Source organism: Pseudomonas sp. Marseille-Q5117, assembly GCF_946901175.1.
Classification (GTDB): domain Bacteria; phylum Pseudomonadota; class Gammaproteobacteria; order Pseudomonadales; family Pseudomonadaceae; genus Aquipseudomonas; species Aquipseudomonas iranensis.
This window is the reverse complement of record NZ_CAMPPP010000007.1, coordinates 114,733-230,075: the sequence shown is the minus strand read 5'-3', so window position 1 is coordinate 230,075 and position 115,343 is coordinate 114,733. Positions and strand designations below refer to the sequence as shown.

Sequence of the window (115,343 nt, the reverse complement as noted above, 5' to 3'; positions counted from 1 at the left end):
AAGGCTCCTGCCGCTGTAAGGCAGGCGTTCGTCATTGAATGGCCTGGATCGGATCTTGTACTGGCTCATCCCAACCCACGTGACCTTTGGTAGGGGTCACCACTAGGAGAGGAGGCGCCATGCCAACTATTACTCTTCCCGACGGCAGTCAACGTTCATTCGATCACCCGGTTTCCGTAGCCGAGGTCGCCGCATCCATTGGTGCAGGTCTGGCCAAGGCCACGCTCGCCGGCAAGGTCAATGGCCAACTGGTCGACGCCAGCGACATCATCAGCAGCGACGCGACCCTGCAAATCATTACGCCAAAGGATGAAGAGGGGCTGGAGATCATTCGCCACTCTTGCGCGCACCTGGTTGGCCACGCGGTCAAACAGCTGTACCCGACCGCGAAGATGGTCATCGGCCCGGTCATCGACGAAGGCTTCTATTACGACATCGCCTACGAACGTCCTTTCACGCCGGAAGACATGGCGGCCATCGAACAGCGCATGCAGCAGCTGATCGAGAAGGATTACGACGTCATCAAGAAAGTCACTCCGCGCGCCGAAGTGATCGAAGTGTTCAAGGCCCGTGGCGAAGACTACAAGCTGCGCCTGGTCGAAGACATGCCGAACGAGCAGGCCATGGGTCTGTACTATCACGAAGAATACGTCGACATGTGCCGCGGTCCGCACGTGCCGAACACGCGCTTCCTGAAATCCTTCAAGCTGACCAAGCTGTCGGGCGCCTACTGGCGTGGCGACGCCAAGAACGAGCAATTGCAGCGCGTTTACGGCACTGCCTGGGCGGACAAGAAACAGCTGGCGGCGTACATCCAGCGCATCGAAGAAGCCGAGAAGCGCGATCACCGCAAGATCGGCAAGCGCCTGGGCCTGTTCCACACTCAGGAAGAGTCGCCGGGCATGGTGTTCTGGCACCCGAATGGCTGGACTCTGTACCAGGTGCTCGAGCAGTACATGCGCAAGATCCAGCGCGACAACGGCTACCTTGAGATCAAGACTCCTCAAGTCGTCGACCGCAGCCTGTGGGAAAAATCCGGGCACTGGGCCAACTACGCCGACAACATGTTCACCACTCAGTCGGAGAACCGCGACTACGCCATCAAGCCGATGAACTGTCCGTGCCACGTGCAGGTGTTCAACCAGGGCCTGAAAAGCTACCGCGAGTTGCCGATGCGTCTGGCCGAGTTCGGTGCCTGCCACCGTAACGAGCCGTCGGGTGCGTTGCACGGCATCATGCGCGTGCGAGCGTTCACTCAGGACGACGCGCATATTTTCTGCACCGAAGAGCAGATGCAGGCCGAGTCCGCTGCGTTCATCAAGCTGACCATGGACGTCTATCGCGATTTCGGCTTTACCGAAGTCGAGATGAAACTGTCCACTCGTCCGGAAAAACGCGTCGGCTCCGATGAGCTGTGGGATCGCGCTGAAGCAGCATTGGCTGCAGCCCTTGATTCTGCTGGCCTGCCGTATGATCTGCAGCCGGGCGAGGGTGCCTTCTACGGGCCGAAGATCGAGTTCTCGCTGAAAGATTGTCTCGGTCGCGTCTGGCAGTGTGGTACCTTGCAGCTCGATTTTAACCTGCCTGTCCGTTTGGGCGCTGAATACGTCTCCGAAGACAACAGCCGCAAACACCCAGTGATGTTGCACCGCGCGATCCTCGGTTCGTTCGAGCGTTTCGTCGGGATCCTGATCGAGCACTACGAAGGTGCCTTCCCTGCGTGGCTCGCGCCAACCCAGGCGGTGATCATGAATATCACTGATAAACAGGCAGATTTTGTTGCAGAGGTTGAAAAAACTCTCAACGAAAGCGGATTTCGTGCCAAGTCCGACTTGAGAAATGAAAAGATCGGCTTTAAAATCCGCGAGCATACTTTGCTCAAGGTTCCCTATCTTTTGGTTATCGGAGATAAGGAAGTCGAGATGCAGACTGTCGCTGTGCGTACTCGTGAAGGTGCTGACCTGGGCTCGATGCCCGTCGCCCAGTTCGCTGAGTTTCTCGCGCAAGCGGTTTCCCGGCGTGGTCGCCCAGATTCGGAGTAATTATTATTAAGCGTGAAATGAGACAAGATAAACGAGCTGCACCGAAAGCCCCGATCAACGAGAATATCTCGGCACGCGAGGTTCGGTTAATTGGCGCTGATGGCGAGCAGATTGGCATCGTCTCGATTGATGAAGCGCTTCGTATCGCTGAAGAAGCAAAGCTTGATCTGGTGGAAATCTCCGCAGATGCAGTCCCGCCTGTTTGCCGGGTGATGGACTACGGCAAATCGATCTTCGAGAAGAAGAAGCAGATTGCCGCGGCGAAGAAAAACCAGAAGCAGATTCAGGTTAAAGAAATCAAGTTTCGTCCAGGGACGGAGGAAGGGGATTACCAGGTAAAACTGCGCAACCTGGTACGTTTCCTGAGTGACGGGGACAGGGCCAAGGTATCCTTGCGATTCCGCGGCCGTGAGATGGCCCACCAGGAGCTGGGGATGGAACTCCTCAAGCGGGTTGAACAAGACCTGCTCGAGTACGGTTCGGTCGAACAGCATCCTAAGATGGAAGGACGCCAGCTGATCATGGTCATCGCCCCGAAAAAGAAGAAGTAATCAACAGGGCACGGCAGGCCTTCTGATTATGTTTATCAACTGAATGCGGAGTATCCGAACATGCCAAAAATGAAAACCAAAAGTGGTGCTGCCAAGCGGTTTCTGAAAACTGCTAACGGCATCAAGCACAAGCACGCTTTCAAGAGCCACATCCTGACTAAAATGTCGACCAAGCGTAAGCGTCAACTGCGCGGTAGCAGCTTGCTGCATCCGTCTGACGTGGCAAAAGTCGAGCGCATGCTGCGCCTTCGTTAATTTAGTCAAGAATAGAGGAAGTAACTCATGGCTCGTGTAAAGCGTGGCGTCATTGCCCGTAAGCGTCACAAAAAAATTCTGAAACTTGCTAAAGGCTACTACGGCGCACGCTCCCGCGTATTCCGTGTTGCCAAGCAAGCGGTAATCAAGGCAGGCCAGTACGCCTACCGTGACCGTCGTCAGAAAAAACGTCAGTTCCGCGCTCTGTGGATCGCTCGTATCAACGCTGGTGCTCGTGTTAACGGTCTGTCCTACAGCCGTTTCATCGCTGGCCTGAAAAAAGCGTCCATCGAGATCGACCGCAAGGTTCTGGCTGATCTGGCAGTGAACGAAAAAGCGGCGTTTGCTGCGATTGTCGAGAAAGCTAAAGCCACCTTGGCTTAAGTACCCCCGACAGTCACCCGGCCTCACCTCTGTGGGGCCAGGTGTTAAACGTCATAAATAGGGGAAGAGCCTTCAAGCTCTTCCCCTATTTTGTATCTGGAGTCTGTACATGGAAAACCTGGATGCGCTGGTCTCTCAAGCACTAGAGGCTGTGCAAAGCGCTGAAGATATCAATGCCCTGGAGCAAATCCGGGTTCAATACCTTGGCAAAAAGGGCGAATTGACTCAGGTGATGAAGACCCTGGGGAATCTGCCGGCAGAAGAGCGTCCGCAAGTCGGCGCGCTGATCAACGTTGCCAAGGAACGTGTTACAGGCGTTCTCAATGCGCGCATGGCATTGTTTGAAGAAGCCGAACTGGCTGCCAAACTGTCTGCCGAATCCATCGACGTGACGTTGCCGGGCCGTGGCCAGACCTCTGGCGGTCTGCATCCGGTCACCCGGACTCTGGAGCGCGTCGAGCAGTTCTTCACCCGCATTGGCTACGGCATCGCCGAAGGCCCTGAGGTCGAAGACGACTACCACAACTTTGAAGCGCTCAACATCCCAGGCCATCACCCGGCCCGGTCGATGCATGACACCTTCTATTTCAATGCCAACATGTTGCTGCGCACCCATACCTCGCCGGTACAGGTCCGCACCATGGAATCCAAGCAGCCGCCGATCCGCATCGTCTGCCCGGGCCGCGTCTATCGCAGCGACTCCGATATCACCCATTCGCCGATGTTCCACCAGGTCGAAGGCCTGCTGGTCGATCGCGATATCAATTTTGCCGATCTCAAAGGCACCATCGAAGAATTCCTGCGGGTGTTCTTCGAGAAAGAACTGGCCGTGCGTTTCCGTCCTTCGTACTTCCCGTTCACCGAGCCATCCGCTGAAGTCGATATGGAATGCGTGATGTGCAGTGGCAAAGGCTGCCGCGTCTGCAAGCAGACTGGCTGGCTGGAAGTGATGGGCTGCGGCATGGTTCACCCGAACGTGCTGCGCATGTCCGGCATCGACCCGGAAGAGTTCTCCGGCTTTGCCTTCGGCATGGGCGTCGAGCGTCTGGCCATGCTCCGTTACGGCGTGAACGACTTGCGTCTGTTCTTCGACAACGACTTGCGGTTCCTCGCGCAATTTCGCTAGTCGTAACGAATTCTTAGGAGAGCAGGATGAAATTCAGTGAACAATGGCTGCGTGGCTGGGTTAGCCCGCAGGTAGATCGCGATGAGCTGGTTGCTCGTCTGTCGATGGCCGGTCTTGAGGTCGATAGCGTTACTCCGGCCGCCGGCGTATTCAGTGGTGTGGTGGTGGGCGAGGTGCTGAGCACCGAGCAGCATCCGGACGCCGACAAATTGCGCGTATGCCAGGTCAGCAATGGCGCGGAAACCTTCCAGGTCGTGTGCGGTGCGCCAAACGTGCGCCCGGGCCTGAAGATTCCGTTCGCCATGATCGGTGCCGAACTGCCGGGCGACTTCAAGATCAAGAAGGCCAAGCTGCGTGGCGTCGAGTCGAACGGCATGCTGTGCTCGCAGGCAGAGCTGCAGGTCGGTGAGGGCAACGACGGTCTGATGGAGCTGCCGGCTGATGCGCCGGTGGGCGAAGATTTCCGTGTGTATCTGGATCTGGAAGACGCCAGCATCGAGGTCGACCTGACCCCGAACCGTGGTGACTGCCTGTCCCTGGCCGGTCTGGCCCGTGAAGTCGGCGCGCTGTACGCCGTGCCGGTAACTCGTCCTGTGGTGGCTGCGGTTGCAGCGGTACACGACGAAGTGCGTTCGGTCGAAGTGCTGGCGCCAGCCGCCTGCCCACGTTATCTGGGCCGGGTCATCCGTAACGTCGACCTGTCAAAGCCAACCCCGCTGTGGATGGTTGAACGTCTGCGTCGCGCTGACGTGCGCAGCATCGACGCTGCGGTCGACATTACCAACTATGTGATGCTCGAGCTCGGCCAACCGCTGCACGCTTTCGATCTCGCCGAAATCAATGGCGGTATTCGCGTGCGTATGGCTGAAGAGGGCGAGAAGCTGGTTCTGCTCGACGGTCAGGAAGTCAGCCTGCGTAGCGATACGCTGGTCATCGCTGACCACACTCGTGCACTGGCGATCGCCGGCGTCATGGGTGGCGAGCACAGCGGTGTTTCCGCGACCACGCGCGATGTGTTCCTGGAATCTGCGTTCTTTGATCAGATTGCTGTTGCCGGCAAGGCACGTTCCTACGGCTTGCACACCGACGCTTCGCATCGCTACGAGCGTGGCGTTGACTGGCAGCTGGCCCGTGAAGCCATGGAGCGCGCCACTGGCCTGCTGCTGGAAATCACTGGCGGCGAAGCTGGTCCGATCATCGAGACCGTCAGCGAGCAACACCTGCCATCGATTGCACCGATCACTTTGCGTGCTCAGCGCATCGCGCAGATGCTCGGCATGGAGATGGATTCGGCACAGGTCGAGCGTCTCCTCAGTGCCTTGGGCCTGAGCATTACCGCTGACGGCGAAGGTCAATGGCGCGTTGAAGTGCCAAGCCACCGCTTCGATATCAGCCTGGAAGTCGACCTGATCGAAGAGCTGGCGCGTCTGTACGGTTACAACCGTCTGCCGGTTCGCTACCCGCAAGCGCGTCTGGCGCCACAAGCCAAGGCCGAAGCGCGTAGTGATCTGCCTGAGCTGCGTCGTCTGCTGGTTGCTCGTGGTTATCAGGAAGCGATCACTTACAGCTTCATCGATCCGCGTCAGTTCGAACTGTTCAATCCAGGTGTCGAGCCGCTGTTGCTGGCCAACCCGATTTCCAATGACATGGCGGCCATGCGTTCGTCGCTGTGGCCAGGTCTGGTCAAAGCGCTGCAGCACAACCTCAATCGTCAGCAGGATCGCGTGCGTCTGTTCGAGAGCGGCCTTCGCTTCGTTGGTCAGCTTGAAGGCCTGAAGCAAGAGCCGATGTTGTCCGGCGTTGTTTGCGGCAGCCGCTTGCCGGAAGGCTGGGCTCAGGGCCGCGACACCGTCGACTTCTTCGACGTCAAGGCTGACGTGGAAGCGGTATTGGGTTTTGCCGGTGCCTTGGATTCGTTCACGTTTGCTCCGGGCAAACACCCAGCGCTACATCCGGGCCAGACCGCGCGCATCGAGCGTGATGGTCGCGAAGTGGGCTTCATCGGTGCAATTCACCCTGAGCTGTCGAAGGCGCTGGGGCTGGATCGTCCGGTGTTCGTCTTCGAGCTGGTTCTGGCGGAAGTGGCGCTCGGTAAAATGCCGAAATTCCACGAGTTGTCGCGCTTTCCTGAAGTGCGTCGTGACCTTGCACTGATCGCGCACAAAGACGTCGCGGCCTCGGCTGTGCTGGACGTAATCCGTGAAAATGCAGGCGAATGGCTCACAGAGCTCAGGCTGTTTGACGTGTATCAGGGTAAAGGTATTGATCCTGATAGAAAAAGCCTTGCAGTCGGCTTGACCTGGCAGCATCCATCGCGCACTCTTAATGACGATGAGGTGAATTCGACGACGCAAAATATCCTCACCTCGCTCGAACAAAGGTTGAACGCCACGTTAAGGAAGTGACGTATGGGGGCTTTGACGAAAGCTGAGATGGCGGAACGTCTGTATGAAGAGCTGGGCCTGAACAAGCGGGAAGCCAAGGAATTGGTAGAACTGTTTTTCGAGGAAATCAGGCACGCTCTTGAAGACAACGAGCAGGTCAAATTGTCCGGTTTCGGCAATTTCGACCTTCGGGACAAACGCCAGCGGCCTGGCCGCAACCCGAAAACGGGGGAAGAAATCCCGATCACGGCTCGCCGTGTGGTCACCTTTCGTCCAGGGCAGAAGTTGAAGGCCCGAGTTGAGGCTTATGCTGGAACCAAGTCATAACGACGAGCTACCCGTCATCCCAGGCAAACGCTACTTCACCATTGGTGAAGTCAGCGAGCTGTGTGCCGTAAAGCCACACGTGCTGCGCTATTGGGAGCAGGAGTTTCCTCAGCTCAACCCCGTCAAACGCCGCGGGAACCGCCGGTATTATCAGCGCCAGGACGTGCTGATGATCCGGCAGATCCGCGCGCTCCTTTACGATCAGGGTTTCACCATCGGTGGCGCACGTCTGCGTCTGTCCGGCGACGAAGCCAAAGACGATACCACCCAGTACAAGCAGATGATTCGGCAGATGATTGCCGAATTGGAAGATGTTCTAGTGGTACTCAAGAAATAAAAAGCGGCGTTTGAATACTTCCAGTTTTCAAACGCTTGCGATATATTCTTGAGCGCTCTTCGAGGTGAAGAGCGAGATGCAACATCAGTCGGGGCGTAGCGCAGTCCGGTAGCGCACTAGCATGGGGTGCTAGGGGTCGAGTGTTCGAATCACTCCGTCCCGACCATATCTTTCAATGACTTAGCCCAATCTTCACCGGTTGGGCTTTTTCATATCTGAAAAAATACTCCCACATTTACTCCCACGGATATCTTAGATCTCGGTAGCTATGCCATCTGAGAGGCGTTCGAGTCTTGTGTCCCCCGGACAGCCCCTACCGGTGCATGAACCTGAAGAAGCGAAGACGTTCGTTAATGAGTTGCCGATCTAGACAGTCCGCGAGGCAAGCTTCGGGCGATGGCTGTAGGTAACGCGGAGCTCTCTGTTGCTGGTGAAGTGATCCGGGCATTCGCTCAGACTTCGGTAGAGTCATCGAATATCACATGATTCCAGCGGCGGAGGTTCGTGTCGATGGGTGCTATGAACTTCCTGGTGATGGAGACATAGGGCTGATCAGCGCAGTAACCTGATTGTTAAAGCTATCGATGCCGTGCTTGGGTGGTTGCGGTTGATGCTGAGTCGCGCCGCAAAGCGTGGTAAGCCGGAAGCCTGTAAATACAGTTAAGGTCGCTCTCTCCAAAGAACGTTTTGACTGGGCTTCAGCAAGGTGGTTTTAGCTCAAAAAACGAGTTATGCCCCATTTTCCTCCCTCATTCGCGCCGAGTGTGCGAGCGATCGCGAATGGCGATTTCTGACGGACTCAAGTATGGCAGTGGCTAGTATTAAGTACGCCTCCTTATACGGGCGAGCAACCCGTCTATGGCAAATCTTTGGTCGTTCGGAAGACGATATGGAGATGAGTGGATATCCTAAGTGCGGTCGGTGTGAGTCTGGAGCGTGTCGAGCTTACTCAGCGATGCCTGTGAATTTATCTCACCGCAACCTAATCTAGGTTCGATAAACCACTACACGCCAGCGAAGAGTTGTGAACTCCAAGACTGCGATCCACCTAACGCGAGGTGCTACGTTTGAAGGATTTATTGGCAGTCGATGAGTCAGAGGCGTCGGAAATTACGACTGATGCCAAGACGGCTAACCGACCTGCACGTAACCAAGGAAAGGCACTCATCCTTCAATCCTCAGCAGAAGCCGAATACGTACCACCTGATTTCAGCGGGAGCCGGCGAACCAGGATTGGCTCGAGTTTCATTGAGCAGTTTGTTGCAGGACATGATGCAAGTGACGTCCTGCGCGAGCTTGTCCAAAACGAATATGACGGCGGCGGAGCTTCACTGACGCTCAACTTCGGAGGCCATTCGCTTGAGGTGGTCGGTACCGGACGAAATATAGAGCGCAATGGGTGGGAGCGGCTCTCTGTGATTGTCGGTACGGGCAATGTGCTGGGCAGCCGGCAAGAAGAGGTCGTGGCGCCGAAAGCAAATGGTATCGGCTCCAAGAATTTCGGATTACGCTCGTTGTTTCGTTTTGGCGATCAAATACACGTACGATCAGGCGGGCAGGTCGCATTACTTGATCTTCAAACACAGGAAACAGGTCGCGAACGAGACCCGGCGTCGTCCCGGCAGAAGGGTGTTCGCGTTCACGTGCCTTATAGGCTTAAGTCGACAGAGCTGCTTGAGGCGTTTAGCGTCGAAAGAGAGGCGCATGCCCTTGATATGATGGCTGCAGGCATGCCGGACACGCTAGTCAAACTAGCACTTACTGGAAAAAAAAGCGGACTGCGTGAGGTCATTATTCGATCGGTCCGCACAGGCCGTGTGCTTTATTGGAAACAGGACGCCAAACGCGAGCTCTCCTTTGCTGCGCGCGTCACTATGACGAAGAGGACAGGAGCGCTCGTCGATCAGGATGGCAAGCGAATACAGTTCCAGGAGGAGGAGTTTTTGCGGACGGTCGAAATTCCTGAAAGGTTTTCAGGGCGACCTTTTCCGGTATATTACAGACAGCCTGGCGGAAAGTTGTGTATCACGGTGTCGGTCCCGATCATTCGCCGGCGAATCGATCTCCGGCAGTTCGGTCACTTCTATTATCCATTGAAAGCACCCTCGTCCGTCACTGGCTGTGCCGTCAGTATTAGTGCTCCATTCGAACTCAACACGGATCGAAGCGGGATAAACGACCACGTCTGGAATGACTGGCTTATCGATCAAGCCGTCGAGCTGACGATTGATCTTCTCAAAACTGATTGGTTCGACAGATATGGCGCGGACGCATTCAAGGCACTCGTTAGCAGCGGCAACCCCAGTTCGACGCGTTTTTCAAATGAAATAGCTCAGCGGCTTGCAACGGACGCTTGCTGGCCTACAGGGGATGCATCCAATCCTCACTTCGCCCGTGCGGCAGAGATCGTGCTTCCTACGGATCCCGAGCTGCACGGTTTTCTCAGTGCTAATCGCTATCTGGTCCCTAAGCTTTCGGGCGACGAGGCGTTGTCCAGTTTGGCGGTAGAATGCGGTGCCAAGCGATTCACAATTTCTTCGTTAGTAAGGCTGCGATGTGCAGGTGATGATTTAAAGGGACTTGAGACCAAAATTGGCAACGACGCGAATTACCCCTTCGCGAATTACCTTGGTGCCATGACCGCCATAGACATGCAGAAACGCCAAGCTTTGGCGTTGTCGGCTTACCCGCGACGATTGAATAAACTGAATAAAGCTGACTTGGGTAATACCGCTTCGACTTTGAATGCTGTTGGTGAGCTCTTACCCGCTGTTCGACTGATGATCGTAAGCCCAGATCTTTGGATTGATTGCCCGGAACCTGAAGCCAACCGGCTCCATCCAGAACTCATTCAATACAAATCAATTTCAAGTCACTGCCGTACATTCGACGAAGAGCAATGGCTGATTGATGCCGCTGGCCGCGCCGCCTCCGCAGTGGGCGATGACCGGGAGCGAGAAACGCTCTACCGGAAGTTACTCACCAGCGAGAAACCGATCAGCCGTCTCGCTCTATCAGCATTACGCAACAATCCTGTTGTCAAGAATCAGCGTGGCCAGTGGGTAGCGCCGTCTACCATGGTACATCTCAAAAAGCCCCTGGCAACGCAGCTCGATGCGGCGATAGATGCCCCGTCGAAGGAGATGCTAAAGGCGTCAGGATTGATCGCGCGCTTGCGGATTCGTAATTCGCTAAATGGCTCAGATCTCGTGCGTTACGCTCGATTGGTTGTCGAGCGTCCTGAGATAGCTGAACGATTTGAAAAGCTGCTTACCGAAAATTTCAATTTGCTCGTTCCTGCGGTCGTAGATGAACTGCAGGAGATCCCCTGTCTGATGTCGCGATCGGGGCAGCCTACGGCTCCTTGCATGCTTCACCTCGACACGAGGGCCAATCGGTTATGCATCGATGACGACCACCGAATTGTCGGGGGGAGTCATGATCTGCTGTATCGTAAGCTGAAACTCTCAGTCGCACCTGGTTCGGAGATTTTGGTCGATATTCTCAATCGCCATATGCAAGAGGGACGGGCTCCTAATCGGCCTGATTTGATATATCCGGCACTTGTGGAGGCCATTAAGCGCGAGCGGCGCAACAAATCTGAATTTCTTAATATGCGGATTTGTTGGGTTCACAACGGCTTCTACCCGCCCTCTGAAATCCTAGTTGGCTCCAGGACGGCAACCCCGCTAGGCGAGGTGTTCCCTCTCTACAAACATTCCGACGCAGTCGGAGATGCATATTTTGCGCTTGGCGCTGCGAGTCAGCCTAATGATACGCACTGGTCGCGCTTCTTCCTAAATGTGGGAGCGGCATGGGCAACTGAGACACACTTAACATCGGATAGACGGGCCATCCTAATAGATGCCTACCGCCTACGTAGGAGCTTTGGCTTACCCTCGGGGCTTGAGGATGTTCGCTGCTTGATCGACGATCGAGCGCGACTCTTCACTCTTGGTGAGTTGCGTTCTGGAAAACTCCTCGAACCAGATTTTCCAGCACTCGAACAAGCACTTCGAAATGCCGACAGTGCCACCGGAGTCGTTGACAGAACCGAACACGCTCGCTCATTTTTTGCAGGTCTCGGCATTCGTCCACTGTCAGCAATCGCTGGTACAAGTGAGGCTGTACTCGGTTCGTCGTGTCGACCACCACTTTGGTTTAAGCCTAAACAGGCCGAGCGCGTCATCGCCATTCTGCATAGACCGCTTTTTGCGCGCGCACTGTTTGAAGTTGCCTATCGAAATCGGCATGGTCATTCAGGTTTCCAGCCAGCGTCACTTTCCATGATCAAAAGGGACCTCCTCAGTATTCGTGACATTGCTTTTTTTTCGAGTATGGAGCGTCGCTACAGCGTGGCTGGGACGAGCGTTGTCGTTCCGGCTCAGGTGGCGGTCAGTGCTGGGCAGGTCTGTGTCATTCCGCCAAAGACCAAAAGCAGATTTCAACTATTGCTTGCTGAAGCGCTTGCAGAAATCGCTGGCGCTACCAGCGTGGCAACGATGCGCAGCATCGCCAACGCATTTCTTCCGCTTCTTCTTTGTGGAACGCTTGAGGAGTTAAGAGAGTATCTAGAGCAGATGGGGCTTTCCAATAGCTTCCGATCGATCGCGGATGATGAGGAGGCCAACCAGCTCGAAGACGATGACGATGACGAAAGTGATGAGGATTTTGAGGAGCTTGCATTGCGTCAGGTTTTCGACAATCTCAACACCTCTGGCTCCACTAGCAGCGACGCGGTCCAGCCCGTTGATACAGCTACGCCGCGCATAATTAACGCTCCGCCTGCGCTTCCACCTGCGGCACCTACTTTCGCTTTGCCGAATCTCGAAGATGTCTTACTAACGGTCGCGCCGACCCAAGGAGTAGAAATCGAACTACGCGGAGGAGGGGGAGGTGGTGGCGTTGGAACCACGAATGTCTGGCTACCACCCACGGCTGCGGAGAATGAACGGGCTAGTCGCGTGGGGCAACGTGGTGAGGAACTGGTCTATCGCATGGAGCTTCAGAAAGTACGAGATATGGGCTATGCGAAACCTGAGCTGTACGTCGTATGGACATCGCAAGACGATCCGGGTGCCGACCATGACATCCGCTCCATTGACATCAACGGGGAGCCGCGGTGGATTGAAGTGAAATCGACTACAGGTGTGGATGGCAGATTTGACTGGCCCCGCAGAGAGTTTGAAAAGGCACTGCGTGAGCGGGAGCGTTATGAGTTGTGGCGCGTTTATCGCGTCGCCGCTAAGGAACCCGTGGCAAAGTGCTTCACCAACCCATCGCGCATGCTTGGGGCGCGACAGATTACGCTTGAGCTCGGCATGTTGCGCGCCAATATCGAGAAGTTGGTTGAGTCGTTCTAGGGCAATCGCATCATGACTCGCTGAATTCTTGCCCTTACGCCGCTACTGAACTCCGGTTGTGGTCTCTGATAAGAGTGACTGGCGAGATTTCGGAAAAATTACAAAAATACGAAGGCTACGCTCCAGATATCCCACCTTTACGATCTCTTAGGTAGGTAATTCTGATGTGTAGTGCTGAGGCTGAGATTCATTGCAGCTAAAGCTGACATTTCATCCTGGCTGATCTAAATTCTAGCCGTCCATCTGATTCAGGCGATCTTCATGCTGACTGGCTCCAATCACCTGTATGCAGCTTGCTATGCAGCATTGCCTATTATGAGGATGCGCAGGGCTTCAACTTGTCTGCGCGCGGGAAGACTGGGGCGTATCTCAGCCTGGGGAGCCTCTGGCTCTGACTATCTAGTGATAGCGTGCGCGCCGAAGACATGCAGCGTAATTTCAGGGGGTGACACGATTTGGATCTTTACTAAGCGTAATGTAATATCGTTGATGGAAACTGTTTCGGATGAGTTCTGGAAACGTTAACTTGTAATAGCGAAGTCCTAGCTGCCGCAAATTATTAGAAGGTATGGATACATGCAGGATAAGGCTCAAGATGGCACCGGTTTTTTTGACTCGGCGGTGATAAAAGTATCGGCGGTCATATTAGCTGTGGCAGTAATTTGTGCCGGAAGTGTCATTGTGATTTATAAAAAGCATTTTGCTGGCGACTATTTAGTCGATCATGCTGCATGGGGGCAGTTTGGTGATTTCTTTGGAGGGACCTTAAATCCGATACTCGCGATGCTGTCTTTGTTTGCGATATTAGGCGCTTTAATTATCCAGTCCCGAGAGCTTTCTCATTCTACCTCTGCTCTGAAGGAACAAAGTGCTCATTTAAATGTTCAGGCGTTTGAAAATACCTTCTTTTCCATGGTTCTTCTTTATAATGAAAATGTCAAGACTTTAGATCTGGAAGATACTGAGAAAAAAGAGGATTATAATCAGGGGCGGGGAGCATTTCGTATATTGCTGCGAAGACTCAAGATCAATTATGAGAACGTAAAGAAATATCATTCCACTGGTAGGGATGAGCGCGAAATAATTGCGCAGGCCTATAAGGTTTTTAGTGCTGATAACGATAGGTTTATTGGCCACTACGTGGGATCTCTAAAAAGCATTATTGATTTCATAGAGGTGCGAAGCCCTAGCAATCCGTTGCAATACTACTCGATTGTTAACGCGCAGTTATCCGCAAATGAACGGCTTCTTATTTTTTACCATTCGCTGAATTGTGGTGGATCGTTAGCATTAGATAATTTAAATAAATATAACTTTTTTGGAGATATTTCAAAGCAGTTGTATTTTGATGCAGATCTTCATTCTTCTTTGGTAGTTAATCCCATTTAGTTGAGTTTTTAATTATGAATCCAAGTCAGCAATTGGCCACAAAGTCTACAAGCGTTAGTGAACTTATAAAGTCTACCTATTTTGTGGTACCTCCTAATCAGCGCGAATACAGATGGGGTTTTGAACAGCTCGAGAAGCTGTGGGATGACTTGATTACTGCTGTCAAGGAGCAAGGGCCTGGTGGTAATGCAATTGGTCACTTTTTAGGTGCGATTGTGGTGATTGGTCAAGAGCAGTCTCACGATAGCGCGAGATGGGAGATAATTGATGGGCAACAGCGGTTGACTACCATCACAATTCTTTCGGAGTGTTTGCGATCTTATACTTCCGAGATAATGGATCAAAAGATTCGCTTGAAGCTTGAGCATGTTTTGCTTGATTGTGTTGTGGCGCCAAATGCCGGTTTTGTTCCCCGCCTAAAGTTGAATAGGGAAGATGATTTTTACTGCAATAGTTTATTCGAAAACCCTTCGGTCGAATCTAAGCGAGAGTATTGGGATAGAGCGGGTGATAAAAAATCCGAGGTTCAGGCCAATATTATTAGGGCGTTCGATTTTTTCTACAGCTCTATAGAAGAAGAGTTGAAAGGCAAAGATTCAGAGGAGAGGCAATCTCGGATAAGAGATCTGGTAGAGACTTTGACCGAGTTTTTTTATGTTTTGGTAGTTCGTACTGCTAATTTATCATTGGCATATCGCTTGTTTGAGACATTAAACGAGCGGGGGCTAGATTTGTCTCAAGCTGATCTTATTAAAAATGTCTTGTTGGAGCATGCAGTGTCCTCCGGCGGAAATGTAGTGGAAAGCGTTACAAGATTGTGGGATGTCTTTATAGATAATTCGGAAAGTCAGCCTGATAATAAGAAGCTAGATTTGCCTCAGTTAATTCAATTTTCTTTTACGTATCGTCATGAGCGGGTTAAAAAGGAGATGATATTTGAAGAGGTTTCTAAGGTGCTTTCGTCAACTACAATACGGGCACTCGATTTTGCACAGGAGTTTAGTAAGGACTCCTTGAATTGGCGGCAGTTCCTACTTGGTGATTTAAAAGGGTGGGATGTCGAGTTAGAAGATTTGAGGTACGCAATTGTAGATCCATTATGGAAGTCGCACTGTGCTTCTTTCATCATGGCAATAATGGATAAGCACGGCGAAAATGTCGTGGCTCTTAAAAAGTATCTAGTTCTTGCTGAGAACTACTTGTTTAGACAGGGGCTTATTGCAAAAGACTCTGTGGGTTCGTTGCAAGAGTTTTTTGGAGAGGCATCCGCGATGGTAAGAGCGGATTTGTCACTCGCAGAAGTGTCGAATTATTTCTCGAGAAAAAGTTCGGATGAGCGGTTCGTGGAGAATTTCTCAAGAGCTGCTGTGAGCAATATTAGGCAAGCATTTTACATAATTTGGAAAATAGAAAATTACATCAAACCAGTTTTGGATACGAGGCCGCGTAACAATAATGCTTCCCAGAGAGTAGAGTTTATAATGCCAAAGAAGCCAGGGGTAGAGTGGCTGGGAGTGCAAGAAAAAGAAGGTTATAGTGGATACTTAAATAGAATTGGCAATCTTCTTATGCTTCCTCATGATGTCAATCAGACAGTGAAGAACAAGGCTCTGTCTGTAAAATTTGAGAATGATGATAATTTGGACTATTTGCGAAGTGGCTTAAGCTTGCCAGTCAGTGTGGCGAAAAATACTCACAGTTGGCTGGAGAAAGGGGAGTGGACTTTTGAAAGTATTGCCAAGCGACAATTGTATCTTGCTGAAACCTATGCAACAAATGTTTGGCCTCTAAAGTTTGAGGAGTGATATTTTCTTTCAATGATTGTGGTGTAGCCCTATGTTCTCCTGTTATGGTAATGGACATAGGGCAATCGATTAGTATTAGTTAAATACAGCGGAGCAGCGCAATCGCCGCTGTTGATAAAAGTTTGGTCCAGTCTACTGACTGGGGTGACAGATGCGCGGACAGCTTGAGTTGAGGCAACCAGGATGCCGTCTTCTTCGGTGTAGACCCTGTAAGTTATCGTAGTGGGGAAATCGCCGCAAACTACATCGCAGTGGTTCTACACTGTGCGCTTACCCACGGTTCTTCAGGCCATTCCTCGATTCTATTTGGCGTTCCAAACTAAGTCGTCACGCGTCTTCCGAAATGGCGTATCGTTTCGTTAGCAACGAGTGCGTTTGTAACAAGCTCGTTTTAGTGCCTTTTTTTTCTTCGCCTGTTACTCTGACGTTGGAACTTTAGATTCGTAAACGAAAGGACGCCAAGGATGAATATTAAGCCCGTTCATGCTGCTGTAGGAGATGTTTTTGGAGATAAGACGGTTTTCTCCGTCCCTAAATATCAGAGAGGCTATGCTTGGGATTCTGATTCCGTTCAAGATTTCATTTCTGATGTGGATGTATGTTATCGCTCGCGTGTAGGTGGAGCGCATCGTGAGCATTTCCTTGGCGGTATTCTTAGCATTAAAAGTGATATTGAGGGGGTTGCTAATGCTGTCCATTATCAGCTAGTTGATGGTCAGCAGCGAATAACGACAATTGTGTTGTTCGGGTATGCTCTGATGGACGTCTTTAGTGAACTCGCGGGTTTTCTTGATGATCTCGAACTCAGGAAAAGGGTTGAGCACTATGTAAAAAATCTCAAGATATCATTTGTTACTCACGAGCAGGTGGTTAATCGAGTTGTCACAAGTGCCAATGTTCTGACTTTGTCTAAGAAAGATGAGGGTTATTTTCGAGGTTTATTGGCAGGAAACGAGCCAGATTGTGAAATTGACTCGCATGAAAAGTTATTATCTGCGATGGGTAAAGTTGTTGCGTATTTGAAAGAAGTACAAAATCAATGTGACGATTTTGCCGCGAAAGTTGACGCTCTCGAGCAGGTACATGATGTATTGCTCAGCGATTTTTCAATGCTTCATATGGTCGCGGAGAACAAACCAGATGCATATAGATTATTCCAGGTAATTAACGATCGGGGCGTTTCGCTGACAGATGGAGATTTGCTAAGGGTTAAGACCTTGGAACTTTTGGAAGATTATGGTGATGAGCAGTTAGCGGCTGAACAAATTTGGGACGATATACTGTCGGACAAACCAAATAAAACGTATGATTTTTTACAATGGATATATGAGTCTCATGCATATAGACGAGCTAGGTCTGGTGCACTCGCTGATGTATATATGGAGGCATTTTTCGAAGGGTTGGCACCAGGCGGAGTAAAAAAGAAAGATGCAAAATATATCATCACGCAGCTAAAAGTTATTCATGCAGATGTGGAGCGCTGCAGAGCTTTTACAAAGGGTGAGTGGATATTTGCAGATCAAAGGCCTGTGACGCCCTGGGATAGAGCCCGGTTGGCAAGCTTGGTCGTTCATTTAGGGCACACTCTCAGTGTTCCTCTATTGCTGGCTGCAAGTGAACTGGGTCATGTTAAGTTCAGAGATATTGTTTTAATGCTTGAGCGAGCATTTTTCAGGTATAAAATTATTTGCAATGAGCATGTAACTCCGCTAAAGGGGCTTTATTATTCAGAATGTGAAGTCATACGTACTCAAGGTACTGCGTATAGCGTAAATTCACTAAGGCAGAAGCTAGGGGGCTTACTTGAGCAGCGTGCACCATTACATAACTTTATCAATGGTTTGATGTCGTTGCATTATCAAAGCAAAACAGGAGGCAATAAAAACATAAAGCATTTTCTGATGATGCTTGATTCCTATTACGCTTGGTACGAGAGTGGGGCGGTAGGCGTGCCCAAATGCCTTGAAGGACATAGATTGTTGGATTTTGGGGAGACATCTATTGAACATGTATATCCAAAAAATGCAAAAGCAGCAGATATCGATATAGAGATGGAACCTAGAAAAAATTCCATTGGCAATCTAACTATTCTTGATCCGGAGATAAACTCAATGGCCGATAACGATAATTTTGCGGCTAAACGAGGTGTCTTCAAATCTTCGTCGATTGCGTTAAATCAAAAAATCGGCAAGAAGCTCAAGTGGAATTTGAAAGCTTCTGTTGAGTATGAAAGGAATGTACTGGAAATGGCGCGCCATATCTTCGTTGTGTAGTGTGAATCGTGCCGGCGGTGCTTGTAAGTTATCAAGTGCGTCCTGTTCCGTCGGCGTAAAATTACTAAGGCTAAAGGGAATATGGATCCTATCGTTAGTTTTAAGATCGACCCTAAAAGCATCGGAATAATGGTGAGGCTTGCCTCACCTGTGAGTATGTGACCATTGCGATGGGTGATAAACCGCATCGCTGGTCAAGATTGTTGATTATTTACTAATCAGTAGCGCTACGTCTTTGAGCGAGCGTATATGCCCCATTTTATGAAGACCTACCTCGATCAGGGACGCTACATGCCTGACGGGATCCCAGTCCAAATCACTTTGATGTGTGAATTGCCTGAGCAGCGCTTCGTAAATATCCAAGTGCTCACCAAATAGGGTGGGAGCATTGAACTCCTGTCCTTCTAAATCCGATACGCTGGCATTGCCTAGGCCATTTTCATCGGCCAGAGCAAGGGCGATTGCGTACCGGCTTAAGATATTAGGCGTTAGACCAGTCTTAGATTTAAGATATTTTAGTTTCGCGGTTGACGAACTTGAAATCTTGAATTTATGCGGAAATGTATTCATGCGTTATTAACCCACCGCCAGAAATATCCTTCCTCGGCTTGAGTAGATCGAGTTTCTGGGTTGTATACCAGGTGATAGGAGTGAGAAATACTTCCCTGAAGTCCCTCATAAAAAGCGTAATCAATTTCTGTATCTGTCGAGAGAATAATTACTTGATGGCTGGTTTTAGGGAAATAATTCTCCACGAGTTTTTTACGATGAACAGAATCGAGACGACCAAGCGGCGTGTCGATTACTACTGGCAGGCTTCGCCCCGACGTTCGTGCTAACGCCTCTAGAACAGAGATTGCGAATATCTGCTTCTCACCTGCTGACAGCTCATCCTTACGTAACGACACACCCTCATCGTCAATAAGAACGACCTCGAAGGAGCTAGGATCAATCTGGATACTGAGGTTTCGATCTTCTTTGCGCGCGAGACCGTTGAATGATATGAAAAACTGCGACTCAAGTTCTTTGAGCTTTTCAATTCGAGCACGTGCAGAGAACTCTCTTAAAACTTCTCTGGCATTTTGTGCAAGGCCGGTTAGACGCTCTGCTTCTTGGGTTTCGGCAATTTCTGTATATAGTTCATCTAATTGGCGTGCTGCAGTGGACAATTGATTGAGAAGTGTCTTCGCTTCCTCAACTATCAAAGATCTTTGTTCTTCTAGAACGGACAAGCGCCCTTGTAGCTGCCCTTGTTCGTTAAACAGTGGCATTAGCACTTTTTCTTCTGGGGCTCGAGCAATATTTTCTTTAGCAGATTCGATTCCGGTATCAGTGTCCTGAAGCTTTGCCACTAGACCAGCGGCTCGTTGTTGGAGCGCTCCCATATCATTCATCAGGCGGTGAGTGATGCTAGATCGCTGGGTGTCCGAGAGCTCATGTACTGGCGATAGGCTTCGATCGCTATTACCGAGTTCTGAACCGAATGTCCTAAGGAAAATATCTTGAAGGGCAGGTCTTTGCTCCTTGCTGATTTTTAGCGTCGATTCGAGTTCTGTCAGAAAATTGATTTTCTGACGCTCCAAATATTCAGAAAGAACCTGCACTTTTTCCGCGCGCTGCTCAGAGTCCAATTGTACGAGGAGTTTTTCGTTCAATTTCCGGGTAATTGCAAACGGCAGTAAGCCACTCAGCATCTCATGCAAAGTATGCTCTATGGCTTTTTTCTCACTCGCCAGTGAGTCAAGACTAGCTATTTCTTCCTCTCTTGTAGCGCTCCAGGCACCGCCGCGCGCATTAATACTTGCCTCAATGTTGGCCAGGTTTTTGTTTGCCTCGACGGTATTGACACGCATATGGACAAGTTTTTCGCGTGTATCAGCGAGCTGCTTCTTTAGATCCTCGTAAGTTCGTTCTGCTTCAGCTATTTTTTGCTTGCGATCTTCAGATGCTTTTTTTACTGAGCGGCCTCTGATGATCACGGATAGGTCAGAATGCAGCCTGTCGATGAGGTCCAAGCCTAAAAGCTTGTTGATCGACTCTCGTAGAGCGTCCCCGGATGTTTCTTCAGCGAGGCTTGCGATTTTTTCGCCGTCAAAGAAGAACAGCTCGGATACGCCAATCGGGATCAGCTCGTTAAGAAAAGCTTGTGCCTGATCATATGAAAGCTCGGTCAGGTGTTTGCCGTCCCTGGAAATTATAAGGCCTTCTTTGATCTTGCCGCCACGATCAATAAACCAATCCCGGGTCAATTGATAGCTCGAGATGAGCCCATATTGCGCATAGCGGAAGGTAAGTTCGACAGCCGCCCGTGTAGGTTTGGCAATGCTGTTGTGTGCTCTATGGATGCAGTCACGAAGATATTGGTGATAGTCGACAACTGTTGCGCCTGAGCCCAGTACGCCTTTGCCATACAAAGCAAGCTTTAGCGCGCTTAGAATGGTTGTCTTACCGCCGCCATTTAAACCGCCGAACAAAACGATAGGCGCGTTTTTGCCTCTTTTGATCTTAGGAACCAGATCAAAGTTGTGGGCTCCGCTAAAAACTCGGAAATCTAGTACTGAAAGGGAATCTATAATCATTGCAGCAAGCCATCTAGTTCGGCTTTCAGAGATTCGAAAGCGGTCTTATACGTGTCGTTAACTGTAGGTACGGCGCGACGTTCCAGCGCTTCATCCAGCCCCCCCCAGTCTTGCTCCAGGATTTTTTGCAGCTCTTCCAGAATTCCTTTCCGACGTGAGAGGCCAGAAAATGATAATTCGGTATCGATCAGCTTCATGATCAGGACCGCCGGCACTCCGTGCTCCTGCTCCAATGCGTTCAGGATGGCCGCATCGGGCTCAGTGAAGGCGCCGGCGTCATTCTTGATCCACTCAACTGTATCTGCGGGGTAGACCTCGGCGTAAATTTTAGGAAGTGAATCAACCCAGTCCGGCTCATTCGGGTCTTTCAGCCATTGCTGGCGGATTACTTGCAGTTCATCACGGCCGATCAGTTCGATATCACGATCCGTCTCACGAATACCTTTCTCAATTTCCAGAAGCAGCTTCAGCCACTCTTTGCGATATTTCATCCAATACGGGCCAGGCACGTGTTTGGTTGCAGCATTTGTGTCGTCGTCTATAGCCCCTCTCGCGAAGGTCACTTTTCCGGTACGACGTTTGTAGTTACGGTATTCAGTTTTGTTTTCGGGGAGTGAGCTGGCATGTAGCTGGTTGCGGAACTGCAGCAGCGGCAGCATCCAATCCTCGCCGCTGTTTACGAGGCCCTCGATTGCTTTGTCATGAGTCACCACGGTGCACGTCCAGCAGCCGAAGCGTGAATTGCCACAGGATGGTGTATTGGTGTCGATTACCAGTGGGCACTCGCCAGCGTTGGAGTCTTTGTACAGCTCAAACAACACTCGATTGGAGCCACCCCAAGGCCTGGCAGCACTCATGAGATATTCCCAGACATCGTCAGCGTGCCATAGCTCAATGGGCATATAGGTATAGGCATTTGGCAGGGTGGTATGCCGGCCCAAAGCAGATCCATCGATTTTGTGGCGCGTGATCACCTGCGCACGCGTGTTGCTTTCTTCGCGTCTCGAGCCGAGTACCACCACGACTTCGCCGAAACGGGCTACCTTGTCTTTGATAAATTCGCTAACTGGATCGATTTTCATCCGCTCTGTGCACCAGCGAAACGCCTTGGTCGGTGCTGGGTAGCCCTTACCTAGGAGGTTGGCCCAGAACGTTTCTCCAACTTTAGGGGTGACAGAATGGGCTGTCATCGGAATCTGATCTTGAACGGCTTGAGCGTTCACCGAATCAAGTACCTGGCGGATCATGTCGACTACTACAGGGGTTTCTACTCGAGTGTCGGAGGAGACGACGTACACGTGCTTGTGGCGTTCTTCAGGCGGCAACATCTTCAGGGCATAGTATGTGAGCGACAGGATGACGGTAGAGTCCTTGCCGCCGCTGAAACCCACTACCCATGGGCGATTATCGGCCTTGTAGATGCTTTGAAGCTCACGGACAGCATCCGCTAGCGGTCTTCCAGAAATGATCGCTTCTTGAACGAAATCATCGTGCGATGGATAGAGGAATTGATCATTACTCATTATTGAGGAAACCTGTTTTCTAACTCGCGTTCAACCGTGGATAGCGGGACGCCAAGTTTTTTCTTGATAAGACTTGCTGTGAGCGCCACGTTCGTTGTGGCTTTAGAGATCCGGCCGTGAACCATGGCGCGACCTTCCCATTCCGGGTTTGCTCGAGACCAATCGATGCTCCGGAGCTGGCTGATGGTATTTTTCCATTCAGACTCCTTACGGATTATCAGTTCAGCTCCGACAAGTCCCATTGCTTGCAGCAGCACGCCGTGGGCGTGAATGTAATTGTCCCGTAATTCGGACGTCGACAGCTCTTTGTTTTTTGCTCTGATCCAATCAGGCATCTGCAAGGACACCTCTTCCCAGAACGATTTTGCGAGCTCCCGCTCATTCTGCGCAATGAGATCGCCTTTTCCTTTTTTCAATAAGACGCGGGAGGCGTTTTTTATAGCGCTTAGGGTGAATAGCTTGGAGCTGCGGGGAGAGAGGCTAGATTTCTCCAGCTCTGTCATCCTGGAGAAAATTTCGACGTTTTTGGCCAGGTACCTGGCCAGATCGGAAATTTGGTCTCGATGATCGTAAAGCGTGCTTATTGAATTACTCGGTCTCACAGCATGCTTGTTGAGATCAGCAAACATTTGTTGACTACGATTCAGCCCCTCATCAATGAAGAAAAGCACGGGGATGTTGTCGTAGCCAAGTTCTGGATTTTCGCGGATAGCTTGCTCAATGGCTGCCCGACGGTGCTGACCGTCGTTGATTAGAATTTGAGCATCCATTGGTATGGTTAGCGTACCGATGCTTTGCTCTAGGCCAGTATCGGAAGCAGGATTGAATTGGACTACCCCATCAACAGAAGCGGTAATTGCAGAGAGGGTGTAGTCGTCGCGATTGTCAAGCAAATATGCGGAAATCTCAGGAACCCTAGCCAAGTTCAACGTTCGCTGTGCGCGCAAATCCGCAGGCACATTTTCCTCGTTGAAAATGAAAATCTTTGGCACAAGGCGCATCGGGCACATCGCTATGTAGCAAGGCCTACCGGCTTGAATGCCTCGGACGCAGGGGAAGGAATGAATATAGGTCGTCATGTGTTCGCATGTCTTTTCTCTGCAGGTACGTTATTTTGCATATTTTTAACATACACGCAAGGCGGGATGTCGCGATGGTACGGTCCAGCAGCTTGCTTGTGAGTTGAGGTCAATAGGGCGACGGGTTAAACAGCGGAGCCTGCGCGTGGTAGGCGTCAGTTTTTGAGTGCGGAACAGAATGACAGTATGGATACCTGTATCTGGGTGGCCGTTAATCTGCATTTCTCACATGCTTGAAGAGATCGCTGATGCGCTGCGTTGGGCACACCGACGCTTCGGGAGGATCGTGTCATGGATAGATCTGCAGCTAGATTGTAAGTGACAAAAATATAGAATCTGGGAGGCAATCCTTGCATGGGCAGTGCCCAAGAAAAGAGTTGGACGGCTGCCTATGTGAGGTCGTTAGCCATCATCAAGCGCAAGAAACGGGTTGTTTGGTGGTATCGATTCTAAAAGTGATGTCGGCTCCGCAATCAGATATCCCTTCAAAGTTGTTTTCTTCCTGGGACCTTGCACTTTGCACGCCCAGATGTTCAAACCATCAGCGCGCTTTCGGTGGACCTTCAGCTTCTCAAATTGCTTCTGCACCCAGCGCCATTCTTCGATCTCTTGACAGGTGCCCTGAGACACACCAGGAAACTCCTGCGCATAGCGTTGAAAGAGGCCAGGGGTCACGAGAAATACAGTGCCGTCCACCGTGTGAACCTTCGCCTTGCTGTCATTGATGACCAGCTTGTGGCTCAAGATGCTTTCTTTGACCCAATTCAGAAATGCCTGACCTGGGCCATCCAGCGAGGTATTTGAGATTTCGAGAGTGCTTGCTGACGATTCGTCGCTGACCTCAGGCTCTTCCAGCTCGAACATATCCAATAGCGTGCCGAGATAGTCAGCGTCTTCCATCGCCATGGGATCTTTCAGCGAAGAGCTTTGACGCGATCCTGTACTAACAGCCTCTGACGCTGCTGGTGATGCCGGAGCGTCAGTCGGATGGTCATCGACTGTCACGCTCACCGTCCCGCTGAAAGCTTCGGGACGTTCTTCGTTCCTCCAGATCAACGCCGGCTGAAGGCGCAGAAAGGTAAAGCTCTGCTCCCAGTCTCCCTGCGTCACCAGCGCGGTCCAGATGGCTTTGCCTTCCGGGGTGGACTCGGCCAGCCCATGCGACTGGAGTTCATCGAACACCGCGATGTTTGATGAGGGAATACCCTCGATCGACTGCGACAGCAGATAGGCTCGCAGTTTGTCCGTGACCGTCTTGCTGACCAGCCACAGCGCGTCTTGGGTCAACCAACCCGCGGCGCCCGGCTGGTTGAGTTTCAGCTCGTGCTGAACCAGATGACGCAGTCCGCTGACCAAATGGTGTTGCAACGAATGAACCGGTGCTTGCAGCGCCTTGCTAGGGTTACCTCCGATATTCTGCGCGGTGGAGACACGGTCGGCCTGAATGACCAACTCACCGAGCACGCCGGCACGTTCGTACTGGCCGGCCAGGACATACAGCAAGCTGCCCCAGAGCGACGGAAAGCCACTGAGCCAATCGAGGATCGGGCGGTCGAGAATCTGGGTGTAGAGCAAACCTGCGGCGGCGCCGTGCAGGTGGTAGTCGCGACCTTTGAGGTAGCGAAAACGGTAGGGCTGATCCAGCGGGCCCTGCCAAGGATGCCAAACACGGCCATCCTGGCGTTCGACCTGCAGGTCCACGGCGATCTTGCCGATGTCATGCAGCAGGGCGCCATAAGCAATACCCGCCGACCAGGCATCGGTCTGGGCGGCTTGGTCTTCGGGCGCGGCGCCGGTGGGAAGCAGATACGACTGACGCAGTTTCAAACTGCAAGCGACCAGCTCCAGTCCATGGTCGAGCATGCCGCCAAGATAAGCATGGTGGTGCGTCTCGCTGGCCGGGAGTTGCTGGACCTGTTCGGCGTAGCGATGGATCGGATTTAAATAGAGCTGGATGAACTGCGCGTGGGAGAGGGCGGTGTACTGCCAGATGCGATCGAGCAACTGGCGGCGGTGTTCCGCGGCTAACAAGCTGTGGGCCGACTCGATAGCTAGGTAACCTTCGGTGACGCTCACGGTCGGTGGCGGAGGGGGCTTCTGCCTTTTGTGGCGAAACAAACCGAGCATCGTGACCTCCGGGAAATAGCTGGGTCAGTGGCCTTTTAGCCTTTTCGGGTAGGGCTCTTACCCTTGGTCCCCATTCCCTTCCAACCCTTACCCATCCTTTTGGCTCGTGTCCCTTTGTGCGGCAATTGGGATATTGATACTGCTAGACATCGTTTTGTTAGGGTGCTGGTACGAGAAAGAAAAGAGTCGGTACACTGCGGTGCATATTTTTTGGGTCTTGCCATGAACCTCACTGACGCTACGCTCGTGCTGCTGCTCGCGGCACGTATCCATGGGACCGACGAAGCCGTCAGGGCCTCGGCGAAGAGCGTGGTCAAGAAGTTGCCGCGCAGTAAGCGCGATCTGATCTACAAGGTGATCGACAGCCGGAGTCCGCTCGAGCTGGTGGATTTTCTGGCGCAGAACCTGGATGCGGAATGACAGGCTGGGGGTGTGTGCCCATCTCTGATTCTTTGCATCAGTGCCCCGCGGCATGGGGATTTTTCTGGGCGCAGAAAAAAGGGCCCGACTCGCGTTGGGCCCTGTGATGCGATTGCAGCGGTGAGGTAACCATCAAACTCCATCGTTCATGTATCGTGAGTCATCCATTGCCATCTGCTTCAGTTGCTGCTCCAGGTTGAGTACATACTCCGAGGCGCTTCGGGCCTGACCACTGGCGCGAAAGATCGCGCGTTTGTCAGCCTTGAGCAGGCCGAGCCAGGAGTCGATGTAGCCCTCGTGCCGCAGCTCCCCCTGTATACCGGCGTAGGCACATAAAAAAGCAGCGCCCATCTCGGCGATCAACTCCTCAAACGCATAGCCTGGCGAGCCGAACGGACAGGCTGACGTCACGCCTTCGCGCTGTAACCGAGAGTGATGCCCGGTCCAGTGCGTCAGCTCATGAAGTGCCGTGGCGTAGTACCCGCCTTCATCGTGAAATTGTTCTTTTGTCGGCAGTTGGATGAGATCCCTGATCGGGTGGTAAAAGGCTTCGTCGGCAGGCCGATGAACGATGCGTGCACCTGAACTTAACAGCAGATTTTCCGCGGCGCTGTTGGGCTGGAAGGGATCACTCTGTTCCGTCTCGAGCAGGGTGTCATTGAGCATTTCGAGCCCCTCCGTTTGCTCGATGTTGAACAGAAAATGCGTCCTGAGAACACCGAAGTGAGCGACCTTGGGCTGACCGTTTTCATCGAGTACGGGTTGGCCTGACTCCGTCTGTTCCTCGCGCTCCATCGGCTTGTAGAGCACAGCCAGAGTGCTGTGCTCGCCCTTACGGATGTGCCCACCGGCCTTTTTAGCTTGGTTGAAGGTCAGCCAACGATCTTGAGTGAATCCCTGCAACCTGGCCTCGGCCCAGAGCAGCGGTAAATTGATGCCCGAATACGGACGTCGCGTGATGGCATTGATGGGGTAGGGTTGATGACCGATGTAAGCTGAGCCACCTGAGGACCAGGGTTTGATCCAGGGAGCAACGCCTTGGTCTAACGCGGTAACAATCTTGCCAGTTACGTCTTGGTAGATATCGCGCATGGCAATTTCCTCGAAAGAAAAACGAAGGAACGCCTTGCCCGCCGGGGGAGGGTTCCCCGGTGGGGTGATGGGCTGGATTGATGCAGGTCTTGCATGCCGTCCGAATGTGGAGGTGGGCGCCGCCAATTGCGCTTAGCGCTGGTGTTCTCCTGCAAGCGCTATCAGTAAGGCGCCAGGTTGACCCGGTTCTTGGAGTAGGTTGAGACTCAATTGCAGCAACGAATCGTGGTCTAAGTAATCGGTTGGTTCAATGTGGACTACCTCGAACAGCACATAGAGCTTTTGTGGATTGGCGAGGTGGGCTTCGAAGGCTGCGCGCAATACGTGGCTCAACCGATCGATCTGCAGCTTCCCAGCGTGATCGGAACACTCGAGCTGTACTGCGCGTTGCCATGCGCCAGGTGTGAACACGATGGGCAACCGAAGGGTGTTCAGTGCTTCCGGTGTAAGTGAGTCGGGCATGGTATGTCTCCGTTGAAAACGCGAAGAAACCTGTCCCGTGCGGGAAAAGATTTCCCCGCAGTGGGTTGAAGAAAATTAAGAGGGTTTTCCTGACGAGCAGAGCTCGAAAGGCGCTCAGGAGAGCAGTAGGCGTTCATCACCGTAGAAACGGTCACCGTGCGAGCTACCGAACGCTAATCGCACTTGGGGAGAGCCATCATCGAAGTGACGTAGCCTTGAAGGTTCTGGCTACCTGGGCGGGGTGCTGTCGATAACAGCGATCCGTACCTTGTATTTAGCCGGACGATTTGTATGGGTCAATGACTGTAGAGACGCTGTTTCACGGGGCTTGTCTTCTGTCTTCCAGCGAAGATTTTTCGGCTGGGCAAACTGATAAACGGTCAGGCACGGACCGTTTTCAGTAGTAGGCTGTTACTCCTGTCTCAACCATGAAAACGCTCAGAAGAGGGCGAGACCATGCCGACTCAGAACCCTGTTCAGAATTCGCGTGCCCACCGCTGGGCATATACCTGTGGCATGTCGATAAAGCGCGGGTATCGCAAGTTGAAAGCGTTTGAGTCCCGCGTGGCTGAGCGTGCGGTGACGGCAGGAATGCCCGCAGGTAAATTACTTGTTCGCGGGAGCTTTCTGATTGCCAAACTGGCAATGATCGGAGGGCTGCTCTTTATCGGTTTCTGGCTGGTCGCTTCTGTTGTGCTAGTGATCGCTGTGATTGCCCTTCTGCAGTCCAAGGCTGTCATCGACACGGATTTTGAAGAGGACAATCCAGGTCCTGACTACCTTGGGGCTAACTCCTATCTTAGCAACTACGATGACAATGGCCATTACATAGGTCATTTCAAATCATCTGATGACGTCAGGTAAGCTTCTTCGTAGCACCCATCAACTGATCCGTTCCTTTGCCCGCTGCACCATGCGCGGCTTTGCTTGCACCACCTAACATCCCCTCAAGGCTGTTGCCGATTGAGTAGCCAGCCCAGCTCATGGCGACCAAAAACAGTCCAGGCAGCACCAAGAACATCGCCCCCATCACATACTCGATCACCTGCGCGGTGACAGTCCCATCCATAAACCCGGATGTGGGCAGCGATAACAGTACTTGATTGGACGCCGAAACCTGGTTGTACAAGGTATCGAGCATGCTGGAGTCGACCCAACGAGCCAGTTCCCACCAGAAGCTCAGCATGTGTAAGGTGAACAGCGCGAACGTCACGGTCATGACGGTCTTCAGCTGATAGGTACTGACCAACAGAATCAGCGGCAAGCTGATGATGACGCCGATGATCAGGAAGGCCTGCACCATGGGCAGGGCAGCTCGTAGCGCATTCATCGCCGGGAAGTTGCTGAAGGAGCCGAGGGCCAACCCGGTGTTGGTGGCGAGGTTATTGAGCCCCTGATTGATCGAGCCGCCGCGGGCGCTGGAGCCATAGTCCTGGTACACCGCTCCGGGCGACATGGACATCGATTGCTGGCGCGGGCTGACCAGCTCGCGCAGGGTGGCATCCTTGATCTCGTTGCTCGAACGACCAGTCAACCAACCTTTCAGCTGAGTCAGCAGCGAGGGATCGACCTGCTGGATCAAGCGCTCGCGCAAGCCAACACCGCTATCACTCCACCACTGCTTGCAGGTGGGGTAGCCCGCGCCATTCTCCAGCCGCGGTAGGGAAACATCGCGGCTTTCGTCATAGGGCCAGCTGACTCGTGGTGTGCGTGACCGATCCGTATCGTAGTAGCCGGGCGTGTCGAGCAAATAGCTTGAGCCGATCCAGGACGCGTCATGACTTTGTGCCTTGTCCAACTGCGGGCGATTGGTGAACAGCCGGGAACGGGAATAGCCATAGCAATCGCGGGTGAAGTCGGCGACTTCCTGCAGCAGGACCTGGCTGTTGATACGCGAGCTGTCGATCTCCATGCGCATCTGCCGAATATCCGGTGCGCAAGGGATGGAGGCGGTGGCCGCCGCGGTTACCCCTTTGCTCAAGGCATGCACGAGAAACCACCAGATCGGCACGTTAGCGGAGCGTTCGCCGATGGTATTGAAGGTCGTCCCCCAGGCGGTTTCCGCCGGCTTGGCCATACTCACGCCGCAGCGCTGGCTCGCCACATCATCGAACGCTATTGACGTGAGGCTCAACGGAAAGACCGGCGCGCAGCCGAACAACACGACGATGTAGGCCAGCCACAGCCGGTTCTCGATTCGCGGTACCGACAATAGTCCCTTGTTGCCTTCATCTGCGCCTTGCTGACGGGCAGACAACCATTCTTGCAGGATGATTGCACCAAAGGGCGCGGCGAACAGTCCGGTGTCGGACAGGACGCTCCAGAGGCCGTTGTTGATGATCCAGGCCAGCAGGGAGAGGTAAAACTCCAGGTAGCTGTTGGTGCTCATGAGCATGGTGGTGACCTCACAGTCGGGTGAGCTCGACGCAGGTAAAGAGCACGAGCCCTAATGTCCCGATGCGTTTCACGCGCAGTCGATCCTGGGGTCGATGTCGGTAGCACCGAAGCAGACCCCACCAGAGCGCAAAGAGGGCGCCGTAGAGCAGGGCACGCCACCATCGCAGATAGGGTCGTACGGATTCGAATGCCTGCTGCCAGGCGTCGAAACTACCCAGCACAGCGCGGCCGATCCAGGCGACCAGTGCGGCGCTCAGGATCATCACCGCGGCAATCCCCAGACTCGAAAGCAAAGTGAACAGCCGTGAACGTTTCATGGCTTACTTTCGTCCGGCGTCAGCATCATTGAGTCGACCGGGCTCGGGGTCGCCTTGCTCGACTGTACGCGAAGCATCGGCACCACCGGCATGCCGATCGAGCACCAGGCTGGCGGTGTTGGTGGCCAGCATCTGCCGGACCTGCAGTTCGGTCTGCAGCAGGCGTATTTCGCGCTCCAGAGCGTCGATGTTTTTCGTCAAGGCGGTTTGGGCCGGCTCGGCGGAGGCGATGTTCGGTTCGTGACTGCCCGCCAGCAGGGTGCGCAGTAGCAGCAACGCTTTGTCGAGCACGCTGGACAAGGCTGTCTCACTGGCCAGGCGGCGTGCCAACAGATCCTGGTCGGGATCGTCGCGCAGGGCTTCAATCACGCCACGGGTCACCGGCAGCATCGGGCTGGAGGCTTTCGCCAGGTTGTCAGGGGTAGGCCGCAGTGAGCCCGACAGCAGCCCTTGCAGGGCCTTGAGGCGTTCGCTGTAGGCCTCCTGAATCAGCGGCGTCAGTCCGCTGCCAGCGGTCGCACGCAGGGTTTCGCAGCTGTCGCAAGTTGCGACTTCGCTCTCGCCCAACACCCGAACGGCCCATTCGGATTCCTCCTGGGGCGAAGCCCAAGTCTGGCAAATAGCCCCGCCCAGACAATCACTGCTGCTGATCGAGGCACTGTCGTCCACCGACCGGTTATGCAGCAGGTTATAGCCCGCGCGCACCACGTCGGCGGTCACCCGAATGGGCGTCTGCCCATTCCCACCAGCCTTCGAGCCGCCGACCCAGGACACGCCATTGTTGCCGTTGCGGGCCTCTGTGTTTTTCACCGCCGCCACCGCATCGCCACCGGTTTGCTCCAGATTGCCCTGCATTTCCTGGTTCTTGGCCAGCGCGCCCCAGCCGGCTTGACCGACCTTGTCCGCCATCTTCTCGGCCATGGCCTGGCAGGTCAGCTTGGAGCGGTCGAAGTCGATGCGACCCTGCATCACCCCGTTACTGAGCAACTCATAGAGACCGGGATTGGCGCGCTGGATGATCAACGCCGGCAGCGACATCACCGCCTGGGTTGCGTTCTGCACGATGTTGCCCATGATCTGCTGGAAACCTTCAGTGGCGCCGTTCAGCTGGTTTTGCAGGGTGTTGGTGAGACTCATGTTTCCGCACATCATGTTCGCTCGCCAAGATCCGCCGACACCGAGACCGCTGGGTCGGTAAAGCGAGCTCGGTGAGCCGACTGCCGAACCGCCTCCAATGGTGTACATCACTCGGTCATCGAGCACTTCGCCTTGAGTGCCCAGGCGGTAATCGCCTTCGGCGGCGTGGGCATGTGTGGCCATGGCGAGCAGTCCGTAGAGCACCAGACTCATAGTGGTCAACCAGGGTTGTGCGAGAAGCCTATTCATGCAGCACCGCCTTCGAAGTCGATGCTGAACAGGAAGGTCTGCCCCTCGCGTTTGCAGCAGCTATAAGGACGCCACAACGACCAGGCATAGCCGCCATCCGCGCTCTGGACCGGACCGCTGGGGAAGATGGCGCACGTAGGCTGCACCTGAGGGTAGAGCAATTGCCATTTGTGGGTCGACGCGTCGTTTTCAACGATCGGGCCTGGCGGCCAGTAGCCGTCGCGTTTGGCGGGCGTGAGGGGTACGTACACATGCGGCTGCCAGTTGCGAGTAATCACATCGCCGGCCCGTTGCGCCATGACGGCGGCCGCCTTGAAGTCGTCGGGCTGTACCAGAAAGCCCTGCCGGGGATAAACGTTGCCCCACATGTTTCCCGAAGCCTGACGACCAATTTCACGGATTCCCGGCATGAGCGACTCGGGGTAAAGACTTTCTGGGATGCCATGGCGCCAGGCCAGTGAGTCCAGGGTACTCAGGTAGTAGGGCATGAACGCAATAGCGCCGCTGGCGCAGGCATAGCCGGATTGCGAAGCCAATTGCGTGGCAGCCCAACCTCCGGGGTGGCCGATGCCATCAACATTCTTGAAGCGGGGCAGGTTGTCGCGCTGGGTGTTCGGCGTGATCAGGTTGCCGCCACCTCCCGCACCACTGATGGGAGAGGAGAGGGTAGCCATCTCGGCCCAAGGGTTATTGCCGGTGGTGGCGTAGCTTGAGACCACCAGTTCAGGAATGAAATGACGAACCTTGGTCGAGGTCTTGACTGTGCAGCCGAAGGGCGTGCAGAGGAGCCAGAAACAAATGCCGACGACCCTGTAGGCGAGGCAATTTGGCGAAAGCACGGAGGACGTGATGCTGGCGGTGTCCAGCGCCACGCTTGGGCCGCACGCCAGCAGGATGCTCAGCGCCAGGGGCCGTAGCTTTGTGGGCGAGATTGACGAGCAGGCAACAGGCATGATCCAGGCTCTCGGTGTATGGCCTGGGCAGGTTCGATTACGGACTGAAGACTGTCAGTGGAAATTATGAAGGCGGATCTATCGGATTTGTGAACCGTGAGACTATTATTTGACGTGAAGGGCGCTGCGCAGAGTATCGGGTTCTGCAAGTAGCTGATCTGTGGTGATTTCGAGAATATTGGCGAGCTTGCACAGGACCAACAGCGACGGATTGCCCGTGCATCGTTCGATTTGACTGACGTACGTGCGATCCACCTCGGCCATGAGCGCGAGCTGCTCTTGGGTGAGGTTTTTCACGCGTCGCATCAAGCGGATGTTTTCCGCCAGCTGCAGACGAAGCTGTTCGTAGTCTTGAGTCATGCGCGCAAGTTGCGCCTTGAGGGACTCTCAATCCACGGGATATAGTCTACATTGGCATTGACCTAGGCCATTTGATGCTCATGCCTGTTATCGAGCGTTCATTTGGCTTCGTTAAGCTTTTCGAAGCTGGGCCCAACGTCTAACAATAAATCAAAAATCTAGGGTGTGTATGGACGAAAACTACATTTCAATTCCTGCGGCGGATGGTTGCCCAAGTCTTCTGACACCTTGGGGCAACGAGTTTGCCTCGATGATCGAGCGTGGCGTGCAATGTGCTCAGGCTTGGCTTGATACGCCCGGCGAGATTCCCCTGTGGTGGGAGCTGGCGCAAACCCGCAAGACCTTTCCTGTCGGTGACTGCCAGGATGCCTTCGAAGCCGGATTCCTGTTGAGGATTCAGCAGCGGCTAAGCAGTGTGTCACCCAGCCCAAATCAAAGCTGAGAAAAACGACGTTTAAGACGCGTTCATACTCATGGCTTGAACGGCTCCCGGAGTTCAGCAAGCGTTTCGGCTGCTGAAGCCCCAATACCAGCGCTCTCGCAGAGTTGGTATTGGGTAATCGCCACCAGCCTCTAGTTAACCGCGTCTTTCAGCGACTTACCGGCTTTGAAACTAGGCGTCTTCGCGGCTGCGATCTTGATGGTGGCCCCAGTTTGAGGGTTACGGCCGTCACGCGCTGCACGCGCTTTCACCGCAAATGTACCAAAACCAACCAAGATGACGTTCTCACCGCTTTGCAACGCAGTGGATATGATGGTTGTGAGGGCTTCCAGCGCGCGTCCGGCAGTGGACTTCGGGAGGTCGGCGGAGCTCGCTATGGCCTCGACGAGATCGTTTTTATTCATGTATGACTCCTTGTGCTGGCTGAATGGTGACGAGTAATCTACTCAGATAGTTCGGGCATATCCAGCACAAAGCCGCTCTCTCCAGCCCTGTGTAGATGTAACGCTATTTGGGCTTCAAATCGATACTTACGTCCCGATTCCACGGGCCTGGTCAATGCGCTCAGCCACCTGAAAAGCCGCTTCCAACTCCGAGCAGCCGTTTTCCTGCATTAGTGTCCAGCGCTCGGCTTTTTCCTCGGGCTCCGTCATGGCCAGGGCGAGATAAAGACTCGGCGGCACGGCCCGAAACAACGTTTCGAGCTTCTTCGATAGCACGACCCCTCAGTGTATTTACTCGGCTCCTTACTGGCGGAGAGCAGCAAGGCTTTCTGTGCCGGCGTGAGCTTCTTGAAGCGAGCAATCTCTTCGATTTCCGCGGGCGGCATGTTCAAGCAAATCCACCATTCGATCATGTTGAGCATGGTCTGCGCGGCAGTGGGAAAGTCGGCAAGGTTTTGCGTCGCCAGCCAGAACCACGCGCCGAGCTTGCGCCACATCTTCGTCCCCTTGACCACGAATGGCGCCAGTAGCGGGTTTTTGGTGATGATATGGCCCTCGTCGGTGACCATGATGATCGGCCGCCCCAAATACTGGTCGCGTTCGGCGAGGTTGTTCACGGTGTTCATCAGGCTGATGTAGCTGATGGACAACTGTGCCTCGTAGCCTTCGCGAGCGTAAGTGGCCAAGTCGACAATGGTCACATCGCTCTCGGGCCAAGGCGTGCCCTCGCGATCAAACAACTCACCCTCGAAACCCTGGCAAAACAGGTCGATGGACTCGCCCATTTCCTGGGCACGCTCGCGACGCTTCTCCGGCAAGTGCGGGTCAGCGGCGACGCGTAATAAAGCGTCGCGCACGTCGCGGGTCAGTACCTGGCGACCCGCCGCGACACACGTCTGCGCCGCATCGAGGATGCACTCGCGGATCAGGCTGCGGTCGGCTCGACTCAGGCGGGCTTCTTCCTTGGCCTCGCCGCCGGTGATCATTAGGCGAGCGGTGATTTCCAATTCGCCGAGAACATCGCGTTGGTCTTCGCGACTGGCTACCGCCTCATCGTCCAGCTCATCGATCGACAGACTCGCCACCTGATCCGGCTGCTCGACCAGGCGCCAGGCATCGGCAAAGGGGGCGAGACTGACCGAGGCACCAGGTTTCAATTGGACCTTATTGACCGACAGACCTTGTGTCGCGAAGTAATCGCCCTGCAAGCCAAATGAATTGCCGGCCTCGACGATAAACAGGCGAGGGCGGTACACGGCCATGACCTGCATCAGTAGGGTAACCAGAGTGGCCGACTTGCCGGCGCCGGTGGGGCCGAACAACAGCAGATGACCATTCATGGCTCGGTCCAGGCGTGATAACGGATCAAAACTCAACGGCGAACCACCACGATTGAACAGGGTGATACCTGGGTGGCCGGTGCCGGTGCTGCGGCCCCACACCGGAACCAGGTTCGCCAGGTGCTGGGCAAACATCAGGCGGGTGTACCAGTTGCGCGCGTCGCAGGCCGGGTTGTACGCCATCGGCAACCAGCGCAGGTAGCTGTTGCAGGCGGCGACCTCGTCGCCTTCACGTACTGGTTGCAGCCCTGCACCCAGCAACGCGCTGGCCAGGCTGACAGAGCGCTGGTGCAACTGCTGTTCATCGTTACCGCGCAGGTAGAACGCCAGGGTTCCGCGGTACAGCTTGTGCTGGCGGCCGATGATCGCGCGAGCCACTTCGACATCTTGGCGGGTCTGGGTCGAGGCCAGGTTTTCACCGATGGCTTTGCGCGCCAAGCGGTTCAACTGCTCTTCGAGCACATCCTGCGGTTTGACCACCAGGGTCAGGCTCATCACCGTACCTTCGGGGAACTGGTCGAACAGCGTATTCACCGCGTCGCCCTTGCGGGGTTCTCCGGTGAGTTGACCAATCAAGGGCGCCCGCCGCAGCTTGTCCACCACCATGACCCGATGGGGTTGACCATCGAAAAACCAGAATCCGTGCTGCACATCCGAACGCGGTTCGTTGAAGAACAGCCGCTCGGCGAAGTCATGATCGAAGGGCAGTTCCAGCGACTCGCCATCGCCTGGCTCCGGATAGGCCACGCGGCGGTAGAACTCCTCAGGTGCTTCATCGGTGAGCCTGGGTGTCGGATTGAACCAGGGCACTAACCAGGCATACAGACCTCGGCCATCGACTCGCGTCGATTGCACCGCGCATGCCTGCAACGAAGCACCGATACGTTCGCAAGCCTGTTGCAGGGATTGCACCGGGCTGAGTCCCGTCTCCTCAGCGCCAGACCCGAGCCAACGATAGACCACCAGGCGCACCCGGCGGTTGTTGCCACGCCAGGGCAGGCGCGTCACCACCTTATCCTCAAACAGCCCACCCGGCTTGGCGATGGCCTGCAGATGACGGCGGCTGAGCTGCAAATACGCCTCGGTGAAGACAGTGCCTCGCGCGCTGTCCTGAATATAGCCAGTGAGCCGATTGAGGTAGGGGGAGAAGTCGTTGTCATCCTGGCAGAAAAACTGCGCCACCCACGGCGCTTGGTCCAGCTCGTCAAAGCTGTCCTGCAGGGCATCCTCTAGGGCATCGCGGGCGGTCATCAACCAATCGGGTTCGCGCCCTTCAGTACCAATGGGCAGCAACTCGAACACGGCACCCACCGAGCGGTTGTCATCCAGCAGAAAACACTGCTCGGTGTCGAGGTATTCGACCCACGGTAGGTGATCGGTGAAGCTGGGGTTATGCGCATAGAGTGCGGCTTCATCGGCCAAGGTGGCGCGAGGGCGCAATGGATGGCGCCAGGCTTTCCATGCAGAAGTGCGGTTGCCCGCATCGCCGGCACGCACTACAAGTCTTCCTGACGTTCACCCGGCAACGCGTACTGCACCCGTTGGTAGAACGGAAAGACGGTCGAGTAACCCGGGACCGGCGCCTGCTCGGTACCACTCAAATGCGGATACACGTACAGCACCAGATCGGGATTGGGCAGGCGAGGGAACAGGTTGCGGATCTCGTTCGCCGCGGTGCGCGTATACGGCTCCTGGAGAGACGCGGAGACATCTGCTGGAGCCAGCGGGCGGCGTAGCTGCTGCCGAACCTCCAGCAGTTGCTGCTGAGTGCCTTGCGAACCGGCGCCGTTCCAGATGTCCAGCATGGTTTGCTCGCCATGAGGCAGAAGCGTGTCCTTGTCGGTAGAACACCCTGCCAGGCCCCAGCAGAACACGCTAATCCAGATCAGGCAGGGAGGCAGGGTCTTTTTCATGGCGAACGCTCCGGCCCTTGGGCTCGTAGTCGATGGTGATCTCCTGGTCGAGGTGAAGGGCGACTTGGGCGGCCGGTGGCACGTACACGGCAGCAAAGGCTTCGCCATAGAGTTTGTTGACCCACTCACGGATGTCGCTGACCCCGCCACTGAGAATTGAATTCAGCGCGCTGTTGCCCGTGCTGCTGGTGACACCGAGCGTACTGCCACCCGAACTGATCACGCTGCTGTTGTTCTGCTCATCCCCGAGCAAAGCGGCAACACCGGCGCCGGCGGCAGTGATCAGGCTCTGGCTGCCGAGGTACTGTTGGGCGTTCGAGCGGCGCTCGCCGGCAATGCAAGGAATGCCATACGGATCGGACAGGTAACCGAGTCCACCACGGATCTTGTCGGTGTTCGAGCTCTGGGTGGTGGAGGCATTGCGGCTGGCTACCGCCTTCGGCTGAGGCACCGTGCGGATGGTGCCATCGGTAAACACAAAGGTGATTGACTCGACCTGTCCGCGTACGCAGGACAGGGTCCAGTCACCGGACGCCGTGCCGCTCATCACGGCCCCCGCGACGTCCGGCAGGTCGATGCCGTTGGCGGTCAGGTTCTCCGGACCGACCAGCACCTTGAAGGGATAGGGGTCATTCACGGTGCCGTCCACCGGGACTCGGCCGATCAGCGCGGTCATGGCGACCGAGCCCATCAGCGTGGCGTTTTCGGGAATGGTGTAGACCGGCTTCGCGTCTTCGGTACGATCAACGGATCGCGTCAGGTCGCGCTCACCCTTGGTAACTGCACGTAGCTGTTTCTGGCTGCGATCAATCGCGTTGTCTTTCAAGCCTTCCAGAGAGTTGAAAGCGGTAGGCAGGCTCAGTGCGGAGGAAGTCGTGGTTTTGCCTCTGGCGTCGGTGGACGGAGCATCCGAGGGTTCAATCCACTGCAGCGCATCATTGGTAGAGTGTCGCCCTTCGAACTGAGCGCCGTCGCCGGGCTCAAGCCCCAATCCGATCGGCATGTCCTTGCCTTTGCCAGCCAGCCCCGACAATTGCTCCTGCAATTGCGTCAGCAGGCCGCGAGCCTGACGACTGTCTTGTTCCGCTTTGAGCCGGGCCTCGTTGGCGTGGCGGCGGCCTTCGTCGACCTGCTGGGTCACACTGCCCAGCGCGGTCTGGATACGCGAATCGACACTGTTTTCCCGCTCGCGCAGGCGGTTGTTTTCCGTCTGCAGCGAATCGTTGTGTTTCTTCAAACCGAGCATGTCGCTGCGCATGGCCTTCACCTGGCCGACCAGGGTGGCGACCGTGTCGCGTGGGGTATCGCCCGCAATGCCGAGCGACTTGGCCTGCTCGGCGGATAATTGAATATTGCCCTGATCAACCGGGTGCTCTGGAGAAGGCGTGCTGCCACCCGGGACCCAGGTTTTCAGGATGATCAGCACCACGCCCAGCAGCGCAGCCGGTACCAGCCATTTGAGCAAGGCGTTAGCTTTCATCGTCAGCACCTCGCGCAACGGGCGGGAGCAGCACCGCTTGTTCGAGGCCGGCACCGCGAGTGACGAGGTAGGCGATCGTAGTGTCTTCGGCACTGCCGACCGGCCCGAGGAAAGCATGCTGGAAGGCCGCGGCGAACAGCTTGGCCTGAAGCCGGCGCGGATCGAGTTGCACCGTCGCTGTACCACGGTTGCGCAACTTCACCGCCGTCACCCAGTAATTACCGAGTCGCCAGGCGGCGACGGGGGTGCTGGACACGTTTTCGCTCGGCAGCAAGGTCGGCAGTTCGCTGCGCAGCTTGAGTGGTGCGCGGCTTACGCCGGGTAGGGATTCTACGGTGCGCAGCGACGCGTACAGGCTCTGTGCGGCATAGCGGGTCAACGCGACCGGGATCGGTGTACGTTGTGGAACAGGGACGGTGCTCGATTCAGCCTCGGCAGCCTGCACCGGAGCATTCTTTAGAATACGCACGGGCTCCAGCGGTTGATCGCCGGGCGTGGCCGCGATATCCAGGAGGATGATCTCGCCCGTCGTGACTGATTGCAATTGCAGGCGGGTCGGGGCAATGGCTTTTGATGCTAGCAGGTACAACGTGCCGCCGGTTGACTGCACGCGCAGCTTGTCCGTCAGGGTTGAGGGCACGCCGACGCGAACATCCTCATCGACAAAGATCACCCGCTCCTGATTGATCACCAGTGGAACCGCCAGGGGGAGGCGTTCCCAGTGCATCAACTCGACGGCCTGCGCTGCAGCTCCCCATAACATCAGTGCGACGGTGAGTCCCAGGGTCGACATCCGCTTCATGGCTCACCTCCAGGCAGGGAGATTTTTTGCGGAGTGCCCTGGTAGCAGTCCAGCGCTAGCCCCCACTTGTTGCGCTCGGGATCCAGGTCAAAACGCACCACGCGCAATGGATAGCGCACCACCACCCGTTTCACCGGTTCAGCGGCGTAATATTCATCGGCGTTGAGGTCGAGCTTGACCAGCCAGCTGTCACGGTCGAGTTGCTTGACCCGGAGTTCAGGATGCTCGCTGTAGCCTCGGCCCAGAATTTCGTAGACGCCACGCACCCGCTGGCGCAACTCGCCGGCGGCCTTGCGGTACTCATAATCACCGTCGAGGAAGGCCTTGCAGGCGGGTGTCAGGTAGGACTGCAAGCCATAGATGGCGCGACGATAATCCTTCTCGCCATCCGAGGGCCAGCGGTTGAGCTGGCCAAAGATGTACAGGGCAAAGGCATAGACATTCTCTGGGGGGACATCCCACCACTTGCGCGTGCTGCCCGAGCGCAGATCCGGGGGGACATGCACCGTCAGATCGGTCGGTGCCGAGCGCCAGCCATACCAAAGTCCGGCACAGACCAGGGCCAGAATCACTACCGCCAGACGCAGGCTGAAGATATGCGCCCGTTGGGCATCGACCTTGTTCCGAAATCGGCTCATGGCTGCCACCGGGACAGGGCTGGGCGCAGTCGACGCGAACGGCGAACCGTCCAGGCACCGGAGTGCAGGATCAAACTTCCGCGACCCAAGCGCCAACGGCTAGCCAGTACCCATTCGAGCTTGCGGTACAGCCAGGTCTCGGGGCGAGCCCGTTTGGCCCGGCGCAGGAGCGTGCCACCGGCCAATAACACCAGCGCCATGCCGGCGATCATGCCGGTCGGCGCTACGGCAATGGAAGCGGTGGCAATCGCTAGAGGAACGCCCAGCAGCAGGCCAATGACGGCGCCGGCGCCGAGTGCTACCCACATCTCATCATTGGTCAACCCGCGCAATACGGCGGGATCACGATTGAGTCGCTCTGGAAGAAAGACCAAGGTGCCGTCGGCCAGGCGTTCGATAGTGTCGTTCATGCCGACCTCACAGAATGGCGGCCGCCTTGGTCAAAAACCAGATGATGATCACCACCAGCAGGGCACCGATGCCGACTACAGCACCCAAGTCCTTCCAGGTCTTGCGCTGGTTCTGCACGTCGGCATAGACGGTCAGCGAATGCCAGGCCACACCGAGAAAGGCGAGCAGGGCGATCAGCAGACCGAGCAGGATGCCGCCGTCGTAGGCATAGTTTTTGATCGTCTCGATCAAACCGGATCCTTCGCCGCGCGAAGGGGCTTCCATGGTGGGGAGCTCGGCAAAAGCCAGGCTTGGGCCGAGCACCAGCAGCAGTCCGATCAAGCGCTGGCTCGCACGATCACGCAGGTTGTTTTTCAGAGGGGTAAAGCACTTGAGCATGGCGGCGATCTCCTGGGTTAGGACAGGGTGAAGAACATCAAAACCAGCAAGGTGAGCAGCACGCGTGCGGCGCTGCCGCCGAAGGCTCCAAAGCGCACGCTGCCGCTCGCCCAACCCCGGTAAGCCGTCCACATCACCCAGGCGCACCACAGCAAGGCCAGGACGAGAACCAGGGACAGCCACAGCGTCGAACTGCTCTGCGGTGCGAAGCCGGCGGCGTTCTGGAACGCAGCGATCTGAACGTCAGTCATGCTCATGGCGAGGGCTCCGCAATCGGAGTGTCGAGGCGGTAATCACCGACCAGTTCACTGGGGTCGCGGGGTTGCGCACGAGAGGGGGACATATAGCCCTGCACCCCCTGGCGAATACGTTGGATGTCCTTAGACAGACGGAGATAGTCGAAGCGATAGCGCTCGACTGGTTCAGCCGTGCTGGCTGCCTCAGCTCGTGTCGCAAGGCGTTCGATGGTGTCGAGTTGCCGCTGGATAAGGCTGAGTTGATCCTGCTCATGAGCCGAGGCGGCATAGCTGCTGCCGTGAACGATAGCCAGCGAGAGTAGTAAGCAGCGAAAGACGGTAGTCGGCATGATGCTGTCCCATATGGAGCTGGGAGCAGAATCAAGTCAAAGGTCGAATTATTCCGTAAGAAACCTGAGGTCTAATGAATCGCTTTTTCTGGGGAGGTACTGGAGATGTTTACTTACAGCTATGTGGTCCTTCGATCTTTGATGGAGGGAGTGGTTGAGGCTCTAGGGAAATTCCACTCTCGATGAGCTTCGTTGATGACGATATCGTCACAACCCATTTTCCGTGAACAGCACGGCACGTGGGCCTGTAAGCTATTCAGGAGGCCCGCTGCCAACTCTCTCAGGATCGTCCGCGATTCGTCACCACTCCTGACAGAGAACCCCATGACTGCACCCATCCGCCGCGCAACATCTCTTCGCCCAGGGCAATTCAAACACCTGATCCGCGTTGCATCCGTTACTGGCCGTCTGCCAGAGCGTGACGTGATGCTTTTGTGGCTCACACACACCACTGGGATTCGCGTCACCGAACTGGCCTTACTGGAGGTCGCAGACGTGCTGTACCCCAGCGGAGCCATCAAGCCCGAGGTGTATCTACGAGCAGACATCACAAAGGGTTGCCGACCGCGCAATGTGTACCTGACACATGCTCGATGCCTTGCGGCCCTGGACGGCTGGACGGCTGGACGGCTGGATCGCGGTTCGCTTGCGACGACGCTGGGGCCTTTCCGGCGCTGACGAATACCGGGGCCTGCGCCCAGGTTCAAAGCTGGTTACCACACACAAGGGCCAAGCCTTTGAGCTGGCATTCAAGCACCGCGAGTTGGACAGTGGGTCGGAGGTGTACCGGGCCTGTGATTCACTCCAGCAGGCGATCAGCCGGCTCTACCGGCAGACCGGTATCAAGCAGGGGGCATCGCACAGCGGCAGACGCTCACTCGCGGCAAAGGTGTTGGCCGCGACAGGCGACGTTGAGACCGTACAAACCATTCTTGGCCATTCCTGCCTCGATCACAGCAAGCCGTATCTGAGCGTTGACCAGCTTGTTATCCGTAGGGCATTTGAGCTTGCGCTGTAGACGACTATCGCTAGCGTTAGAGTCTGGCGCCTGATTGGGGGCATTCACTTTCGCGATATTTTTTAAGCGAATAGTCTTGTGGACCCAATCCTCATCCTATCGCTTTCCAATAAACGAGCCGCCAAATAGATGGCTTTTGGCCGCATGGCTGATTAACATCGGGATGCCTCGCCTGCTTGCTGGTGCAGCCGCCTCACAGCACTGAACCAAGTTTGACAGACGCCAGCCATCTCTCTTCGGAGGTTGTTGTCCGGGTCGCGACCAAGATCGCCGTTAAGGCTTCGCGGTCTCCCGAAGGTAAAGGGCACCGCTCGACTGCTGCGTCAATAACCGTAACTCTGTCTGTACGTTGGGGTCACCAGACGGTTAGCAGCTTTATTTTCAGCGCGGTGTTCGATGTTCAGCCGCATGGCGCGCGCTTGACCGCGAAACCTAAAAAGGTACGATTTGCACCTTGGCGGGGCCTTCGGAGGACAATATGCGGTCGTGCAAAAACGTGCCAACCTGGCGCATGGCGCGAGCTTAACCGCGAGGCCCAAAAAGCTACGATTTATCGTATTTTGACGGAATCTTTGGGGGTAATCATGCGTTTATGCAAAAACGTGCCAGCTTGGCGCTCGCCGCATCACGGAGTTTCGTGACTGCGATCAGCCTCGCCTGCTTGCTGGTGCAGCCGCCTCACAGCACTGAACCAAGTTTGACAGACGCCAGCCATCTCTCTTCGGAGGTTGTTGTCCGGGTCGCGACCAAGATCGCCGTTAAGGCTTCGCGGTCTCCCGAAGGTTGAAGGTCCCCTGTAGCAGTTGGGTGAGAGTTCACTGGTGTCTCCCAACAAACAAGGAGTTTTTGTGGCCTCGTCGCTTTACCGTAGAATCTACAGCGGGGATTCGTTGTATTCGGCCTGGAGGAAGGTCAAAGAAAGCGCCTTTTCTTCATCATCCGAAACTATCCGAAACGAAGCCAAGGATTTCGAGAGCCAACTCCCCAAGTCGCTTTCCGACATCCAGCGCGCGCTATCCAAGAAGACCTTTACCTTCCAAAAGCAGACCGGCGTGGCAAAAACCAAAGCCAACGGAAATTCTCGCCCGATTGTGCTTTCACCTATACCCAACCGGATCGTCCAGCGGGCTCTACTCGACGCCTTATCCCGTATTAAGTTCGTGAAAGAAACGCTGGCTACCCCTACGAGCTATGGGGGCATAAAAAACAAACGGGTCTCGATGGCGATAGCCGACGCCAAAGCAGCCATTGCCAAAGGAGCCGCCTACCATATCAGGTCAGATATCGCCGAGTTCTTCACTAGAATTGACAAGGCCCGTGTGATGAGACTCGTGGCCCCTCACATCAAATGCGCAGACACAGTTGCTTTATTTCAAGCAGCTATCACCACAGAGCTTGCGAACATTGACGTGCTTCGGCGACAGGGTCTCGATGAGATTTTCCCCATTGGGGTGGAGGGTGTAGCCCAGGGATCTCCCCTGTCGCCACTCATAGCCAATTTGTACCTCCACGACTTCGACAAAACCATCAACGATGGTGAGGTCACTTGCCTTCGGTACATCGATGACTTCCTGATCCTCGGGAAGGACATGGGCTGTGTGGACCGTGCTTTTAGCAAAGCACAGACTGAGCTCAAAAAGCTCTCACTTGAAGCATACCGGCCCTTAGCAACAAGCGACAAAGCTTCAAGGGGCCTTACAGCTAAAGGATTCGATTTCTTGGGCTGCTTCGTTTCGGCAGGATTGGTCCAGCCATCTACAGCTACGAGGGAGGGATTCAAGAAACGGATCAAATCCGATTTAGACGCATCGATACGCATGATGAAATTCAGTGTCGAAGCTGGAGATATATCCCCAAAGGGGTCCTACTCTGGCGCGCTACAGAATCTCGACCGAGTAATCCTGGGTTGGGGAAAGGCCTTTTCCTTCTGCAGCAATGGCCAGTGGATAAAGAGCCTGGATGACTACATCACAAGTACATTGGCGCAGTATGAAATAGAGAAAGCGAATCTCTTTCAAAAAACAAATGGCACGGCTCAGCGTAGGATGTTGGGGGTAAGGCTGCTTGCAGCGGTCCACTCGGAGCGCCCTGAGCCAGCGCAGGGCATTTGAAATTGCCTAATGCAGGGCTGTAAATCTCACCGGTGACAACATCCTTGGCATGAGCTTGCGGCTTTGCAGCGTCAGGTCTAGGAAAATCGACCATGCCGACCACCAACGCCCCGTTTGTGCTGTATGTGTACCGCTGCACCGTTTGTGGCAATGCAGGCACGTTGCATCTGCCTGAATCAGCGCCCGAGGTGACAACAGCCTGCTCCGCGTGCGGTGCCGAAGTACGGGTCGAATGGGACGGCGGCGTAGAGCTGACCACCAACGAACCCGAATGACGGAAAATCCCGCGACACTTCATCTTGTGTCGCCGGCAGCTGCGATCGACACCACATCTAGTGGTACAGAGGAAAAACCCCTGATCGACTACTGAGACCCTTGAGGACCTGAACTTATGCTCCAGCCTACGGTAACAGATGAAATCGTCTCGGCCTTAGCGACGAACGACATACCTGGCCGCAGATTCAAGGCGATTTTCGATTACCTCCTTGAGCAAGGCCTCAAGCCGGAAGGTAAGTCGAATTCCGGAACGCTGGTGTTCCAGCATCGCGATACGGATGGCAACTTTATCGACGTGTTCGCTTTCCGCCGCAAGCCCGAGGATGTTCTTTCGTTCCCGCGCTCGTACTGGGGCAGCCGTTCAGATCGACGCGAGGCGCTGTGCAAACCGTTCGATTATTCAGAAAGTCCTTCGGTGGCGACTGGGGTGGTGGGCTATACAAATTACTCAAGCGGGCAGCTTGCGATCAAGTCGATCACCCAGGAGCGCGTCATGGCTGTTTGCGTCGCAGTGTGCAGCGATCTGAAAAGAGGTGATGAAGCATCGGCCACGGCAGTTGCCCGATTGAGTGAGTGATGCTGGATAACCTGATGATTCCGGCTGTTGCAGCAGGTGTCAGCGCCGCCGTGTACTTCACCTTCGGCAAGTGCGCCGGGAAGTAGGAAAAGGACCATGAATATTGAGACTATGGCAGCAGCCGTCGCGAAATGGGCCAGCTCCGAGCCGCTAATTCGAAAGGCGTATCTCTTTGGCAGCCGAGTTCGTGGCGCGCATAAGCCAGACAGCGATCTGGATGTTGCGGTCGAGATTTTCACCTTGCAGGGCGATAGCAGTCCATTTACTACCTGGACCTGTGAAGCGCAGCGCCTCAAGGCCTCGATAGCCGGAGTTGTTCCTGTGATCATCGATCTTGATTGGTATGGGGGTGAGGTAGAGACGCCCCGCATCCATCAGGCTTTAGAGCAGTCAAGTGTCGTGGTCTATAACGTTGAAAATTCCACCTCAACCATCCCGACCAACTGATCAGGGAAAATCTAACCATGGCACAATTTCCACGCCCGATTTACGTCGATACGCGCAGCAACGTCATGATCGGTGGGAAAAGCTCAGAACAGACTGAAGCTGACCTCGCTGCGGGGGTTGCCCGTGTGGGTGGGTTCTTTCGTGAGCCAAGCTACTTTGAATCCTACTTGCACGCCGCACAGGCGCTGATCGACAAGGGAAGGGCTGACGGGAATCTTGATGACTTGGGCATGCCGGCGTTCTACCTACAGCGTCACACTTTGGAACTGCTCTTGAAGTCGGTGCTGAGTTGGCTACATAGCATTGATGATCTAAAGAAACGGATACTCAATGTTAATTTTCAGCCAGACCTCGACGCACGCGATAAGAACGTGAATAAGCACAGTCACCGAAAGCTTCTAGATATGGTGCTAGCTGCGGCCAAGGAGCTTGAGTTGCCGGAGCCGCCTTCAGAGCTGGAGACTCTCGTGGAAAGGTTCACGAGTTTTGAACAGACAGGTACGTGGGCTCGCTACAGCTCATCCCGAATGCGCGGGCATGAGAAAGTCCAGCATCTTGAAAACGAAGTAGTGATCCCACTTGTAGATCTACAGTCATCCCTGGCAGATCTGGCAGCAAGGGTGATTTCTAGAGACCTGGATGCACACAGCTACGAAAACGTTCTCGTCGACGAATGGGACTACCTGAACCAGCAGGTAGAAAACATGCGATCGTGCAACTGATGTAGACCGCCAATTTTCATTTCCGTGATCGAGGGAATGCGCAATGAATATAGGCTTCAGAGCTGTATCGTTAACGGTTATTGCAATGCTTTCACCTTGCGCCATTTCAGCTGCTGAACTGGCTCCTGGCGTACTTGATGCCCAATGGTTGGTGAAAAACTGCGGTTCAATTCCCCAAGGCTCAAGCAAACCTAGTGGTATCGGAGCTGCTGCGGAAGCTGGAGCCTGTATTGGATATCTCGGTGCGCTTGCAGAAACAGCACCGCTTCTGAACCGTGTTGTGCCTGCAAATGCTCAAGTGTGTACGCAAGGTCAGGTCAAACCTGCTGCCCTGGCACAGGTCGTCCTTGACTACATCAAAAGGCGACCCGCCGTAGCAGGTGATCCACGTCTTGTGGTCTCACTGGCTGCTCTTTCTGAAAAATATCCGTGCCGATAGGACAGTTCGCAATGCGTGAGGTAACGGAAAAAAGGACAACAGATATGGAAGATGTTCGGGCAGTCGAGTTGTACGCTGAGTTCCGAAGGAGCTACCAGACAAAACGGGTAACCATCTCTGTTTCGAGCCCTGACTTAGCTGACGATCTGACGATGCCCGCATTCCCGATGATGATGTTCCACCAGGCTGTCTCAGACCCTCTCCGGGAAATGTCGAGAAGCACGAATGACTTCCAGCGTTGGATCAACATGCTCGCGGCCTGGGAGCCGATATACGAAGCCTGCAATCAAGATGAAAAGCTGAGCATTCTAGGCGAACACATTGCGCCCATCTCCGCTCTGGTACTGGGCGCCCCACAAGCTCTACGGGGCCGTATGATATTTGCGGCTGCAACCGGATGTGGTCATGCAAATTATCACCTGTCAGGTACTCGGCCTGATCTGCAATGGAATGGCTCTGGCCATCTGACAATGAGTGTTGCGTCGCGGATTGGCCAGCCATGGGCGAAATGGCGGCAATTGGCCCCAATCCTGGGCGAGTTGGGTAGAGGCTCAATCTCCGAAGACACGGATGACTACCGTAATCAACGGGAACATGGCCATCCCCGCAACATTGGAATGGGACTTACGGCTTCCGTATTCGTGACGGAGGATGCTGGCGGCCGAAGCTGGGGTTTCGGCTCCAAGGAAGCAATACCGCTTGAAACGGTCATTAATGTCGCAGTGGGTCAACATGCAGTTGTCGTCAGGGCCTACGAAGCGCTCTGCGACCTTGCACATGAACAATTCGAGGCCCTGATGGTGTTTGACCGAACCAACACCGCCACGTAGCAGCACAAGAACGACCTTGGCAAACACAACTGAATCCACGGAAAAGCCGCTCCACCGCCAGCCCGCCAATGCGCGGGCTAAGCCCGTAGGAGGGGACCACTTTCGCGTCCACGTTTACAAGGGGATCAGCATTATGAGCACTGCTACCTGCCGCATCTGCGGGCTTCTTTATGTGTCGTCTTTGGTAGAGGATCAAAAAACTCACGCTGCTATTCATAAAAAGCTAGCAAGCGGTTCACAGCCGCAGAAGGTTCGGGACTTTTCCAAAGCCTTTGGCTGGGCGGTAGCTCATAACGATGGCGGTCTTGAGCGAATGAAAGATCAGCATGACCCTGAACTCGGTAAGCTGGTAGTCGCATTTTCTTGGTGGAGTCGCGCTCTTTCGAATGGTGTCCAGGTGAAGGACTTTGACAGTTACATGGAGGCTCACCTTGCATTTGCCGATTCACTCGTCAGTGGTATAGACGTGGATAAAACCAGCGCAGCGATCAAAAAATGGGAAAGGTTCGCAGGCTGATCACCAGCTAGAGGAAACCACGGCTATGACCATGCGCACGTATGAATACTTTGCTTGCCCCAACGGCCACCAGGGCGAAGAGAAAACCACCGAGAACGATCAGCCATATTCGAAGTGCTGGGAGAGTATTTCGATCAAGGGCCTCAGAAACGGGCCAGATGGCTGCTATTTATGCGAAGTGTGCGGGTTGCTGATGTCTCGCGTCCCGAAGCCATCCGCATAGGAAACGACTATGCCATTCCAAAAATCCACCAGCACAGTTCACACGTACCTACTGGTCCGATCATGCCGGACTACCTTCGCGAGCAGTAGGAACAGCTCCATATCGAATGGCTTGCTCATGTTCGACTACCAATGTAAGTCGATAACAGGTCGATACGGCCGAGCCCCAACTCGTAGCTGATTTGCACTCGGGCATCCTGATCTAGGCGTCGGTCGAGTTGGTAGCAACGGCCACCGTTGATGGGCGCGAGATGATGAGTGATCTGCTCATAGCGTTCGCACGCATAGGCGACCCGAAGTTCGTGGAAGCCTTTGAGGTTGTGCGAATGGAGGATCTCTCGTGCGGGGCGGACGATTTGCCGTTGTAAATCGACATAGCTTTCGTTCGGGGCAAGCAGGTTGCGGCTACCGTTGGGCGAAACCTGTTCGGCAAATTTTAGCGCGTCACGAATAGGATCATTTACCGTGATACAACGAAGCGCCGACGCACGTGAGCGGCCACCTTGGATGCCATCTCGGATGTTGATTTTGCTGCAGTGTTCGGCCTCATGTTTTAGGCGCGGTAGATCGGCCAAAATGGCCTCGCGCAAGCGCATGCCGGTGGCTCGCACCAACTGAACGATGGCCGCTGCACGCGGCATTTGGTGTTCGCAGAGTACGTCGACGATCCGCTTTACCTGTTCGTGGTCTTGGCCTTGCGGCACCGAGCGACGAACACTGGTGCGCTGCATTCCCAATGCCATACTCGGACTCGGCACCTTCACAGACTGATCGCCGCGAAGCGCCGCCATAGTCCGGTTCACGCTGGACAACCGGTTTTGCGCGGTAGCGATACCGATAGCGCCTTGTTCGATTTGTTGGCGCAGATGCCCTGCGTAGTCCAGCAAGGTCTGTCGATCAATCTGCCGCGCATCATTAAATCCCGGCCCATCCTCCGAACGACACCAGCGGACGAACGCCTGCCAGCGATCACTGTGCGCCTTGACTGTGGCGTAATGTCCTCCGCCAAAAAAATCGCGCAATGCTTTCGGTCCGGCATAACTCAGTTGTCGGCCATAGCCAAAATTGCGCCCATCTCTTCTACCAACCAATGCCATGATCAAACTCCTCTCGAAGCCAAACACCTGTGGGGGAGCACTAGCGCGGGCCTGGCGGTTCCTTACGACCGGGAGCTTGTGCATCTCATAAGCGGGCCTCCTGAACACTTCTGCAGATAAGCATTCGTGTCGCACTCAGAGATATTTTTTGAATGTCGCCGTCGTGATGGCCATGGCGACCCCGAGCATCACGGCGCAAGGCAGAAGTACCGCCATTGGGTTGAGCGAAAAGGGTAGGGACAGGTAAAGGATCCAGGGCACGATCAGCAGTGGGATGACCGCTCGCTTGGCCCGATGATAGACAAAGCTGCTTTCGCGCCCAGCGCCGAATTTACGCAGGTCGCGGCGCATCAAACCATCGATGAAGCCGGTGAACATGGCCAGCAGAAGCAGGGGGGTCGCCAAGACCAGAATGGTCAGACGCACCACGAAAGTGAAAGTGACATACACCGCCGCCAGTACAAAATCCTCGATGCTCACATACAGCTGATTGAGCCCGCTCCAGAAGCCGTTGTCCTGGCTCGACGCCCGCGCCTGCTGGGCGAAATCCGTAAAACCGGTCTTGACCAGTAACCACTGCTGGAGGAAATCCAGCCACTGGACAATCGTCTGCCCAGGCTGTTGGATAATCAGTGAGGATGTGAAGTGCTCACTGAGCCAGCCCAGTTCGCTGCTCAGCATCGCCTGACTGTGTCGCCAGCCTTGATCACCCCAGAACAGCAGCAGACCGGCCCACTCGATCAGCATCGAGAACAGCAACGAGGCGATCAGCAAACCGATGACGTGCAGGACCAGGTTAATCGCCGAGACGATTAGCCCTGGGCGCTGGATGGGTTGCGGTGGAGGGTTCTGAGCTGAAGTCATCCTTCTTGACTCCGCGAGATGCACTGCAGGGCCGACGGCGTCATGGGGCCTCCTGAGCAGGAACACTTGCATCCACCGCTGAAGAAGTGCGTGGAGGCGTAACCCGATCTGGATCGAAGTCGAGCGTCGGGCCGCCACCGCTTGCGCTCCACCATTGTCCCGCCTGCTCGTTGTAGGTCGCCCGCATCCGCTGAGTGAGTTCCTGCAGGTCCATGGGCATGGCATCGTCGTTGGAGGGTTTTGGCAACGGCATGCGGACTTTCCAGAGCTGGCCACCGGCCTGGAAGGAGAACATCTGTCCCTTGGGTAGACTGACGATATGCGCTGGCTCGATCAGCGGCACACTGGTGCTGCTGACACGGTCCTGCGAGGACGAAGTGAAGTCTGTATTGGCTTCAGGATCGGAGGTGTCAGTGGCCCCCGACACGAGGGTCTTGGTCAGCACGTTAACCTTGGGCAACTGCTGGGTGAGCAGCTCCGCGGTGGCGGTTTCGCGCACCCGCAGCATCTGCAGAGTGTTGAAGTTACCAATAACCTGGCCAGCTTTGGCGCGGTTGCCGATACGTGCTTCGATATCGCTGAGGGTCTGGGTGTAGGCGGTTACCTGGATACCGGCACCGCCGCCCTTATTGATCAGCGGGATGAATTCATCACCCATCAACTCGTTGAACTCATCGGCGTGCAGGTTAATCGGCAACTTGTCACTGCTGCTGCCCGATGCAGGCAGGCCATGGTCGATGCCGTGTTTGTAGATGTGTCCGGCGACCGAGACCAGGTCGGCAAACATGGAGTTGCCCACAGCGGCGGCCACCTCGGCGTCGGTCAGTGCATCCAGGCCGACATAGACGATGCCACGTTTTCGGATGATCTGCATCCAGTCGAAGATTGGCCGCGGGTCATCTAAGTCAGTGTAGTTGGGGGCCAGTAACTGGGCGGTCTTGCCGGTGGTGAGTTTCTCCAGCAGCGGCAGTAGCGAAGCCACGATTTTGTCGAAGTAAGTACGGTCATATCGTACCGCCGAACGCAGTCCGTCCATTACTGGATCAAATACCCGCTTCACCGCCAGGTACTGCTCGATGGCCACCACACGCTTTTCGCGCCCGATCATATGCCGGGGAATGTTTTTCTCGGTGAGCTTGCCTTCAAGCTGGACGATCACTTCCCACGCTTTCGGATCAGTCTTGGCGAAAAACTGCTGGGCGTATTCGATGAACAGTGCGTCGATGTTGACCACATGCCGCTGGATCTGCAGGTAGTCCGGACGTCGTCCTAGCTCGATCAGGGCGCGGGCGATGATGTTGACGAAACGCCAGGCGAACTCGCGGAAGGCCGCGGAGTTACCTTCACCGCTAAGCTGCCCGGCGATGCGTGACGCCACTTCCGAGATACGACCGAAACGTCCCACGGCGTTGTAACGAGCGGAGATCTCCGGCCACCCCAGATGGAAGACATAGAACTCCTTCTCCCGCCCGGCTCGCTTGGCTTCGACGTACATGCGTTTGAACAGGTCGGCATCACCCTTCGGATCGAAGACGATCACCACTTCATGTTCGACGCGGTGAATGTCCTGGGTGATGTACACCTCGGCGAGTCGCGTCTTGCCGACACGGGTCGTGCCCAGCACCAGGGTATGTCCGACCCGTTCGCCCAGTGGCAGACTGACCTCCGCTTCGTTGGGCTCGACCCCATGCAACAGCGGCGAGCCACCTACTGGGGGCAAAGGGCGCAACGGATTGAAGGCACTGTCCCAGGCGGTGACACGGGCCAATGTAGAGAGCGGAAACGGTGCATGTTCCAGGCGGCGTTCGAGTCCGCGTGCCAGACGATAGCGGGTCGGTTGGTCGACATAGTGAGCAACAGCCGGATCCTGGGCCTCGACCAAGCGCTGGGTGTGCAGGCGGGTCCAGCGAAAGCCGCGGCCCATGAACAGACGCTTGCGGCTGACCGGAATCTGTCGGCTGGTCAGCTCGTAGCGGGGCAGCCGACGGATATTGCGCCGATAGCGTAGTACCTCCCAGGCTTGGCGCAGGCGGATCAGGCCGAACAGGGCATAGGCCAGCGCTGCAACCAGACCGATCTCGGGTGACAGGGCCACAGCCCAGGGCGAGTACACGCACAACACCGCGGCAGCGATGCAGATCGCTACGGTGTACAACTCCACCGCTGGCCGGAGCTTAGACTCCATCGCGTGCTCGGCCATGACCTGGACTCACTGTTCCAGTGAGGTGGCAGTGATCAAGACGGGATAGTGCTCAATCTGCAGGCGGGTGGCGATGTCGTTGCCGTTGACCGGCAGGATGGTGATGCCCGGAGCGGCTGCTCGAATCCGGGCCAGGGCTTCATTATCGGCCACTTCGACGGCGAGGCCAGCCGCGCCTATTTCCTGCAGTTCAGCCGCGCGTTGACGCAGCCAAGTCAGCGACTGGGGATCGTCACCGACCAGAAAAAATGGCCGCAAGCCCGGCATGTTCAGGGCGCGAGACGTGACCTGGCCGGGGCTCAAGTGAGAGCTGTGGACGGGCAGTATCCAGGCTTCATCGGCAAACGTGGACAGGTCCGCCTGCATGGCCCGATCAGGCTGGATCTTGTTGTTTATTGGCGGCCTGGCGACCTGAAAATGGGGGCGGGTGAAGTCGCTAGGCTGATCCCCGGCTACGGTCAGTTCCGGCTGGGCGAAAGGAGCCAGGAGCAGGATGAAATAACAGATAGGGGGGATTCGCGTCATGGCGGTGTGCCTTGTTCGAAGGAAACCAGCAGTCGTTCAAGTTGCCGGGAAAAACCTGCGCGGTAACGTGCGGCCAGCGCTCCTCCCGCCGGGCGGTGATAGCGTCCGGCCGCTGACACCCAATCACCGGCGGCGGCGTGATGCTCCTGCAACAGCGTGGCGGTCACGGCGAGGTTTCGGTAGGGGTCGAGGGCTTCGCAGGGGCTGGAAAAACGTTGTCCGTGATAACCCAGGTTGGTTTGGCCGAGTCCAGCATCGACCCGCTTGGCGTCATGTCGGGCGAGTGCCTGAAGCAAGGCGTGACAGGCGGCCTGGCGAGTGGCGAAGCGGTAGGGGGTTCCGGCGATGTTCAGGGTCCACGGCCAGGGCAGCAGTCGACCACGGACGCGGATACCACTCTCCTGCAGGGCAATCGCGAACAGCACCGTAGAAGGGATATCGGCGTCATGCGCCGCCAGTTGGTAGGCAGGAGGCGGAAGTTCGTCAGCCTGGACGGCGAGCATAGTCAGCATGAGCGCAATACCACTCAGTCGAGGCGTTGCCATTGTCCATTCACCTGTCGGAACGTGGCGGGCAACGGCCCCGGGGCACCCAGGCCGAACCAGCGACCACGGTCATGGTTCAAGGTGATCTGCTGGCGTTGGACCTTGACCGGATCGATGTCCGCTTGCCGAGCCCAGCGACGGACGCGTTCATCCTCGCCTTGGCTGCCCACCAGGTAGATATCGAACGCCGTGTCACTGCTTTGCAGACGCTGCGCTTCGGCGGTGCACGCCGGGCAGTGGTCCTCCACAAACAGGGCCTGGCGTGGCATGACCGATGAGCTGGCAGGGGGCGGGGACGCCATGCCCTGGATCGGCAGCAGCCCGGGAAACAGCTTGGTCCAGGCCGCGGTGTAAGCGTTTTGGTAAGCCAACTCGTGCTCGGCACGTTTGGCTTCCAGCGCTACCTGTAATTCGGCATAGCGCTGGCGCTCTTGGTCGGTCTGGGCCTCGACCCCGAGTGCGGTCAATGGATCGAGGTTCGGGCTCCAGAAACCGCGCGGGCCGGCTTGGATCTGTTCGAAGCGCGTCCACTCCTGCTCCGTCAGACCCCAGCTCGCTGCCTGTTCAGAGTCAGAGCGCGCCAGCGGAGCAGACTGCGTGTCCTGGGTCCGTGACTGTGTCGTGACGGGGTTACCCATTGCAACGCCTGTGGTCAGCAGCGAAACGAGACAGACAACGGCGGGCAGTTGCGCTCTGTTCATGATTGCGTCTCAAGGGAGGTGCACGGTCTGATCTGGCTGAGCGGCCACCGCGAAGATGGCTGAGTTCGGCTCCAGTATTTTCAGGCGCCAAGCCCCTTGCTGCTCACCGCTATGTAGCAGCCGGACATCCGTGAGCGAGCGACTGTCATGAGGTGCGACCGCCAGAAAGCGCTCACCCCCGCGGGACTCGACACTCAATACTGAAAACGGTGGCGAGAGTGGGGCGGGGTTGGGGCGAACGGTCTTTTTCGGTTTGGTCGCAGAAGGCGTCGGTGGTGGAGGGAATGGCTTTGTCTGCTGCTCGACCTGTTCAAGGCGTGCGCGCAGCGCGGTCAGGTCTGCCTGGGTGGCGCAGGCTGCGAGACCATCGCGCAGTTCCTGTATCTCTTGCGCCCACTGATCCAACATGGGATCGAGGGTATTGGCCTGTTGCTCACCGGTATCGACCATCTGCTTCAGGTCTTTCAGCGCGTACTGCAACTTCTCCTGGGTGTCCTTGAGGGCGCTTGAATCATGTTGCAGGGTGTCCAGGGTTTGTCGGTATTGCGTGTTCGTGCTCTGCAGTTCGGCCACGCGTTGATACTGGTTATACAAACCACCGCTCAGGCCGGCGACCGCCAGGCACAGCAGCCCAATGATGAGGGTTTGAAACGTCGAGGCTTTCATGGGCGTGACTCCGACTGATGGGGCGCGTCGGGTGTGCCCCGCACGACCCCGGCATCCATTTTCTGCTGTTCGAAGCAGACCGAACGGCCAACTTCATCGGTCTTGAGTTGCCAGGCGGGGCCAGCCAGCACTTGTAGCGCGCTGCGCAAAGAGATCGGGCCGAGCCGGTAATGGGTCGCGGGCAGGGGCCGAGTAAACAGCACCCTTACCGACGCGGTAACGGGGCAGAGCGCATAGCCCGAGCGCTGCAATACGTACTGCAATGCATCCTGCACTGAAGGGTTCAGGCTGGACGGGATGCTCACGTCAATGATTTGGGCAAGAAGATCGCGTTGTTCCGTGGTGGGCTCGGTGCTAACCAGCGTGTAGCGGCCATAACGAATCTCTGCCGGATGGCTTTCTTCGGCTATGCCCTTCGAGTGCTGGGCCCGATTGGAGCCACTGTCGATCGCGGGATGGGTCGGCAAAGGGTTGGGGATTTGCGCGGTGCAGGCGCTCAACAAACCCAGCAGGCAGACCGGCGTGAAAAAACGCTCCATGGAAAAAACCTCATGTCAGATTCAGTGCAGAACCTGACATGAGGTGAAGGAGCGATTCAGTGAGAAAGTTGATTCAAGGTGGGTCGTGTTAACGCTGAACACGTTGCTATTCATCGAAAATGGCGAGCCCATCCAAGACGGCAGCGTCGGGGTCGAAGATCAACAAACGCAGATCCGCCAATGCCGCCAAATACAGTACGTTGACCAAGGCTTCCGGTGTGCCTGCGTCGAGTTGTTCTTGTCTCAAGCTCGAATAACGATTGCCCTCAATGTTCAGCAAGTTCTCGTCCGTCCATGGCGTGCCGATCAGTTTGCAACCGATACCGCAGCAATCTGGCAGCGTAAAAAGCTCGAACAAGAGGCCGGTTTGCCGCAGAGCGAAGTTACTGACCCACTCCTCCAGATAAAGCATCGCTTCTTCGGGAAGGTGCGCGGTACTGATTTCCCAAGCCCGACTGTAGTGTCCCGTTTCGAAGCTCAAGCGATGGACCATGGCTTGGGCCTCTTCCAGGGAGTACAGATCACCGAGGTGATGCCGTTCGTTGAGCACTTCGCCCATCACGGCTTAAATCACTTGGCGCACCAGGCCGGTGGACTGGCAGCGTTCATCCAAATCATTCGGAATGGATTTGCCTTCGCTGATCAAGGCGAAATCGTCATTGAACAGGCAGGGGAACAGTTGCAGTTCATCGTCGGGCAGATGGGCCTGTGAGTCGTGTACGGGTCGAAAGCAGGGAGGGCAGTCGTCTTCGTAGGTGATCAGTAGCAGTCGTTCGATGTGAAGGTTGTCGTAGCCGCGAGCAAATGGGTTGGAGGCTGTCGGCAGGGCTGGATCTTGGGGTGTGGGGTTCATGAAGGTTCTCCAGAATGATAATGGACAAGGCGCCCGAAGACGCCTGTGAGGGTTAAAGCCAGCCATGTTCGGCAAGGGAAAGTGGACGACCTTCACCCACGATGAAGTGATCCAGTACGCGCACTTCGATCAAGGCCAAGGCCTCTTTCAACCGTGCGGTCAAGACGCGATCCGCCTGGCTGGGTTCGGTACACCCTGAGGGGTGGTTGTGAACAAAAATGGCGGCCGCAGCGTTATGCGCGAGGGAGCGCTTGACGACTTGGCGGGGGTAAACGCTGGCGCCATCAATACTGCCGTGAAAGAGGACTTCGAACGCCATCACCCGGTGTTTGGCATCGAGAAATACCACACCGAAGACTTCATGCTCTTGTTGCACAAGATGCAGTTTTAGGTAGGAGGCCACAGCGCCAGGGGACGTCAGGTTAGGGCCGCGGGCGAACAGCCGACGATCCAGAATCTGCAGTGCTTCGTCGATCACCTGGTTTTCTTGGACGATACGATCAGCCTCGAAATCCGCGGTTTCAATCAGGGTGAGTTGGGTGCTCATGGTAGTACCTCCGAAGAGAACAATCAGGGGTACACGCCCGAGGGGAGGGGAGTGGTGTCCCCGAGGTGGATAGAGAGTCGCGGGTGTTAGCCGATGGCGCGCTGTTTACAGCCGAGTGAATCGGTGGCGTTGACCGTGTAGGGGTGAACCACAACCGTCGCAGGGCAATAGGGAAAAGGCTTTTATTCCCCAGCCAGTTTCGGGATCAAAGTCGGCACTGATGGGCATTAACCGAACCAGTCCTCGATGGATGCCGGCGATGCGTTTCTCAATTTCATCCGTCGTGTAATAGAGCGATAACGTGCTGTAGTCCTCGTAAGCAGTAGCAAACAGGCAGTCGTCGCAAAGCCAGAAGGATTCCATGTTGGTTCTCCTGTGCGGATTGAAGAAAAGGCGCTCGACGGAGCGCCTTGATGAGGAACATCGTGGACTGTTCAGGCGGACTGAACGGTACGGGTGGCATCACGGCGGGCCGTGCGGGGAGTGGGTGGAGATTCAGGTTCGACCCGAGCCTCTGTTGGGTTTGCGGTCTCCTCAGCTTCGGTATCAGCCGATGAAGGAGATGGCTTACTGTTTGGCGCTTGCTCAGCAGGTGCTGTTACTTCCTGCCTGGCGGGCGCTTTGTATTCGAACGTGCCGTTGACCTTGATCCAGTCAATGAACAGCAAACGACCTTTCAGGCTGGCGCCCGGTTGACCTTGTTTATCGCCTTTCTCGTAGAGAAACGGATCGATCCACAGGTCGCCGATACGGAACGACAGCAAGACCTTTTTCTCGGCGTTGACGGCGTCCATATAGAGACGAATCAAGCGTTCAGCTTCACCCCCAGCGACTTTGCAGTCGAAACGGGTGTACTCCACCGCATCGCTGGCACCGTGCAGGGCTGCGATATCGCAAGCCATGAATGGCTGGCCGCGGCGGACTTGGACTTCACGAACACGGTTGAGATAACCGATACCGACGGTGTGCAGATTGAAGTAAGTGGTCGCTTCTTGGGAGTGGTTGGCGTGGGCCATGGTGGTTCTCCTGTTTCAAGGGAAAACGGCGACGCACAGCCCCTGACGGGGAAGTGAGCCTCCGTCAGGGTGGGTAAGGTGAAGGCGAGCGATGAACGACTCGCCACCGGCAAGCCGATGACGATCAGAACGATGCGTTTGGGGGAATAGCGGTGCAGCAGAGAAACGTCTGCGGTGGTGATTCGCAGGCATGAGGTAGTGGGCATTCATTACCGCTGAAGCGGTAACCGCGCGAGCTTCCGAACGCTGATCGCACTTGGGTAAACCACCACGAGCGTGGCGTAGCCTTGAAGGTTCTGGCTACCTGGGCTGGGCTGTCAACGACAGCGAACCACGTCCTTTGTATAAGCCTGTCATAGGGGAGCGTCAAGACGCTGCCACCCGATTTTTGATGGCCGGAATATAGTGGTAGTCACTGGACTGAAGAAAGTGAAGAGTGGGCCTGGCGGGGTGCCAGGCGAAGAAGAGAAAAGCCACCTTTGACGGTGGTACGCAGTCGACAAGCTCCTCGCAAAACTTTATTCACTGCGTCACGCTTCGCCAACCGACCCTTGTCGTGGCCCGGGTCGGAACATGCTGGCACGCATCCGCGCACAAAGGGTGCCCAGTGTTTCCCCGGTGGGCTCCGGAACTGAATACGATCGCTGAAGCGGATGACCGCTATTGCCTGGTAGAGGCAACAGTGGTCATCCGCCACCGTGATCAGGTCGAGCACAAATCAGGAATGAAATTTCGCAGAAAGAGAAGGCTCCGAACTCAAGGAGTTCGACCGAGCTGCCCGGAGCGATTCGGTCTTGGGTCGCCGTTGGCGATGATCCTGAAACACTACAGCAGAGAGGGTGGGATCACGTCAAGCCAGTGGGCGATCCCGCATAAGCCACTACATTGAGCACGATGAAAGAAGTTACTTACTGCCGAGATGATCGGCCAATTGTTCGATGGTTGCCAGGATAAAGGCGCGGTCACTTTCTTTGCCTTGGCCCGTGAAATCGGACAACACTTTATCGACTTAGAGAGGGATCAGCCGCCGTTGATGATGCACTGATCACCCCAATACTCATGTCGATCTCCAGTGAAGCGTCATGAGCGACGCGTATCTTTTCTGATCGGCACTGTTCCCTTACAGTCGGGGTAGTGGGAGCATGACCAGAACGGCCCTGATTTCCCCTTTCGCCTGCGCATTGAGGCGTTGCAAATGGGGCAGGTCGGGCCGGCTTCGACCGGTACCGCCAAGGTGAGTGCGCCACAGTGTTTGACCAATTGTGCAATCCAGTTCGCCTGCTTGGCGACGAACGCATCCAGGGTCAGACGTCCCGCTTCGATTTCGTCCAGAGCCTGTTCCCAGATCGCGGTCATACCCGGATCCGCGACTGCAGCGGGTACCGCCTCGATCAGAGTATGGGCCGCTGCGGAGGCCATTAAGGCGCGTTTTTTCTTCAGCAAATAGCCGCGATCAATCAACCCCTTGATGATGCCGGCTCGCGTGGCTTCGGTACCGATTCCGGTGGTGTCCCGAAGTTTCTGTTTCAGGCGTGGGTCGTTGACCAGCTTGGCCACGTTTTTCATCGCCTTGATCAGATCGCCTTCGGTGAGAGGTTTGGGAGCGGCAGTGCGCATGGATTTGAGTTCGACGTCGTTCACTGCGCACTGAGTACCCTGTTGCAGGACGGGTAAGACTTGGGACTTTTGACTGGGCTCATCCTCCTCGGTGTTTTCGTAGAGCAAGCCTTTCCAGCCCTGGATCAGGATCTGTTTGCCAACAGTAGTCAAACGCTCCCCGCCGCACTCCAGTTCGACCTGAGTTCGATCAAACTCATGATGCGGAAGAAATTGCGCGAGGTAGTGGCTACGAATCAGTTCGTAGACTTGACGTTCTTGTTCGGACATCCGCGCCAGGTTCGCCGGCTCGGTGGTGGGGATGATGCCGTGGTGCGCGGTGACCTTGGCATCGTTCCACACGCGGGAGTGCAGTGATCGATCGAGTCTTCCGAATGTGGGCTGCAGCGCCGGATCCGTTTTGAGCAGGGCATCGAATACTGCGGGTACCTCATTGAACATACTCTCTGGCAAATAACGGCAATCGCTGCGTGGGTAGGTGGTGGCTTTGTAGGTTTCATACAGGGCTTGGGCGATGTTCAGGATTTCCTGAACGCCGAGTCCTAGCTTGCGCGAGCAGACTTCTTGCAGTGTGCTCAGGTCGAAGGGCAGGGGCGGAGGTTCTCGGAAACGCTCAGTCTGCAACGAGAGTACTGTGGCGGTCTTACCGCTAGAAATCTCTTGGGTCGCCTGAATGGCCAGCGCTTGTTGCTGGCAACGACCTACCTCGTCCTGCCCTGAACTGGGTGGTAGCCACGACGCGATGAATGGTTGCCCCATTGAGGACAGGTGCACCTCCACTTCCCAGTAGGGCACCGAGACGAAACTGGCAATCGCACGATCCCGATCGACTACCAGACGTAAAGTGGGTGTCTGGACGCGTCCAACCGACAATACACCGTCGTAGCCCGCCCGCCGACCAAGAAGGGTAAACAAACGACTCAGGTTCATGCCGATCAGCCAGTCGGCTCGGCTGCGGGCGAGGGCTGAGTGGTAAAGCAGGAAGGTCTCCTGACCAGACTTTAGTGAGGAAAGTGCGTTGCGAATCGACGCCTCGTTGAGTGCGGACAACCAAAGACGTTGAACGGGACCTCGATACTTGCAGAGTTCTAGTAGCTCGCGGGCAATCATTTCACCTTCTCGATCGGCGTCGGTCGCGATGACGACAGCAGAGGCTTCACTGAGCAGGCGCTTGATGACTTTGAACTGTGCCGCAGTCTTGGGTTTGACCTCGACCATCCACTGAGCGGGGATGATCGGTAGATGATCCAACGACCAACTCTTGAATTGCTCGCCATAGGCTTCAGGCGATGCTGTCTCCAGCAGGTGGCCGATACACCAGGTGACGGTTGTCTCTGTGCCGATCAGGCAACCATCACCACGCCGAGTGGCCCCGAGTACCTTGGCGATGTCCCGACCCTGGGAAGGTTTTTCGCAGAGGAAGAGGCGCATAGAACTGCTCCGGATTGAGTTCGGAGCAGCGTTGTTGGAAACAGCAGTTGCGAGATATGAGAAACCTGAATTGCAGGTTCCTCATATTAGAAGGTGAGGGCAGGCTTGAATGGGCCGGGGCGGTTTGTAGTGTGGACGACAGGTGGATCTTCACGAGCAGCGAGTAACGACAGGTCAGCCACTTCGCGCAGAGGCGCAATTTTTATGCCTGAACTCTGTCAGTCCGGCGGTGGTTGCCCTCTGCGTTTTTTTGGTTTCGACGCAGGGGAGCTGGCTTGCTCTGCATGTTGGCTGACCTGATTCGCAGATGCCACCGGTTCGCTGGAGCGTTCTCGCATGACCACGCTGTGTACCCGGTGAGGCAGGATGCCGACTCGACGGGCCTCGATCTTGAAGGTGACCCGGGCATTGTCTTCGCTGTCCTCCCACTCATCGCGTACGGTGCGGCCTTCGACCAGCACACGCATACCTTTCTGGTACAGCGTGCTCCAGTGTTCAGCTTCGCGGTGCCAGAGCTCGACCGGCGCCCAATAACCGCCTCGATCTTCATAGCTGCCCTCGCGTGGCACGGGGTTGTCGAAGTACACATTCAGTCGCAGCAAACGGCGTGGCTCGTCATTGCCTGATGGAAATTCTTGAAACTCTGGCGCACTGCCGATATTGCCTTCGCCGACGAAAAAGGTACTCATCGTGATACCTCCATTGCGGTTGTGAACTGGCGCAGCAGCCGTTCGGCACTGTCCATTTTGATCGCGCAGGTCGTGGCCTGGCGGTAGAGCGAATGCACCACACTCATCTGTAGGTTCAGTGCGATGCGATTGCATTCGAAACGGCGCAATCCCTCGCGTACGACCTGCGGCAAGGCTTTGTTGCAGACCTGGCGTTCCCAGACCGAGACTCCCATACGGGCAAAGTCACGGGTGCGCCAACGCAAAAAAGTGCTGCCAGCGCTGGTGTTCTGCAGCACCAATCGGATATCCAGCAGTGAGTAAGGGGGCTGTCCGGCTTGCTGTACAACAGCCTTCATCAAGTCACATAACTGCGCCTCGATTTCCTTTGCCATCTGCGCCAGCTGCTCCAACTCCCCCTTACCCTTAAAAGGTTTTAAAAGGCCTTTTAGGGAGGCAGCGTGTTCGAGCTGCCGATAGGCATCCGGTGTCAATGCTTCGAAGGGCATTGGTTGAGCCGGGATCATGGAATTCATGCTTCGTCCTCCGGCACGTCCACTGTCGCAGATGGCTCTCCCGCTTCCTCTGCCAACACGTCAGCGTCATCTCCACGCCTAATGATCGGCGGCGCGAACTGGGAGCGCCGATGTCCCTCAAGAATGTCCATGGGGGGCAAACCTATCTTCTCGATGGCCGCTATGGCACGGGCGTTGTGAGCCGCCATGTCATCGCGTGTGACTCCGGCATGCCGATAGCGCTGTGCCTGACCGAACAGGCTGCGCAGCAAATGGGCGCCGTCGTCGATCCAGGCTTCCATGTCTCTGCGGCCGATCAGGGCGGTGTGATGGGCCAATAGGGTCCGGCGTACCAGGGTGTCGTAGTCGGTCAGCAGGTAGACCGCCAGAAAACCCAGCTGGCTGCCGATGTACAACGGCAAGGTGACGGGGTGGATGTTGAGGTTGTCACCCATGTCGATCTGGGTCGGCAGCTCTTGTCTGATCCGATCAAGCTGTTGGGTCAGTTCCAGCATCCCAACCTTGGCCTGCATCAGTTTTTCTTCGAGTTGCACGATGGCCCAGTCGGCATACGGATCGTCCTGGGCCGCGGTTTGTTTGATCAGGTTGGTGACACTGATGTAGCCGGCCATGCCCATGATCGAGTGGACGCCTTCGCGTGCGGTTCGACCTTGCCAGATACGGGCGGCGTGGTGAGTGTGCAGGGTCAGGGTGATACTGCTGCGCAATGAACCCAGGTTGAGTTGATAGTGATCGGCCACGGTGTTGTCCTCGCATAAGCTTGGACGGGAACGTTGCGACAGATGAGGGGTAAGGACAGCCAAAAAGCTGAATGCGGTCTGTTCGGTTTGGTGTGAGAGGGTTAATTTCGCAGGCGTTCGCGATTGACGTCACTGGCATCATTTTCATGGTTGGCGATGGCTGTATCGGTCGAATTGCGCAGGTTCGGCTCTTTGCGATTTCACCTTAGAACTCAGTAGATTTGATGCCACTGGCATCAAATCTACTGACGTCCAGGGCGTTTTTCGCGCAGTTGGCGCAGCTCATTCAGGCACGCTTGGGCGAGGGCGGAGGCGGGTTCGCCCTGTCGTCGGGACGGGCGTGCGGGTGCTGTTGGGGGCAGTTCTGCAACGGGTGAGGGCTCTGTCTGGCCTGCCCAAGGACGAAAGTCGCCTTTCAGTGCGCGCTGGATCAGGCCCATCAGATAGGCCGCGGGCTTGCGAATACCACCGGCCGCACAGCGTGCACCGGCTTCGTTGAGCACCGCCTGCCGATCCGCTGGTTTGAGCTTGTTCAGCGCCACGGCGACGGCCTGACGCTCGCTTGGACTCAGGTGCAACGGATCGGGCCAGTGCAGGTTATCCACCGCTGGGGTCGCGCGCGGTACAGTACAAGTACTTTCTTTTAATACAGTACAGGCGGCGTTCGGATTCCGAACTGCGCCGGAAATAGGGGCGTTGGAGCCCGGTTCGGAATCCGAACGAGGACCTGTACGATTCCGAACGCGGTGATCGCCACCTAGTTCGGAATCGTGTAGGGAGTCCTCGGTTGCGAGATCCAATCCTTGTTGCATCCAGTGTTCACCCCAGCTGTCGAGTCGCGTCGGTAGTCGACCCTGATCGATGTCCGTGTCCTGGCGGACTTCTTCCACAATGTGCTGGGCGACGATACGCACCGCCTTCGTCGCATGATCAAGGGCATGTCCGACCAGCTGCAGGTAATCCTGATCCAGTTCCATGGCTTCGGCGGGGGTTAACGGCTCATCGTGCAGGACGTATAGAGAGCCTTGCAGGCGTCCGCTGAGCTGGTCGCGTCCGCGATTCACCAGACTAAGCCAGCGCGTCAGCCTAAGCATGGTCAAGACACGAGCAATGGTTTCACGGGAGGCTGACGCACCGTAGGGTACGCTCGATAGGTAAGGCTGCAAATCCTCATAGCGCGGCGTGACCACGCCCTGACCCTGTAGCATGAGTCGAAACACTTGCCAGGCATTACGTTCCAATGGCGTCAGCCGATGATCCAACAGTAGCCGGCGTGGCACGACTTCGAGTGATTGGCCGCTGAACAGAAAGCCAGCCTGCAGAGCCTTGTAGGAGGGTGGTTCAGTAGTAGGGCGTGCGGGCCAGCGTTCACTCAACTGCTGGGCGCATTGCTGCAGGACACGCTGCCAGCGACTGGAAGGGGCAGTGTTCATGTTCCGTTGCTGTACTGGTCAATCTGCTGCCAGACGATGGTCAAGCTGATCTGCTGTTCTTCGGCCAGCATCATCATGGCGTCGAGCTGATCCTCGGTACCGTCCTGTGCGCGTAGCTGGCACCAACGCTGCCAGAGGGCATGTTCTTGCGCTTCGCTCAAATGCTGAGGGCGGCCCTTACGGGTTTCTATCTTGAGTAGACGCCGGCGCAGGGCGGTTTCCGAATGCGCCAAGCCGAAGCGCTGATACATGATGGTGCTGCTGGCACCCAGCTTGAGCGCTCGGTTGATCAAGCGTTCGTTCTGCTCGTCGCGTTCGGCTTGCTCGATCAACCGATGCAGCACCGGCGAGTCAATCTTGACTTCAACCCAGGGTACGGTGGCATGGGCCAGGCGTGACAGTGTGGTGGGCGGTAAGGATTGCAACAGGTAGATGTCATCCTCACCCAGTCCGAGTGCTTTACAGCGTTGCAGATTACCCAGGCGCAACTCATGCAGCACCTGGGTCAGCATGGCCTGGTTGAGCACATTGAAGGACAGGTTCATGGCAGCTCCTTCGGTGAGTCGTCTTCAGGGGAAAGCGTTAAGTCGATCAGGCGCCGGGCCAGGCGGATCAGGCGATACAGTTTGATTAACAGACTGTCGGGCAGTCGCTCCAGTCCCACATCCACGGCGGGACGATCTGTCAGCGGGAGTTGATAGATACCCAGCAACAGCTGGCCGAACAGGGCTGAGGGCAGTTGCTTGCGATCTTCCCAGTTTACGTCGTCTTGAGCGCGCAGCAGGGCCAAGAGCAGTAGGTGAACGCCGGTCGCGCGAGGCGCGGCAAGATCAACTCGCTCGATGTTGAGGGCGAAACCCAAGCCAAGCTGCTGATCGACGATGCTCTCGGGATGTCCGGCATAGGTCGCCATTTCCCGCGCCAGTCCGGCAATGGCTAAACGCAGTTGCTCGGGGCTATCCAGTGCTGGTGCAATGGTCCAGATGTCGTCGGTCGAGCAGACCTCGACGGTCGGTGCTGTTTCGGTGAAGGTCCCGCGATCGATCTGTTCGCGAATCTGTTGAATGCGTGACGGAGGGCTAACCGCTGGTACGACATTCGTCTCAGGCGGTGTGAGCTGTTCCTCTGGCGTTGATTTGGTCTGGGTCCTAGTCACAGTTGATTTGGAATGGGACTCGGAGGAGGGGGGGCCTGCCGCGGCTTCATTATCGTTCGGCAGATGGTTGTTCTCCGAGGGCGTGGTGACGACAACGCCAGGCGTCGAGATGATCCGATGGGTATCGCTCAGCTCCAGGGCCAACATACGGTAGGACTGTCCGAGCATGCGGCTCATGCGTTCGAGCAGTTCATCCTGGATCTGCTCAAGATCGAAGGATTCGGGCTCGGCATCGAAGTAGCCCAGGGTCTCGAGCCAAAATTCGGTGAACGCAACAGCGGCGGTTGGATAACGGTTCCAGGTTCGTTCCGCCTGGCTTCGCAGAATGATCAGGCGTTCGATCTGGGGCTTACCCAATCCGGCATACAGGGTTTGTGGAATGGCGGGCAGTAGGTGTTCAAGGGTGTCGAGCATCCGGCTGATGTGCGACTGCGAAATCGGATAACCACCAGCGGCAAGACGTCGTGCCAGCTCCCGTTGCGAGAGCGCAGCGCCAGCTGGTTCGAGCATGGTTTTGAGTTTGGCCACCGCCAGAGCCCGTTCGATGAAGGTGAGTTGGCCGTGCAGATCGCTTTCGGCCAGATGGCCGAGAAGGGCGGTTATTTCATTGCTCCAAGGTCGGAACAGGCAATGAATGCGGAAGTAGCGCTCATCACGAGTTTCCTGCCACAGCTCGCCGAGAATCGCCAAGCGCGTATTACCGCCGTTGCGGATAATGAAATAGGTTTCACCCGGGCGGCGGGTAATCGGCGGTGGTTGATCCAACCCGCGTTCACGGATCGAGGCCTTGATATCCTCATAAAGCGGATTACGGATGAAGCGCGGGTTGTGATCGTAGGGTCGCAACTGTTCCAGAGTGACCAACATAGGCGTATCAGTGAGTGGATCGGACAACTGCTCCACTTTTGGACCTGGAGTAAAGTGGTCTTGGTACAGCCTGTCGGTGATCTCTTCCTGACTGAGCTTCTTCATTGGAACAACCTCAATTAACGCCGGTTGCGCAAATGGTCACCGACCTCGAACTTGACGATCTCGGCAGTTCCCGAACCTTCGAAATGTTGGGAGAGTACTGCGAGGAGCCAACCCATGGCCGAGCGTCCACCCTGCAGACGAAAGACCACGGTGCAGTATTCCTCGCACGGTGGATGGTGTGGTCGAACGGATGGCTGAACGATGATGGAAAGTTGATCCAGCATCAAAAGACTCCTTGCCAAACGTTGTTGGCAGCAAGGTTGATAAAAATGAATTGACGATAAATGTCCGGCTTGGCGACTCGTTTCATTGAACCCCCGCGCGTCTGCTCACCTTAGAGATTGCGTCACGCCATTCCGGAAACAACTCGATGGCCAGTGCTTGCATGGTTTCCAGCGCCGATAGTGAGCGTCGTTTACGTGATCGGCGCGTTTCGACTCGGTGGATCGGTAGGCCAAGGGAGGCGGCATTGAGATATGCCACTCGGTCTGGAACTACGGTGTCTAAAACTGAGATGTTGGTAGCCCCAGCGAAGGTCTCGCGAAGGCCACGGATGATCATCTGGGTGTCAACTCGAATGGCGTTCACCTGGTTCAGTAGCAATCGCAAAGGTGGTGGCGGAATGCCCAGGTGGCGGAACGGTTCGAGTTCGCTGAGCAGCTTCAAGGTGCCGCGGCGCAGTTCGCGGGCGGCGAGCATTTCCGGCGTGATGGGAGAAAGGGCGAGATCGGATGCCAGAATGACCATCTCCAGCAGTACGCTACGTGCGCCTTGGGTGTCGATCAAAAGCAGGTCATAACGGGAACGGAAATGGTCGAGCAAATTACGCAGCCGTAATCGCCCATCAGGGGCGTGCAGCAGCAAAGTGCTCAGTCGGCCTTGGTCGTCGTTGGAGAGGATGAGGTCGAGACCGGCGACCGCCGTCGTGGAAATTATCTGCGCAGGATCTGTCTGGTTGAGCGCAATGAGTTCGTACGCCCCGGCGATGGCCTCGTGGTTCAAGGCGTAATAGCTGGAGAGCGTGGGTTGGCTATCCAGATCGAGCAGCAGGACGCGTAGGCCAGCATCTGCCAGCAGACCGCCAAGATTGGCAGCCACTGTTGTTTTGCCTACTCCACCTTTGGTGGACACCACTGATACCACACGCATGGCATCAGGCCTGCTGTGCCAAACGCTCAATGATCCACTGTTCGATCTCCAGCGAGTCCCAGCCGACGGCGCGCAGTCCAATGCGTTTGGCATGAGGGAATTTACCTTCCCTCATCAAGTTGTAGATGTGCGCACGCTTGAAGCCGGTTTTCCGCTCCACTTCGTCACGCCGCATAATGTGACGTTCGGTCGGTGGTTGAGGGCTGTCAGCGAGCGAGACGGATGAGCTGGACATGCTGGTCACTCCTGGCGCCGCTTGGCGCGTGGTGGGAAGTGACCTGAAGTGAATAGCAGAAAAGCGAGGGAGTCATTGCACTGCAATCAAGTGCATTGCAGTGCAATGATTTGGTTCAGGTGGTTTTTTTGAGAGCGCGATTGGCTGCCGCGAACTTTTTATCCAGCGTTCGTTTGCTGAGACCGGGAATGTCATTGTGGCGCGCGGTCAAAGCATCGACGATTGCGGCTTGGCTCTTGAACACGGAAAGAGGTTTACCTGCGGGCGACACGTCTAAGACGGTGTTGACCAAGGCACCGATGATCTGCAGGTAGGTGTGTTCACTACGATCGCCGAGCTGTCCCTGCGTTTTTACCAGCGTTTTAAGGCTTTCCTGCTCAAGTCCCAGTGCCTGAAGGTCAGCTTCGACATCTTGAAGCTGACGTTGCAGAGCATCGCGCTCCCGCAGGAGGGCATCCCGCTCGGCTTGGAGCGCAAAGTAAACACCCAGGCTGATTTTATCTTGAGTTTCGTCGTTCGACTCGAACAGGAAGTTGGGCCGCTGATCGGGGTAGTAGGTCTGCATCCAAAGACGTAAGTCGGAGTGTCTAACGGTCAACAGAGTGAGCTCTACGGGGGTGCCCAGGGGAACTGAAGTACCGAAGGAGCCATACGGTAATTCGCCATTGCGGACGGCATCATAAATTTTTTCGGTATTAGACTGTAGGCACGGCCATTGAGGAAACAGGATCCTAAGCTTTTCCGGGTAAGACCAAGCTGCTTGCACGATCTGCGCTTCGTAACGAATGAGGTTGCACCAACGCAATGCGGCGTCGATGGGCCGATAGAAGGTTTTAGCCTGCGGGTTAAATTTGTTTGAATACATGCGCGAACGGACCTCCATTCCTTTATGGATCGGCCTCCAGCAAAACAACATCTCTACATCGCCTACCTGCTGGAAAACTGCTGGCAGTGGCTGTTTTAATCGGATTTTTTTTCGATTAGGTCAATCCATTTACCAGCACCTGAAGAAGTTGCATTTGTTTTGTTAGTGGGTTCGTCCCTGGCAGGTGGGGCGGGATAGCCTTGCAGTTGTAGGCAGATTTCGGTTCCGCATAATAATTGAAACCAGTGTGAAGACCGTCATTTTCAGGGCGGGTTCCAACCGTTAGTCGTCACGTAGCTACTTGTTGACTGACTAAGTTGAGGTCGAGATGTAGAGGCGCTGACTCAATCTTTTCCGCTTCTAACCCTAGCCTTTGCGACGTTCTAATCAAACATTGGATGTAGCGATCCTCGAGATTTTTGATGCAGTGCCCCATAGTTCAAGGGCCGACGGAGGATCTCAGCAAGATCTAGGCGTTCTGATCATGTCCAGCGCACCGCGCACGTTGCCTCCATCTCATCTGATCCTGCTAGCTCAGGCGGTAACACAGGACAAAATGTCTCTGCGTAGGCGTTCGTAGCTCGGGGGAACCCCTTGCTGCATATGACGCGAATGATTAGTACGCAGGTTCGACTTGAGATGTTGACCTAGACCAGCGACAAGCATGCCATGGCGCTGTCGGTGAATGACTTTTTTAAACTCGTTTAGGTGCGAGAGGTCAAGTGATCAAGATATTACAGTTGCTCTCGATTGCGCGAGGAGAACGGATGGATACCTACCACATTACTAAACCGAGAAACTTTGAGTATGGCGAGTTCAGTTGAGAATTTTATGAATGAAATTATCAACAATATGATCTGCCGGGCACTTGCAGAGCTGGCGAGCTGTTTCTGGGGATTCCATAGCGCCCGGTTTTGAGGGGTTTAATGGTGTTCCTCGGTTTGGCATGTGAATTGTAAGGACAGCATTGCCGCTGGACTTTCCAAGTAGGCCCCCCAAGTCTAGGGTTATACCAATAAGAGGTTTTTCATGACTCAACTTGCCGATAAGTATCCTGTCTTCAACCAACAATTCATCGCTGGTGTCTGGCGCGACGGTCGCGATAGCACGGTGTTACAGGTGAACAACCCATTCGATGGCAGCCTGTTGACCGAGATTATCCAGGCTGATCGCGAAGATCTCGATGAGGCCTATCGCAAGGCCGTCGAGGCACAACTGCAATGGGCTACCACCGGGCCGGCGGAGCGGGCGGCGGTGATGCACCGGGTGGTGCAGATCTTCGACCAGCGCCGCGAAGAGATCATCGACTGGATCATTCGCGAGTCCGGCAGCACCCGGCTCAAGGCACAAATCGAATGGGGCGCGGCACGGGCCATTAGTCTGGAATCGGCATCCTTTCCGGCCCGAGTCCATGGTCGGATCCTGCCTTCCAATGTTCCGGGCAAAGAAAACAGGGTCTATCGTGAGCCGCTGGGCGTGGTGGGGGTCATCAGCCCCTGGAATTTTCCTCTGCATTTAAGCCAGCGCTCGGTGGCCCCAGCGTTGGCTTTGGGTAACGCAGTGGTCATCAAGCCCGCGAGCGATACCCCGGTCATCGGTGGTCTGCTCCTGGCACGAATCTATGAAGAGGCCGGGCTGCCGGCTGGATTGCTCAGCGTGGTGGTCGGCTCGGGTGCCAAGATTGGCGATGCCTTCGTGGCGCATGAAGTGCCGAAATTCATTTCTTTCACCGGTTCGACTCCTGTGGGTTTGAACATTGGGCGTCTGGCCAGCGGTGGCACGCACCTTAAACACGTGGCCTTGGAGTTGGGCGGGAACAGCCCGTTTGTAGTGCTGGCGGATGCTGACCTGGAACAGGCGGTGAATGCCGCCGTGATGGGCAAGTTTCTGCACCAGGGGCAGATCTGCATGGCAATCAATCGGATCATCGTCGAAGATGGCCTCTACGACGCCTTTGTCGCACGCTACGCCCAGCGCGTAAGCACTCTCAAGGTCGGTGATCCCGATGATGCCGACACCGTGATCGGGCCGATTATCAATGCCAAGCAATTGCAGGGCCTGGTGGCGAAAATAAGGCGCGCCAAGGAAGAGGGTGCGCGGGTCGTGGTGGAAGGGAAGGTAGTAGGACAATTGGTACCGCCTCACGTGTTTGCCGATGTCACCCGTGATATGGAAATAGCTCGGGAAGAAATCTTCGGTCCTTTGGTTGGCATACAGCGTGCCCGGGATGAGATCCACGCGCTGGAACTGGCCAACGACAGCGAGTTCGGTTTGTCCAGCGCAGTGTTCACAAGCAGCCTGGAACGCGGCGTGCGTTTCGCTCGCCAGATAAAGGCCGGTATGACCCACGTCAACGACATCCCGGTGAATGACGAGGCTCATGCGCCGTTCGGAGGAGAGAAAAACTCCGGGTTGGGGCGCTTCAATGGCGAATGGGCTATCGAAGAGTTCACCACTGACCACTGGATCAGTATTCAGCACAGCCCACGTCATTACCCCTTTTAAGCACCACCCGGAGAATTTTGCATGTTGAAGAACAAAACGCTGGTCATCACGGGTGTCGCTTCCGGTATCGGCGAAGAGACCGCACGCGTAGCCCGCCAGCAAGGCGCCCGCGTCATTGGCGTGGACATCAATCCGCCGAAGGTCGACGTCGACCAGTTCATCCAGGTCGACCTTTCCTCCCAAGATTCTATCGACGCCTTGCTTGCCCAGTTGCCGGAAGGAATAGATGGCCTGGCGAATATCGCCGGATTACCGCCAACCCAGAGTGCCGACCGCGTGATCAAGGTTAACCTGATTGGCCTCAAGTACCTGACCCTGGGAATGCTGCCCAAGCTCGCTGACAATGCTTCCATCGTCAACCTGGCCTCGCTGGCGGGGGTGGGCTGGCCGGATGCTGTGGCGACCATCAAGGCCGCCGAAGATTTGAGCTTCGCCGACACAAGTGCCTTCTGTGAACAGCACGGGATAGTCGGGCCACGTAGCTATTTCTTCTCGAAGGAAGCGCTGATCGCTTGGACTTTGCAGAATCGCTGGACCTGGCGCGAGCGTGGGATCCGTATGAACGCGGTCAGCCCTGGCCCGGTGGACACGCCGATTCTCAAGGATTTTATCGAGACCCTCGGCGCCCGTGCCGAGGAGGACATGAAGACGATGGACCGTCCGGGCCGAGCCACGGACATCGCACCAGTGGTGGCCTTTCTGCTCGGTGACGGCTCAATCTGGATGCGAGGTACTAACTTGGCAGTAGATGGCGGGATGCACTCACATATATTGGCTTCTACTTACAGCTTGTAATCCAAGGCATCAAGACCGTTCGATTAACGAACGGTCGGTGTCTTGCCAACTAGGCAGTGGTGGTGATGGATGGGATGATCGATCCCATTCATCTACATTGTTTGTTGCGCTCGATTTGACGTGGCAAGCATCAGGAAAGCCGTGATGACTCAGCCAAAAAATAATAATTCAGCTGCATTGAATGGCTTACAGCCAATCATTCCCGATTTGCTTACCGACGCTCAGGATCACCTTACTTTAGGCCACACGCCTACCTTAGAGCAGCTCGCTGAAACCCTGGCTTTTTCGCCGGAGGACGGGAGTATCTGGATGTGCGGCCAGCGTGTGATGTTGATGCATAGCTCGGCGCTGGGTGCCCTGCGCAGTGAACTGACAGAAACCATTGGTCTCGATAAGACGCGTGGGCTGTTTACACGCCTTGGCTGGATGGCCGGCACGCGTGATGCCCAGTTGGTTCGTGAGCGTTGGCCCGATGGCGACCACGCGGCGCTGTTTTCGGCAGGGCCGCGGTTGCACGCACTTGAAGGCTTGGTGAAAAACGAAGTGATTCGTTTCGAATTCGATAATGCGCAGGGTCATTTCTATGCCGAGTTTTTATGGCATAACTCGATTGAGGATGACAGCCACATCGCAGCCCACGGTATCGGCAGTGAGTCTGCCTGTTGGATGCAGATCGGCTATGCCAGCGGTTACGCCTCATCGTTGCTGGGGCGGTTGATTGTCTATCGCGAAGTCGAATGCCGCTCCACTGGCCAAAGCCAGTGCCGGATCATTGGTAAGCCGGCCGAGCAATGGCCGGACGTGCAGAGCGATCTGAATCACTTCAACGCCGAAGATTTTCTCAGCCGCAGCGCCTATGAAGACACAAGCATGGCCAGCGAACCGCTCGCGAGCGACGCCGAAGACGCTGATAAACACATGGTGGGAGTGTCCTCGGCATTCACTGCTGCTTGTCATATGCTGCGTCGGGTTGCCTCGACGCAGGCCACCGTGTTGTTCACCGGCGAGTCCGGTGTGGGCAAGGAGCTGTTCGCCCACATGCTTTACACGATCGGCCCGCGTAACGGAAAACCCTTCGTAGCGCTGAATTGCGCGACCTTGCCAGAAAATCTGGTGGAGTCGGAACTGTTCGGCGTCGAGCGTGGCGCCTTCACCGGTGCCGACCGTTCACGCAGCGGTCGTTTCGAGCGTGCTGATGGCGGTACGCTGTTCCTTGATGAAATCGCCACACTCAGCCTGTCCTCGCAAGGCAAACTGCTGCGGGTGTTGCAGGAGCGGGAAATCGAACGTGTGGGCGGCAGTAAGGCCATTTCAGTCGATGTCCGAGTGGTTGCGGCGACGAATCTCGATCTGCTCGAAGAGGTCAAGGCTGGACGCTTTCGTGAAGACCTGTATTACCGCCTGAATGTCTACCCGATCCATTTACCGCCCCTGCGTGAGCGGCGCGATGATATCCCGCTGTTGATGAACTATTTTCTGCGTAAGTTCTGCAAGCGCCACGGACGTTCGGTCACCGGCTTCACCATCCGTCTGGTCAATGCGTTCTTGGCTCACCCGTTTCCGGGAAATATCCGTGAATTGCAAAACTTGATCGAACGCGGTGTCATCAGTGCGCAGGACAACGAGCTGATGGACATCCATCATCTGTCCCAGGGCGGGCGCAACCCCATTAGCGATGCCATTGGCCTCAATGCCCAAGGACATTTGGTGATGGGCCCTTTGGAACCGTTACCTTCCGTCGTTACGGAGAGACCTCTGAAGACTGTGGCGGAGGTCGGTGGCGAGCAGCCGTTGACACATCTGCGCGCTTTCCTGCGGGGTGATCAAACCAAGTTGGGCACCTCTCTGGAGGAAATAGAGAGTTTGCTGGTCGGCACCGCCATGCAGCGAAGCCATGGCAACTACACATTGGCTGCGCAAATGTTGGGGATGACCCGGGCTCAGTTGAGCTACCGGGTCAAGGGCCGCTATCTTCAGGTCCGGAATTGACTGACGAGATCCCTTAAATCGCCTTGCAGGAGGGCTAGGCGCTGGTTAGCCTGGGAGATGCTGTCGGCGTTGGTCGCACTGTGTTCGGCCAGTCCGCGAATGTTCAACAGACTGCGGTCGATCTCGCGGGTAACATGAGCTTGCTCGTTGGCTGCGTTGGCAATCTCCTGGTTGCGCTGGTTTATCTGCTCCACCGAGGCACCGATAACTTCCAGCGCCCGCTGGGCCGATTCGCAGGTCTTGCGAGAGTCTTCGGCTTGGACATTGGCTTGCCTGACCGATGACAAGGCGCACCGAGTCTCGCTGCTGACGCCCTCGATCATTCGTTCGATTTCCACAGTCGACGATTGGGTGCGTAAGGCCAGCGCCCGCACTTCATCGGCAACCACCGCAAAGCCACGCCCTGAATCACCTGCTCTGGCTGCCTCGATTGCCGCGTTGAGCGCCAGCAGGTTGGTCTGCTCAGCTATCGCGCGGATCACGTCCAGCACCTTATGAATGCCCTCGACTTGGCCCGACAGGCCTTCCATAAGATTTTGTATTTCACTCAGATCGCCGCACATTCTCCTGATCGCCGCTACCGACGCCAACGCCCGTTCATGGCCTTGCCGTGCGGCCATCTGCAAGGACTGAGTGGCACCAGCTGTGTCCTGGGCATGGCGCGCCACCTGTTCGGCGCTGGCGCTCATTTGGTTGACGGCGGTGGCGGCTTGCTGCAATTCAGCATTCTGCGCGTTGAGTTGGCGCGCGCCGTCTTCGGTCAGGTCGCCAACCTCTGTCACGGCCACATTAAGCTGGATGGATGCTTGGGCAATTCGCTGAATGGCCGACCGAAGAGTATTTTGCATTCCCCCCAGAGCTTTCAGCAGAACCCCTAGCTCGCCAGGAGCACCGGCAGTTGCCTCCTTGTCTAAATGACCTGCTGAGATGTTTTTCGCTAATTGTCCGGCTGCCCCCAGCGGTCCGGAGATCGAACGAATCAGCCAAAATCCCGCTCCCAGGCAAATAAGCATGCTGGCGAGCACTGTCAGTAAGGTCGCACTCATGGCCGTGCACTTACTTTCAAGTGACGTCTGATACGCCTCCAGGGCGCTAGCCGATTGCAGCTGGAACAAACGACGAAAAACGTCCCTTTGGGCCAGGAAGGCGCTGTCAACCGGACCGCTCAGCAGTGTGAGGGTGCGATCAAAGTCATTTGCCTGGAAGGCCCGTACTGCCTTGTCCATCCTTTCGAGAAAAACGCTGCGGGTTTTTTCCAGCTCTCCTAACAATGCCTGCTCTTGAGGGCTTTTGGGCGTAGCTTGATAGCGCGTCCAGAGTTCAATGACTTCGTTTCGCAAAGGTATAACGCTATCAACGATGCGCTGGGTTTTAGATTCGTCGCGCTCGATCGCGCCTAGCAAAATGGGAAATCGCGAGGAGCTGTTGATTTCCAGCATCCTTCCCAAGTTTTCAATATTCAGCAGCTTGGAGCTGTACATATCTTCCAGTTTAGTACTGGCTTGTTCAAGGCTGTACAGGCTCCATCCGCCGAGCAGGATAAGCAGCAGATTCAACAACACCAGCAATGCACTTAGACGGGCCTTGATTGTGCTTAATATGGGCGTCATGTTTGATCCTCCTGGTTGGCGTGAGCCAGATAGGCTCTTTGCAGAGCCTGAGGGTCATCGTTGAAGCGCTGGGGATCGCCTTCCAGAACAACGCGGCCCTGATTCATCACATAGACGTAATCCGCGAGGCGTAAGGCGACCTGTGTGAACTGCTCGATCAGCAGGATCCCTGTGCCGTTTTGGGCCAGCAACTCAATGACCCCCTCCAGGCGTTTGACTATCACAGGTGCCAATCCCAGGGACATCTCGTCCACCAGGATGAACCTTGGCCGGGCCATCAGTGCATGGGCCAGGGCGACCATCTGCTGCTGGCCGCCGGAGAGGGTTTGGGCGGCCTGGGTACGGCACTGGGCGAGCTCAGGAAAAACCTCGAAGACCTCCTCCAGCGCGTTAGCCAGTTCTGCGTTGGAGAGCAGGTTGCCCGCAGCCTTGAGATTGTCCAGCACGCTCAGTCCGGCGAACACGAGGTGACCCTCGGGAACGGCGGCGACGCCGGCACGGCGGATGCGTTCGGCGGACATGCCAGTTAGCGACTGCTCGCCCAGGCACACCGAACCGTCGAGCAACGGCAACGCCCCGGCGATGCCCATGACCAGGCTGCTTTTACCGGCACCATTGGGGCCGAGCACGGCCGTGATACGACCTGGTTCGATGTTTATGTCAATTTGGTCGAGCACGCGCTTGCCGCCGCGGGCCAGGCTCAGTCCGCGGATAATCAGTGAATCGGTCATTGCAGCTCCTCATCGCCCAGATAGGCAGCTTTTACCCGTGGGTCTTGAAGCACCTGGGGGGTTGGTCCGTAGGCGATCAAGGTGCCGAAGTCCAGCACCAGAGTGTTGACGCAGGTGTTGGCGATGAGTTCGACGTCGTGGTCGATCATCAGGGTGGTGGCGGAGAAGCGCGGGCCGATACCTAACACGATGCGTTGCAGTTCGGCCATCTCGTCGCCGCTCAGGCCTCCGCCGGGCTCGTCGAGCAAGACGATGCGCGGCTGGCCGGCGAGGGTCTTGGCCAGTTCCACGCGGCGCCGTTCGAAGCCATTGAGGCGCGCACCCAGGGTGTCGGCCTGGTCGATGAGGCCAGTGAAGTCCAGCACGTCCTCGAGTTGGCGGCGCTTTTCGGCGCGGTTTCCGGGAAGGGCGTCGAGCATGGCGCGAATGTTATCGAGTACGCTCAAGTCCTCGACCACCAGTTCCCTCTGAAAGGAGCGGCGCAGGCCCCAGCGTGCCCGAAGGTGCGGGGGCAGGGCGCCGAGGTCGCTGCCGAATGCCCTCAGGGTACCGGTGCGCGGGGTGACGAAGCCGCTCAGCACGTTGAGCAGGGTAGTCTTGCCCGCGCCATTGGGGCCGATAATGCCGACTAGAGGAGCGTCGATGGTGACGCTGATGCTCTTGAGCGCCTGGACGCCGCCAAACCAAACTGACAGGTTGTTTAGCTCAATCATGGGCGGGCCCTCCAGTGCTGCAATCGTGCGAGCAATTGTCCGGCGATGCCCTGGGGCGCTGTGATGAGCGTGTGCAGCAAGGCGATGCCGAAGATCACATATGACAGATCACCCGCCAGCCCAAGGTTATCGAGAAAGGCCGGAAACAGTCGATACAAGACCCCGGTGATGATCGCGCCCAGAACGCTGTAGGCCCCGCCGACAATACTTAGGGCCGCGAGCATGATCGATTCGCTGGCTGGAAAGGAGCGCGCATCCAGCGTGCCCAAGCTGGCCGCGAGCAAGGCTCCGGCGATCCCTGCGAGAAACCCCGCCAGGCAAAACGCCCAGCTCTTGTACAGCGAGACATTGATCCCGGCCGCCATGGCACAGGCTTCGCCCTTGCGGATCAGCGCCCAGGCGCGCCCGGGGCGGCTGCGCCGGTGCCATTCGATCAGCAGGAACCCCAGGCCCGCCACGGTCACGCAGTAGCGGAACATGCCGATGTCGCTCTGCCCGAGCCAGGGCCGGGCCATCAACATACCGCCCGCCGGGTTGAAGCCACGCAAGCCTTCGCCGCCGTTGGGAAACTGCACGGCGGTGATCAGCACGCTGAAACCTGCGGCAGCCATCAGCGTGATCAGCGCCAGGTACAGGCCGCGCAGTCGTAGGGCGGGCAAGCCGACCAGCATACCCGTGAGGCCGGCGACGATCCCGCCGACCATTAGACTCAGCTCAAAGGGCCAGTGGCCGCTATGGGCGACGCGCAGCGACACCCAGCCGCCGACGCCGACCAGTGCCACCTGGGCCAGTGAAACCAGACCCAGGCGGGCATACAACAGGCTCAAGGAGGCGGCGGCTAGGGTGTAGATTACCGCTGTGGTGGCAACCCGCAGCCAGTAGGCGCTCAAGCCTTCGGGTACGACTACCAGTAACAAGGCCAATGCGCCGAAGGCCAGCCACTTGAGGGCCTGGCGTGGATCGGCGGGGCGTGTCGCAGCGGGGTTTTGCAGTGTGTGAGTCATCATTCCATGCCCCTTATTGATGGCTGGCGAACAGCAGACGGTTATTGCGTTGCAACCAGAAAATTGCCAGCACCGCGAGGACGAACGGCGTCGCGGAGCGGTAGGGCGACAGCGTTGGAAGTAGGGTACACAGCGACTCGACCACGCCGATGAGCAGACCGGCGGCGAGGGTCAGCGACAAGGACTGCAGACGCCCGATGATCGCCGCCGCCAGCGCCGGGATGACCAGGAAGGTCAGCGCGCCGGCGTCCAATCTGACCAGTGCCCCCAGCAAGATTCCGCTGATGCCGGCCATCACGCCGCTGATAGACCAGGCCAGCACCTCGACCCGGATCACCCGGATCCCGACGATGGCAGAGAGCTGCCGGTGGCTGGCCAGGGCGCGCATGAGTAAGCCAATCCGGGTCCGGGCGAGAAACAGCGTGATAGCGGTGGTTAGCAGCAGGGTGGCGATAAACGCCAGTAGCCGTGTCAGGGTCAGGCGCACGCCCATCAGGTTGAACGCAATTGCGTCACTGGGCAGGTCCAGCCTGCGCGGGTTCGCGGGCCACAGGCTGTAGAGCAGCCCTAGCAGAATCAGCAGCACGCCGAGGGTGGCCATGGCCTTGATCACCGGTTCGCGGTGTTCCAGGCGCGGTGAAATCAGTAGGCCATAGCCCAGGGAAATCAACCCGGCCACCGCAACCCCGGCCAGCCAGCAGAGCGGCGCGAAGCCGCCCCACTGGCCCAGTTGCCAACTGATCAGCGCCGCCGCCGCTCCTATGGCGCCATAGGCCAGGTTGAGGACCCCAGTGGCCCGGTACAGCAGCACCAGTCCCACGCCGGATAAGGCATAGATCGAGCCGATTGCCAGGCCCGCCATCAGAAAGATCAGATAGCTATTCACGCGCCTTGTCCCGATTCATCCTGACGATAGATCGCCGGAATCTCGACCTCGAAGCAGCCTTCTAGGTCGCTGTAGCCGAGGTCTTTGACCTGCACCATCATTCCAGCATGGTTTGCCATGTGTTTGTCCCCGGTGCCAAAGGTCCAGGGCGCGCAGAGCAGGTCAGTGCGGTAGTCCTTCACGCCGCGGAGGGCCTCGCTGACCGAGGCGCGGTCGATCTGGTTCGGATCCATTTTGCGCAGGGTCTCGACGAAGATGTTCGCCGAGACAAATCCGGCCTGGGAGAACGTGTCGATCCGGTTGCTCGCCCGGCTGTCACCGACCCCGTACTTGGCCATCAATGCCCGCCAGCGTTTGGCGTCCGGGCCTTGGCCGTCGAGGCGGGTCAACTCGATTTGCACCGCCAGGTGGCCATCCCAGTAGTCACCCAGGGCCGCTGGAATTTTGTTGTCATAGAGCGGCGTGGCGGCAATCCATTTGTACTGGTCGCGCAGGTCCTGTTCCTGGGCTGCCTTCAGCACGCCCAGTCCAGCGCCGGCCGGCAGGTTGAGCAGGATGGTGTCCGGGTTGGCGGCCATGGCCTCAAGGATGACCCCGGTGAAATCCGCCGCCGCTGGGTCAAAGACTACAGAAACGCCTTCCAGGCCCTGTTGCTTGAGCCAGTCGTTGACCGCGTCACAGGACCAGACGCCGTTACTTGGGATATTCAGTCCGATGCATGCAACGCGCTTGCTGCCTTGTTTGCGCACAGACCACTGCACTGCGCCCAAGTTACTGGGCAGCGGACCCTGGTTGGTGGTGGCGATATTGCGCGCCTCGAAGCACTCGCGAACCGCACAGCCGGAGGCCATGGAAATGACTTTTTCCTGTTCATAGAGCTTTGCGTTCACCGACATTTCGATAAAGCTGCCGCTGCCAACCAGGGCGACTACCTTACGATCTTTGACTAGTTTGGAAGCTGCCTGGGCGGCTGTTTCCGGGTTCCACTTGTCGTCTTCGATGGCGTACTCGATGGGCCGACCACCGATCCCGCCGTTCTCGTTGACGCATTTGAAATAGGCACGGGCTGCTGCAGCCGCCGAGCTAAAGTCATCGGGGCCGGTCTTGCCGACGATAGCGCCGACGAGGATCGGCGTGCCACTTGCCGGCGCGCTGCCTGGCGGGCCGCAGAGAGTGGGTTCAGCTGCCAGTACCTGGCAGCCGTAAAGCAGACCAAGCAGGGGCAGCGAGTGCAGCCAGGTTGTCGAAAGATGGGTTTTCATAGAGTGCTCCACAAGGCAATGGGTGCAGGCGTGGCCGGGTAGACAGATGCCTGGAACCTGGCCATCAGGCACGCAAAGTCTGGCTTGCGGCCTGGTTTCGGGGTTCGGGGAAACGTTGAGATCAGATTGGAAAGACCAGCTTTAACCAGTAGGCATCGCCTTCGGCGCGGTTGCGCACGCTGCTTTCCTGTTGCCATTTGGCGCTGAGGAACCAGCCCTTGCCGCTGTCGTACTTGATAGAAGGCCCAATGGCGAACGCCCGGCCCTTGTTAGCGGTGAGCTCGTCGCCATCGGCGCGGTCGTCGGTGGTCTGGCGATAGAAATAACCACCCACTCCTACCACCCAGCTCGGTGATACCGCCCAGCCGACGGAATAGTCGAAGTGGAACTCCTGCCCGGAGCGGTAGTTCGTGGCACTGTTTTCGATGTTGAAGTCGTACATCATCTTGATGTCGGCGTTCAGGCCTGTGGGGTCGATGTACGACGCTGCGATGACCGGTTCGACCACCCAGTAGTTGCGGCCGATATTAGCCAGGTCGTGGCGGTCGTACTCGCCGGTTGGGGCGATCACGTCGAGCGCGATTAGGGAGTGCAGTTTGTCGCTGTGATGGAAACCCAGAGCCGAACCGAAGTACATATCGCCCAGACCTCGCTTGCTTTGGGACTGGCCGTTGAGATCGACCTTCATGTCCACCAGCGGCATGATCGAGTGGAACGCCAGTGACCCGCCCAATATTTTTTGATCGGTGACCCAGATCAGCCGTGGTGAAACGGCGTCTGCCCTTACCGAAAAATCAACCGGCACCTTGTTCCCATGATTGTCTCGCAGGGAATCGGCCTGATAGTGGCTGGCAAAGATCTGTGCGTAGAGTCCCGGAGGGGGCATCGCGGCTATCGCCCAGTTATCCGCGCCCATCGGCGCGCTGGAACCTCCGCCTTCGGTGGCCATAGCGGCCTGGCTTGTGAACAGTGCAAGCGAAGACAGGCAGGCGAAGCGCAAAGCGTTAAGACGGAGCATTGCCATGATTGATGTTTCCTTATTTTTGTTATTCGCCTTATCGGCAGGTACTGCCTTATCAATCCTTGTGCCAAGTTCACGAAAGTCTTGAAATACGATTAAATATGTTTAAAAACAATTGATTATGCATTTGGCCTGGCGTGACCTGACAGCCCTGGATCAAGCCGGGGTCAGCATTTGCTTAAGAAAAGTATTCAGGAGCGAATAAGTTTTAACGGAAGGTGAGAGCCGGACATTGGTGAGGTTTGCGTGTCATTGGATCGGTACTGTCGATGCCGACGCCGAATTGACCCAGGTTTCGAGATGTCACTGATGCAGTCTGTTCCTCGCGAACCATTACCTGTGGTGTCGATTTGGAGATGGGTCTGTCTTGCGCCGGCACCTGGGTCAATTCGGCACCGGCCTCAATACACTTCATGATTCGGCGTGCAGTCGAGCGCGGCGTGACGCCGGCCAGGCTTGCCAAGTCGTTGAGCGTCGACATCAGCCATATCATCAAGAAAATGAATCTGCTGGATGGCGTATGCGTTGAAGCGGCCGAGTTGCTTAAGGATCAGCACTTCTCCGCCGACTTCGGCGCGGCGTTTCGCAAACCCGCTCAACGACGATACCGCCGGCAACAGCCCGTCGGAAAATGCGCACCCAGACCCGCCGTCTGAGCCGGGACTGTGGCTGACTCATATCTGCTCCGACCTTTTCGTGTCGAAATAATATATTTCTCAGATGGTGCGTTGACGCTTACCCTCAAAAAAAACAAAAAAGAGCAGGTGGACTATGGCTTCAAATGAACGCTCAAAACATGTCACACAAGGTATTTCGAGATCGCCAAACAGAGCGATGTATTACGCACTAGGCTTCGAAGAGGCCGACTTCGATAAACCCATGATCGGGATAGCCAACGGGCAATCTACAATCACTCCCTGTAATGCAGGTCTTCAGCCACTTGCCGATGCCGCAACATTGGCAATCAAGACTGCAGGAGGCAACCCTCTCGTATTTGGCACTCCGACAATATCTGACGGTATGGCAATGGGAACAGAGGGGATGAAATATTCGCTCATATCTCGAGAGGTTATAGCTGATTGTGTTGAAACAGTAGTACAAGGTCAGTGGTTGGACGGCGTATTAGTGCTTGGCGGCTGCGATAAAAACATGCCTGGCGGAATGATCGGAATCGTCCGGACAAATGTTCCAGCGATCTACGTTTATGGTGGAACGATCAAACCCGGTCGTTGGAAGGACCAAGATCTGTCAATTGTCTCAGCGTTCGAAGCTGTAGGGGCATATATGGCTGGGGCGATGACCAAGGAAGACTTCGATGGAATTGAGCGTAATGCATGCCCGACTACCGGATCGTGTGGCGGGATGTATACGGCAAATACCATGAGTTCCTCTTTTGAAGCCCTCGGCATGTCCCTGCTAAACACGTCGACTCTAGCAAACCCTGATCCAGAAATTTTGATATCTGCAAAGCGTGCAGGCGAAGTATTGGTCGCAGCCGTTGAACGCAAACTAAAACCTCGGGAAATAATAACTCGAAAATCAATAGAAAACGCAGTGTCATTAATTATGGCGACTGGAGGTTCCACCAATGCCGTTTTACATTACTTAGCGATTGCAGATGCCGCCGAGGTGGATTGGACACTCGATGATTTCGAGCGAGTTAGGCGAAAGGTGCCTGTAATTTGTAATCTAAAACCATCCGGCGATTACATGGCTGTAGACCTTCAAAAAGCTGGGGGCATACCTCAAGTATTAAAAATCCTCTTAAATGCGGGTCTGCTGTTTGGCGAATGTATTACAATTACAGGTAGAACTCTCGCGGAAGAGTTAGCTCAAGTACCTGACCTTCCACCCCCTGATCAGAAGGTAATTTACCACATTCAGAACGCTCTATATCAGCACGGACATTTGGCCGTTTTGAAAGGCAATTTGGCCCCGAATGGTGCTGTCGCTAAAATATCAGGCTTGAAAAATCCCTCCATTACAGGTAGGGCTCGTGTTTTCGAAGACGAAGAATCTGCAATGAACGCCATCCTTGATGGGGTGATCGAAAGCGGAGATGTCATGGTGCTACGATATCTTGGGCCGAAGGGCGGCCCAGGAATGCCCGAAATGCTTGCCCCGACATCTGCGCTTGTGGGGCGAGGATTGGCCGAGAGCGTAGGTTTGATCACTGACGGACGATTTTCAGGTGGCACTTGGGGATTAGTCGTTGGGCATGTAGCACCTGAAGCCTACGTTGGCGGGCCAATTGCCCTAGTAGAAAATGGAGATATGATTACCATTGACGCTAGTAGTCTTACTCTAGAACTTCACGTTTCTGAAAAAGAGCTTAGAAACCGGCGCTCACTATGGACGCCTCCTCCTCAACGATATACGCGTGGCGTATTAGCTAAGTTTGCAGCATTAGTTAAGCCGGCCAATGAGGGGGCGAGCACGGGGTGAATAACAGGCCGCAATATAACTTCTGTATTAATTTATAAATATAAAAGGATTGCATATGCGCGCTATAATAATTCTCAGCAAGTTTCTCGGGAATACGTTTGCATACTGGGTTCTAATATTTGCAGTGCTATCATATCTTATGCCGCAGTGGTTCATCTTTCTAAAGCCTGCCATCATTCCGCTTTTGGGTTTAGTGATGTTTGGAATGGGCTTAACACTGAAAATCGAAGACTTTTCAGAGGTGATCCGGCATCCAGGAAGAGTCGCATTAGGTGTGATAGCACATTTTATTATTATGCCAGGGGTTGCGTGGTTACTGTGTCAGGTTTTCCATCTGCCTGCAGAAATTGCCATAGGGGTAATATTGGTTGGGTGTTGTCCTAGCGGAACCTCATCAAACGTTATGGCCTGGTTGGCCAAGGGGGACTTAGCCCTTGCCGTAGCTATTGCGGCGGTCACGACATTAGTTGCTCCAATTTTGACTCCGGCACTTATTTGGTTGCTTGCATCTGCCTATTTATCTGTCTCTTTTATAGATATGCTTTATTCGATACTACAGATGGTAATGTTGCCAATAATTTTGGGGGTTATGGCTCAGAAAATTATGGGGAGGAGGATAGATGTAGCAATTGACATACTACCTTTGATATCGGTAGTTAGCATAGTGATGATTGTCGCGGCGGTAGTCTCGAATAGTCAGTCAAAAATTGCTGAGTCCGGGCTTGTAATTATTGTCGTAGTTATTATACATAATACTTTTGGCTTCCTGCTCGGCTACTTTACTGCAAAACTCTTTAAGCTTCCGCTTGCGCAACGAAAATCTCTTTCCCTAGAGGTTGGTATGCAAAACTCCGGGCTCGGTGCTGCCTTGGCTAGCGCGCACTTTTCACCCATTGCCGCTGTTCCGAGTGCCTTGTTCAGTGTTTGGCATAATATATCTGGCGCACTTTTGTCCACGTACTTCAGGAAAATGAAAGAAGATTCACACTCGGATGTTAAGCCTGGTGAAAACGGAAGCACTAACAAAATACTTCAGTAGTTTGTATGTACTGCGGCCTCGAATTCTTGAGGCCGCGGTACAATAATAGAGGCTTATACAGCACTAATTTTATAAGTAAGCTACTTCCTATAACGTAAGAGCCAGCCCTACCAGCGCAGTGACCGCTGGAGATTCACCATGGGCATTCCAAGCTATAGCTGTCTCAATAGTTGGGCACGCCCCCTTGATACTGAAATAAAATACGCCCCGCCTAGTCAAATTTTTCATCGAGCTAGGAACTAACGCGTATCCCATGTTTTGCGATACCAAACTGATCATCGTTTGCATCTGAACGGCCTGTTGCCCGAACACTGGCTTAAGGCCTCTTAACTCAAAATAACGAATTATTAAATCATACAAGCCGGGAGAGAAGTCACGAGGAAAAAGGATTAGTGGTAGGGATATAACTGAGCTAAGCTCGATAAGATCTTCGCAATCTAAGTGTAATTGCCCCTGCAACATGTCTGCAGGGGCAGCAATCACCAGCGGCTCAGATTTTATGATCTTCGAATTTAGCTCGCTCGGAAGCACTGAATCATGAGATGGTATTATGATGCCGACATCTATGTCCCGACTAAGAAGCCCTCTAATTTGTAAGTCGGTTGTTGATTCTCGCAGCGTTACTTCAACCTGAGGAAACTTGTTTTTGTAGCTTGCAACAAGGCCGGGTAATACACTATAGATTGCGCTCCCTACAAAGCTTAAGCAAACCGTGCCTATCTCGCCTTTTTCTAAACGAAGAGCAACATTTGGCAAGTGTTCAACGTCGTGAAGAACACTTTTCACATACGGCAACCACAGTGCAGCGACCGGAGTTAGTGATACGTTCCTCTTGTTTCGATCAAACAAACGAAAGCCTAGTTTTTTCTCAAGGTCTAAAATACTTTGACTAAGTGGTGGCTGGGTCATGCTGAGCCGCTCCGCGGCGCGACCAAAATGTAGTTCATCAGCTACAGTAACAAAGTGTCGAAGTTGTCGCAGGTCTTTCGTATTCATCGCCGCTCTTCCGGTAAATTAATTGTTTTTGTCCGTAAAAATTGATAATGAAATTTAATAAATAAAGGAAAAAACTCGGGAGCCTAGTTAATCCATTGTGATCCATAAGCCTCATGCGGTCTTGTAAGCTTAAGGAGGCGCCTGATACATCTAAAGAGCTCACGCATTGAACAAAATCCCCCCCTCTTTACCCTCAGGCATGTGAAACGCCGACTCCAAAATACTATCGGCTGTAGGGTTGTAGCCAAACAACGGTTATTAGCAAACCACCTGCATGAGGACTATTCCGCAAATAGTTCCACTTGAGTCTCGAATACAGAAACTCAGCTTAGAACCAAAAAAGCGTGCATCACCCTCCTGTTATGCAGGATTTAACACAACACGCCCCATAAAGGGAGTGGCAAGGTAGCGCCTGTGGACATAACAGATTCTCAATCGGGATGAGCTAGCAATAGGACTATAAATGTGCGGCGAGAATCATGTAAGTACTAACAAAAAGGGAAGTTGGTGATTTCATAGATTCAGCATAAACATCGGCTGACTCGGAGCCGAGGATATGCTCGGGCGACATTGACAAATGAGTACAGGCGATTACTATTAACTCTTGTTTTTAAGAGCTAATGACACAATGGGACTCAAAAATCTTGACGCTAGCATTGTGGACTCACAGATCCCAATCGCTGACAAGCTCTCCCGAGGTAATATTATGGCCTCGGCGTGCCCATCTAGAAAAATACTCAAGCACCTGACGAGTCAGTGGGGGGTTCTAGTTTTAGTTACTTTACTTGGAGGGACTCATAGATTTGGCGCACTTAGAAAAAAAATCGATGGAGTAAGTGAACGAATGCTCGTCCAAACTTTACAATCGCTCGAAAGTGATGGCATGCTGCTGCGACAAGATTTCAGCACTAACTCTCCACATGTAGAATATACCCTAACCGAGCTTGGTATTACTGCTGCAGAGAAGATTCAGAGCCTGGTCGATTGGATCGAGTGCAACGTCAACGTGATTGTGGATGTCAAAGAAAAAGGAACTAGCGACAATTAATAGCGAATTGTTGTTTTTTAACTGCATGCGCGTTATTTGATTGCGCTGCGTAATGTTGCAATAAGGCTGTTGTGCTATAGGTTTTTCGGAGTATAGCCAAATATTTTAATCTAATATTGATGTTCGCAAGCTTATGTACTAACTTTTCAGTCATTTCTGTAGGGGGATTTAGTTTATATCTTAATGTTGAACTGCCACCGGAACGCATCGCCCTGGCTCAATGATTTTGGGAACCAGGGATAATTTGTTCTTTGTACTTATCTTTAAGTTAGTCATAGCGTAACGATTTACCTATCACCTAATATAAAGGGGGAGCGGTGCTCCTGTCTTTTGTGGAGCTTGTTTATGGAGTGTTATTGTGATGGATCGCTCCAGGCCCACCGCAATACATCCCCAATCAAAGATGCAATATGATTATAATTGTGCCCGCCCTCGCCTTGTTCAAAACGGTAAGTGTACTCTTTGTATTCAAGAGATGATGCCAACTGTTCATTAGCCAGCCTCCAGTTACCAAATACTGTATCTAAATCGCTTTTACCATCCTGCAAGTAAACTCTAATCGACTTCTTTTTACTGTGCCTGACAAGGGATATATAAGAGTCTGCTCCTCGAATATTTACAAAGCTTCCTATTGACGATATGACTATCCCAAATGAATCAGGGCGATGCCATGCCACACCAAATGCACCTGCGCCGCCAGAGCTAGCTCCCATAATTGCACGATGTCTTGGATCCTTGGAGATGTTGTATTCATTTTCTACAGTTGGAAGAATTTCTTTGATAAGAAAATTTGCGTAATCAGAATTTACAGAGTCGTACTCAACGCTTCTATTGCCCTCTCCGCCATAAATGGGAAGTCCAACCCCACTATGTGATGGATTAATAAACACACCTATAATTGGTGGTATTTTCTTATCATGTATCAAATTGTCAAGTGCGGTAGGTGCCGAGAGCGAGTATTTAGCGTCGTCGTTGCTCAGGTATGATGAGCCATCTAGGAAAACCATTAATCGTGTGCACTCACACTCATTGTATTGAGCGGGAACATAAATCCAGAAATCATGGTTTTTAGCGCCATATTTTTTGCTGTCTGTCGAGACGTATTTTTTTATAAAACCCTGCGGGATGCCAGGTGTCCGGGTAAGTTCAGGGGCTGGTGGGTAATAACCGCCGTCCTTTAAATACTCTAATACATCCTTGTCAGGGATTCCTGGGAAGTCAAGTCGGATTCTCTTTTCAAAATTATCCATGTGCTATCTTAAACCTTTTAGTAAATGGTAGTATTTTGGTCTTTTATTTATATAAATAGCCTTCTGCTTGAAGGCGGCATGTTGCTCGGGCATATTTAATTAAATATTGGGCAGCGTTATGTGGTTCCTTAAACAACTGCCTATCTGAGCGATTGAATAGCAAGCTTCTACTTTTGCGCCAATGCCACTCGAACAGATGATGAAAGGGCTGTTGTAGGGTGTCCGATTATTTTGGATAAAGACTTGTCACTTGAATATAGTGCATTTTTAGATGCTCCGTCATCCCAAGATGCAATCGCTTTTGCAAAATTTTCTTCTACGCCAGCCTCGATAAGAGCTTCAGCGTAGCTTTTTTCAGGAATATCTACATAGGGAATCGCCCTACCAATTTGTTTGGAAATTTCTGCTGCCAGTTCTTGAAGCGTATAGGCATGATCTCCCGCTAACTCGTAGGTTTTCCCTTCATGTCCATTCGTCGTAAGTACTACCGTCGCTGCTTCGGCATAATCCTTGCGCGGAGCTGATGAGATACGTCCTGTTCCGGCAGATCCATAGAGCGCCTCATTAGTGAGTGCGGCGGGAACCGAAGCGGTGTAATTCTCGGTATACCAGCCGTTGCGGAGTACTGTATAAACGACACCAGATGCCTTGAGGTCTGCCTCAGTTTGAACGTGCTCCGCAGCTAGACTTAACGGGGACGTATCTGCACTAAGCAGGCTTGTGTATACGATACGCCTGACTCCCGCCTCCTTAGCCGCTCGGATGACATTTGCGTGCTGCCTGACACGCTGACCAATGGCATTACTCGAGATCAAAAGCAGAACCTCAACTCCATTGAGAGCGCTTGCGAGCTTGTCAGGAGTTTCATAGTCAAAACTCCGCGCCTCCACTCCAAGCGAAGACGCAGCCTCTCTATCACGTACCAAAGCGACAATTTTTTCATTTGATGATTTCATTTTTAGCTGATTCACGACCAGGCGACCTAGCTGCCCAGTGGCTCCGGTAATGGCGATAGTCATAACAAGTTATCCATCGTTTTAAATAGAAATGTCACTCTAAAAGTAAAATTTTAATTTTGTAAGTACGCACAAAAAGGGAAGCTGGTACGCAATTATCTGATATCAGTTGTTGCTTCGGTTTCAAATCATTTTTTTAATTTTTTCGTTACCGATAAAATTCAGGTGTTTAGCATCGACCTGAAGTATTTCTGTTGTCGGCGCTGAATGAAAACAAACCCACCCTGCCGATTGAAAATTGACCCAAGGCGGATTGCTGATTTTCGCATCAGCAATTGTGGATAAGCCTAGCAGCAGTGTCCCGCTGACATCGGCACTGAGCCCCTCCGCATGCAGGCATGCGGAAGGTTATTAAACGGCTCATCGTCCTCGGAGCCGTCATCGCGCTTGCGCTTTCGCTCACGTGATTTGATCTTTGTCTGGGCGACCAAGCTGCTGTGTTGCAGGTGGTAGGACTCGTTGCCCGCTTCGACGATGTGGTAGTGGTGTGTCAGCCGATCCAGCAATGCCTTGGTCATCTTGGCGTCGCCGAATACACTCGACCATTCTGATAACCTGAGGTTGGCCGTGATCACAACGTTGGTGTGCTCGTACAGCTTGGACAGAGGTGAAATAACAGGGCTCCGCTGCTCTGGCTGAAGGGCAAATACCCAGTTCATCGAGTATCTCCAGGTCTGTCTGTAGCCGCCCTTGAGCAATTGGGCCTGCCTTACCCTCGTACTTTTTCAGGGAAGGTGATTGTCAGTCAGCCTCACGTCGAGCTGGATCGTAGGATAGTGGGCGAGAAAGGGCGCCACTAATGGTGCATGGTAGCGGCGCCCGAATGCGACTGGCGCGGTGAGTTTGAGGGGGCCGCTGGATGTGGCGTCCAGCTCCGCGACCACGCGCATGGTGTCATCGAAGTCGGCGATTGGCGTGGTTGCTCGTTCAAGATAGAGGCTGCCGACCTCGGTCAGGCTGATTTTGTGGATCGAGCGGTGGAGTAGGGGCACGCCGAGGGCGCCTTCGAGCTGTGAAATCTTTCTCGCTACTGTCGAGGTGGAGACGTGGCTTTCCTTGGCGACTGCTGAAAAGCTGCCGGCCTCGATCACCTTCATGACGCTCCTCATCGCGCCTAGATCGTCACTGCTGGAGTCTTTCAACTCGGATTTCATTGATGATCTGTCTTTGCAGAATTCGCAAAACCGATTTCGATTTTACAAAAAACCGGTCTTCTACGCAAAGGTATAGAATCGATCTGGCTCGGATTGCTGCGGGTAAGTCACGTGCTTTGTTAGAAAATCATCTGTTGGTTATGAAATTCGACTCGGCAATTCAAGTAACAAGCTCAACTGTCAAGGCAGCAACTTATCGTAGCTCCCTCTGGGCATACGCAGCAGAGGCGTTGAGAGCGAATATCATCACGGAAAAATGATAGAGATAATCGATGTGATGGCTGGCTTGGCCGTTATCGATTGCTTCGACCCTCGCTCAAAATGCTTTCCTAACTATTACAACAATCGCTTCCAAAGAAGCATGTATCAAGGAGACGCTCATGAAGCACGTCAGCAAAAGTGCCGGCGCACAGACCGGTCATTCTGACCCCTCCCATGTCAGTAACGAAGATCTCTTCGCATCACATGAAGCTGGATACGAGAAAAAGCTTAAACCCCGACATGTGCAGATGATTGCCATGGGCGGTGCGATCGGTACGGGTCTTTTCTTGGGAGCGGGCGCACGTCTGCAGATCGCAGGGCCTGCTCTCGCAGTAACCTATCTTGTCTGCGGGATCTTTGCTTTCTTCATCATGCGTGCCTTGGGTGAACTGGTGATGCACCGGCAAACGACCGGGAGCTTCGTCTCTTATGCCCGCGAGTTTCTAGGCGAGCGATCCTCTTTTGTCGCGGGTTGGATGTACTACCTTGCATGGGCAACTACCGGTATTGTCGATATTACCGCAATCGCGATTTACATGAAATATTGGGGAGCATTTTCCGATGCCCCTCAGTGGGTTTTCGCGCTTGGCTCACTGGCAATCGTGACCGTGATCAATATGATCGGAGTAAAATACTTTGGAGAGCTGGAGTTCTGGTTTTCCTTGATAAAAGTGGTTGCCATAAGTCTTTTTTTAATAGTAGGTGTAGTGTTTTTGGCAAGCGGACATCCTATTGATGGTCACGCGACCGGATTGCACTTAATCGCAGAAAATGGAGGCATCTTTCCCCATGGCTTGATACCCGCCGTACTTATTATTCAGGGTGTGATATTTGCTTATGCAAGTATCGAGCTCGTGGGTGTAGCGGCCGGTGAAACTGCGAACCCGGAAAAGGTCCTACCGAAGGCGATCAACACCATCATGTGGCGCATAGGCCTGTTTTATGTGGGATCGGTAGTCTTGTTGACCTTGCTCCTACCATGGACAGCCTACAGTGGCTCGGAAAGCCCGTTCGTAACCTTCTTCGGTAAGCTTGGTGTGCCTTACATGGGCACTATAATGAATATCGTCGTGCTTTCGGCTGCGTTTTCGAGCTTGAACTCAGGATTGTATTCTACCGGACGCATTCTTCGCTCCCTTGCCATGGGCGGCTCGGCACCAGGTTATGTATCTCGAATGAACTCCCGAGGTGTTCCCTACGCCGGGATCTTGGTTACTGTCGCTGTCATCGCCATCGGTATACCACTGAACTACCTTGTCCCAACCCACGCATTCGAGGTGGTGTTGAACGTAGCCGCGCTTGGTATTATTTCGACATGGGGCTTCATCGTGTTTTGTCAAATTCGATTCCGTCAGGCGGTGAAGCGGGGGGATATAAGAGGTGTTTCGTTCCGCATGCCAGGTGCACCCTTTACTTCGTGGGCGACGCTTGTTTTTCTTCTCGTTGTGGTCATTCTCATGGCGTTTGACTACCCGAGCGGGACCTCTACGGTAGCGATGATTCCAGTGCTAGCGGTCGGTCTGACTTTAGGCTGGCGCCTTACCAAGAATCGGACTCAGGTTGCTGCAGTTTCCGATCTCCCCGCCTCTCATAGCAAGGCCTGATGAGCTAAGCATGAATCGAGGCCGCTCTACAGAGCGGCCTCTCCTATTGACTGGCACTGATCTGCTCGGTTTTGTTAGGTCGGCTAAGTGGATCGGGTTAGCTAAAACACATAGATGAACGCCCGCTTCTTGCCCTGAGTGTGTAAAAACGCCCAAAGCCTCATCGTCTTGGATTTTCGACGTTCGTTGGTTGTGCACCTCGCCTGCCGCCACGCTGAACTTCGAGCCCACAGGATCGGTGGTGAATACGTTGCGCTTTTCGATCTGGTAGATCGCCGCGTCGGCGCTCAGCTGAGGCCAATGCAGCCAATGAAACGCTCGAGCGGGTAGGTATGGCCATTAATCGCATCATTGACATAAACCTGAAGATTGCCGCGGACGACGAAGAACAGAGTGCAACGAGAGGAAATCTATCGCAACTCGACGTACATCCGCGATATCAGTCTTGAAACATCCGGCAGTGCGGACAAGCAGGTTCGTCAATGCTCAGTGATGGTGGACCCCGTCGGTCTGCAAGACAATCTTCTCAGTCCCTTAAGGATTTGCATTTCGCCATTGAGAGTATCAACCGTGGGTCTACGCGGGCATTGGCCCCTTAGCACATGGGATGATTCCAACAATGCCAAATGTTCAGGCTATAGAACAGTTACAGATCACAAAAACAACTATTCCACCGAGGTAAGAAAGATGAGTGCGGCTTCCCTGTATCCCGTTCGTCCCGAGGTTCTGGCCAATACGCTGACTGATGAGGCGACCTACAAGGCCATGTACCAGCAGTCGGTCGTTAACCCGGACGGCTTCTGGCGCGAGCAAGCCAAGCGCCTCGACTGGATCAAGCCTTTCACCACGGTGAAACAGACTTCTTTCGACGATCACCATGTCGACATCAAATGGTTCGCCGACGGCACCCTGAACGTTTCCTACAACTGCCTCGACCGTCATCTGGCCGAGCGCGGCGATCAAATCGCGATTATTTGGGAAGGGGATGACCCTGCCGAAAGCCGCCACATCACCTACCGCGAGCTGCACGAACAAGTCTGCAAGTTCGCCAACGCCTTGCGCGGCCAGGATGTACACCGCGGCGACGTGGTGACTATCTATATGCCGATGATCCCTGAAGCCGTGGTCGCCATGCTGGCGTGTACCCGGATCGGCGCGATTCACTCGGTGGTGTTCGGTGGTTTCTCGCCGGAAGCCCTGGCGGGTCGGATCATCGACTGCAAATCGAAAGTGGTGATCACGGCCGACGAAGGCATTCGTGCCGGCAAGAAGATCCCGCTCAAGAGCAACGTCGACGACGCGCTGACCAACCCGGAAACCAGCAGCATCCAGAAAGTCATCGTGTGCCAGCGCACCGGTGGCGACATCAAGTGGAACCAGCATCGCGACATCTGGTTCGAAGACCTGATGAAAGTGGCGGGCAGTGTCTGCGCGCCGAAAGAAATGGGCGCTGAAGAAGCACTGTTCATCCTTTATACCTCCGGTTCGACCGGTAAGCCGAAGGGCGTGCAACACACCACCGGCGGTTATCTGCTGTACGCGGCGATGACCCACGAGCGTGTGTTCGACTACCGTCCGGGCGAAGTCTACTGGTGTACCGCCGACGTCGGTTGGGTCACCGGCCACAGTTACATCGTCTACGGCCCGCTGGCCAATGGCGCGACCACGCTGCTGTTCGAAGGTGTGCCGAACTATCCGGACATCACCCGGGTGGCGAAGATCGTCGACAAGCACAAGGTCAATATCCTCTACACCGCACCCACCGCGATCCGCGCGATGATGGCGTCGGGCAAGGCCGCTGTTGAAGGCGCTGATGGCAGCAGCCTGCGACTGTTGGGTTCGGTCGGTGAGCCGATTAACCCGGAAGCGTGGGATTGGTACTACAAGAACGTCGGCCAATCCCGTTGCCCGATCGTCGACACTTGGTGGCAGACCGAAACCGGCGGCAACATGATGAGCCCGCTGCCGGGCGCTCACGGCCTCAAGCCGGGTTCGGCGGCACGTCCGTTCTTCGGTGTAGTGCCGGCGTTGGTGGACAACCTGGGCAACATCCTCGAAGGCGTGGCCGAGGGCAACCTGGTGATCCTCGATTCGTGGCCAGGCCAGGCGCGTACGCTGTTTGGCGACCATGACCGCTTCGTCGATACCTACTTCAAGACCTTCCGTGGCATGTATTTCACCGGTGACGGCGCCCGTCGCGATGCCGATGGTTACTACTGGATCACCGGTCGCGTGGATGACGTGCTCAACGTCTCCGGCCACCGCATGGGCACCGCCGAGATAGAAAGCGCAATGGTCGCGCACCCGAAAGTCGCCGAAGCGGCGGTGGTCGGCGTGCCGCACGACATCAAGGGGCAAGGCATTTATGTGTATGTCACCCTGAAAAACGGCGAAGAGCCGAACGAGCAACTGCGCCTGGAACTGAAGAACTGGGTGCGTAAAGAGATCGGTCCGATTGCCTCGCCGGATGTCATTCAGTGGGCGCCGGGGCTGCCGAAAACCCGTTCGGGCAAGATCATGCGACGGATTCTGCGCAAGATTGCCACGGCCGAATATGAGGGGCTGGGGGATATTTCCACCCTGGCCGATCCTGACGTAGTGCTGAAACTGATCAACACGCACCGAAGCATGAGTGAATCGCCCCGGATTTCGTAGATAAATCCAAAAGTCATTTTCTAAGCGGATTTTACTAAGTGCCCATCGTCCACATCGGGTCGAATGGCGACCACCACCCGTTGTGACTGATCCACACTTGTCCTCCCTCAACTGGGAGGACGAGCCATGAACACTATTGCTATAGCCATCAGCCTTGGAACAAGGGAAAGCTTGTCAGGTAGAAAGCCCCGCTCCGAGTAAGAGATATCTGGGCATCCGGGTAAGACTTCAGCTTGCTGAGAAGACACGTGATTTGGCGTTATTCAACTTGGCCACCTACGGCAAGCTACGTGCCAGTGACTTAACCAAACTGCGAGTGCGAGACATAGCCCATGAGAAGCATGTGTCGTCACGGGCTAGCGTGATGCAGCTGAAAACCCAGCATCCAGTGCAATTTGAAATTACTGAGCAAAGGCGAACAGTTCTGGAGGGCTGGATGCATCGGGCGCATCTCCGCAGCGAGGACTTCTTGTTTCCAGCCCGGTTGCACGACTAAGACCATCTCTACCAGACAATACGCTCGAATGTTCAAAGCGTGGGCGACATCTATCGTAGGACAAAGAACATGAGAGCTGTCCAACTCCTGCTTAGTCATACGCAGCTGGAAAGCACTGTCAGATACCTGGGAATCGAGGTCGATGGTGCCCTGGAAATGGCGGAGCAGACAGGAGTATGACCACCCGCCGCGACGGTCAATGCTAGACCGTCGCTATCCGACCCAGGCTGTGTGAAAACACTCGCAATTGTCTAATCTTCTGATCGTCGAGATCGTAGCGGGGCGATCATGAAGCGATTTATTGAGGGTGAGGCTCGGACGCAAGTCACCTTGCATCTGGAGTGTCTGGACAATTACGTAGCCGGAGAAACCAGCGCGCGTGGTCGATGTTTTCGTCGATGAACTCGACCTGGGCGCACTCGGTTTTGAGGGCGTCGATCCTGCCGCAACTGGTCGTTCGGCCCATCACCCTGCGGTGTTGCTGAAGATCTATATCTACGGCTATTTCAATCGGACTCAGTCCAGCCGCCGTCTTGAGCGCGAGGCCGAGCGCAGCGTCGAGTTGATGTGGCTAACGGTGCGTCTGGTTCCGGACTTCAAAACCACTGCCGACTTTCGCAAGGACAACGGCAAAGCCATTCGCAGCGCCTGCCGCCAGTTCATAGTGCGTTGTCGCAACCTCAATCTCTTCTCCCAATCGATCATCGCCATCGACGGTAGCAAATTCAAAGCCGTCGATAATCGCGACCGTAATTTAACTCAGGGCAAGGTGAAGGCTCGCATATAGCAGATCGAGCAGAGCATTGAACGATATCTGGCGGCGATGGGTTCGGCTGATCGGGCAACGCCCGAAGTGGCCGAGGCCAAATTGGAGCGGCTTAAAGAAAAGATAGAAACACTGAAAAAGCAGATGCAGAAACTCAAGGAAATCGAGACGTTGCTCCACGAAAGTCCAGACCAGCAGATATCCCCCACAGGCCCAGATGCACGCTCAATGGCCACGAGCGGCCGAGGCACCGGAACGGTTGGCTACAACGTACAAACAGCTGTTGACGACAAACACCATCTGATAATTGCCCATGAGGTGATCAACGTTGGTAATGATCGTGGGCAACTGAGCAATATGGCGAACCAAGCCTCTGCGGCAAACTCCTCTTTCGGCGGGACTTTCACCCAAAAGATTGCGCCCATGCTGGGCGCACCAAAAATAAACCCGGAACTCAGTCCGGGTCTATTTCACAGCCGGCCGTCGATCAATGCAGGATCTGGCTCAGGAACAGCTTGGTGCGTTCATTCTGCGGGTGGTCGAAGAAGTCGTTCGGCGCGGCCTGTTCGACGATTTCACCCTTGTCCATGAAGATCACGCGGTTGGCCACGGTGCGGGCGAAGCCCATTTCGTGGGTCACGCAGAGCATGGTCATGCCGTCTTCGGCCAGGCCGATCATGGTGTCCAGTACCTCTTTCACCATCTCCGGGTCGAGTGCCGAGGTCGGTTCGTCGAACAGCATGATCTTCGGCTTCATGCACAGCGCGCGAGCGATCGCCACACGCTGTTGCTGACCACCGGACAGTTGCCCCGGGTACTTGTGCGCCTGCTCAGGAATGCGCACACGCTCCAGGTAATGCATGGCGATTTCTTCGGCCTTGCGCTTGGGCATCTTGCGCACCCACATCGGCGCCAGGGTGCAGTTCTGCAGGATGGTCAGGTGCGGGAACAGGTTGAAGTGCTGGAACACCATGCCGACTTCGCGACGGACCGATTCGATCTGTTTGAGGTCGTTGGTCAGCTCCACGCCATCAACCACGATGCGGCCCTGCTGGTGTTCTTCCAGACGGTTGAGGCAACGGATGGTGGTGGACTTACCCGAACCCGACGGGCCGCACAGCACGATACGCTCGCCTTGTCTGACGTTGAGGTTGATGTCTTTCAACACGTGGAACTGGCCGTACCACTTGTTAACGCCCTGCATCTGGATAATGCCTTCAGGGCTCACAGGCTGTTTGATCGCTTCGCTCATAACAACAACTCCTAACGCTTGTGGCCTGTGTCGAGCTTGTGTTCCAAATGAATGGAATAGCGCGACATACCAAAACAGAAAATCCAGAACACCAGGGCGGCGAACACGTAGCCTTCAGTGGCCATGCCCAACCATTTCGGGTCGGCGGCGGCTTGCTTGACACTGTTGAGCAGGTCGAACAAACCGATGATGATCACCAGGCTGGTGTCCTTGAACAACGCGATGAACGTGTTGACGATGCCCGGGATCACCATCTTCAGGGCTTGCGGCAAAATCACCAGACCCATGCTGCGCCAGTAACCCAGGCCCATCGCCGCAGCCGCTTCGTATTGCCCCTTGGGAATCGCCTGCAAGCCACCGCGCACCACTTCAGCGACGTAGGCCGACTGGAACAAAATCACGCCGATCAGCGCCCGCAGCAGTTTGTCGATGCCCATGCCTTCGGGCAGGAACAACGGCAGCATCACCGAGGACATGAACAGCACAGTGATCAACGGCACGCCGCGCCAGAATTCGATGAAAGTCACGCAGACCACTCGAATCGCCGGCATGTTCGAGCGCCGCCCCAGCGCCAGCACAATGCCCAACGGCAAGGCGCCGGCAATGCCGACCGTGGCGATGACCAGGGTCAGCATCAGGCCACCCCACTGGCTGGTGGCCACGTTGGTCAGGCCGAAGATCCCGCCGTGCAGCAGGAAGTAGGCAATGATCGGGTAAAACACCAGAAAGCTCAGGCCGTAGATCGCCTTGCGTTGAAAACGCGAGATGAACAACGGCGCCACGCCGACGATGGCCAGCCCCACGGTCAGGTCCACGCGCCAGCGCAGGTCGCCGGGGTAGTAGCCGTACATGAACTGCCCGAAACGCTGTTGGATAAACACCCAGCAGGCGCCTTCTTTAGTGCAATCGGCGCGTGTGGTCCCGACCCAGTTGGCGTCGATAATCGCCCACTGCAGGATCGGCGGCACGATCAGGTAAATCAGGTAGAACGCCAATAGTGTCAGCAGGGTGTTGAGCCAGCTGGAAAACAGGTTGGCGCGCATCCACGGAATCGGCCCGAAGACTTTGCTCGGAGGTGGCATATCAGGTTTGAACGTATGCGAACTCATGTGCGTTTCCTCACCGCTCGATCAGCGCTATGCGCTTGTTGTACCAGTTCATCAGCAGGGAAATGCTGATGCTGATCGCCAGGTACACGCTCATGGTGATGGCAATAACTTCGATGGCCTGGCCGGTCTGGTTGAGCACCGTGCCCGCAAACAACGAAACCATTTCCGGGTAACCGATACCGGCAGCCAGCGAGGAGTTTTTCGCCAGGTTCAGGTATTGGCTGGTCAGCGGCGGAATGATCACCCGCAAGGCTTGCGGGATGATCACCTTGCGCAGCGTCGATCCAGGGCGCAGGCCCAGGGAGCGCGCGGCTTCGGTCTGGCCGTGGCTGACGGACTTGATGCCCGAGCGCACGATCTCGGCAATAAACGCCGCCGTGTAAACGGTAAGCGCCAGGGTCAACGCCAGCAACTCAGGGATCAACACCCAGCCGCCAACGAAGTTGAAGCCCGAAAGCTTGGGCATTTCCCAGTGCAGCGGCGCGCCGAAGATCAAGGTGCACAATGCCGGGATCACAATTAACAACGCCAGGCCGGCCCAGAACTTGTGGAACGGCACGCCGGTGGCTTCAAAGCGCTTGTTGGCCCAGCGCGCCATCAGCACGATGGCGACGATCGCCACCACTACGCTGGCCACAAACGGCCAGAACCCATCAGCGGCCAGCGCTGCCGGCATGTTCAGGCCACGGCTGCTGACAAAGAAGGTGTCGCCGAAGTTATGGCTGTTGCGCGGCCCTGGCATGGTCAGGAACACCGCGAAGTACCAGAACAGGATCTGCAGCAGCGGCGGGATGTTGCGGAACACTTCCACATACACCGTCGCCAGCTTGTTGATCATCCAGTTGGGCGACAAGCGCGCCACGCCGATGACGAAACCCAGCAGTGTCGCCAGGATCACGCCAATGAATGTCACCAGCAAGGTGTTGAGCAAACCGATCACGAAGACCCGGGCATAGCTGTCCGATTCGGTGTAGTCGATCAAATGCTGCGCGATGCCGAAGCCGGCACTGCGCTCAAGAAAGTCGAAACCCGAGGTAATACCTCGGTGCTGAAGGTTGGTCTGGGTATTGTTGAAAAGATAAAAGCCTAGCGAGATCACCACCACAATCGTGATGATCTGGAAGAGCCACGCACGCACTCTGGGATCGCTGAAGCTGAACATCCGCTTTGGTGCGCCGATTTGATTTTGCATGAAGTGCCCCGGAAAGAATGGAACAGAACATCACCCGGTGGTTGGGCCACCGGGTAACAGAACCATCAGCGATCAGCGCACAGGAGGTGCGTATTGAATGCCGCCATTGTTCCAGAGGGCGTTCAGGCCGCGGTCGATTTCCAGCGGGGTGCTCTTGCCGAGGTTGCGCTCGAACACTTCGCCATAGTTACCAACTTGCTTGACGATCTGGACAACCCAGTCTTTCTTCACTTTCAGGTCTTTGCCGTATTCGCCGTCAGCACCGAGCAGGCGCGCAACGTCCGGGTTCTTGGTGGATTTGGCTTCAGCTTCGACGTTTTTCGAGGTGATTCCAGCTTCCTCAGCGTTGAGCATGGCGTAGCCAACCCAGCGCACGATGGCCAGCCACTCGTCGTCGCCGTTACGCACGACTGGGGCCAGTGGTTCCTTGGAAATGGTTTCCGGCAGCACAACGTAGTCCTTCGGCGAGGCCAGCATTGTGCGTTGAGCGAACAGTTGGGACTTGTCGGAGGTCAGCACGTCGCAACGGCCGGACTCCAGCGACTTGGCGCTTTCTTCAGTGGTGTCGAAAGTGATCGGGGTGTATTTCAGACCATTGCCACGAAAGTAGTCGGAAACGTTCAACTCGGTGGTAGTACCGGCCACAATGCAAATAGTCGCGCCATCCAGTTCCTTGGCACTTTTCACGCCCAGTTTGTTGTTAACCAGGAAGCCTACGCCGTCGTAATAAGTGACGAAGCCAGGAAATTTCAGCCCCATGCCGGCGTCACGGGAACTGGTCATGGTGGTGTTACGCGACAGCAGATCGACCTCGCCGGACTGCAGTGCGGTAAAACGCTCTTTGCCATTCAGTTGGGTAAATTTGACCTTGGTCGCATCACCAAACAGGGCAGCAGCAACAGCACGGCAGAAGTCAGCATCAATGCCAACCATCTTGCCGGTAGAATCCGGAACCGAGAATCCCGGCAATCCGTCGCTGACACCGCACTGCACGAAACCTTTCTTCTGCACCGCATCCAGGGTTGCACCCGCCTGAGCGAACCCACTGACACCGAGTACTGCAGCTGCAGTTACCACGGCCAGGGTGGATTTAAACGTCTTCATTCGAACCTCCAATTTTGCTCTTATTGTTGTAATAGTCAGGAACGCGCTTTGAGCGAGAGTCGAGGCAACCAGTGATGGCAACTCCCAGCCATCAGATATCATTTTTCCATGATGATATTCGCTCTCAACACCCCTTCTGCAATGGGTGTGTACTGGGGGAACTACGATAAAATGTTGCGCATATGGTGAATTACCGAGTCGAATTTTCATAACCAACAGATGGTTTCGAACGGAGTGCGTGACTTACCCGCGCAATTCGAGTCAGACCGATTCTATACCTTTGCGTAGAAGACCGGTTTTTTGTAAAATCGAAATCGGTTTTGCAAATTATGCAAAGACAGGTCATCAATGAAATCCAAGTTGAAAGACTCCAGCAGCGACGATCTAGGCGCGATGAGGAGCTTAATGAAGGTGATCGAGGCCGGCAGCTTTTCAGCAGTCGCCAAGGAAAGCCTCGTCTCGATCTCAACAGTAGCGAGAAAGATCTAACAGCTTGAAGGCGCCCTGGACGTGCCCCACCGCTCGACCCCAAGGCCGGCAGCCTCATCTTGAACGAGCAACCACCCTAATCGTCGACTTCGATGAGCCCATGCGACGAATCGCATGGAGCTGAACATGCCACGAGATTTCGAGTTCTCGCGGAATAATTGGGCAGTGAAAGATGCGGATTTATACCGCTTCCTGTTCCGAAATGTGCGCCAGCGCGGAACCGTGTTCGGACCGCCCGAACATCGACCCTGGCTTCGGCGAGATGCCGTTCCAGCCCGGGTCGGCCCAGTTTATGAGGCTATTTCGGCAGGCCGCTGACAATGCAGGTCTGCGTTGAACAGCATTGCAGGCTTTCCCGACGGGCGATGAATCCCTTCGATCTCAGGGATGGTTAGACTAGCAGCGTTGCGCTGAAAGAATTGCTCCCCCCTCGATGCTTTCGGGTGCCCGGACGAGTGATACCGGTCGATCGTGTAACAAGGGCAAAACCCAGTCGGCCACTCTGACGTAATAACCGGCTAATCGACTAATTGTTGGCGCTTGGTCAGGCCGGTCGATGGATTCTATCACCCGCTTGCCGGTGACAATTGTTTCTAGAAAGATCAAAATAGCTTGTAAATATCATCGTCAATTTTGCTGGTGCGAATGATCTCCCTGCAAGGTCTGCGGCTCTTTACAGTCACTACTAATTGAAACTAAAATCCTCATGAGAATTTATATACGATCTGACCATCTCAACGAAATGCGATAACTGGGATGAGCGGTTGTCGGTCCGCCAAACAAGCTCCCAATTCTGCTTGATGTTCAAATCAGAAATTTCCATGAATAGCACAGAATCTGGGGCATAGGGTTTGGTTGACTCTGGGAGTACCGTACAGCCCATACCTGCTGCAACCAGAGTTAGCATAGATGCTACATCAACGCCATTGACCGAAGCTTTCGGTATGAACCCCGCGTTGAAGAAGCAATGGATCATCTCATCATGCCAAGAAGGTGCGGCATTTCGGGGTAGCCATATAAACTCCTCCTTGTTCAGATCTCGTAAAAATTTAGGTTTGCCCCTTCTCCATTCCCAGTCTGCGGGGTACGCCAGTAACATTTTTTCTGAATAGACTGGAATTCCCTCGAAACCAGGATCGTCTAGTGGCCTAAAGAGCGAAAACCCAGCATCTAATTGACCATTCAATAACATGCTTAATTGGTTGTTTGAAACAAGATGACGTAACGTTACCGAAACGCCTGGTACCTCTCGTCGATAAGTTCTTAGAACTTCTGCAATTATTGGTGCCACAATGGGAATTGAGGGAAGGGCAATGGAAAGATGTCCAATTTCCCCTCGTCCAGCTCTTTTAGCACGTTCCATAGCCGCGCTGGAATCATCGAGAAGCCGGCGTGCATCCGTGAGTAACTGCTTTCCTGCGTCAGTCACCAATACTCCTCGCGTCGTTCGTTCGAACAGCGCCGTTCCAAGCTCCTCTTCTAATGCCTGGATTTGTCGCGTCAATGCGGGTTGCGCAATGTGAACCGTTTGAGCGGCAAGGCTGATGCTGCCGTGCTCAGCGACGGATACGAAATAACGTAATTGTCGGAGATCCATGGGGATACCTTTGCGGCATAGCGGTGATCATTTATCGGTATTTTACGGCATATCTGGCGCCGCTTACTATCGTTCTAATTCCGTAAAGGGCGCACCTGCAGCATGACACAGCTCATCGTTGACAAAATGAATTCCGAATTTGGCGCTTATCGAGCACTGCGTCGAGACATACACGCTCATCCAGAGTTGGGCTTTGATGAACATCGTACTGTAAGTGTGATTTGCAAGGAGCTTGATAAGCTCTCGATCGAATACCATATGGGGATCGGTAAAACGGGAATTGTCGGGATAATTCGGGGAGCTCAAACCTCTAGTGGTCGGGCGATCGGGTTACGGTCTGATATGGATGCGCTTCCGATTCGGGAATGCACCAATCTTGATTACGCGTCAGTTAGCGATGGGCGAATGCACGCCTGCGGTCATGATGGACACGTAGCTATGCTGCTGGCCGCAGCGGCCTATTTGCAAAGCACTAAAAATTTCAACGGTACCGTGTATCTAATTTTTCAACCAAACGAAGAGGGCTTGAAGGGCGGTTTAGAAATGGTGAAGGACGGCTTATTTGAGCGGTTTCCTATGCAGCAAATTTATGCCATTCATAATTGGCCGTCCCTGCCTCTCGGTTCAGTATCTATTCCAGTCGGTGCAGTAATGGCAGCCTCTGATGTACTTAAGATCCGAATTCAGGGAAAAGGTGGACATGGGGGCATAGCTCCTCAGCGGACGGTGGATCCAGTTTTGATTGCCGGGCATGTGATAGTCGCTGCGCATTCGATAGTAAGCAGAAATTTAGACCCTCTAGATGTGGGTGTTATCAGCCTGTGCAGTATTGCCAGCGGCAGCTTAACCGCATGCGCGGTCATTCCTGAAGAGGCTGTTATAACTGGAACAGCAAGATCAGTTCGCCCCGAGGTTCAAAAACTTATCGAGACACGCCTTCGTGATACTGTCGAAAGTATCGCTCGAGGGTTGGGAGGCACCGCGTCACTGGAGTATAGCCGAGGGGCACCCGTGACTTGGAATTCCGAGGCCGAGGCGCTTCTTGCACGCCGCGCTGCTGTGGATGTGGTCGGCGTAGAAAACGTAGTCGCACATCCTCTTCCTAGCCTTGGCGGAGAGGACTTTTCTTTCATGCTCCGCGAGTGCCCTGGCGCCTATATCCATTTAGGGACGGGGGATAATGCGCACCCGCATGATCTTCATAGCTCGAACTTTGATTTCAATGACGATGCGTTACCAATCGGTGCCTCCCTACTCGCTCGGATAGCTGAATTAAGCTTGCCTTTGAATCAATAGTCTTTGTTAAGAGTTTTATAAATTAACTCAATAGCATGATGGCATGATTAACGTGCTTTTGGGTGGCATGTTGATAGAGTGAATCGTAATTGTACGGTCATTTTGTACTGACTAATTGGTCAGCTGCTTTTTCATCATGCAGATACCTAGCATCAGTTTCGTTTGCTTATAAATATCAATAGGTAAGTGGCTTCAAAGATTTTTTTGCTGCCTCTGGCTTAAAAGAATTGTGTTTTTACTATAAAAATAGTCGGCCATGACCGACGCTTGGAGACGTTATGAAGCCAGCCGTTTCGACCACCGAAATGCCGTGTGGAGAATCAAACCAATTGCTCGATGTGCGTTGTCAAAATCAGAAAATTACAAAAACCGGCGTCGCGGCAGCGGTAGCGGGTAACGCTATCGAATTTTATGACTTTGTAGTCTATGCGTTTTTTGCTGTTTACATTGGCAGAGCGTTCTTTCCTGCCGACAGCGATACCGGCAGCTTGCTTGCTTCTGTAGCTGTGTTCGGGGTCGGTTTTTTTACGCGCCCATTGGGTGGCGTATTAATTGGTGCTTTTGCCGATAGGGTGGGGCGCAAGGCAGCGATGATATTGACGGTCGCGCTTATGACCATCGGTACATTAGGTATTGCAGTGACACCCAGTTATAGCAGTATCGGTATTGCTGCCCCGGTCATTGTGGTGTTTTGTCGCTTGTTGCAAGGGCTTGCGTTAGGCGGTGAGGTAGGTCCAGCTTCTGCGCTGCTCATTGAAGCGGCTCCTCCTGAGCAACGAGGGCTCTATGCTAGCTGGCAGATTGCGAGCCAAGGCTTAGCTGCAATTGCGGCCGGTGCATTTGGCGTATTTTTGTCAGCCACGCTGAGCGCAGAGGATCTTGCCTCTTGGGGATGGCGGATTCCTTTTATTGTAAGTCTTCTGCTAATTCCAATCGCTATCTACATTCGCCGTCAGTTGCCTGAGACCTTAGTTAGCGAGAGCGACCGTAGTACTGGAGATGTAGTCAGGGCGCTATTTAGAACACACGGTAAATTTGTTGCTCTTGGTGTATTGGCCATGTTGGTGGCGTCAATCACAACACAGGTTGGTAACTATATGACCACCTACGCCATAAACACGTTGCACCTGCCGGATACTTTGGCCCAAATCAGTACCGTCATAGGCGGGGTAGTGCTGTTCATATCGGCGCTGATAGGCGGCGTGTTATGTGATCGATATGGTCGTAAGTCCGTGATGATTTGGCCGCGCGTGGTAACGCTAGTACTAATTGTACCATTGTTCTATTGGCTGACAAAAAATCCGAGTCCAGTTGTTTTGTATAGTGTCACCGCGATAATTATTGCGTTGAACGGTATGACAACTGCAGCAACGTTAGTAGCGATACCAGAATTTTTCCCCCCGGCACTTCGTAGCACTGGAACGTCGATAACTTATGCCGTCGGCGCGACAGTATTTGGTGGCACGACGCAGTTTATTATTACATGGCTGATTTCTGTCACGAATGACGCCTCAGCTCCAGGCTACTATGTGATGGGGGCGTGTGTGCTGAGTTTAGCGGCTATATTTTTGTTGCCTGAAACGAGGCACAAAGACATTTCAGTTTGAGCGGGTGTTGGTTTCGGTGAAAGATCTGGGAGGCGGAATCAGTTTTAAGACTACCTGACCTCCTTTATATTTAAATTTTAAAAATACACCGTTTAGCATTAAATCCTAGTTTTTGCTCTCCCACTCCCTCCCTATGGGTAAGCCATGCCCCAAGAGGAGTGCATGTGTCATTTGCCAAAAAAAACGGTTAATCGTACCCATGTAATATGCAGGAAATGCCATGAAAATAACAATACTATCGGCGTTAATCGCTTCACTAACTACTATGCCCGTCGCTCAGGCAGACCCCGTCAGCCTATCCTTATTCAAGGTGAAAAGAAAAGATGTTAAAGCTCAGGATACTGCTACTGGTTTCGTCAATGGTCAGTATTTAAGCGGCGTAACCCGTAACTGGTATTCTCGTGAGCGAGCGACTAAAGGCCCAATTTACAGGCATTACGAAGCAGTTGGCAGCAAATCCTATTCCCATAATCGTGATAATTGGGTACAAAGCATCATTGTCGATTATTCTTCTGGTTTCACTCAGGGAACAATCGGAATTGCTGCGCAAGTGGCGGTTTACAGCGATGTCGCTCTTGAGCGCGACCGCGAGAGTATTGGCGGGCCCAATAATCGAACGCTGACCGATAGTACCGGAGACGTGGAAGATCAGTGGAGCAAAGTGGGTCTAGCTAATATCAAAGCGCGTGTAGCTGACACCACTTTAACCTTGGGCCGCCAGGCAGTGAATACTCCGGTGCTAGCAATTTATGGTAACCGATCCTTGCCCTCCAGCTTTGAAGGTGCAAGTCTCACTAGTAATGAACTCGATACCATGTCATTTCAAGCAGGCGTATTTGACCGCGTGTCGCCTCGCACCGAACAAAGCCAGAAAGGTTTGGCGACGAAGTATGGATCGCTACCGGTGGAGACGAATCGAATTTCCATGCTGGGCGTCGATTACACCCCGAGCGCAAACTTGCGTACGAGCCTCTACACTTCTGAGCTGAAAGATATTTGGCGCCAATACTACTTCGGTATCAAATATAGATGGGCTGACATCGATAATATAAGATTGAATAGCGTGTTTAGTTACTATCGCAGCCAAGATCAAGGTCAAGCAATCCTAGGAGCGATCGATAATAATGCCTACAGTTTTATGCTTACTGCTGGCTATCTAGCCCACAGTATCACTTTTTCATGGCAGCAAGTGATCGGTGATGAATATTTCGATGTGGTAGGGGAGAGCGGGGCAAATTACCTGGCTCATGTACTATATTCAGACTATAGCGGTCCTAATGAGAAGTCGATGCGTATAGGCTACGACTTTGATATGGGGTATTTCGGAGTGCCAGGTCTCATGTTGAATGTTTACACCGCCCGCGGTTGGGGTATTGATGGCACCCATTACAAAGGTACAGGTTACAATGTGAGAAATCTAGATGACGAGCACCATTATGAGGTTGGCGTGGGAGCAGGTTATACAGTTAACAGCGGAGGATTGAAGGGTGCCAGCATAAAAACTTTATATTGGGTTCACCGAGCTAGTGCAAATCAGATCGATGGAAATGTGAACGAACTGCGTATCGTTACTATAGTTCCTTTTTGAGTAGTGCTGGGTGAGGTTGACTCTTTGCTAAGTTGAAGTGTAATACCGAGCTGCTCAAAAACACATAACTTTATACCGAGGCGCCCATGGCAGGGGGGCGAAGAATGCATCAGGTAAAATACAACCCAGAGTTCAAGCTAGAAAACGCAGCCAAAAGCACAACAATATTCCTTATAGTGCCAATAAGGCACATCAAGCTTACCGAAGAAGATTAGCGGGCATAAGAGACGAAGCTTCCGGTCGTTTGCCGGTGCATCACCAGTTCACCCAAGGCTCGCATGATGAAGAAAACAAAGATCCCGCAGATCAGTTGCGAGGGCAGGCCCCTGCGATCTGCAGACGGGCGCCCGGTCCAGGAAAAGACCCGTACCAATCGCACCGGCCATGGCAATCATCTGCACACGTCGGAGTTTAAGCAAGCCAGACCGATTCTATGCCTTTGCGTAGAAGGCTGGTTTTTTGTAGAATCGAAATCGGTTTTGCGAATTATGCAAAGATAGGTCATCAATGAAATCCAAGTTGAAAGACTCCAGCAGTGACGATCTAGGCGCGATGAGGACCTTCATGAAGGTGATCGAGGCCGGTAGCTTTTCAGCAGTCGCCAAGGAAAGCCACGTCTCCACCTCGACAGTAGCGAGAAAGATTTCACAGCTCGAAAGCGCCCTCGGCGTGTCTCTACTCCACCGCTCGACCCACAAAATCAGCCTGACTGAGGCCGGCAGCCTCTATCTTGAGCGAGCAACCACCCTAATCGCCGACTTCGATGACACCATGCGCGTGGTCGCGGAGCTGGACGCCACACCCAGCGGCCCCCTCAAACTCACCGCGCCAGTCGCATTCGGGCGCCGCTACCTTGCACCATTAGTGGCACCCTTTCTCGCCCACTATCCTACGATCCAGCTCGACGTGAGGCTGACTGACAATCATAACGACCTAGTCGCCGGCGGATTCGATCTCGATATCCATGAAGGTGAGAATTACTTGGACAACCTCGTGGTGCAAAAGCTATCGCGCAATGACAGTGTGCTTTGCGCAGCGCCGTCTTACCTGGAACGCCGAGGGCGCCCCTTGCACCCTGACGATCTGAAGCAACACAACTGCCTGCGGTACGTCCATCCCGAAGGAGATCCGCGCTGGCACTTGGTCCGCGACAAAGAGCGGCACAGCCTTTTGCCAACAGGCAATCTGGTCTCGGACCACTCGGAGCTTCTGCTGGAGGCCACATGTGCAGGGCTAGGAATTGCCGACTTCGAGATCTGGCTAGTGCGCGACCATCTGGCTACGGGGCGCCTGCAAGTAGTGCTGCCCCGTTACAAAATGGAGAACACCCTGACGGGCCGCCACATCTATCTTGCCTACCTAGCAAACCGACGTGGTTCAACGAAGATGCGGGTGTTACGAGACTTTATCGCCGATCAGTTGCAGCACGTAGGCAGATTTTCGGATGAAGAATTAAGTAAGATACAGGGCGAGGACACCTAACCGTCCCCGCCCATTTTAGAGGAAGAGAGCTCAGGGACGCTTGAGGTTGAAGGTAAACTCGGCGTGTCCAGTTTCCAGTCCCATCGTGTTCAGCATTGGAGGTCGATGATATTTGTTCAGCAGCCCCCGCTGCGTTGCAGTACCAATCTGCAGGCGTTCTAGGATCTCGCTTACGAGTCGGTAGAGCACCTCGATGTTGCCATCCTCGACTTTGACAGAAATCCCGATTGCCCCGTGCGCGCCAAGGCGCCGGGTTTGCTCCGAGGCGCGTATTCCCAGCCCATAACACGCATCAGCACCCAACTTGCCGACCACCTTGCCTTCGAAGGCGCGCATCAACTCGGTGCAATAACGCTCCTCTCCGGCCACCATCTCAGGATAATTGGTCATGGCATGATAGATCCGCGCCAGCGCCTCCGAACGTACGGATAAAGACTCAACTCCTTCCGCTGAGTCAGCGCCCTGAGCGAGCTTGGCATAGATCAGTGCCAGTTTATCGAGAGGGAAAGCAGGCGTCGGCAAGTTGCAGCCATCGATTGCCCACTCCACTGCATCAACTGGCATCTCGCACAAATCGGCCATCACGCGTTTGACATGCGACTGTAGGGGATGATCTGATTCGTTATATCCCGAGAAGTCTTGGCCTAGCGCCAGTGCAGCGCCTAACATTCCTACGTGCTTACCAGAGCAGTTGCTGCAGCAGGCCGTTGGCGTAAAGCCGCGCTTGATCCACTCCCGATTAACTGCATCTGAAACTGCGGCATGGCCACCACAACGCAGATCCGACTCATTGGCCCCTACTTTGTGAAGCATCGAATGAGTTCGTTCGATGTGGCGTTCCTCGCTGCTATGCGAGGCGCACATCAGGGCAAGGTCCGCATCATCGAAGCCGAACTGGCCAAGTGCACCGGTTTCAATCACCGCTAGCGCCTGAGCCGGCTTTGCCGCTGAGCGAGCCAGCGTCATGCGATGTGGATCGCCGAAGCAGTAAAGTATGTTCCCTATCTCATCCACCACTGCCACATGGGCATAATGAAGATTTTCCACGGAGTCGCCGCGATAGGTCACCAGTGCCAAATTATTGTTCTCCATCTTCATATCCCTTCATCGAATGTGCAGGCATGCCTGTTTAACCAGTCCTGAGTGTAAAAGTATTAATCTTCGGCGGAGAGGTTAAGAAATCGAAATCCGTATTGCGCGGGACGCAATACAGATTGGGACGGACAAGTGACCAAGGGCGGTGTGGTTCGCCCAAAACCACCAACCGCTTTTACCAGCCAATTTCAGCATCATCTACTGGGTATCAAGAACAGTGCCTGCCAAACCAGTTGGATGGCTAATGAGCCGGTTGCATCGATGACGATAATCAGCTTGCGACCGTAAGCATTGAAGCTTGAGAAGTGTCCCCGACCCGCACAGCGCTGTCATTCAACTCAATAATGCTGCTGGCAAGGTCACAGGTTAAGGATTGCACGCGAGCGACAAACCCGTTGATTGCGCTAGCTAGACCCGCGAACTCAACATGGGCCGCTGACCAGAAGTCGGCGTGTCAAATCCCCGTCCCCCTCTCCAATGTCGACTATTGTTGCAGTCAGTTCGCGCAATGGCTTGAGCAACACTTGAATGAGTAACCCCAATAATACGAGGATGATTGCTACCATCCAAGATGGTTGCGATGAACGCTAGGTTCCGTGATTTGGTGGCGGAACGAAGGCCTTTGTCTGCTCGATGCTCAGGCGAGAACCATTTGACCGACGGTAGTCCTGTCGCGGGAGTAAAGCTCACCATGCGTTAAACCCCTCCTTGGCGCGTTTTGCTGAATTCCGATTCTAGCGTGGGCTACCTGCTGGGAAAACGTCTTTAAGATCCTTGAGAACCTACTCCGCATAGTTGCTGATAAGGATCTTGCCATCAGGCTCGACCAGAAAGGCTTCTTCCAAACCGCCTACATCCCAGAAGGCGAGCATAACGTACACCGTGGTCAGATTCAGATTACCTGCGATAATCCCGCAACCTAGTGGCCATCTCGTTGCAACGGTGTCGAGATGGTCAATCCCTACTTACCCGTCGAGGCGAATACACTCGGGGGGATAATAGCCCCAGTGACGTTGTCTTTACTTGAAGTATTTGCGAGCTAAATTTTTCCTAGATTGCTTCATTTATTGATTGAAAATTATATCTGGCAAGACGGGGCTTTGAATAAACCAGTCGGGTTGCATGAATACTGCAACAGTTATGTCGGTGAGCTCATAGATTATCAGCTCATCAAATTGCAAGTGCGAACTTTCATGAGCGGGTCGTGAACATTCGACCAAGGCATCACGTGGCTACTTTTTCACACGAAGTGTACGTGAAGGTAATTCGCCAAATAGCTCTTTATAGTAAGTGGAAAACATTCCCATATGCCAAAATCCCCAGCGCGCTGCAATGTCGCTCACCATCATTATCGCAGGGTCAGCGGTAAGTAATTCGCGGTGCGCACCATTTAATCGAAGGTAACGCAGAAATGTTACCGGATTTATACCTAAGACTTTTATAAAGCCGTAGTGTAGGGTTCTTCGACTTATGCGGAGTTCTTCACATATTTCCAATATTGAGGGTGGCTCGCTTCTGCGCGAAAGAATATATTCACGAGCTTTTTCTACGATATGTCTATGGACGAATTGCGCATGATTGGTTTTTGGTAGCTTGTCCAGCATAATGAAGCCATTGAAAAAGCTGCGCATTACATCGTCCAGCAAAGTCAAACGACTCGATGGGGTGGCAAGCGTGTTTGGGTTGATATTAACGCCATTAAAAATTCGCAAGAAAGAGTCGCGGAAATTGTTGCAGATCGCTTCCGAAACGCTTGTTGCACCGTTGAGTTTTAAGACGTGATCTATACAGATCTCCTCTATTTTTTCCGCGTATTCTTGTAGCATGCATGAGTCAATAACTGCTACGCAGATGTCGGATTGTTGTGGGGTCTTGAAGTTAAGTTCTGAATTAGGACTGAGAAAGAAAATTGAGTTTCTTTCTAAGCGATCACCACACCAGAACCCTTCACCTTCGATCTCTAATGGCACGCCGACAGCGAAACTGTTTTCCCAGGGATGTCCATGCTGATCAACCTCTTTGTTCATGGACTCTCTAAATATTTGAATCGGCCCTAGGGATATGTTCGTGAGTGATCCTGAGAATTGCCCGGTGCTAATTTGCACATAGTCTTGCTGCCATTTTGGCAATGCTTCGGCCTGTTGAAAGGCGTCGCTGGTATCTAAGTGAAAAATCTTTGCTAATCGAACCGAGTCAGTAAATTTTACACTTTCATTTTTGGTGCTATTGCTATAGCTGTTCATCTACGCCCCACCAGCCACGAAATGGCTCAGACTTTATTCCGTCGAATCCATCTTTACCTCCGCGTGCCATCGCGGTTTCCAATTCTGTACTAGGTGCCATTCGCCTTTGGCGTGCGGCATCAGAAATTAGTATTTGACATCAGATCTAGGTACGCAAGCGTTGCGCTGAGGTGCTCGTCAGATGTTGCCGATTTCTGATAGTCGGTCGAACGGTTTTGCCGTTCCTTGATAACGCCGTTTGCCCCTTGTGAATAGACTGATAGCCGGGGCGCGTGACATGCAGGTAATGGGCTGTATCGGTAGGCCTGACGAGTGTCTTTCGATCAAGCCACGAGTTTCACGCTCTCATCTAACAATAATTCGCCGCCCAAGCGGCATTTTTGCACCAACGAGGTGGCCATATGATCTATGCACAACCCGGAACCCCAGGCGGCGTCATTACCTTCAAGCCTCGCTACGGCAACTTCATCGGTGGCGAGTTTGTCGCCCCGATCAACGGCGAGTACTTCACCAACACCTCACCGGTCAACGGTGAAGTGATCGCCGAATTCCCGCGCTCCAGCGCCGCCGACATCGACAAGGCGCTGGACGCGGCGCATGTCGCCGCTGATGCCTGGGGCAAGACCTCGGCCCAGGACCGCTCCCTGGTGCTGCTGAAAATCGCCGATCGCATCGAACAGAATCTGGAAATCCTCGCCGTCACCGAAACCTGGGACAACGGCAAAGCCGTGCGCGAAACCCTGAATGCCGACGTGCCGCTGGCCGCCGACCATTTCCGTTACTTCGCCGGTTGCATCCGCGCTCAAGAGGGCGGTGCCGCCGAGATCAACGAACTGACCACGGCCTATCACTTCCACGAGCCGCTGGGTGTGGTCGGACAGATCATTCCGTGGAATTTCCCGCTGCTGATGGCCGCCTGGAAGCTCGCTCCAGCCCTGGCCGCCGGTAACTGCGTGGTGCTCAAACCTGCCGAGCAGACGCCGCTGTCGATCATGGTCTTCGCTGAGCTGATTGCCGACTTGCTGCCACCCGGCGTGCTGAACATCGTTCAGGGTTTCGGTCGCGAAGCCGGTGAGGCGCTGGCCACCAGCAAGCGTATCGCCAAGATTGCCTTCACAGGTTCCACCCCGATTGGCGCGCACATCATGAAATGTGCGGCCGAGAACATCATTCCAAGCACTGTCGAACTGGGCGGCAAGTCGCCGAACATCTTCTTCGAAGACATCATGCAAGCCGAGCCACAGTTCATCGAGAAGGCCGCCGAAGGTTTGGTGCTGGCGTTCTTCAACCAGGGCGAAGTCTGCACCTGTCCATCGCGAGCGCTGGTGCAGGAGTCGATCTACGACGACTTCATGAAAGTGGTGATGAAGAAGATCGTCAAGATCAAGCGCGGCAACCCGCTGGACACCGAAACCATGGTCGGCGCCCAGGCGTCCGAGCAGCAATACGACAAGATCCTCTCGTACCTGACCATTGCCCAGGAGGAGGGCGCCGAGTTGCTGACCGGCGGCGCGGCCGAACGTCTGGAAGGCGACCTGTCCAGCGGCTATTACATCCAGCCAACCCTGCTCAAAGGTCACAACAAGATGCGTGTGTTCCAGGAGGAAATCTTCGGCCCTGTGGTGGGGATCACCACCTTCAAGGACGAAGCCGAAGCCCTGGCCATTGCCAACGACAGCGAGTTCGGCCTCGGTGCCGGCCTCTGGACCCGTGACATCAACCGCGCCTACCGCATGGGCCGGGCGATCAAGGCCGGACGTGTGTGGACCAACTGCTACCACCTGTACCCGGCGCATGCCGCATTCGGTGGCTACAAGAAGTCCGGCGTCGGTCGGGAAAACCATAAGATGATGCTCGATCATTATCAGCAGACGAAAAACCTTCTGGTTAGTTACGACATCAATCCGCTGGGCTTCTTCTAAAATAGTAGAGATGCGCTCAAGAGAGCATCCTGGAAGTGTGGATAGTGAATAATAATAAGATCTATTCAGTTCTATATTTAACCGTTCTCTTCCTTGCAAGCTTTGGTGCAGTGGCTGTATCCACGACATTAGCGTTGGTATTGGGAAGTAGGTAGTTTAAATGACTATTAGTAATAGGCATTTTCTAAGAACTTCAAGTTCGGGGCCCATAGAAGAGGCATCGCCGCGCGATTCGAGTGACATGAGACTGAGTCGGATCATTCGAAAACTTGGCGAGGTTGATGCAAAGCTTGAGGCGGTAGAGGCAGCTCTTTACCGTTTTTTTCCTGAAATAAAGATTGTTCGGAGAGCGTAGGACTTTGGACTGCCTTACCGAATCTGATAGCGACATCGATAATGTCTTGCCGTTTTTTGATACCTGGCCAAGCGTACCTTTACGTATCGTGTGGATACGTTGACTCTTGTCGGCGGCCGCGCTACCCCATAAACAAAAACTACTAGGGAGCCAACAATGCGCGATAAATGTGCATTAGCCTTAACTCTGCAACCCATTGCGTTTGCAATCTCGCTGGCGATCATGCCGGTGGTTGTTTATGCCGAATCCGCCGCCGATGCAAAGGCGCTTCTGACCAGTAAGTGCGTTGCCTGTCACCTACCCCAAGAGGGCGGTATGAACCGTATCGACCAATCCCGTCGTACTCCTGAGGGTTGGGATATGACGATCGGGCGAATGATCTCCGCCCATGGTGTTCGACTCACATCCGATGAGCGACAGACGCTGGTGAAGTATCTGGCTGACACGCATGGGCTGGCACCTGAGGAAACTCAGAAGCGTCGTTACATCCTTGAACGGGATTTCACCCTAATTGAAACTCCGGATGACAAAAAAGTCTCCGAGACCTGCGCCCGGTGCCATTCCTATGCGCGAATTGCTTTGCAGCGCAGGACACCAGAGGACTGGAAAAAACTCGCTAATTTCCACGTAGGCCAATATCCGACCATCGAAATCCAGCAAGGTGGTCGCGATCGCGACTGGTGGGATATCGCCTCAAAAGAGATGCCAGAAACCTTGGGCAAGCTCTATCCGTATCAATCGGAAATCTGGAACAAATGGATGGCTGCGCAGAAATCGAGTGCTGCGGGCAAATGGCGCGTAGTCGGCCATCGACCAGGTTGGGGGACCTATGAAGGTATCGCGACCATTGCCGGAGGCAACGACCGCTACACGCTGGACATGCAAATC

The 115,343-nt window shown here is 54.8% G+C and carries 102 protein-coding genes, 1 tRNA gene and 6 pseudogenes (1 of these 109 running past the window's edge); 43 read left to right on the top strand and 66 right to left on the bottom strand.

The window, feature by feature from the left end; genetic code table 11:
- Window positions 1-119 precede the first annotated feature (119 nt).
- From thrS to OC605_RS14015, 13 genes are all read left to right on the top strand, one after another.
- On the top strand, window positions 120-2,042 hold the full coding sequence (thrS, locus tag OC605_RS14080; RefSeq protein ID WP_024012407.1) for a threonine--tRNA ligase: 1,923 nt from the start codon (window positions 120-122) through the stop codon (window positions 2,040-2,042).
- The gene (gene infC / locus OC605_RS14075; RefSeq protein ID WP_169432615.1) at window positions 2,042-2,593 is read left to right on the top strand and encodes a translation initiation factor IF-3; all 552 of its coding nucleotides are present in this window, start codon (window positions 2,042-2,044) and stop codon (window positions 2,591-2,593) included. The genes thrS and infC overlap by 1 nt, the downstream gene beginning before the upstream one ends.
- Window positions 2,594-2,653: 60 nt before the next feature.
- Window positions 2,654-2,848, top strand: a complete 195-nt coding sequence (gene rpmI, locus OC605_RS14070) for a 50S ribosomal protein L35 (RefSeq protein WP_002553160.1) — start codon at window positions 2,654-2,656, stop codon at window positions 2,846-2,848.
- Between the two features lie 27 nt (window positions 2,849-2,875).
- Window positions 2,876-3,232, top strand: a complete 357-nt coding sequence (gene rplT, locus OC605_RS14065; protein ID WP_002553161.1) for a 50S ribosomal protein L20 — start codon at window positions 2,876-2,878, stop codon at window positions 3,230-3,232.
- A 109-nt stretch (window positions 3,233-3,341) separates the two neighbouring features.
- Complete coding sequence (gene pheS / locus OC605_RS14060; protein WP_003226365.1) at window positions 3,342-4,358, top strand: phenylalanine--tRNA ligase subunit alpha; 1,017 nt, start codon at window positions 3,342-3,344, stop codon at window positions 4,356-4,358.
- Window positions 4,359-4,384: 26 nt separating this feature from the next.
- On the top strand, window positions 4,385-6,763 hold the full coding sequence (gene pheT, locus OC605_RS14055; protein WP_262137789.1) for a phenylalanine--tRNA ligase subunit beta: 2,379 nt from the start codon (window positions 4,385-4,387) through the stop codon (window positions 6,761-6,763).
- Between the two features lie 3 nt (window positions 6,764-6,766).
- Window positions 6,767-7,069: an integration host factor subunit alpha gene (ihfA, locus tag OC605_RS14050; RefSeq protein WP_002553164.1), complete on the top strand. Its 303-nt coding sequence runs from the start codon at window positions 6,767-6,769 to the stop codon at window positions 7,067-7,069.
- Window positions 7,050-7,406, top strand: a complete 357-nt coding sequence (locus tag OC605_RS14045; protein WP_003179985.1) for a MerR family transcriptional regulator — start codon at window positions 7,050-7,052, stop codon at window positions 7,404-7,406. Before ihfA ends, OC605_RS14045 begins: the two co-directional genes overlap by 20 nt.
- Before the next feature lie 89 nt (window positions 7,407-7,495).
- A tRNA-Pro gene (locus OC605_RS14040) sits at window positions 7,496-7,572 on the top strand.
- A 901-nt stretch (window positions 7,573-8,473) separates the two neighbouring features.
- Window positions 8,474-12,769 (top strand): DUF3883 domain-containing protein, encoded by a 4,296-nt coding sequence (locus OC605_RS14035; protein WP_262137787.1) that lies wholly within the window; start codon window positions 8,474-8,476, stop codon window positions 12,767-12,769.
- A 576-nt stretch (window positions 12,770-13,345) separates the two neighbouring features.
- Entirely contained in the window at window positions 13,346-14,158 is an 813-nt protein-coding gene (locus OC605_RS14025; protein WP_159994804.1) for a putative phage abortive infection protein, read from the top strand.
- Window positions 14,159-14,172: 14 nt separating this feature from the next.
- Window positions 14,173-15,963: a DUF262 domain-containing protein gene (locus tag OC605_RS14020; RefSeq protein WP_262137786.1), complete on the top strand. Its 1,791-nt coding sequence runs from the start codon at window positions 14,173-14,175 to the stop codon at window positions 15,961-15,963.
- Window positions 15,964-16,427: 464 nt separating this feature from the next.
- Complete coding sequence (locus OC605_RS14015) at window positions 16,428-18,236, top strand: DUF262 domain-containing protein (protein ID WP_262137785.1); 1,809 nt, start codon at window positions 16,428-16,430, stop codon at window positions 18,234-18,236.
- 207 nt (window positions 18,237-18,443) lie between these two features.
- On the opposite strand, the gene OC605_RS14010 is transcribed toward OC605_RS14015, so the two are convergent.
- From OC605_RS14010 to mobH, 5 genes are all read right to left on the bottom strand, one after another.
- On the bottom strand, window positions 18,444-18,806 hold the full coding sequence (locus tag OC605_RS14010) for a DndE family protein (RefSeq protein ID WP_159994810.1): 363 nt from the start codon (window positions 18,804-18,806) through the stop codon (window positions 18,444-18,446).
- Window positions 18,803-20,815 carry a DNA sulfur modification protein DndD gene (gene dndD, locus OC605_RS14005; RefSeq protein ID WP_104910338.1) on the bottom strand — a complete coding sequence of 671 codons (2,013 nt, stop codon included), beginning with the start codon at window positions 20,813-20,815 and terminating at the stop codon, window positions 18,803-18,805. Before dndD ends, OC605_RS14010 begins: the two co-directional genes overlap by 4 nt.
- Window positions 20,812-22,338 (bottom strand): DNA phosphorothioation system sulfurtransferase DndC, encoded by a 1,527-nt coding sequence (dndC, locus tag OC605_RS14000; protein ID WP_159994814.1) that lies wholly within the window; start codon window positions 22,336-22,338, stop codon window positions 20,812-20,814. The genes dndD and dndC overlap by 4 nt, the downstream gene beginning before the upstream one ends.
- Window positions 22,338-23,417, bottom strand: a complete 1,080-nt coding sequence (gene dndB / locus OC605_RS13995; RefSeq protein WP_064594905.1) for a DNA sulfur modification protein DndB — start codon at window positions 23,415-23,417, stop codon at window positions 22,338-22,340. The genes dndC and dndB overlap by 1 nt, the downstream gene beginning before the upstream one ends.
- A 402-nt stretch (window positions 23,418-23,819) precedes the next feature.
- Window positions 23,820-25,544 carry a MobH family relaxase gene (gene mobH, locus OC605_RS13990; protein WP_262137782.1) on the bottom strand — a complete coding sequence of 575 codons (1,725 nt, stop codon included), beginning with the start codon at window positions 25,542-25,544 and terminating at the stop codon, window positions 23,820-23,822.
- 222 nt (window positions 25,545-25,766) lie between these two features.
- Here mobH and OC605_RS13985 point away from each other — a divergent pair, with 222 nt between their 5' ends.
- Entirely contained in the window at window positions 25,767-25,964 is a 198-nt protein-coding gene (locus tag OC605_RS13985; RefSeq protein ID WP_007901093.1) for a hypothetical protein, read from the top strand.
- Between the two features lie 132 nt (window positions 25,965-26,096).
- Here OC605_RS13985 and OC605_RS13980 read toward each other — a convergent pair whose 3' ends face one another.
- The gene (locus OC605_RS13980; protein ID WP_262137781.1) at window positions 26,097-27,056 is read right to left on the bottom strand and encodes an ArdC family protein; all 960 of its coding nucleotides are present in this window, start codon (window positions 27,054-27,056) and stop codon (window positions 26,097-26,099) included.
- A 132-nt stretch (window positions 27,057-27,188) separates the two neighbouring features.
- Window positions 27,189-27,518: a hypothetical protein gene (locus tag OC605_RS13975; protein WP_262137780.1), complete on the bottom strand. Its 330-nt coding sequence runs from the start codon at window positions 27,516-27,518 to the stop codon at window positions 27,189-27,191.
- 456 nt (window positions 27,519-27,974) lie between these two features.
- On the opposite strand from OC605_RS13975, the gene OC605_RS13970 reads away from it, so the two are divergent.
- Window positions 27,975-28,382 carry a DUF3742 family protein gene (locus OC605_RS13970; RefSeq protein ID WP_262137778.1) on the top strand — a complete coding sequence of 136 codons (408 nt, stop codon included), beginning with the start codon at window positions 27,975-27,977 and terminating at the stop codon, window positions 28,380-28,382.
- Here the strand turns inward: OC605_RS13970 and OC605_RS13965 are convergent.
- The 5 genes from OC605_RS13965 to OC605_RS13945 all read right to left on the bottom strand — a co-directional run bounded on the left by OC605_RS13965 (window position 28,375) and on the right by OC605_RS13945 (window position 32,931).
- Entirely contained in the window at window positions 28,375-29,913 is a 1,539-nt protein-coding gene (locus OC605_RS13965) for a conjugal transfer protein TraG N-terminal domain-containing protein (RefSeq protein ID WP_262137776.1), read from the bottom strand. The genes OC605_RS13970 and OC605_RS13965 overlap by 8 nt on opposite strands.
- Before the next feature lie 10 nt (window positions 29,914-29,923).
- Window positions 29,924-30,232 carry a hypothetical protein gene (locus OC605_RS13960; protein WP_262137774.1) on the bottom strand — a complete coding sequence of 103 codons (309 nt, stop codon included), beginning with the start codon at window positions 30,230-30,232 and terminating at the stop codon, window positions 29,924-29,926.
- 3 nt (window positions 30,233-30,235) lie between these two features.
- On the bottom strand, window positions 30,236-31,618 hold the full coding sequence (locus tag OC605_RS13955) for an integrating conjugative element protein (RefSeq protein ID WP_262137773.1): 1,383 nt from the start codon (window positions 31,616-31,618) through the stop codon (window positions 30,236-30,238).
- Complete coding sequence (locus OC605_RS13950; RefSeq protein ID WP_262137771.1) at window positions 31,615-32,571, bottom strand: TIGR03756 family integrating conjugative element protein; 957 nt, start codon at window positions 32,569-32,571, stop codon at window positions 31,615-31,617. The genes OC605_RS13955 and OC605_RS13950 overlap by 4 nt, the downstream gene beginning before the upstream one ends.
- A 105-nt stretch (window positions 32,572-32,676) precedes the next feature.
- Complete coding sequence (locus tag OC605_RS13945; protein WP_069551348.1) at window positions 32,677-32,931, bottom strand: helix-turn-helix domain-containing protein; 255 nt, start codon at window positions 32,929-32,931, stop codon at window positions 32,677-32,679.
- Between the two features lie 169 nt (window positions 32,932-33,100).
- Here OC605_RS13945 and OC605_RS13940 point away from each other — a divergent pair, with 169 nt between their 5' ends.
- Complete coding sequence (locus tag OC605_RS13940; RefSeq protein WP_154845263.1) at window positions 33,101-33,373, top strand: LasR-specific antiactivator QslA; 273 nt, start codon at window positions 33,101-33,103, stop codon at window positions 33,371-33,373.
- Window positions 33,374-33,504: 131 nt separating this feature from the next.
- On the opposite strand, the gene OC605_RS13935 is transcribed toward OC605_RS13940, so the two are convergent.
- The 10 genes and pseudogenes from OC605_RS13935 to OC605_RS13890 all read right to left on the bottom strand — a co-directional run bounded on the left by OC605_RS13935 (window position 33,505) and on the right by OC605_RS13890 (window position 41,364).
- Entirely contained in the window at window positions 33,505-33,777 is a 273-nt protein-coding gene (locus OC605_RS13935) for an HU family DNA-binding protein (protein WP_262137769.1), read from the bottom strand.
- A gap of 126 nt (window positions 33,778-33,903) precedes the next feature.
- Window positions 33,904-36,653: pseudogene (locus OC605_RS13930) on the bottom strand (conjugative transfer ATPase).
- Window positions 36,653-37,069 carry a TIGR03751 family conjugal transfer lipoprotein gene (locus OC605_RS13925; protein ID WP_262137768.1) on the bottom strand — a complete coding sequence of 139 codons (417 nt, stop codon included), beginning with the start codon at window positions 37,067-37,069 and terminating at the stop codon, window positions 36,653-36,655. The pseudogene OC605_RS13930 and the gene OC605_RS13925 overlap by 1 nt, the downstream one beginning before the upstream one ends.
- On the bottom strand, window positions 37,032-38,549 hold the full coding sequence (locus OC605_RS13920; RefSeq protein WP_262137766.1) for a TIGR03752 family integrating conjugative element protein: 1,518 nt from the start codon (window positions 38,547-38,549) through the stop codon (window positions 37,032-37,034). Before OC605_RS13920 ends, OC605_RS13925 begins: the two co-directional genes overlap by 38 nt.
- On the bottom strand, window positions 38,539-39,351 hold the full coding sequence (locus OC605_RS13915; protein WP_262137765.1) for a TIGR03749 family integrating conjugative element protein: 813 nt from the start codon (window positions 39,349-39,351) through the stop codon (window positions 38,539-38,541). The genes OC605_RS13920 and OC605_RS13915 overlap by 11 nt, the downstream gene beginning before the upstream one ends.
- Window positions 39,348-39,989: a PFL_4703 family integrating conjugative element protein gene (locus OC605_RS13910; RefSeq protein ID WP_262137764.1), complete on the bottom strand. Its 642-nt coding sequence runs from the start codon at window positions 39,987-39,989 to the stop codon at window positions 39,348-39,350. The genes OC605_RS13915 and OC605_RS13910 overlap by 4 nt, the downstream gene beginning before the upstream one ends.
- Complete coding sequence (locus tag OC605_RS13905) at window positions 39,986-40,399, bottom strand: TIGR03750 family conjugal transfer protein (RefSeq protein ID WP_262137763.1); 414 nt, start codon at window positions 40,397-40,399, stop codon at window positions 39,986-39,988. Before OC605_RS13905 ends, OC605_RS13910 begins: the two co-directional genes overlap by 4 nt.
- A gap of 7 nt (window positions 40,400-40,406) precedes the next feature.
- Window positions 40,407-40,778 (bottom strand): TIGR03745 family integrating conjugative element membrane protein, encoded by a 372-nt coding sequence (locus tag OC605_RS13900; RefSeq protein ID WP_020300904.1) that lies wholly within the window; start codon window positions 40,776-40,778, stop codon window positions 40,407-40,409.
- A 17-nt stretch (window positions 40,779-40,795) separates the two neighbouring features.
- The gene (locus OC605_RS13895; RefSeq protein WP_262137761.1) at window positions 40,796-41,035 is read right to left on the bottom strand and encodes a TIGR03758 family integrating conjugative element protein; all 240 of its coding nucleotides are present in this window, start codon (window positions 41,033-41,035) and stop codon (window positions 40,796-40,798) included.
- Entirely contained in the window at window positions 41,032-41,364 is a 333-nt protein-coding gene (locus OC605_RS13890) for an RAQPRD family integrative conjugative element protein (RefSeq protein ID WP_262137760.1), read from the bottom strand. Before OC605_RS13890 ends, OC605_RS13895 begins: the two co-directional genes overlap by 4 nt.
- A 586-nt stretch (window positions 41,365-41,950) precedes the next feature.
- Between OC605_RS13890 and OC605_RS13885 the strand changes: the two genes are divergently transcribed.
- The 9 genes from OC605_RS13885 (at window position 41,951) to OC605_RS13845 (ending at window position 48,301) form a co-directional block, all read left to right on the top strand.
- On the top strand, window positions 41,951-42,382 hold the full coding sequence (locus OC605_RS13885) for a hypothetical protein (RefSeq protein WP_262137758.1): 432 nt from the start codon (window positions 41,951-41,953) through the stop codon (window positions 42,380-42,382).
- 848 nt (window positions 42,383-43,230) lie between these two features.
- Window positions 43,231-44,493: a reverse transcriptase domain-containing protein gene (locus tag OC605_RS13880; RefSeq protein ID WP_262137757.1), complete on the top strand. Its 1,263-nt coding sequence runs from the start codon at window positions 43,231-43,233 to the stop codon at window positions 44,491-44,493.
- 92 nt (window positions 44,494-44,585) lie between these two features.
- Entirely contained in the window at window positions 44,586-44,768 is a 183-nt protein-coding gene (locus OC605_RS13875) for a zinc ribbon domain-containing protein (protein WP_262137756.1), read from the top strand.
- A 116-nt stretch (window positions 44,769-44,884) separates the two neighbouring features.
- The gene (locus OC605_RS13870; RefSeq protein ID WP_262137754.1) at window positions 44,885-45,346 is read left to right on the top strand and encodes a hypothetical protein; all 462 of its coding nucleotides are present in this window, start codon (window positions 44,885-44,887) and stop codon (window positions 45,344-45,346) included.
- Between the two features lie 96 nt (window positions 45,347-45,442).
- Window positions 45,443-45,793 carry a nucleotidyltransferase family protein gene (locus tag OC605_RS13865; protein ID WP_069551363.1) on the top strand — a complete coding sequence of 117 codons (351 nt, stop codon included), beginning with the start codon at window positions 45,443-45,445 and terminating at the stop codon, window positions 45,791-45,793.
- A 17-nt stretch (window positions 45,794-45,810) separates the two neighbouring features.
- Window positions 45,811-46,515, top strand: coding sequence for a hypothetical protein (locus OC605_RS13860; protein ID WP_069551364.1), 705 nt, complete (start codon window positions 45,811-45,813; stop codon window positions 46,513-46,515).
- 43 nt (window positions 46,516-46,558) lie between these two features.
- Window positions 46,559-46,954, top strand: a complete 396-nt coding sequence (locus OC605_RS13855; protein ID WP_141718204.1) for a Rap1a/Tai family immunity protein — start codon at window positions 46,559-46,561, stop codon at window positions 46,952-46,954.
- Between the two features lie 11 nt (window positions 46,955-46,965).
- A complete protein-coding gene (locus OC605_RS13850) occupies window positions 46,966-47,784 on the top strand; it encodes a hypothetical protein (RefSeq protein WP_262137753.1) in 819 nt (272 codons plus the stop codon).
- Window positions 47,785-47,917: 133 nt separating this feature from the next.
- Window positions 47,918-48,301 (top strand): hypothetical protein, encoded by a 384-nt coding sequence (locus OC605_RS13845; RefSeq protein ID WP_008075291.1) that lies wholly within the window; start codon window positions 47,918-47,920, stop codon window positions 48,299-48,301.
- 338 nt (window positions 48,302-48,639) lie between these two features.
- On the opposite strand, the gene OC605_RS13840 is transcribed toward OC605_RS13845, so the two are convergent.
- The 23 genes and pseudogenes from OC605_RS13840 to OC605_RS13730 all read right to left on the bottom strand — a co-directional run bounded on the left by OC605_RS13840 (window position 48,640) and on the right by OC605_RS13730 (window position 68,878).
- Window positions 48,640-49,620, bottom strand: coding sequence for an integrase domain-containing protein (locus OC605_RS13840; RefSeq protein ID WP_262137751.1), 981 nt, complete (start codon window positions 49,618-49,620; stop codon window positions 48,640-48,642).
- A gap of 135 nt (window positions 49,621-49,755) precedes the next feature.
- Window positions 49,756-50,484, bottom strand: a complete 729-nt coding sequence (locus tag OC605_RS13835) for a TIGR03747 family integrating conjugative element membrane protein (protein WP_262137841.1) — start codon at window positions 50,482-50,484, stop codon at window positions 49,756-49,758.
- Between the two features lie 40 nt (window positions 50,485-50,524).
- On the bottom strand, window positions 50,525-52,684 hold the full coding sequence (traD, locus tag OC605_RS13830; protein ID WP_262137750.1) for a type IV conjugative transfer system coupling protein TraD: 2,160 nt from the start codon (window positions 52,682-52,684) through the stop codon (window positions 50,525-50,527).
- Window positions 52,685-52,693: 9 nt separating this feature from the next.
- On the bottom strand, window positions 52,694-53,209 hold the full coding sequence (locus tag OC605_RS13825; protein ID WP_262137748.1) for an integrating conjugative element protein: 516 nt from the start codon (window positions 53,207-53,209) through the stop codon (window positions 52,694-52,696).
- Window positions 53,206-53,754, bottom strand: a complete 549-nt coding sequence (locus OC605_RS13820; protein ID WP_154946772.1) for a lytic transglycosylase domain-containing protein — start codon at window positions 53,752-53,754, stop codon at window positions 53,206-53,208. The genes OC605_RS13825 and OC605_RS13820 overlap by 4 nt, the downstream gene beginning before the upstream one ends.
- A complete protein-coding gene (locus OC605_RS13815) occupies window positions 53,736-54,455 on the bottom strand; it encodes a TIGR03759 family integrating conjugative element protein (protein ID WP_069551370.1) in 720 nt (239 codons plus the stop codon). Before OC605_RS13815 ends, OC605_RS13820 begins: the two co-directional genes overlap by 19 nt.
- Window positions 54,456-54,464: 9 nt before the next feature.
- Entirely contained in the window at window positions 54,465-55,121 is a 657-nt protein-coding gene (locus OC605_RS13810; RefSeq protein WP_262137746.1) for a tropomyosin, read from the bottom strand.
- Window positions 55,118-55,660: a PilL N-terminal domain-containing protein gene (locus tag OC605_RS13805; protein WP_262137744.1), complete on the bottom strand. Its 543-nt coding sequence runs from the start codon at window positions 55,658-55,660 to the stop codon at window positions 55,118-55,120. The genes OC605_RS13810 and OC605_RS13805 overlap by 4 nt, the downstream gene beginning before the upstream one ends.
- A 106-nt stretch (window positions 55,661-55,766) precedes the next feature.
- Window positions 55,767-56,513 (bottom strand): annotated as a pseudogene (locus OC605_RS13800) (ABC transporter substrate-binding protein).
- Window positions 56,514-56,565: 52 nt separating this feature from the next.
- Window positions 56,566-57,060, bottom strand: coding sequence for a RadC family protein (gene radC, locus OC605_RS13795; protein WP_122426604.1), 495 nt, complete (start codon window positions 57,058-57,060; stop codon window positions 56,566-56,568).
- A gap of 105 nt (window positions 57,061-57,165) precedes the next feature.
- Window positions 57,166-57,423 (bottom strand): hypothetical protein, encoded by a 258-nt coding sequence (locus OC605_RS13790; protein WP_090454346.1) that lies wholly within the window; start codon window positions 57,421-57,423, stop codon window positions 57,166-57,168.
- Between the two features lie 71 nt (window positions 57,424-57,494).
- A complete protein-coding gene (locus tag OC605_RS13785; RefSeq protein ID WP_262137742.1) occupies window positions 57,495-58,076 on the bottom strand; it encodes an STY4534 family ICE replication protein in 582 nt (193 codons plus the stop codon).
- A 1,080-nt stretch (window positions 58,077-59,156) separates the two neighbouring features.
- Window positions 59,157-61,124, bottom strand: coding sequence for a DNA topoisomerase III (locus OC605_RS13780; protein ID WP_262137741.1), 1,968 nt, complete (start codon window positions 61,122-61,124; stop codon window positions 59,157-59,159).
- Between the two features lie 218 nt (window positions 61,125-61,342).
- Complete coding sequence (locus tag OC605_RS13775; RefSeq protein ID WP_262137739.1) at window positions 61,343-61,813, bottom strand: single-stranded DNA-binding protein; 471 nt, start codon at window positions 61,811-61,813, stop codon at window positions 61,343-61,345.
- On the bottom strand, window positions 61,810-62,328 hold the full coding sequence (locus tag OC605_RS13770; RefSeq protein ID WP_262137738.1) for a DUF3158 family protein: 519 nt from the start codon (window positions 62,326-62,328) through the stop codon (window positions 61,810-61,812). Before OC605_RS13770 ends, OC605_RS13775 begins: the two co-directional genes overlap by 4 nt.
- A complete protein-coding gene (locus tag OC605_RS13765; protein WP_262137737.1) occupies window positions 62,325-63,068 on the bottom strand; it encodes a PFL_4669 family integrating conjugative element protein in 744 nt (247 codons plus the stop codon). Before OC605_RS13765 ends, OC605_RS13770 begins: the two co-directional genes overlap by 4 nt.
- Before the next feature lie 242 nt (window positions 63,069-63,310).
- Window positions 63,311-64,501, bottom strand: a complete 1,191-nt coding sequence (locus tag OC605_RS13760) for an STY4528 family pathogenicity island replication protein (RefSeq protein ID WP_262137736.1) — start codon at window positions 64,499-64,501, stop codon at window positions 63,311-63,313.
- Entirely contained in the window at window positions 64,498-65,046 is a 549-nt protein-coding gene (locus OC605_RS13755; protein ID WP_262137734.1) for a DUF2857 domain-containing protein, read from the bottom strand. The genes OC605_RS13760 and OC605_RS13755 overlap by 4 nt, the downstream gene beginning before the upstream one ends.
- Entirely contained in the window at window positions 65,043-66,629 is a 1,587-nt protein-coding gene (locus tag OC605_RS13750; protein ID WP_262137733.1) for a ParB family protein, read from the bottom strand. The genes OC605_RS13755 and OC605_RS13750 overlap by 4 nt, the downstream gene beginning before the upstream one ends.
- Before the next feature lie 14 nt (window positions 66,630-66,643).
- Complete coding sequence (locus OC605_RS13745; protein ID WP_262137732.1) at window positions 66,644-66,853, bottom strand: hypothetical protein; 210 nt, start codon at window positions 66,851-66,853, stop codon at window positions 66,644-66,646.
- Between the two features lie 82 nt (window positions 66,854-66,935).
- A complete protein-coding gene (locus tag OC605_RS13740; RefSeq protein WP_262137731.1) occupies window positions 66,936-67,778 on the bottom strand; it encodes a ParA family protein in 843 nt (280 codons plus the stop codon).
- A gap of 4 nt (window positions 67,779-67,782) precedes the next feature.
- Window positions 67,783-68,013: an AlpA family transcriptional regulator gene (locus tag OC605_RS13735; protein WP_262137729.1), complete on the bottom strand. Its 231-nt coding sequence runs from the start codon at window positions 68,011-68,013 to the stop codon at window positions 67,783-67,785.
- A 115-nt stretch (window positions 68,014-68,128) separates the two neighbouring features.
- Window positions 68,129-68,878, bottom strand: coding sequence for a hypothetical protein (locus tag OC605_RS13730; protein ID WP_262137728.1), 750 nt, complete (start codon window positions 68,876-68,878; stop codon window positions 68,129-68,131).
- Between the two features lie 1,029 nt (window positions 68,879-69,907).
- On the opposite strand from OC605_RS13730, the gene OC605_RS13725 reads away from it, so the two are divergent.
- From OC605_RS13725 to OC605_RS13715, 3 genes are all read left to right on the top strand, one after another.
- Entirely contained in the window at window positions 69,908-71,383 is a 1,476-nt protein-coding gene (locus OC605_RS13725; RefSeq protein ID WP_262137727.1) for an aldehyde dehydrogenase family protein, read from the top strand.
- Between the two features lie 21 nt (window positions 71,384-71,404).
- Window positions 71,405-72,178: a coniferyl-alcohol dehydrogenase gene (locus OC605_RS13720; RefSeq protein ID WP_262137726.1), complete on the top strand. Its 774-nt coding sequence runs from the start codon at window positions 71,405-71,407 to the stop codon at window positions 72,176-72,178.
- A 144-nt stretch (window positions 72,179-72,322) separates the two neighbouring features.
- Window positions 72,323-74,167 (top strand): sigma-54-dependent Fis family transcriptional regulator, encoded by a 1,845-nt coding sequence (locus OC605_RS13715; RefSeq protein WP_262137724.1) that lies wholly within the window; start codon window positions 72,323-72,325, stop codon window positions 74,165-74,167.
- Here the strand turns inward: OC605_RS13715 and OC605_RS28190 are convergent.
- The 8 genes and pseudogenes from OC605_RS28190 to OC605_RS13680 all read right to left on the bottom strand — a co-directional run bounded on the left by OC605_RS28190 (window position 74,152) and on the right by OC605_RS13680 (window position 81,397).
- Window positions 74,152-75,015 carry a methyl-accepting chemotaxis protein gene (locus OC605_RS28190; protein ID WP_410056001.1) on the bottom strand — a complete coding sequence of 288 codons (864 nt, stop codon included), beginning with the start codon at window positions 75,013-75,015 and terminating at the stop codon, window positions 74,152-74,154. The genes OC605_RS13715 and OC605_RS28190 overlap by 16 nt on opposite strands.
- Window positions 75,010-75,777, bottom strand: a pseudogene (locus tag OC605_RS28185) (MCP four helix bundle domain-containing protein); the annotation flags it as partial. The gene OC605_RS28190 and the pseudogene OC605_RS28185, both read right to left, overlap by 6 nt.
- Entirely contained in the window at window positions 75,774-76,508 is a 735-nt protein-coding gene (locus OC605_RS13705; protein ID WP_262137721.1) for an ABC transporter ATP-binding protein, read from the bottom strand. The pseudogene OC605_RS28185 and the gene OC605_RS13705, both read right to left, overlap by 4 nt.
- Window positions 76,505-77,221, bottom strand: coding sequence for an ABC transporter ATP-binding protein (locus OC605_RS13700; protein ID WP_262137719.1), 717 nt, complete (start codon window positions 77,219-77,221; stop codon window positions 76,505-76,507). Before OC605_RS13700 ends, OC605_RS13705 begins: the two co-directional genes overlap by 4 nt.
- A complete protein-coding gene (locus tag OC605_RS13695; RefSeq protein WP_262137717.1) occupies window positions 77,218-78,228 on the bottom strand; it encodes a branched-chain amino acid ABC transporter permease in 1,011 nt (336 codons plus the stop codon). The genes OC605_RS13700 and OC605_RS13695 overlap by 4 nt, the downstream gene beginning before the upstream one ends.
- 10 nt (window positions 78,229-78,238) lie before the next feature.
- On the bottom strand, window positions 78,239-79,111 hold the full coding sequence (locus OC605_RS13690) for a branched-chain amino acid ABC transporter permease (protein WP_262137716.1): 873 nt from the start codon (window positions 79,109-79,111) through the stop codon (window positions 78,239-78,241).
- Window positions 79,108-80,373, bottom strand: coding sequence for an ABC transporter substrate-binding protein (locus OC605_RS13685; protein ID WP_262137714.1), 1,266 nt, complete (start codon window positions 80,371-80,373; stop codon window positions 79,108-79,110). Before OC605_RS13685 ends, OC605_RS13690 begins: the two co-directional genes overlap by 4 nt.
- Before the next feature lie 121 nt (window positions 80,374-80,494).
- Window positions 80,495-81,397, bottom strand: a complete 903-nt coding sequence (locus OC605_RS13680) for a transporter (protein WP_410055998.1) — start codon at window positions 81,395-81,397, stop codon at window positions 80,495-80,497.
- A 410-nt stretch (window positions 81,398-81,807) separates the two neighbouring features.
- Here OC605_RS13680 and OC605_RS13675 point away from each other — a divergent pair, with 410 nt between their 5' ends.
- The 3 genes from OC605_RS13675 (at window position 81,808) to OC605_RS13665 (ending at window position 84,878) form a co-directional block, all read left to right on the top strand.
- A complete protein-coding gene (locus tag OC605_RS13675; RefSeq protein WP_262137711.1) occupies window positions 81,808-82,050 on the top strand; it encodes a hypothetical protein in 243 nt (80 codons plus the stop codon).
- Window positions 82,051-82,165: 115 nt separating this feature from the next.
- On the top strand, window positions 82,166-83,839 hold the full coding sequence (ilvD, locus tag OC605_RS13670; protein WP_262137709.1) for a dihydroxy-acid dehydratase: 1,674 nt from the start codon (window positions 82,166-82,168) through the stop codon (window positions 83,837-83,839).
- Between the two features lie 55 nt (window positions 83,840-83,894).
- A complete protein-coding gene (locus OC605_RS13665) occupies window positions 83,895-84,878 on the top strand; it encodes a bile acid:sodium symporter family protein (RefSeq protein WP_262137707.1) in 984 nt (327 codons plus the stop codon).
- An 87-nt stretch (window positions 84,879-84,965) separates the two neighbouring features.
- On the opposite strand, the gene OC605_RS13660 is transcribed toward OC605_RS13665, so the two are convergent.
- A complete protein-coding gene (locus OC605_RS13660) occupies window positions 84,966-85,874 on the bottom strand; it encodes a LysR family transcriptional regulator (protein ID WP_262137705.1) in 909 nt (302 codons plus the stop codon).
- A 628-nt stretch (window positions 85,875-86,502) separates the two neighbouring features.
- Here OC605_RS13660 and OC605_RS13655 point away from each other — a divergent pair.
- A complete protein-coding gene (locus OC605_RS13655; RefSeq protein ID WP_262137703.1) occupies window positions 86,503-86,922 on the top strand; it encodes a winged helix-turn-helix transcriptional regulator in 420 nt (139 codons plus the stop codon).
- Between the two features lie 353 nt (window positions 86,923-87,275).
- On the opposite strand, the gene OC605_RS13650 is transcribed toward OC605_RS13655, so the two are convergent.
- From OC605_RS13650 to OC605_RS13635, 4 genes and pseudogenes are all read right to left on the bottom strand, one after another.
- Entirely contained in the window at window positions 87,276-88,172 is an 897-nt protein-coding gene (locus tag OC605_RS13650) for an alpha/beta hydrolase (protein ID WP_262137702.1), read from the bottom strand.
- A 167-nt stretch (window positions 88,173-88,339) separates the two neighbouring features.
- Complete coding sequence (locus OC605_RS13645; RefSeq protein WP_262137700.1) at window positions 88,340-89,191, bottom strand: SDR family oxidoreductase; 852 nt, start codon at window positions 89,189-89,191, stop codon at window positions 88,340-88,342.
- 380 nt (window positions 89,192-89,571) lie between these two features.
- A pseudogene (locus tag OC605_RS28020) lies at window positions 89,572-89,914 on the bottom strand (ATP-binding protein); the annotation flags it as partial.
- Window positions 89,914-90,342: a LysR family transcriptional regulator gene (locus OC605_RS13635; protein WP_262137699.1), complete on the bottom strand. Its 429-nt coding sequence runs from the start codon at window positions 90,340-90,342 to the stop codon at window positions 89,914-89,916. The pseudogene OC605_RS28020 and the gene OC605_RS13635, both read right to left, overlap by 1 nt.
- Window positions 90,343-90,722: 380 nt before the next feature.
- Here OC605_RS13635 and OC605_RS13630 point away from each other — a divergent pair, with 380 nt between their 5' ends.
- From OC605_RS13630 to OC605_RS13615, 4 genes and pseudogenes are all read left to right on the top strand, one after another.
- The gene (locus OC605_RS13630; RefSeq protein WP_262137696.1) at window positions 90,723-92,207 is read left to right on the top strand and encodes an amino acid permease; all 1,485 of its coding nucleotides are present in this window, start codon (window positions 90,723-90,725) and stop codon (window positions 92,205-92,207) included.
- A 687-nt stretch (window positions 92,208-92,894) separates the two neighbouring features.
- Entirely contained in the window at window positions 92,895-94,862 is a 1,968-nt protein-coding gene (gene acs, locus OC605_RS13625; RefSeq protein WP_262137694.1) for an acetate--CoA ligase, read from the top strand.
- A 206-nt stretch (window positions 94,863-95,068) separates the two neighbouring features.
- Window positions 95,069-95,538: pseudogene (locus OC605_RS13620) on the top strand (tyrosine-type recombinase/integrase).
- A 108-nt stretch (window positions 95,539-95,646) separates the two neighbouring features.
- Window positions 95,647-96,505 (top strand): annotated as a pseudogene (locus OC605_RS13615) (transposase); the annotation flags it as partial.
- Between the two features lie 106 nt (window positions 96,506-96,611).
- Here OC605_RS13615 and OC605_RS13610 read toward each other — a convergent pair.
- The 4 genes from OC605_RS13610 to OC605_RS13595 form a co-directional block, all read right to left on the bottom strand.
- A complete protein-coding gene (locus OC605_RS13610; RefSeq protein WP_262137692.1) occupies window positions 96,612-97,376 on the bottom strand; it encodes an amino acid ABC transporter ATP-binding protein in 765 nt (254 codons plus the stop codon).
- Window positions 97,377-97,387: 11 nt separating this feature from the next.
- The gene (locus OC605_RS13605) at window positions 97,388-98,485 is read right to left on the bottom strand and encodes an amino acid ABC transporter permease (protein WP_262137690.1); all 1,098 of its coding nucleotides are present in this window, start codon (window positions 98,483-98,485) and stop codon (window positions 97,388-97,390) included.
- Between the two features lie 10 nt (window positions 98,486-98,495).
- On the bottom strand, window positions 98,496-99,677 hold the full coding sequence (locus tag OC605_RS13600; protein WP_262137688.1) for an amino acid ABC transporter permease: 1,182 nt from the start codon (window positions 99,675-99,677) through the stop codon (window positions 98,496-98,498).
- Between the two features lie 72 nt (window positions 99,678-99,749).
- A complete protein-coding gene (locus OC605_RS13595) occupies window positions 99,750-100,781 on the bottom strand; it encodes an amino acid ABC transporter substrate-binding protein (RefSeq protein ID WP_262137686.1) in 1,032 nt (343 codons plus the stop codon).
- A gap of 348 nt (window positions 100,782-101,129) precedes the next feature.
- On the opposite strand from OC605_RS13595, the gene OC605_RS13590 reads away from it, so the two are divergent.
- The gene (locus OC605_RS13590; RefSeq protein ID WP_262137684.1) at window positions 101,130-101,270 is read left to right on the top strand and encodes a LysR family transcriptional regulator; all 141 of its coding nucleotides are present in this window, start codon (window positions 101,130-101,132) and stop codon (window positions 101,268-101,270) included.
- A 396-nt stretch (window positions 101,271-101,666) separates the two neighbouring features.
- Here the strand turns inward: OC605_RS13590 and OC605_RS28180 are convergent, their stop codons facing one another.
- On the bottom strand, window positions 101,667-101,840 hold the full coding sequence (locus tag OC605_RS28180; RefSeq protein WP_410056000.1) for a hypothetical protein: 174 nt from the start codon (window positions 101,838-101,840) through the stop codon (window positions 101,667-101,669).
- Window positions 101,841-101,955: 115 nt separating this feature from the next.
- The gene (locus OC605_RS13585) at window positions 101,956-102,867 is read right to left on the bottom strand and encodes a LysR family transcriptional regulator (RefSeq protein ID WP_262137682.1); all 912 of its coding nucleotides are present in this window, start codon (window positions 102,865-102,867) and stop codon (window positions 101,956-101,958) included.
- Between the two features lie 102 nt (window positions 102,868-102,969).
- Between OC605_RS13585 and OC605_RS13580 the strand changes: the two genes are divergently transcribed.
- The 4 genes from OC605_RS13580 (at window position 102,970) to OC605_RS13565 (ending at window position 108,840) form a co-directional block, all read left to right on the top strand.
- A complete protein-coding gene (locus OC605_RS13580) occupies window positions 102,970-104,163 on the top strand; it encodes an amidohydrolase (protein ID WP_262137681.1) in 1,194 nt (397 codons plus the stop codon).
- 278 nt (window positions 104,164-104,441) lie between these two features.
- A complete protein-coding gene (locus OC605_RS13575) occupies window positions 104,442-105,770 on the top strand; it encodes an MFS transporter (RefSeq protein WP_262137680.1) in 1,329 nt (442 codons plus the stop codon).
- A gap of 220 nt (window positions 105,771-105,990) precedes the next feature.
- Window positions 105,991-107,358: an OprD family porin gene (locus tag OC605_RS13570; RefSeq protein ID WP_262137679.1), complete on the top strand. Its 1,368-nt coding sequence runs from the start codon at window positions 105,991-105,993 to the stop codon at window positions 107,356-107,358.
- A 507-nt stretch (window positions 107,359-107,865) separates the two neighbouring features.
- A complete protein-coding gene (locus tag OC605_RS13565) occupies window positions 107,866-108,840 on the top strand; it encodes a LysR family transcriptional regulator (RefSeq protein ID WP_262137677.1) in 975 nt (324 codons plus the stop codon).
- 30 nt (window positions 108,841-108,870) lie between these two features.
- Here OC605_RS13565 and OC605_RS13560 read toward each other — a convergent pair whose 3' ends face one another.
- Complete coding sequence (locus OC605_RS13560; protein ID WP_262137675.1) at window positions 108,871-109,932, bottom strand: asparaginase; 1,062 nt, start codon at window positions 109,930-109,932, stop codon at window positions 108,871-108,873.
- A gap of 1,235 nt (window positions 109,933-111,167) precedes the next feature.
- A complete protein-coding gene (locus OC605_RS13555; RefSeq protein ID WP_262137674.1) occupies window positions 111,168-112,178 on the bottom strand; it encodes a helix-turn-helix domain-containing protein in 1,011 nt (336 codons plus the stop codon).
- 401 nt (window positions 112,179-112,579) lie between these two features.
- Between OC605_RS13555 and OC605_RS13550 the strand changes: the two genes are divergently transcribed.
- Window positions 112,580-114,100: an aldehyde dehydrogenase family protein gene (locus OC605_RS13550; RefSeq protein ID WP_262137672.1), complete on the top strand. Its 1,521-nt coding sequence runs from the start codon at window positions 112,580-112,582 to the stop codon at window positions 114,098-114,100.
- A gap of 511 nt (window positions 114,101-114,611) precedes the next feature.
- Window positions 114,612-115,343 carry the 5' portion of a quinohemoprotein amine dehydrogenase subunit alpha gene (peaA, locus tag OC605_RS13545; protein ID WP_262137670.1) on the top strand. 876 nt of this gene lie beyond the right edge of the window, so only the first 732 of its 1,608 coding nucleotides appear in the window; its start codon is at window positions 114,612-114,614; its stop codon lies beyond the right edge, outside the window.

Bases quoted from the DNA above. Each gene is read 5' to 3' on its own strand.
- thrS (WP_024012407.1), top strand. From the start codon at position 120: ATGCCAACTATTACTCTTCCCGACGGCAGTCAACGTTCATTCGATCAC.
- rpmI (WP_002553160.1), top strand. From the start codon at position 2,654: ATGCCAAAAATGAAAACCAAAAGTGGTGCTGCCAAGCGGTTTCTGAAA.
- rplT (WP_002553161.1), top strand. From the start codon at position 2,876: ATGGCTCGTGTAAAGCGTGGCGTCATTGCCCGTAAGCGTCACAAAAAA.
- pheS (WP_003226365.1), top strand. From the start codon at position 3,342: ATGGAAAACCTGGATGCGCTGGTCTCTCAAGCACTAGAGGCTGTGCAA.
- pheT (WP_262137789.1), top strand. From the start codon at position 4,385: ATGAAATTCAGTGAACAATGGCTGCGTGGCTGGGTTAGCCCGCAGGTA.
- ihfA (WP_002553164.1), top strand. From the start codon at position 6,767: ATGGGGGCTTTGACGAAAGCTGAGATGGCGGAACGTCTGTATGAAGAG.
- OC605_RS14045 (WP_003179985.1), top strand. From the start codon at position 7,050: ATGCTGGAACCAAGTCATAACGACGAGCTACCCGTCATCCCAGGCAAA.
- OC605_RS14025 (WP_159994804.1), top strand. From the start codon at position 13,346: ATGCAGGATAAGGCTCAAGATGGCACCGGTTTTTTTGACTCGGCGGTG.
- OC605_RS14020 (WP_262137786.1), top strand. From the start codon at position 14,173: ATGAATCCAAGTCAGCAATTGGCCACAAAGTCTACAAGCGTTAGTGAA.
- OC605_RS14015 (WP_262137785.1), top strand. From the start codon at position 16,428: ATGAATATTAAGCCCGTTCATGCTGCTGTAGGAGATGTTTTTGGAGAT.
- OC605_RS14010 (WP_159994810.1), bottom strand. From the start codon at position 18,806: ATGAATACATTTCCGCATAAATTCAAGATTTCAAGTTCGTCAACCGCG.
- dndD (WP_104910338.1), bottom strand. From the start codon at position 20,815: ATGATTATAGATTCCCTTTCAGTACTAGATTTCCGAGTTTTTAGCGGA.
- dndC (WP_159994814.1), bottom strand. From the start codon at position 22,338: ATGAGTAATGATCAATTCCTCTATCCATCGCACGATGATTTCGTTCAA.
- dndB (WP_064594905.1), bottom strand. From the start codon at position 23,417: ATGACGACCTATATTCATTCCTTCCCCTGCGTCCGAGGCATTCAAGCC.
- mobH (WP_262137782.1), bottom strand. From the start codon at position 25,544: ATGCTCGGTTTGTTTCGCCACAAAAGGCAGAAGCCCCCTCCGCCACCG.
- OC605_RS13985 (WP_007901093.1), top strand. From the start codon at position 25,767: ATGAACCTCACTGACGCTACGCTCGTGCTGCTGCTCGCGGCACGTATC.
- OC605_RS13980 (WP_262137781.1), bottom strand. From the start codon at position 27,056: ATGCGCGATATCTACCAAGACGTAACTGGCAAGATTGTTACCGCGTTA.
- OC605_RS13975 (WP_262137780.1), bottom strand. From the start codon at position 27,518: ATGCCCGACTCACTTACACCGGAAGCACTGAACACCCTTCGGTTGCCC.
- OC605_RS13970 (WP_262137778.1), top strand. From the start codon at position 27,975: ATGCCGACTCAGAACCCTGTTCAGAATTCGCGTGCCCACCGCTGGGCA.
- OC605_RS13965 (WP_262137776.1), bottom strand. From the start codon at position 29,913: ATGCTCATGAGCACCAACAGCTACCTGGAGTTTTACCTCTCCCTGCTG.
- OC605_RS13960 (WP_262137774.1), bottom strand. From the start codon at position 30,232: ATGAAACGTTCACGGCTGTTCACTTTGCTTTCGAGTCTGGGGATTGCC.
- OC605_RS13955 (WP_262137773.1), bottom strand. From the start codon at position 31,618: ATGAATAGGCTTCTCGCACAACCCTGGTTGACCACTATGAGTCTGGTG.
- OC605_RS13950 (WP_262137771.1), bottom strand. From the start codon at position 32,571: ATGCCTGTTGCCTGCTCGTCAATCTCGCCCACAAAGCTACGGCCCCTG.
- OC605_RS13945 (WP_069551348.1), bottom strand. From the start codon at position 32,931: ATGACTCAAGACTACGAACAGCTTCGTCTGCAGCTGGCGGAAAACATC.
- OC605_RS13940 (WP_154845263.1), top strand. From the start codon at position 33,101: ATGGACGAAAACTACATTTCAATTCCTGCGGCGGATGGTTGCCCAAGT.
- OC605_RS13935 (WP_262137769.1), bottom strand. From the start codon at position 33,777: ATGAATAAAAACGATCTCGTCGAGGCCATAGCGAGCTCCGCCGACCTC.
- OC605_RS13925 (WP_262137768.1), bottom strand. From the start codon at position 37,069: ATGAAAAAGACCCTGCCTCCCTGCCTGATCTGGATTAGCGTGTTCTGC.
- OC605_RS13920 (WP_262137766.1), bottom strand. From the start codon at position 38,549: ATGAAAGCTAACGCCTTGCTCAAATGGCTGGTACCGGCTGCGCTGCTG.
- OC605_RS13915 (WP_262137765.1), bottom strand. From the start codon at position 39,351: ATGAAGCGGATGTCGACCCTGGGACTCACCGTCGCACTGATGTTATGG.
- OC605_RS13910 (WP_262137764.1), bottom strand. From the start codon at position 39,989: ATGAGCCGATTTCGGAACAAGGTCGATGCCCAACGGGCGCATATCTTC.
- OC605_RS13905 (WP_262137763.1), bottom strand. From the start codon at position 40,399: ATGAACGACACTATCGAACGCCTGGCCGACGGCACCTTGGTCTTTCTT.
- OC605_RS13900 (WP_020300904.1), bottom strand. From the start codon at position 40,778: ATGCTCAAGTGCTTTACCCCTCTGAAAAACAACCTGCGTGATCGTGCG.
- OC605_RS13895 (WP_262137761.1), bottom strand. From the start codon at position 41,035: ATGAGCATGACTGACGTTCAGATCGCTGCGTTCCAGAACGCCGCCGGC.
- OC605_RS13890 (WP_262137760.1), bottom strand. From the start codon at position 41,364: ATGCCGACTACCGTCTTTCGCTGCTTACTACTCTCGCTGGCTATCGTT.
- OC605_RS13885 (WP_262137758.1), top strand. From the start codon at position 41,951: ATGCTCGATGCCTTGCGGCCCTGGACGGCTGGACGGCTGGACGGCTGG.
- OC605_RS13875 (WP_262137756.1), top strand. From the start codon at position 44,586: ATGCCGACCACCAACGCCCCGTTTGTGCTGTATGTGTACCGCTGCACC.
- OC605_RS13870 (WP_262137754.1), top strand. From the start codon at position 44,885: ATGCTCCAGCCTACGGTAACAGATGAAATCGTCTCGGCCTTAGCGACG.
- OC605_RS13865 (WP_069551363.1), top strand. From the start codon at position 45,443: ATGAATATTGAGACTATGGCAGCAGCCGTCGCGAAATGGGCCAGCTCC.
- OC605_RS13860 (WP_069551364.1), top strand. From the start codon at position 45,811: ATGGCACAATTTCCACGCCCGATTTACGTCGATACGCGCAGCAACGTC.
- OC605_RS13855 (WP_141718204.1), top strand. From the start codon at position 46,559: ATGAATATAGGCTTCAGAGCTGTATCGTTAACGGTTATTGCAATGCTT.
- OC605_RS13850 (WP_262137753.1), top strand. From the start codon at position 46,966: ATGCGTGAGGTAACGGAAAAAAGGACAACAGATATGGAAGATGTTCGG.
- OC605_RS13845 (WP_008075291.1), top strand. From the start codon at position 47,918: ATGAGCACTGCTACCTGCCGCATCTGCGGGCTTCTTTATGTGTCGTCT.
- OC605_RS13840 (WP_262137751.1), bottom strand. From the start codon at position 49,620: ATGGCATTGGTTGGTAGAAGAGATGGGCGCAATTTTGGCTATGGCCGA.
- OC605_RS13835 (WP_262137841.1), bottom strand. From the start codon at position 50,484: ATGACTTCAGCTCAGAACCCTCCACCGCAACCCATCCAGCGCCCAGGG.
- traD (WP_262137750.1), bottom strand. From the start codon at position 52,684: ATGGCCGAGCACGCGATGGAGTCTAAGCTCCGGCCAGCGGTGGAGTTG.
- OC605_RS13825 (WP_262137748.1), bottom strand. From the start codon at position 53,209: ATGACGCGAATCCCCCCTATCTGTTATTTCATCCTGCTCCTGGCTCCT.
- OC605_RS13820 (WP_154946772.1), bottom strand. From the start codon at position 53,754: ATGGCAACGCCTCGACTGAGTGGTATTGCGCTCATGCTGACTATGCTC.
- OC605_RS13815 (WP_069551370.1), bottom strand. From the start codon at position 54,455: ATGAACAGAGCGCAACTGCCCGCCGTTGTCTGTCTCGTTTCGCTGCTG.
- OC605_RS13810 (WP_262137746.1), bottom strand. From the start codon at position 55,121: ATGAAAGCCTCGACGTTTCAAACCCTCATCATTGGGCTGCTGTGCCTG.
- OC605_RS13805 (WP_262137744.1), bottom strand. From the start codon at position 55,660: ATGGAGCGTTTTTTCACGCCGGTCTGCCTGCTGGGTTTGTTGAGCGCC.
- radC (WP_122426604.1), bottom strand. From the start codon at position 57,060: ATGAGCACCCAACTCACCCTGATTGAAACCGCGGATTTCGAGGCTGAT.
- OC605_RS13790 (WP_090454346.1), bottom strand. From the start codon at position 57,423: ATGGAATCCTTCTGGCTTTGCGACGACTGCCTGTTTGCTACTGCTTAC.
- OC605_RS13785 (WP_262137742.1), bottom strand. From the start codon at position 58,076: ATGGCCCACGCCAACCACTCCCAAGAAGCGACCACTTACTTCAATCTG.
- OC605_RS13780 (WP_262137741.1), bottom strand. From the start codon at position 61,124: ATGCGCCTCTTCCTCTGCGAAAAACCTTCCCAGGGTCGGGACATCGCC.
- OC605_RS13775 (WP_262137739.1), bottom strand. From the start codon at position 61,813: ATGAGTACCTTTTTCGTCGGCGAAGGCAATATCGGCAGTGCGCCAGAG.
- OC605_RS13770 (WP_262137738.1), bottom strand. From the start codon at position 62,328: ATGAATTCCATGATCCCGGCTCAACCAATGCCCTTCGAAGCATTGACA.
- OC605_RS13760 (WP_262137736.1), bottom strand. From the start codon at position 64,501: ATGAACACTGCCCCTTCCAGTCGCTGGCAGCGTGTCCTGCAGCAATGC.
- OC605_RS13755 (WP_262137734.1), bottom strand. From the start codon at position 65,046: ATGAACCTGTCCTTCAATGTGCTCAACCAGGCCATGCTGACCCAGGTG.
- OC605_RS13750 (WP_262137733.1), bottom strand. From the start codon at position 66,629: ATGAAGAAGCTCAGTCAGGAAGAGATCACCGACAGGCTGTACCAAGAC.
- OC605_RS13745 (WP_262137732.1), bottom strand. From the start codon at position 66,853: ATGCTGGATCAACTTTCCATCATCGTTCAGCCATCCGTTCGACCACAC.
- OC605_RS13740 (WP_262137731.1), bottom strand. From the start codon at position 67,778: ATGCGTGTGGTATCAGTGGTGTCCACCAAAGGTGGAGTAGGCAAAACA.
- OC605_RS13735 (WP_262137729.1), bottom strand. From the start codon at position 68,013: ATGTCCAGCTCATCCGTCTCGCTCGCTGACAGCCCTCAACCACCGACC.
- OC605_RS13730 (WP_262137728.1), bottom strand. From the start codon at position 68,878: ATGTATTCAAACAAATTTAACCCGCAGGCTAAAACCTTCTATCGGCCC.
- OC605_RS13725 (WP_262137727.1), top strand. From the start codon at position 69,908: ATGACTCAACTTGCCGATAAGTATCCTGTCTTCAACCAACAATTCATC.
- OC605_RS13720 (WP_262137726.1), top strand. From the start codon at position 71,405: ATGTTGAAGAACAAAACGCTGGTCATCACGGGTGTCGCTTCCGGTATC.
- OC605_RS13715 (WP_262137724.1), top strand. From the start codon at position 72,323: ATGACTCAGCCAAAAAATAATAATTCAGCTGCATTGAATGGCTTACAG.
- OC605_RS28190 (WP_410056001.1), bottom strand. From the start codon at position 75,015: ATGCAAAATACTCTTCGGTCGGCCATTCAGCGAATTGCCCAAGCATCC.
- OC605_RS13705 (WP_262137721.1), bottom strand. From the start codon at position 76,508: ATGACCGATTCACTGATTATCCGCGGACTGAGCCTGGCCCGCGGCGGC.
- OC605_RS13700 (WP_262137719.1), bottom strand. From the start codon at position 77,221: ATGATTGAGCTAAACAACCTGTCAGTTTGGTTTGGCGGCGTCCAGGCG.
- OC605_RS13695 (WP_262137717.1), bottom strand. From the start codon at position 78,228: ATGATGACTCACACACTGCAAAACCCCGCTGCGACACGCCCCGCCGAT.
- OC605_RS13685 (WP_262137714.1), bottom strand. From the start codon at position 80,373: ATGAAAACCCATCTTTCGACAACCTGGCTGCACTCGCTGCCCCTGCTT.
- OC605_RS13680 (WP_410055998.1), bottom strand. From the start codon at position 81,397: ATGGCAATGCTCCGTCTTAACGCTTTGCGCTTCGCCTGCCTGTCTTCG.
- OC605_RS13675 (WP_262137711.1), top strand. From the start codon at position 81,808: ATGATTCGGCGTGCAGTCGAGCGCGGCGTGACGCCGGCCAGGCTTGCC.
- ilvD (WP_262137709.1), top strand. From the start codon at position 82,166: ATGGCTTCAAATGAACGCTCAAAACATGTCACACAAGGTATTTCGAGA.
- OC605_RS13665 (WP_262137707.1), top strand. From the start codon at position 83,895: ATGCGCGCTATAATAATTCTCAGCAAGTTTCTCGGGAATACGTTTGCA.
- OC605_RS13660 (WP_262137705.1), bottom strand. From the start codon at position 85,874: ATGAATACGAAAGACCTGCGACAACTTCGACACTTTGTTACTGTAGCT.
- OC605_RS13655 (WP_262137703.1), top strand. From the start codon at position 86,503: ATGGGACTCAAAAATCTTGACGCTAGCATTGTGGACTCACAGATCCCA.
- OC605_RS13650 (WP_262137702.1), bottom strand. From the start codon at position 88,172: ATGGATAATTTTGAAAAGAGAATCCGACTTGACTTCCCAGGAATCCCT.
- OC605_RS13645 (WP_262137700.1), bottom strand. From the start codon at position 89,191: ATGACTATCGCCATTACCGGAGCCACTGGGCAGCTAGGTCGCCTGGTC.
- OC605_RS13635 (WP_262137699.1), bottom strand. From the start codon at position 90,342: ATGAAATCCGAGTTGAAAGACTCCAGCAGTGACGATCTAGGCGCGATG.
- OC605_RS13630 (WP_262137696.1), top strand. From the start codon at position 90,723: ATGAAGCACGTCAGCAAAAGTGCCGGCGCACAGACCGGTCATTCTGAC.
- acs (WP_262137694.1), top strand. From the start codon at position 92,895: ATGAGTGCGGCTTCCCTGTATCCCGTTCGTCCCGAGGTTCTGGCCAAT.
- OC605_RS13610 (WP_262137692.1), bottom strand. From the start codon at position 97,376: ATGAGCGAAGCGATCAAACAGCCTGTGAGCCCTGAAGGCATTATCCAG.
- OC605_RS13605 (WP_262137690.1), bottom strand. From the start codon at position 98,485: ATGAGTTCGCATACGTTCAAACCTGATATGCCACCTCCGAGCAAAGTC.
- OC605_RS13600 (WP_262137688.1), bottom strand. From the start codon at position 99,677: ATGCAAAATCAAATCGGCGCACCAAAGCGGATGTTCAGCTTCAGCGAT.
- OC605_RS13595 (WP_262137686.1), bottom strand. From the start codon at position 100,781: ATGAAGACGTTTAAATCCACCCTGGCCGTGGTAACTGCAGCTGCAGTA.
- OC605_RS13590 (WP_262137684.1), top strand. From the start codon at position 101,130: ATGAAATCCAAGTTGAAAGACTCCAGCAGCGACGATCTAGGCGCGATG.
- OC605_RS13585 (WP_262137682.1), bottom strand. From the start codon at position 102,867: ATGGATCTCCGACAATTACGTTATTTCGTATCCGTCGCTGAGCACGGC.
- OC605_RS13580 (WP_262137681.1), top strand. From the start codon at position 102,970: ATGACACAGCTCATCGTTGACAAAATGAATTCCGAATTTGGCGCTTAT.
- OC605_RS13575 (WP_262137680.1), top strand. From the start codon at position 104,442: ATGAAGCCAGCCGTTTCGACCACCGAAATGCCGTGTGGAGAATCAAAC.
- OC605_RS13570 (WP_262137679.1), top strand. From the start codon at position 105,991: ATGAAAATAACAATACTATCGGCGTTAATCGCTTCACTAACTACTATG.
- OC605_RS13565 (WP_262137677.1), top strand. From the start codon at position 107,866: ATGAAATCCAAGTTGAAAGACTCCAGCAGTGACGATCTAGGCGCGATG.
- OC605_RS13560 (WP_262137675.1), bottom strand. From the start codon at position 109,932: ATGGAGAACAATAATTTGGCACTGGTGACCTATCGCGGCGACTCCGTG.
- OC605_RS13555 (WP_262137674.1), bottom strand. From the start codon at position 112,178: ATGAACAGCTATAGCAATAGCACCAAAAATGAAAGTGTAAAATTTACT.
- OC605_RS13550 (WP_262137672.1), top strand. From the start codon at position 112,580: ATGATCTATGCACAACCCGGAACCCCAGGCGGCGTCATTACCTTCAAG.